Origin of the sequence: Streptosporangium roseum DSM 43021 (genome assembly GCF_000024865.1) — a bacterium.
In the GTDB taxonomy this organism is placed as follows: domain Bacteria; phylum Actinomycetota; class Actinomycetes; order Streptosporangiales; family Streptosporangiaceae; genus Streptosporangium; species Streptosporangium roseum.
This window is the reverse complement of record NC_013595.1, coordinates 6056343-6171685: the sequence shown is the minus strand read 5'-3', so window position 1 is coordinate 6171685 and position 115343 is coordinate 6056343. Positions and strand designations below refer to the sequence as shown.

The 115343-nt window shown below is 72.5% G+C and carries 100 protein-coding genes, 1 pseudogene and 2 riboswitches (2 of these 103 cut by a window edge); of the genes and pseudogenes, 48 read left to right on the top strand and 53 right to left on the bottom strand.

The genetic code is table 11. The features are described from left to right. The 3 genes from SROS_RS27160 to SROS_RS27150 all read left to right on the top strand — a co-directional run. A protein-coding gene (locus SROS_RS27160) for an NAD(P)/FAD-dependent oxidoreductase (RefSeq protein ID WP_012892123.1) crosses the window boundary here: on the top strand, window positions 1-1197 show its 3' portion. The gene continues 27 nt to the left of window position 1, outside the view; only the last 1197 of its 1224 coding nucleotides appear in the window; the start codon falls outside the window, past its left edge; it ends in the stop codon at window positions 1195-1197. A 204-nt stretch (window positions 1198-1401) separates the two neighbouring features. Beyond that, window positions 1402-2070 carry a fasciclin domain-containing protein gene (locus tag SROS_RS27155; protein ID WP_012892122.1) on the top strand — a complete coding sequence of 223 codons (669 nt, stop codon included), beginning with the start codon at window positions 1402-1404 and terminating at the stop codon, window positions 2068-2070. A gap of 111 nt (window positions 2071-2181) precedes the next feature. After that, window positions 2182-3819, top strand: a complete 1638-nt coding sequence (locus SROS_RS27150; protein WP_012892121.1) for a RecQ family ATP-dependent DNA helicase — start codon at window positions 2182-2184, stop codon at window positions 3817-3819. Window positions 3820-3900: 81 nt separating this feature from the next. Here the strand turns inward: SROS_RS27150 and SROS_RS27145 are convergent, their stop codons facing one another. The 3 genes from SROS_RS27145 to SROS_RS27135 all read right to left on the bottom strand — a co-directional run bounded on the left by SROS_RS27145 (window position 3901) and on the right by SROS_RS27135 (window position 6304). Then, window positions 3901-4719, bottom strand: coding sequence for an SAM-dependent methyltransferase (locus tag SROS_RS27145; RefSeq protein ID WP_012892120.1), 819 nt, complete (start codon window positions 4717-4719; stop codon window positions 3901-3903). A 123-nt stretch (window positions 4720-4842) separates the two neighbouring features. After that, the gene (locus tag SROS_RS27140; RefSeq protein ID WP_245564291.1) at window positions 4843-5697 is read right to left on the bottom strand and encodes an SAM-dependent methyltransferase; all 855 of its coding nucleotides are present in this window, start codon (window positions 5695-5697) and stop codon (window positions 4843-4845) included. Between the two features lie 103 nt (window positions 5698-5800). Continuing rightward, complete coding sequence (locus SROS_RS27135; protein WP_012892118.1) at window positions 5801-6304, bottom strand: ATP-binding protein; 504 nt, start codon at window positions 6302-6304, stop codon at window positions 5801-5803. A 238-nt stretch (window positions 6305-6542) separates the two neighbouring features. Between SROS_RS27135 and SROS_RS27130 the strand changes: the two genes are divergently transcribed. The 3 genes from SROS_RS27130 to SROS_RS27120 all read left to right on the top strand — a co-directional run bounded on the left by SROS_RS27130 (window position 6543) and on the right by SROS_RS27120 (window position 9418). After that, window positions 6543-6779, top strand: a complete 237-nt coding sequence (locus SROS_RS27130; RefSeq protein WP_012892117.1) for a DUF397 domain-containing protein — start codon at window positions 6543-6545, stop codon at window positions 6777-6779. A 125-nt stretch (window positions 6780-6904) separates the two neighbouring features. Continuing rightward, complete coding sequence (locus SROS_RS27125; protein ID WP_012892116.1) at window positions 6905-7810, top strand: helix-turn-helix domain-containing protein; 906 nt, start codon at window positions 6905-6907, stop codon at window positions 7808-7810. 60 nt (window positions 7811-7870) lie between these two features. Then, window positions 7871-9418 (top strand): SDR family oxidoreductase, encoded by a 1548-nt coding sequence (locus SROS_RS27120; RefSeq protein WP_012892115.1) that lies wholly within the window; start codon window positions 7871-7873, stop codon window positions 9416-9418. 75 nt (window positions 9419-9493) lie between these two features. Here SROS_RS27120 and SROS_RS27115 read toward each other — a convergent pair whose 3' ends face one another. Then, entirely contained in the window at window positions 9494-9874 is a 381-nt protein-coding gene (locus SROS_RS27115; RefSeq protein WP_012892114.1) for a winged helix-turn-helix transcriptional regulator, read from the bottom strand. A gap of 168 nt (window positions 9875-10042) precedes the next feature. Between SROS_RS27115 and SROS_RS27110 the strand changes: the two genes are divergently transcribed. Continuing rightward, window positions 10043-10729 carry an HAD family hydrolase gene (locus tag SROS_RS27110; protein ID WP_012892113.1) on the top strand — a complete coding sequence of 229 codons (687 nt, stop codon included), beginning with the start codon at window positions 10043-10045 and terminating at the stop codon, window positions 10727-10729. Window positions 10730-10783: 54 nt separating this feature from the next. Here the strand turns inward: SROS_RS27110 and SROS_RS46235 are convergent, their stop codons facing one another. Beyond that, on the bottom strand, window positions 10784-11326 hold the full coding sequence (locus SROS_RS46235) for a TetR/AcrR family transcriptional regulator (protein ID WP_012892112.1): 543 nt from the start codon (window positions 11324-11326) through the stop codon (window positions 10784-10786). An 83-nt stretch (window positions 11327-11409) separates the two neighbouring features. Here SROS_RS46235 and SROS_RS27100 point away from each other — a divergent pair, with 83 nt between their 5' ends. Then, a complete protein-coding gene (locus SROS_RS27100; protein ID WP_012892111.1) occupies window positions 11410-13923 on the top strand; it encodes a molybdopterin-dependent oxidoreductase in 2514 nt (837 codons plus the stop codon). A 76-nt stretch (window positions 13924-13999) separates the two neighbouring features. Next, entirely contained in the window at window positions 14000-14926 is a 927-nt protein-coding gene (locus tag SROS_RS27095) for an FAD binding domain-containing protein (protein WP_012892110.1), read from the top strand. A 19-nt stretch (window positions 14927-14945) separates the two neighbouring features. Here the strand turns inward: SROS_RS27095 and SROS_RS27090 are convergent, their stop codons facing one another. From SROS_RS27090 to SROS_RS54545, 4 genes and pseudogenes are all read right to left on the bottom strand, one after another. Then, window positions 14946-16199: a serine hydrolase domain-containing protein gene (locus SROS_RS27090; RefSeq protein WP_012892109.1), complete on the bottom strand. Its 1254-nt coding sequence runs from the start codon at window positions 16197-16199 to the stop codon at window positions 14946-14948. A 75-nt stretch (window positions 16200-16274) separates the two neighbouring features. Then, window positions 16275-16955, bottom strand: a complete 681-nt coding sequence (locus tag SROS_RS27085; protein WP_012892108.1) for a response regulator — start codon at window positions 16953-16955, stop codon at window positions 16275-16277. Between the two features lie 72 nt (window positions 16956-17027). Continuing rightward, window positions 17028-17297, bottom strand: coding sequence for a sensor histidine kinase (locus SROS_RS54550; RefSeq protein ID WP_425358638.1), 270 nt, complete (start codon window positions 17295-17297; stop codon window positions 17028-17030). A 238-nt stretch (window positions 17298-17535) separates the two neighbouring features. Further along, window positions 17536-18285, bottom strand: a pseudogene (locus SROS_RS54545) (histidine kinase); the annotation flags it as partial. 114 nt (window positions 18286-18399) lie between these two features. Here SROS_RS54545 and SROS_RS27075 point away from each other — a divergent pair. The 3 genes from SROS_RS27075 to SROS_RS27065 are packed head-to-tail and all read left to right on the top strand — an operon-like array spanning window position 18400 to window position 20902. Beyond that, window positions 18400-19341, top strand: coding sequence for an ABC transporter ATP-binding protein (locus SROS_RS27075; RefSeq protein ID WP_043656796.1), 942 nt, complete (start codon window positions 18400-18402; stop codon window positions 19339-19341). Continuing rightward, on the top strand, window positions 19338-20135 hold the full coding sequence (locus SROS_RS27070) for an ABC transporter permease (RefSeq protein ID WP_012892105.1): 798 nt from the start codon (window positions 19338-19340) through the stop codon (window positions 20133-20135). Before SROS_RS27075 ends, SROS_RS27070 begins: the two co-directional genes overlap by 4 nt. Then, window positions 20132-20902 (top strand): ABC transporter permease, encoded by a 771-nt coding sequence (locus tag SROS_RS27065; RefSeq protein WP_012892104.1) that lies wholly within the window; start codon window positions 20132-20134, stop codon window positions 20900-20902. Before SROS_RS27070 ends, SROS_RS27065 begins: the two co-directional genes overlap by 4 nt. 148 nt (window positions 20903-21050) lie before the next feature. On the opposite strand, the gene SROS_RS27060 is transcribed toward SROS_RS27065, so the two are convergent. Both SROS_RS27060 and SROS_RS27055 read right to left on the bottom strand, forming a co-directional pair. Beyond that, a complete protein-coding gene (locus SROS_RS27060) occupies window positions 21051-21617 on the bottom strand; it encodes a type 1 periplasmic-binding domain-containing protein (RefSeq protein ID WP_012892103.1) in 567 nt (188 codons plus the stop codon). A 54-nt stretch (window positions 21618-21671) separates the two neighbouring features. Further along, the gene (locus tag SROS_RS27055; RefSeq protein WP_012892102.1) at window positions 21672-22424 is read right to left on the bottom strand and encodes a 2OG-Fe(II) oxygenase; all 753 of its coding nucleotides are present in this window, start codon (window positions 22422-22424) and stop codon (window positions 21672-21674) included. 235 nt (window positions 22425-22659) lie between these two features. On the opposite strand from SROS_RS27055, the gene SROS_RS27050 reads away from it, so the two are divergent. Beyond that, on the top strand, window positions 22660-23841 hold the full coding sequence (locus SROS_RS27050) for an MFS transporter (RefSeq protein ID WP_012892101.1): 1182 nt from the start codon (window positions 22660-22662) through the stop codon (window positions 23839-23841). A gap of 242 nt (window positions 23842-24083) precedes the next feature. Beyond that, window positions 24084-25595 carry a carboxylesterase/lipase family protein gene (locus SROS_RS27045; RefSeq protein WP_012892100.1) on the top strand — a complete coding sequence of 504 codons (1512 nt, stop codon included), beginning with the start codon at window positions 24084-24086 and terminating at the stop codon, window positions 25593-25595. Between the two features lie 13 nt (window positions 25596-25608). On the opposite strand, the gene SROS_RS27040 is transcribed toward SROS_RS27045, so the two are convergent. After that, window positions 25609-26919: an aminotransferase-like domain-containing protein gene (locus SROS_RS27040; protein WP_245564290.1), complete on the bottom strand. Its 1311-nt coding sequence runs from the start codon at window positions 26917-26919 to the stop codon at window positions 25609-25611. A gap of 128 nt (window positions 26920-27047) precedes the next feature. On the opposite strand from SROS_RS27040, the gene SROS_RS27035 reads away from it, so the two are divergent. Next, window positions 27048-27956, top strand: a complete 909-nt coding sequence (locus SROS_RS27035; protein WP_012892098.1) for a branched-chain amino acid transaminase — start codon at window positions 27048-27050, stop codon at window positions 27954-27956. 36 nt (window positions 27957-27992) lie between these two features. Here the strand turns inward: SROS_RS27035 and SROS_RS27030 are convergent, their stop codons facing one another. The 3 genes from SROS_RS27030 to SROS_RS27020 form a co-directional block, all read right to left on the bottom strand. Then, window positions 27993-29528: an RtcB family protein gene (locus SROS_RS27030; protein ID WP_012892097.1), complete on the bottom strand. Its 1536-nt coding sequence runs from the start codon at window positions 29526-29528 to the stop codon at window positions 27993-27995. A gap of 216 nt (window positions 29529-29744) precedes the next feature. After that, window positions 29745-31172 carry an MFS transporter gene (locus tag SROS_RS27025; RefSeq protein WP_012892096.1) on the bottom strand — a complete coding sequence of 476 codons (1428 nt, stop codon included), beginning with the start codon at window positions 31170-31172 and terminating at the stop codon, window positions 29745-29747. Beyond that, complete coding sequence (locus SROS_RS27020; protein ID WP_043653040.1) at window positions 31169-31753, bottom strand: TetR/AcrR family transcriptional regulator; 585 nt, start codon at window positions 31751-31753, stop codon at window positions 31169-31171. The genes SROS_RS27025 and SROS_RS27020 overlap by 4 nt, the downstream gene beginning before the upstream one ends. A 195-nt stretch (window positions 31754-31948) precedes the next feature. Between SROS_RS27020 and SROS_RS46230 the strand changes: the two genes are divergently transcribed. From SROS_RS46230 to cobM, 8 genes are all read left to right on the top strand, one after another. Next, entirely contained in the window at window positions 31949-32848 is a 900-nt protein-coding gene (locus SROS_RS46230) for a hypothetical protein (RefSeq protein WP_012892094.1), read from the top strand. A 5-nt stretch (window positions 32849-32853) separates the two neighbouring features. Beyond that, window positions 32854-33291 (top strand): hypothetical protein, encoded by a 438-nt coding sequence (locus SROS_RS27010; protein ID WP_012892093.1) that lies wholly within the window; start codon window positions 32854-32856, stop codon window positions 33289-33291. Between the two features lie 40 nt (window positions 33292-33331). Further along, window positions 33332-34810: a flavin monoamine oxidase family protein gene (locus SROS_RS27005; protein ID WP_012892092.1), complete on the top strand. Its 1479-nt coding sequence runs from the start codon at window positions 33332-33334 to the stop codon at window positions 34808-34810. Window positions 34811-34882: 72 nt separating this feature from the next. After that, window positions 34883-35293 (top strand): TIGR03618 family F420-dependent PPOX class oxidoreductase, encoded by a 411-nt coding sequence (locus tag SROS_RS27000; RefSeq protein ID WP_245564289.1) that lies wholly within the window; start codon window positions 34883-34885, stop codon window positions 35291-35293. 75 nt (window positions 35294-35368) lie between these two features. Beyond that, window positions 35369-35917, top strand: a complete 549-nt coding sequence (gene def, locus SROS_RS26995) for a peptide deformylase (RefSeq protein ID WP_012892090.1) — start codon at window positions 35369-35371, stop codon at window positions 35915-35917. 55 nt (window positions 35918-35972) lie between these two features. Then, window positions 35973-36401 (top strand): TIGR03618 family F420-dependent PPOX class oxidoreductase, encoded by a 429-nt coding sequence (locus SROS_RS26990; protein WP_012892089.1) that lies wholly within the window; start codon window positions 35973-35975, stop codon window positions 36399-36401. Then, window positions 36394-37617, top strand: coding sequence for a bifunctional cobalt-precorrin-7 (C(5))-methyltransferase/cobalt-precorrin-6B (C(15))-methyltransferase (locus SROS_RS26985; RefSeq protein WP_012892088.1), 1224 nt, complete (start codon window positions 36394-36396; stop codon window positions 37615-37617). The genes SROS_RS26990 and SROS_RS26985 overlap by 8 nt, the downstream gene beginning before the upstream one ends. Further along, window positions 37614-38357 (top strand): precorrin-4 C(11)-methyltransferase, encoded by a 744-nt coding sequence (cobM, locus tag SROS_RS26980; protein WP_012892087.1) that lies wholly within the window; start codon window positions 37614-37616, stop codon window positions 38355-38357. Before SROS_RS26985 ends, cobM begins: the two co-directional genes overlap by 4 nt. 183 nt (window positions 38358-38540) lie before the next feature. On the opposite strand, the gene SROS_RS26975 is transcribed toward cobM, so the two are convergent. Continuing rightward, window positions 38541-39614 carry a cobalt-precorrin-5B (C(1))-methyltransferase gene (locus SROS_RS26975; RefSeq protein WP_012892086.1) on the bottom strand — a complete coding sequence of 358 codons (1074 nt, stop codon included), beginning with the start codon at window positions 39612-39614 and terminating at the stop codon, window positions 38541-38543. Between the two features lie 59 nt (window positions 39615-39673). Here SROS_RS26975 and SROS_RS26970 point away from each other — a divergent pair, with 59 nt between their 5' ends. Then, window positions 39674-40426: a cobalt-precorrin-6A reductase gene (locus SROS_RS26970; protein ID WP_012892085.1), complete on the top strand. Its 753-nt coding sequence runs from the start codon at window positions 39674-39676 to the stop codon at window positions 40424-40426. A 170-nt stretch (window positions 40427-40596) separates the two neighbouring features. On the opposite strand, the gene SROS_RS26965 is transcribed toward SROS_RS26970, so the two are convergent. Further along, window positions 40597-42126, bottom strand: coding sequence for a precorrin-2 C(20)-methyltransferase (locus tag SROS_RS26965; RefSeq protein ID WP_012892084.1), 1530 nt, complete (start codon window positions 42124-42126; stop codon window positions 40597-40599). 122 nt (window positions 42127-42248) lie between these two features. Between SROS_RS26965 and SROS_RS26960 the strand changes: the two genes are divergently transcribed. Next, complete coding sequence (locus SROS_RS26960; protein WP_043653032.1) at window positions 42249-43382, top strand: RNA-guided endonuclease InsQ/TnpB family protein; 1134 nt, start codon at window positions 42249-42251, stop codon at window positions 43380-43382. Window positions 43383-43503: 121 nt separating this feature from the next. On the opposite strand, the gene SROS_RS26955 is transcribed toward SROS_RS26960, so the two are convergent. Then, on the bottom strand, window positions 43504-44130 hold the full coding sequence (locus tag SROS_RS26955) for a precorrin-8X methylmutase (RefSeq protein ID WP_012892082.1): 627 nt from the start codon (window positions 44128-44130) through the stop codon (window positions 43504-43506). Beyond that, window positions 44127-45548: a sulfite reductase subunit beta gene (locus SROS_RS26950; RefSeq protein WP_012892081.1), complete on the bottom strand. Its 1422-nt coding sequence runs from the start codon at window positions 45546-45548 to the stop codon at window positions 44127-44129. Before SROS_RS26950 ends, SROS_RS26955 begins: the two co-directional genes overlap by 4 nt. A 24-nt stretch (window positions 45549-45572) precedes the next feature. After that, window positions 45573-45761, top strand: a riboswitch (cobalamin riboswitch). 114 nt (window positions 45762-45875) lie between these two features. Between SROS_RS26950 and cobN the strand changes: the two genes are divergently transcribed. From cobN to SROS_RS26915, 7 genes are all read left to right on the top strand, one after another. Continuing rightward, window positions 45876-49499: a cobaltochelatase subunit CobN gene (gene cobN, locus SROS_RS26945; protein WP_012892080.1), complete on the top strand. Its 3624-nt coding sequence runs from the start codon at window positions 45876-45878 to the stop codon at window positions 49497-49499. Between the two features lie 137 nt (window positions 49500-49636). Further along, window positions 49637-50476: a hypothetical protein gene (locus tag SROS_RS26940; protein WP_012892079.1), complete on the top strand. Its 840-nt coding sequence runs from the start codon at window positions 49637-49639 to the stop codon at window positions 50474-50476. A 548-nt stretch (window positions 50477-51024) separates the two neighbouring features. Further along, window positions 51025-52566, top strand: a complete 1542-nt coding sequence (locus SROS_RS26935; RefSeq protein WP_012892078.1) for an ABC transporter substrate-binding protein — start codon at window positions 51025-51027, stop codon at window positions 52564-52566. Between the two features lie 220 nt (window positions 52567-52786). Next, entirely contained in the window at window positions 52787-53737 is a 951-nt protein-coding gene (locus SROS_RS26930) for an ABC transporter permease (RefSeq protein ID WP_012892077.1), read from the top strand. Then, entirely contained in the window at window positions 53734-54522 is a 789-nt protein-coding gene (locus SROS_RS52365; protein WP_012892076.1) for an ABC transporter permease subunit, read from the top strand. Before SROS_RS26930 ends, SROS_RS52365 begins: the two co-directional genes overlap by 4 nt. Further along, entirely contained in the window at window positions 54519-56054 is a 1536-nt protein-coding gene (locus SROS_RS53985) for an ABC transporter ATP-binding protein (protein WP_012892075.1), read from the top strand. The genes SROS_RS52365 and SROS_RS53985 overlap by 4 nt, the downstream gene beginning before the upstream one ends. Beyond that, the gene (locus SROS_RS26915; protein ID WP_012892074.1) at window positions 56051-56593 is read left to right on the top strand and encodes a GNAT family N-acetyltransferase; all 543 of its coding nucleotides are present in this window, start codon (window positions 56051-56053) and stop codon (window positions 56591-56593) included. The genes SROS_RS53985 and SROS_RS26915 overlap by 4 nt, the downstream gene beginning before the upstream one ends. Before the next feature lie 59 nt (window positions 56594-56652). Here SROS_RS26915 and SROS_RS26910 read toward each other — a convergent pair whose 3' ends face one another. From SROS_RS26910 to SROS_RS26895, 4 genes are all read right to left on the bottom strand, one after another. Further along, the gene (locus tag SROS_RS26910; RefSeq protein ID WP_012892073.1) at window positions 56653-57741 is read right to left on the bottom strand and encodes a TauD/TfdA family dioxygenase; all 1089 of its coding nucleotides are present in this window, start codon (window positions 57739-57741) and stop codon (window positions 56653-56655) included. Further along, window positions 57738-63158 carry a non-ribosomal peptide synthetase/MFS transporter gene (locus tag SROS_RS26905; RefSeq protein ID WP_012892072.1) on the bottom strand — a complete coding sequence of 1807 codons (5421 nt, stop codon included), beginning with the start codon at window positions 63156-63158 and terminating at the stop codon, window positions 57738-57740. Before SROS_RS26905 ends, SROS_RS26910 begins: the two co-directional genes overlap by 4 nt. Window positions 63159-63233: 75 nt before the next feature. Further along, window positions 63234-68198, bottom strand: a complete 4965-nt coding sequence (locus SROS_RS26900; RefSeq protein WP_012892071.1) for a non-ribosomal peptide synthetase — start codon at window positions 68196-68198, stop codon at window positions 63234-63236. 158 nt (window positions 68199-68356) lie between these two features. Beyond that, window positions 68357-68557 carry an MbtH family protein gene (locus SROS_RS26895; protein ID WP_012892070.1) on the bottom strand — a complete coding sequence of 67 codons (201 nt, stop codon included), beginning with the start codon at window positions 68555-68557 and terminating at the stop codon, window positions 68357-68359. 234 nt (window positions 68558-68791) lie between these two features. Here SROS_RS26895 and SROS_RS26890 point away from each other — a divergent pair, with 234 nt between their 5' ends. After that, on the top strand, window positions 68792-69313 hold the full coding sequence (locus tag SROS_RS26890) for a YbhB/YbcL family Raf kinase inhibitor-like protein (RefSeq protein ID WP_012892069.1): 522 nt from the start codon (window positions 68792-68794) through the stop codon (window positions 69311-69313). 193 nt (window positions 69314-69506) lie between these two features. Here SROS_RS26890 and lysA read toward each other — a convergent pair whose 3' ends face one another. Further along, window positions 69507-70787 (bottom strand): diaminopimelate decarboxylase, encoded by a 1281-nt coding sequence (lysA, locus tag SROS_RS26885; RefSeq protein WP_245564287.1) that lies wholly within the window; start codon window positions 70785-70787, stop codon window positions 69507-69509. A gap of 144 nt (window positions 70788-70931) precedes the next feature. Here lysA and SROS_RS26880 point away from each other — a divergent pair, with 144 nt between their 5' ends. The 5 genes from SROS_RS26880 to SROS_RS26860 all read left to right on the top strand — a co-directional run bounded on the left by SROS_RS26880 (window position 70932) and on the right by SROS_RS26860 (window position 76068). After that, window positions 70932-71816 carry an ABC transporter substrate-binding protein gene (locus tag SROS_RS26880; RefSeq protein WP_012892067.1) on the top strand — a complete coding sequence of 295 codons (885 nt, stop codon included), beginning with the start codon at window positions 70932-70934 and terminating at the stop codon, window positions 71814-71816. Then, window positions 71807-72727, top strand: coding sequence for an amino acid ABC transporter permease (locus SROS_RS26875; protein WP_245564285.1), 921 nt, complete (start codon window positions 71807-71809; stop codon window positions 72725-72727). Before SROS_RS26880 ends, SROS_RS26875 begins: the two co-directional genes overlap by 10 nt. Continuing rightward, the gene (locus SROS_RS26870; protein WP_012892065.1) at window positions 72727-73491 is read left to right on the top strand and encodes an amino acid ABC transporter ATP-binding protein; all 765 of its coding nucleotides are present in this window, start codon (window positions 72727-72729) and stop codon (window positions 73489-73491) included. The genes SROS_RS26875 and SROS_RS26870 overlap by 1 nt, the downstream gene beginning before the upstream one ends. Continuing rightward, entirely contained in the window at window positions 73488-75092 is a 1605-nt protein-coding gene (locus SROS_RS26865) for an N-acyl-D-amino-acid deacylase family protein (RefSeq protein ID WP_012892064.1), read from the top strand. Before SROS_RS26870 ends, SROS_RS26865 begins: the two co-directional genes overlap by 4 nt. 175 nt (window positions 75093-75267) lie before the next feature. After that, window positions 75268-76068 (top strand): serine hydrolase, encoded by an 801-nt coding sequence (locus SROS_RS26860; RefSeq protein ID WP_012892063.1) that lies wholly within the window; start codon window positions 75268-75270, stop codon window positions 76066-76068. 209 nt (window positions 76069-76277) lie between these two features. Here the strand turns inward: SROS_RS26860 and SROS_RS26855 are convergent, their stop codons facing one another. The 14 genes from SROS_RS26855 to SROS_RS26790 form a co-directional block, all read right to left on the bottom strand. Further along, complete coding sequence (locus tag SROS_RS26855) at window positions 76278-77057, bottom strand: Cof-type HAD-IIB family hydrolase (protein ID WP_012892062.1); 780 nt, start codon at window positions 77055-77057, stop codon at window positions 76278-76280. Next, window positions 77054-77851, bottom strand: coding sequence for an inositol monophosphatase family protein (locus SROS_RS26850; RefSeq protein ID WP_169369391.1), 798 nt, complete (start codon window positions 77849-77851; stop codon window positions 77054-77056). Before SROS_RS26850 ends, SROS_RS26855 begins: the two co-directional genes overlap by 4 nt. After that, window positions 77848-78612, bottom strand: coding sequence for an HAD family hydrolase (locus SROS_RS26845; RefSeq protein ID WP_012892060.1), 765 nt, complete (start codon window positions 78610-78612; stop codon window positions 77848-77850). The genes SROS_RS26850 and SROS_RS26845 overlap by 4 nt, the downstream gene beginning before the upstream one ends. Further along, window positions 78609-79706: an ABC transporter ATP-binding protein gene (locus SROS_RS26840; RefSeq protein WP_012892059.1), complete on the bottom strand. Its 1098-nt coding sequence runs from the start codon at window positions 79704-79706 to the stop codon at window positions 78609-78611. The genes SROS_RS26845 and SROS_RS26840 overlap by 4 nt, the downstream gene beginning before the upstream one ends. Further along, the gene (locus SROS_RS26835) at window positions 79707-81533 is read right to left on the bottom strand and encodes an ABC transporter permease (RefSeq protein WP_012892058.1); all 1827 of its coding nucleotides are present in this window, start codon (window positions 81531-81533) and stop codon (window positions 79707-79709) included. A gap of 77 nt (window positions 81534-81610) precedes the next feature. Further along, window positions 81611-82270, bottom strand: coding sequence for a DUF47 domain-containing protein (locus SROS_RS26830; protein WP_012892057.1), 660 nt, complete (start codon window positions 82268-82270; stop codon window positions 81611-81613). Next, window positions 82267-83247, bottom strand: coding sequence for an inorganic phosphate transporter (locus SROS_RS26825; RefSeq protein WP_012892056.1), 981 nt, complete (start codon window positions 83245-83247; stop codon window positions 82267-82269). The genes SROS_RS26830 and SROS_RS26825 overlap by 4 nt, the downstream gene beginning before the upstream one ends. Next, complete coding sequence (gene iolD, locus SROS_RS26820) at window positions 83247-85085, bottom strand: 3D-(3,5/4)-trihydroxycyclohexane-1,2-dione acylhydrolase (decyclizing) (protein WP_012892055.1); 1839 nt, start codon at window positions 85083-85085, stop codon at window positions 83247-83249. The genes SROS_RS26825 and iolD overlap by 1 nt, the downstream gene beginning before the upstream one ends. Continuing rightward, window positions 85082-85930, bottom strand: a complete 849-nt coding sequence (gene iolB, locus SROS_RS26815; RefSeq protein ID WP_012892054.1) for a 5-deoxy-glucuronate isomerase — start codon at window positions 85928-85930, stop codon at window positions 85082-85084. Before iolB ends, iolD begins: the two co-directional genes overlap by 4 nt. Next, complete coding sequence (locus tag SROS_RS26810) at window positions 85927-86808, bottom strand: class I fructose-bisphosphate aldolase (protein WP_012892053.1); 882 nt, start codon at window positions 86806-86808, stop codon at window positions 85927-85929. Before SROS_RS26810 ends, iolB begins: the two co-directional genes overlap by 4 nt. Continuing rightward, the gene (gene iolC, locus SROS_RS26805) at window positions 86801-87763 is read right to left on the bottom strand and encodes a 5-dehydro-2-deoxygluconokinase (RefSeq protein ID WP_012892052.1); all 963 of its coding nucleotides are present in this window, start codon (window positions 87761-87763) and stop codon (window positions 86801-86803) included. The genes SROS_RS26810 and iolC overlap by 8 nt, the downstream gene beginning before the upstream one ends. Further along, the gene (locus tag SROS_RS26800) at window positions 87760-88605 is read right to left on the bottom strand and encodes a TIM barrel protein (RefSeq protein ID WP_012892051.1); all 846 of its coding nucleotides are present in this window, start codon (window positions 88603-88605) and stop codon (window positions 87760-87762) included. The genes iolC and SROS_RS26800 overlap by 4 nt, the downstream gene beginning before the upstream one ends. After that, the gene (locus SROS_RS26795) at window positions 88602-89573 is read right to left on the bottom strand and encodes a Gfo/Idh/MocA family protein (RefSeq protein WP_012892050.1); all 972 of its coding nucleotides are present in this window, start codon (window positions 89571-89573) and stop codon (window positions 88602-88604) included. Before SROS_RS26795 ends, SROS_RS26800 begins: the two co-directional genes overlap by 4 nt. 113 nt (window positions 89574-89686) lie before the next feature. Beyond that, on the bottom strand, window positions 89687-90430 hold the full coding sequence (locus tag SROS_RS26790) for a GntR family transcriptional regulator (RefSeq protein WP_012892049.1): 744 nt from the start codon (window positions 90428-90430) through the stop codon (window positions 89687-89689). Between the two features lie 214 nt (window positions 90431-90644). Here SROS_RS26790 and SROS_RS26785 point away from each other — a divergent pair, with 214 nt between their 5' ends. Then, on the top strand, window positions 90645-91814 hold the full coding sequence (locus tag SROS_RS26785; RefSeq protein WP_012892048.1) for an ABC transporter substrate-binding protein: 1170 nt from the start codon (window positions 90645-90647) through the stop codon (window positions 91812-91814). A gap of 274 nt (window positions 91815-92088) precedes the next feature. Here SROS_RS26785 and SROS_RS26780 read toward each other — a convergent pair whose 3' ends face one another. From SROS_RS26780 to SROS_RS53980, 4 genes are all read right to left on the bottom strand, one after another. Further along, a complete protein-coding gene (locus SROS_RS26780; protein WP_012892047.1) occupies window positions 92089-92535 on the bottom strand; it encodes a DUF6640 family protein in 447 nt (148 codons plus the stop codon). 120 nt (window positions 92536-92655) lie between these two features. Further along, window positions 92656-93759 carry an FAD-dependent monooxygenase gene (locus tag SROS_RS26775; RefSeq protein ID WP_012892046.1) on the bottom strand — a complete coding sequence of 368 codons (1104 nt, stop codon included), beginning with the start codon at window positions 93757-93759 and terminating at the stop codon, window positions 92656-92658. 34 nt (window positions 93760-93793) lie between these two features. After that, the gene (locus tag SROS_RS26770; RefSeq protein WP_012892045.1) at window positions 93794-94546 is read right to left on the bottom strand and encodes a siderophore-interacting protein; all 753 of its coding nucleotides are present in this window, start codon (window positions 94544-94546) and stop codon (window positions 93794-93796) included. 1 nt (window position 94547) lies between these two features. Continuing rightward, window positions 94548-94676, bottom strand: a complete 129-nt coding sequence (locus SROS_RS53980) for a hypothetical protein (protein WP_281047962.1) — start codon at window positions 94674-94676, stop codon at window positions 94548-94550. 106 nt (window positions 94677-94782) lie between these two features. Here SROS_RS53980 and SROS_RS26765 point away from each other — a divergent pair, with 106 nt between their 5' ends. After that, complete coding sequence (locus SROS_RS26765) at window positions 94783-95565, top strand: TetR/AcrR family transcriptional regulator (RefSeq protein ID WP_012892044.1); 783 nt, start codon at window positions 94783-94785, stop codon at window positions 95563-95565. A 294-nt stretch (window positions 95566-95859) separates the two neighbouring features. Here SROS_RS26765 and SROS_RS26760 read toward each other — a convergent pair whose 3' ends face one another. The 9 genes from SROS_RS26760 to SROS_RS26720 form a co-directional block, all read right to left on the bottom strand. Then, window positions 95860-97134, bottom strand: a complete 1275-nt coding sequence (locus tag SROS_RS26760) for a phytase (RefSeq protein ID WP_012892043.1) — start codon at window positions 97132-97134, stop codon at window positions 95860-95862. A 329-nt stretch (window positions 97135-97463) separates the two neighbouring features. Further along, the gene (locus SROS_RS26755; protein ID WP_012892042.1) at window positions 97464-98375 is read right to left on the bottom strand and encodes a LysR family transcriptional regulator; all 912 of its coding nucleotides are present in this window, start codon (window positions 98373-98375) and stop codon (window positions 97464-97466) included. Window positions 98376-98418: 43 nt separating this feature from the next. Next, on the bottom strand, window positions 98419-99444 hold the full coding sequence (locus SROS_RS26750; protein ID WP_012892041.1) for a (2Fe-2S)-binding protein: 1026 nt from the start codon (window positions 99442-99444) through the stop codon (window positions 98419-98421). A 42-nt stretch (window positions 99445-99486) separates the two neighbouring features. Continuing rightward, window positions 99487-99674: riboswitch (cobalamin riboswitch) on the bottom strand. 17 nt (window positions 99675-99691) lie between these two features. Next, entirely contained in the window at window positions 99692-100600 is a 909-nt protein-coding gene (locus tag SROS_RS26745; RefSeq protein ID WP_012892040.1) for a YihY/virulence factor BrkB family protein, read from the bottom strand. Window positions 100601-100901: 301 nt separating this feature from the next. After that, window positions 100902-101858: a siderophore-interacting protein gene (locus SROS_RS26740; protein ID WP_245564284.1), complete on the bottom strand. Its 957-nt coding sequence runs from the start codon at window positions 101856-101858 to the stop codon at window positions 100902-100904. A gap of 82 nt (window positions 101859-101940) precedes the next feature. After that, the gene (locus SROS_RS46225) at window positions 101941-103020 is read right to left on the bottom strand and encodes a CHAP domain-containing protein (RefSeq protein WP_012892038.1); all 1080 of its coding nucleotides are present in this window, start codon (window positions 103018-103020) and stop codon (window positions 101941-101943) included. A gap of 287 nt (window positions 103021-103307) precedes the next feature. Next, the gene (locus SROS_RS26730; RefSeq protein WP_012892037.1) at window positions 103308-104585 is read right to left on the bottom strand and encodes an RNA polymerase sigma factor; all 1278 of its coding nucleotides are present in this window, start codon (window positions 104583-104585) and stop codon (window positions 103308-103310) included. Beyond that, window positions 104582-104980 carry a YciI family protein gene (locus SROS_RS26725; protein ID WP_012892036.1) on the bottom strand — a complete coding sequence of 133 codons (399 nt, stop codon included), beginning with the start codon at window positions 104978-104980 and terminating at the stop codon, window positions 104582-104584. The genes SROS_RS26730 and SROS_RS26725 overlap by 4 nt, the downstream gene beginning before the upstream one ends. A 102-nt stretch (window positions 104981-105082) precedes the next feature. After that, on the bottom strand, window positions 105083-105355 hold the full coding sequence (locus SROS_RS26720; protein WP_052317050.1) for a hypothetical protein: 273 nt from the start codon (window positions 105353-105355) through the stop codon (window positions 105083-105085). A gap of 255 nt (window positions 105356-105610) precedes the next feature. On the opposite strand from SROS_RS26720, the gene SROS_RS26715 reads away from it, so the two are divergent. The 6 genes from SROS_RS26715 to SROS_RS26690 all read left to right on the top strand — a co-directional run bounded on the left by SROS_RS26715 (window position 105611) and on the right by SROS_RS26690 (window position 112591). After that, window positions 105611-106507, top strand: coding sequence for a phytanoyl-CoA dioxygenase family protein (locus SROS_RS26715; RefSeq protein ID WP_012892035.1), 897 nt, complete (start codon window positions 105611-105613; stop codon window positions 106505-106507). Window positions 106508-106525: 18 nt separating this feature from the next. Continuing rightward, window positions 106526-108079, top strand: a complete 1554-nt coding sequence (locus SROS_RS26710; protein ID WP_081453226.1) for an FAD/NAD(P)-binding protein — start codon at window positions 106526-106528, stop codon at window positions 108077-108079. A gap of 49 nt (window positions 108080-108128) precedes the next feature. Beyond that, on the top strand, window positions 108129-109481 hold the full coding sequence (locus tag SROS_RS26705; RefSeq protein ID WP_012892033.1) for a DUF6002 family protein: 1353 nt from the start codon (window positions 108129-108131) through the stop codon (window positions 109479-109481). 29 nt (window positions 109482-109510) lie between these two features. Next, window positions 109511-110173 (top strand): pyridoxamine 5'-phosphate oxidase family protein, encoded by a 663-nt coding sequence (locus SROS_RS26700; protein ID WP_012892032.1) that lies wholly within the window; start codon window positions 109511-109513, stop codon window positions 110171-110173. Window positions 110174-110234: 61 nt separating this feature from the next. Beyond that, on the top strand, window positions 110235-111467 hold the full coding sequence (locus tag SROS_RS26695) for an MFS transporter (RefSeq protein WP_012892031.1): 1233 nt from the start codon (window positions 110235-110237) through the stop codon (window positions 111465-111467). A 32-nt stretch (window positions 111468-111499) separates the two neighbouring features. Then, window positions 111500-112591: a hypothetical protein gene (locus tag SROS_RS26690; RefSeq protein ID WP_012892030.1), complete on the top strand. Its 1092-nt coding sequence runs from the start codon at window positions 111500-111502 to the stop codon at window positions 112589-112591. Window positions 112592-112716: 125 nt separating this feature from the next. On the opposite strand, the gene SROS_RS26685 is transcribed toward SROS_RS26690, so the two are convergent. Then, window positions 112717-113586: a Cgl0159 family (beta/alpha)8-fold protein gene (locus SROS_RS26685; RefSeq protein WP_012892029.1), complete on the bottom strand. Its 870-nt coding sequence runs from the start codon at window positions 113584-113586 to the stop codon at window positions 112717-112719. A gap of 170 nt (window positions 113587-113756) precedes the next feature. Between SROS_RS26685 and SROS_RS51205 the strand changes: the two genes are divergently transcribed. After that, window positions 113757-113918 (top strand): hypothetical protein, encoded by a 162-nt coding sequence (locus SROS_RS51205; protein WP_169369390.1) that lies wholly within the window; start codon window positions 113757-113759, stop codon window positions 113916-113918. A gap of 467 nt (window positions 113919-114385) precedes the next feature. Here the strand turns inward: SROS_RS51205 and SROS_RS26680 are convergent, their stop codons facing one another. Continuing rightward, window positions 114386-114871, bottom strand: a complete 486-nt coding sequence (locus SROS_RS26680; RefSeq protein WP_012892028.1) for a MarR family winged helix-turn-helix transcriptional regulator — start codon at window positions 114869-114871, stop codon at window positions 114386-114388. A gap of 176 nt (window positions 114872-115047) precedes the next feature. Between SROS_RS26680 and SROS_RS26675 the strand changes: the two genes are divergently transcribed. Then, window positions 115048-115343: the 5' end (the start) of an NADH:flavin oxidoreductase gene (locus SROS_RS26675; RefSeq protein WP_012892027.1), read on the top strand. Its footprint extends 880 nt past the window's final position; only the first 296 of its 1176 coding nucleotides appear in the window; it begins with the start codon at window positions 115048-115050; the stop codon falls past the right edge of the window.

The following is a 115343-nucleotide window of genomic DNA, read 5'->3' as shown; positions in this document are numbered from 1 at the left end:
GCCGGACTCGCCGGCCTGTCATGCGCTGTACGGCTGCACGCCGCCGGGGTGCCGGTCCGGGTCGTCGAGGCCGCCGGGGAGGTGGGCGGGCGTGTGCGCACCGACATCGTGGACGGCTTCCGGCTGGACCGCGGTTTCCAGGTGTTCAACACCGCCTACCCGGAGGCCGGCCGGGTCCTCGACATCGGCGCCCTGGATCTGGGGGTGATCGCCTCGGGGCTGATCGTCTTCGAGCGGGGGCGGCGGGAGCGCTTCATGCTGCCCTGGCGGCATCCCGGGCACGCGCTCAGCGGGCTGCTGGCCGATGTGGGGTCGCCGCGCGACAAGGCCGCCCTGGCCGCGCTGACGGCATGGGACATCGCCGTCCCCGCCGAGCGGCTGCGCGGCGGCACCGAACGCACCACGGAGGCGGAGCTGCGGCACTGGGGCATCTCGTCCAGGATGATCGACAAGCTGCTCCGCCCCTTCCTGTCCGGAGTGGTGCTCGAACGGGAGCTCCAGACCTCCAGCCGGTTCTTCCACCTGCTCTGGCGGGCCTTCGCCAGGGGCACGATCGGGCTGCCCGCGCTCGGCATGGGGGAGATCCCCCGCCAGCTCGCCGCCCGCCTCCCGGCCGAGGCGCTGTCACTGGGCACCCCGGTCGCCGCGGTGACGGAGGACGGGGTGAGGACCGCCGGGGGAGAGGCGATCCCGGCCCGCGCGGTCGTCGTGGCGACCGACCCGGCCGCGGCGGCCGGTCTCTGTCCCGGGCTGAGGATCCCGGAGATGCGCGCGGTGACGACCTTCTACCACGTCGCCGCCCGCTCCCCGCTGGGGGAGCCCACGCAGATCGTCGACGCCGAGGGCCTGGTCACCGACACCCTGGTCGTCACCGACGTCGTGCCCGGATACTCCCCGGACGGCCGCGCCCTGATCTCCACCTCGCTGCTGGGGGTCCTCTCCGACGCCGACGAGCCGGGGGTCCGGTCGCGGCTGGCCCAGATCTACGGGACGGACACCTCCGCCTGGCGGCACCTGGCGACCTATCCGATCGAGGCCGCGCTGCCCGCGATGACGCCGCCCTTCCCGCTGCGCCGGCCGGTCCGTCTCGCGCCCGGCCGCTACGTGTGCGGCGACCATCGCGACACCGGTTCCCAGCAGGGGGCCCTGGTCTCCGGCCGGCGGGCCGCCGACGCCGTGCTGGCCGATCTGGGCTGACCGATCCGGGCCGTCCTGCGGCCCGGCGTCTCTTCGCGCAGGCGGCCCGACATCTCTTCACGCAGGGAGATATGTAGTCAAGAGTCACTCTATGGGGCATTTAACGCGAAATTGGAGGGCATTGATCTACGAAAGATCGATGAGCGGCTCAGGACCCGGCGGACGGGTCCAGGAGGACTCATCCGTCCATCCAAGGAGATCATTGTGAAGAAGACCTCTCTTCTCGCCTCGGCTCTGACCGTGCTGGCCCTGGCCGCCGCCCCGGCCGCCGCCCAGTCGGTCACCACGGGTTCCGTCCTCCGGGTCTCTCCCACGCCCATGCCCACGGACATGACCTCCGAGTCGCCCACGGACATGACCTCCGAGTCGCCCGGCGCCATGACCAAACCGTTCGGCCCGGGCTGCTCCTCCCTGCCCACCACCGGTGAGGGCAGCCCGGAGAACATGGCCAAGGAGCCGGTCGCCACCGCGGCGTCCTACAACACGCAGCTGTCCACCCTGACCGAGGCCATCAAGAAGGCCGGGCTGGTCGACACCCTGAACTCCGCCAAGGAGATCACGGTGTTCGCCCCCACCAACGAGGCGTTCAGCAAGATCCCGAAGGAGATGCTCGACAAGGTCCTGGCTGACAAGGCGCAGCTCACCAAGATCCTGACCTACCACGTCGTCGAGGGGAGGAAGGCCCCCGCAGAGCTCACCGACGCGACGCTCAGCACGCTCGCGGGCGGCACGCTGACCGTCAAGGGCTCCGGTGAGGACTACACCGTCAACGACGAGGCCAAGGTCCTGTGCGGCAACATCCAGACCGCCAACGCCACCGTCTACCTGATCGACGCGGTCCTGCTGCCCACCGCCGGAGCGACACCGAGCTGAGCGGGTGGAGGGGCGCCTGTCGCGGGTGCCCCTCACCATGTCCTTCCGCCGATGACGAGTACCACGCCCATCCACGGGTAACCGGCGCGGTACACGGAGAAGGGAAGCGGCATGGGTGTGAGGGACGGCTTCGGGCTGCGGGCGCGGCGGCTGAGGGCGGTGGCCCGCAAGGTCTTCGGGTGGCGGGACCTGCGGCCGGGGCAGCTCGAAGCCATGCGACACCTGCTGGGCGGCGGCGACGCGCTCGTGGTCATGCCGACCGGCAGCGGCAAGTCGGCCGTCTACCAGGTGCCGGCCCTGCTGCTGGACGGGCCGACGGTGGTCGTCTCGCCGCTGATCGCGCTCCAGCGCGACCAGGTCGCCGGGCTGCGGGAGGCCGACGCCGGCGGGGCGGTCGCGGTCAACTCCGCGCAGTCCGGCACCGAGGCCTCCCTTGAGTCGGTGCGGGCGGGCACGACCGAGTTCGTCTTCCTCTCTCCCGAGCAGCTCGCCAGGCCCGAGACGGTCGAGCGGCTGCGTGCCGCCCGCCCCTCGCTGATCGCCATCGACGAGGCCCACTGCGTGTCCGCGTGGGGACACGACTTCCGGCCCGACTACCTGCGCCTGGGACAGGTCATCGAGCGGCTCGGCCACCCGCCGGTGGTGGCGCTGACCGCCACGGCGACCCCGTCGGTCCGCGAGGAGATCGTCACGGCCCTGGGCCTGTCGGACGTCCGCCAGATCGTGCGCGGCTTCGACCGTCCCAACCTGGACCTGGAGGTCCGCCGGTTCGTCACCCAGGAGGACCTGCGGCGGGCGCTGGTGGAGGACGCCGCCTCCCGTCCCGGGCTCGGGCTGGTCTACGTCGCCACCCGCCGCGCCGCCGAGGAGTACGCCGCCGCGCTGCGGGAGGCGGGCCGCCGGGTCGAGCCGTACCACGCGGGGATGAAGGCCGCCGACCGCCACCGCGTCCACGGGATGTTCCGCGACGACGAGCTCGATGTCGTCGTGGCGACCTCGGCGTTCGGCATGGGCATCGACAAGCCGGATGTGCGGTTCGTGCTGCACGCCGCCCCGCCGGAGTCACCGGACTCCTACTACCAGGAGATCGGCCGCGCCGGCCGGGACCAGGCCCCGGCCTCCGCGGTGCTGTTCTACCGGCCGGAGGATCTCGGGCTGCGCAGGTTCTTCGCCGGGGGACGGGCCGACGAGGAGCTCCTGCTGCGGACCGCCACGCTGATCCACGAACACGGGGGCGCCGTTCCGGCCGCCGATCTGCGCGCCGTACTGGACGTCGGCGCCACCCGCCTGACCCGGGTGGTGAACCTGCTGGAGCGGGCCGGCGCGGTCGAGGTCACCGGGGAGGGGGACCTGCGCCAGGTCTCCGGCGGCCCGGCGCCGCGGGAGGCCACCGCGCGCGCCGTCGAACTCGACGACACCCGCCGCCGCATCGACGACTCCCGCATCGACATGATGCGCGGCTACGCCGAGACCACCGGCTGCCGCCGCAGGTTCCTGCTGGAGTACTTCGGCGAGCCGTACGAGCGCACCTGCGGAGACTGCGACACCTGCCGGGCGGGTCTGTCCGCCCCGCCGGAGACCGGCGGCGGCCCCTTCCCGATGCACGCCGGCGTACGGCACAGCAGCTGGGGCGCCGGGGTGGTGATGAGCAGGGAGGCCGACCGGATCACCGTCCTGTTCGACGAGGTCGGCTACAAGACGCTCTCCCTGGAGGCCGTCGAGCGCGACGGCCTCCTGGAGGCCTGCTAGGCCCTCCACCGAGCTCTCGTCACAGAGTTCTTCCCAGGGCGGCGGGGCGGCTCCGCGGGCGTGAGGGCGGCGCCGGTCGCCTCAAGCGTCGGTCTTGCGGGCGACCCCGGCCACCGTCCAGGTCCGCTCCGGGCGCCGGGCGGCGAGCGGGTTGTCGGGACGCCACTGGCGGATGTAGACCAGGCCCGGATCGACGAGCTCCAGCCCGTCGAAGAAGCGCAGCACCTGCGTGCGCGTGCGTGAGGCGTCCTCGCTGCGGCCGAGGACCTTGCGGTAGATGTCGACGAGCGGCCCCGCGGCCTCGGGACGGGTGTCGAAGACGGCGTGGGCGATGACGAGGTGGCTGCCGACCGCCACCGCGTCGCGCAGCCGGGCGACGCTCTTGAACGGGTCGTCCTCGTCGGGGATGAACTGGAGCGCGGAGGTGATCAGGAGGGCCACCGGCCGCTCCAGGTCGATGAGCCGCCGCAGCTCGGGGTCCGCCAGCAGCTCGTCGGGGTGGAGCACGTCGCCCCTGACGACGGCGGTGCGGGGGTCGGTGGCCAGCAGGGCCAGGGAGTGGGAGAGCACGACCGGGTCGTCGGCGACGTAGACCACGCGTGCGGCGGGCTCGAGGGACCGGGCGACCTGGTGGACGTTGTGCTGGGTGGGGAGCCCCGAGCCTATGGTGAGGAACTGCGTGATGCCCTGCTCGACGAGATGGCGGACCGCCCGGCCGAGGAAGGCCTGGCCCTCCTTGGCCATCGTCCTGATCTCCGGGGCGATGGCGAGCACCTCCTCGGCCGCCCTGCGGTCGGCCGCGAAGTTGTCCTTGCCGCCGAGGAAGTAGTCGTTCATCCGGGCGACGTTGGGCACGCTCGTATCCAGGCCTGCCGGTGGCCGCCGGGTCGCGTCGCTCATGGGTCATCTCCTCGGTTGCCTGTGAGACTAAAGAACCGTGGCGTCCGTGGGTAGATGGCAGGCCATGGGCAATGCGAGAAATACGCTGATTGTTCCGTATAGTCCGCTGTCCCGCGCGGCCTGCTATTCCTTGCGGCCGACCCCGCCGACGACCCACACGGAGTCGGGCCGGTGGAGCACGATCCCGTCGGGCCGCCACCGGGGCACGTAGACGAGTCCGGGGTCGACGAGGGTGAGCCCGTCGAAGAAACGCCCGACGTCGGCGATGGTGCGCAGGTTGTCGCGGCGGGGGCCGGTGACCGAGCCCCGGTCCTGGTAGAGGGCGGCGAGCTTCGCGGTCGTCTCCGGGCACAGGTCGCTGACCGCGTGGGAGACGGCCAGGTAGCTGCCCGGCGCGATCGCCTTCTGCAGGTCGGTGACGATCTGCATGGCCAGGACGTCGTCGGTGACGTCCTGCAGGACCGAGAAGAGAAGGACCGCCACGGGCCGGTCGAGGTCGATCATGCCGGTGAGCCGGGGGTCGGAGAGCAGCCGCTCCGGGTCGCGGGCGTCGGCCTCGACCACGGTGGTCAGGAGGTCGTCCTGGAGCAGGGCCTGGGCGTGGACGACGGCCATCGGATCGTTGTCGACGTACACCACCCGCGCGTCGGGCGCGACGGCGTGGACCATCTCGTGCACGTTGCCCTGGGTCGGCAGGCCGCAGCCGATGTCGATGAACTGCCGGATGCCGGATTCGGCGAGGAAGCGGACCGCCCGGCCGAGGAAGCGGCGGCCCTCCCGGGTCATCGCGGGGAGTTCCGGCGCGAGCGCGAGCGCGAGCTGCGCGGCCGCGCGGTCGGCCGCGAAGTTGTCCTTGCCGCCGAGGAAGTAGTCGGCAATCCGGCCGGCGTTGGGGACCGTGGGGTCGAACGTGAGACGTTCGGTCTTCGGCGGCACCATGACGTCCTCCATCCGGCCGGTGCGGGTTTTAGCGGACAATATCCATCATTCGCCGAACATGAGACATATTCGCGCGAATCGCCGCCCCAGTGTGGGGTGGGGCGTCCGTCGTTCACCGCTCCGCTGTCGGATGGGGCGTCTGTCAGTGGCAGGCCTCCAGGTGGCGCGCCGCCCTGGAGGGGACGGCGAACGCGGCCCACACGGCCTTGCCCCGGCTCTCCAGGGGCGCCCATCCCCACATCTCGCTGACCCCCTGGACGAGCTGCAGCCCGCGGCCGTTCTCCGCCTCGTAGTCGGGCTCGCGCAGGCTGGGGCCCTGGTCGCTGGGGTCGGTGACCGCGCACAGCACCGAACGCTCGGTGTGGCAGAGGATGACCCTGACGTCCTGCGCGGAGCGGCCGCCGCCCCCGTCCCGCACGCCGTGGCGCACGGCGTTGGTCACCAGCTCGGAGACCACCACGCCGGTGTCGTCGATCAGCGGGGCCAGCTCCCAGGAGCGCAGCGCGGCGGAGGTGAACTCGCGGGCGGTGCGTGCCGCGCGCGGGTCGTGGCGCAGGCTCCGCACGGCCATCTGCAGATGGTCGATGTGGCTGTCGCCGTCCGCCCAGGGCGGCAGCCCGCTCGGGGGAAGCACGTGATCGAGCATTGACAACCACCGTTCCCACCCACCGATCTCTGTCCGGATGGGTGTGGCTTGGGTTTGATGTCGCGGGTGACCAGTCATCGATGACCTTGAGGAGGCGGGAGGATCGCGTAACAAGAGCAGTCCGTGCCGTCAATCTTGCCCGTCAAAATGTGCATAAGCAAGTACAGATGCACGTGCATCTGCACAACGCCCTATGCTGGTAATCGTGTTTCCCTCCCTAAACCGGTGAGAGGCGAGGATGAATCAGCCGCACAACGGCATGCCGGCGACGCTGCTGGACGGCATCGTCTGGCGCAAGAGCCACTTCAGCAATCCCAGCGGTAACTGCGTCGAGCTGGCCGCGCTGCCGGGCGGCGGGGTCGCGATCCGCAACTCGCGCGACCCGGAGGGGCCCGCGCTGATCTACACCCGCCGCGAGCTCGACGCCTTCGTCCGGGGTGTGAAGGGTGGCGACTTCGACGACCTGATCATCTGATCACCCGGATTGATTGAAGAATAAAATTCCATGTGGCCGGGAAGGTATGACCGGAGTACCGTGAAGGCTCGCGACGGCCACAAAGAGTGGGCGGGGGCTCGCGTTCCGCGCACGAAGGAATGTAGATGATCACACCTCACGCCGGAGGCGAGCCGGTCCGTCCCACCCCCATGGCCCTGCCGCGGGGGAGCTCGACGGTGCTGAGGATCGTGCTGGGCGCGCAGCTCCGGCGGCTCCGCGAGCAGCGCCACATCACCCTGGAGGAGGCGGGGCACGCCATCCGTGCCTCGCACTCGAAGATCAGCCGCATGGAGCTCGGCAGGGTCAGCTTCCGGATCAGGGACGTGGCCGACCTGCTCACGCTGTACGGCGTGACCGACGACGACGACCGGCAGTCGCTGCTGGCCCTCGTCGAACGGGCCAACGTCACCGGATGGTGGCACAACTACAACGACATCCTGCCGAGCTGGTTCGAGACGTATGTGGGCCTGGAGGAGTCGGCCACCGGCATCCGCAACTACGAGGTCCAGTTCGTGCCCGGCCTGCTCCAGAGCGAGGGCTACGCGCGGGCCGTCGTCAGGCTGGGGTTCCCGGCCGCGCCCGAGGAGGAGGTGGAGCGGCGCGTGCGGCTGCGCCTGGCGCGCCAGCGGCTCCTGCGCGGCGCCGAGCCGCCCCATCTGTGGGCGGTGCTCGACGAGGCGGTGCTGCGCCGTCCCCTCGGCGGGGCCGAGGTGATGCGCGACCAGATCGACCACATCCTCCGGGCGCTCGAACTGCCCAACGTGACCGTCCAGATCGTGCCCTTCAGCGTCGGCGGCCACGCCGCGGCCGGCGGGCCCTTCAGCATCCTGCGCTTCTCCCAGCCCGACCTGCCCGACGTGGTCTACATGGAGCAGCTCACCAGCGCGGTGTACCTCGAGAAGCGCGACGACGTGGACCGCTACCTCGAGGTGATGGAACGGCTCTGCATCGAGGCCGAGCCGGCGTCGCGCACGCGGGAGATTCTCACCCGGATCCGCGAAGAGCTGTAGGAGCAGCCGCAAAACGGCCCAGCCGGCAACCGTCCCGGCCCGCCGTACGAAAATAGTCAGATGAGATGCCTCGTGACCGGAGCGACGGGATACATCGGCGGGCGGCTCGTGCCCGAACTGCTCGACGCCGGATACGACGTGCGGTGCATGGTCCGCTCGGCCGGCCGGCTGCGCGACCAGCCGTGGGCGTCCCGCGTGGAGATCGCCGAGGCCGACGCGGCCGACGCCGTCCGGACGGGGAAGGCGCTCGACGGCGTCGAGGTGGCCTACTACCTCATCCACACCATGGGTGGGGGAGCGGACTTCGCCGCCGCCGACCGGCACGCGGCCGCCACCTTCGCCGCCGCGGCCCGGGAGGCGGGAGTGCGCCGCGTCGTCTACCTCGGTGGTCTCGCGCCCGACGAGGAGCTCTCGCCCCACATGCGCTCCCGCGCCGAGGTGGGGGAGATCTTCCTGCGTTCCGGGGTCCCGGCCGTGGTGCTGCGGGCGGCCGTCATCATCGGATCGGGCTCGGCCTCCTTCGAGATGCTGCGCTACCTCACCGAGCGGCTGCCGGTGATGACGACGCCGCGGTGGGTGCGGACCAGGACGCAGCCCATCGCGATCCGCGACGTCCTGCGCTACCTCGTGAGCTGGGCGGCCATCGAGGGCGAGGTGAACCGCTCCTTCGACATCGGCGGCCCGGACGTGCTCACCTACGCGGACATGATGCGCGTCTACACCGAGGTCGCCGGGCTGCCCCGACGGGTGATCATCCCGGTCCCGATGCTCAGTCCCGGCCTGTCGAGCCACTGGGTGGGGCTGGTCACCCCCGTCCCCGCGGGCATCGCCCGCCCGCTGGTGGAGTCGCTGCGCAACGAGGCCGTCTGCCGCGAGCACGACATCGCCGGCTACGTCCCCGACCCGCCCGGCGGCCTGATCGGGCTCAGGGAGGCCGTCGCGCTGGCCCTGCGGCGGATCAGGGAGGCGAAGGTCGTCACCCGCTGGTCCTCGGCCTCGACGCCGGGGGCGCCGAGCGACCCGCTGCCCACCGACCCCGACTGGGCAGGCGGCAGCCTCTACGTCGACAGGCGGGCCCGCCGCGTCGACGCGTCCCCCCAGGCCCTCTGGGCGGTGATCGAGTCGATCGGCGGCGAGAGGGGCTGGTACTCCCTGCCCGTCGCCTGGCGCGCCCGGGGCCTTCTCGACCGCCTCGTCGGCGGCGTGGGGCTGCGCCGCGGACGCCGCGATCCGCGCAGGCTCCGCGTGGGCGACGCGGTCGACTTCTGGCGGGTCGAGGAGGTCGAGCCCGGCCGCCTGCTCCGGCTCCGTGCCGAGATGCGCCTGCCCGGCCTGGCCTGGCTGGAGCTGAGCGTGCACCGGCACCGGGGCCGGACGGTGTACGGCCAGCGCGCGATCTTCCACCCCCGGGGCCTGGCCGGCCACCTCTACTGGTGGTCGATCTCGCCCTTCCACACCCTGATCTTCGGCCGGATGACGCGCAACGTCGCGGCGGCAGCCGAGCGCGGCGACACGTCCCCCACCCCGGCCCCCGCCACGGGAGGCATTTCCGGGGCCGACCCGTCCACCCCGCCCCGGCGCGATCCGAGGGACACCGTCGCCACCTGATCGCGGAGGGGTCGCAGAGGGCCAGGATGCCGATCGTCGCCGGTGACGCGGCCGGGGACCTTGAGGTCCTCTCCCTTACCGGCCGGAATCCACGCGCTGCCAGTAGGCGTCGCGGGCCTCGATGAGCTGGGAAAGATGCTTGTCCCCCCACGTCCGGCAGGCGTCGACCAGGTCGAGAAGGCTGCGGCCGAGGGGGGTGAGCGCGTACTCCACCCGTGGCGGGATCTCCGGGTAGGCGGTGCGGGTGACCATTCCGTCCCGTTCGAGCGCCCGGAGCGTCTCGGTGAGCACCTTCGGTGTGATGTTGTGCAGCGGCACGAGAAGCTCGGAGAAGCGCCGGGGGCCGTCTTCGAGGCAGATGACGATCATGGCGGTCCATTTGTCGCCGATCCGGATCGGCGTGATGCTGGACGGGCAGGCCGGGTCGAACATCTGGGGATCGAGTGGCTTGGTCACCGTTCAGACGGTAGTTAAGCGCCCCTGAGGTGACAAGTCTTCCCGGCGGCCTCCCGCCGACGGCCCGCCGACGTGACCCGCGAGGACTTCGCGGTCCCGGGCCGGTGAGACGTCGCCCGGCGGGACCCCGTCCGCCGCTCCGGCCGCGGGCACGCCGACAATGGAGCGATGGACTACCCAGAACTGCCCGGGCCCGCGTTCCTGTTCGACCTGGACGGAACCCTGATCGACAGCGTCTACCAGCACGTCATCGCCTGGCGCAGCGCGCTGTCGCGCCTCGGCATCGACCTGTCGGTATGGCGCATCCACCGGCGCATCGGGATGAGCGGCGGCCTGTTCGTCAGCGCCCTGCTGCGCGAGACCGGCCTGTCGCTGACCAGGAGTCAGATCGACGAGCTGCAGCAGGCCCACGCGGACGCCTACACCGAGCAGCTCGACTCGGTGCGCCCGCTGCCGGGCGCGGCCGACCTGCTCGCCGAGCTGACCGGCCGCGGCGTGCCGTGGGCGATCGCCACGAGCGGCTACGCCAGGACCGCCAGGCCGGCGCTCGGTATGCTGGGGCTGCCCGAGGACACCCCGATGGTCACCCGCGACCTGGTACGGCGGGCCAAGCCCGACCCCGACCTCTTCCTCGCCGGGGCGGCATTGCTCGACGTCGACCCGAGGTACGCCATGGTCGTCGGCGACAGCGTCTGGGACCTGCTGGCCGCCCGCCGGGCCGGAGCCCTGGGGATCGGCCTGCTGTCCGGCGGCTACGGCAGGGACGAGCTCGAACGCTCCGGCGCCTTCCGCGTCTACGCCGATCCGGCGGACATGCGTAACCGGCTCGACGAGCTCGGTGTCCGCCTCGACTGAACGCCCGGCCGGACGGTCCCGGGAGAGCGCCGCGAGGACGACCGGTCCCGGCGCTCAGGGCGCCACGAGCACGTCGATGACATCCTCGTAGCTGATCCCCTTCTGGGCGAAGTGCCCGGCCGTGGCGAGCTCGGCGAGGCCGTGGGCGGTGGACAGCAGGGCCATCGCCCCCGCCTTGGAGGCGGCCTGGCCGCCGGAGGTCTTCAGGCCGAGTGCGGTCATCACGTCGTCGATCGCCCTCTCCAGCTCCGGGTGGTGGCCGATGAGGAACTCCGAGGCGAACACGAGCCGGTATTCGTTGCGGTGCTCCATGGCGTACTCGACGTAGCTGGTGTAGAAGGCCCGCAGCCGCTCCCGGCGGTCGGCTCCCTCCAGGACCGCTCCGGCGACGTGCGCGCTCAGATCGACGATGACCCGGACCGCGAGCGCGGCGAGCAGCGCGGTCTTGTCGGCGAAGTGCCGGTAGGGGGCCATCCGCGACAGGCCGGTCAGGTCGCCGACCGCGCGCAGCGTCACCGCGTCGAGGCCCTCCTCGCGCAACAGGCGCAGCGCGCTCTCGACCAGCCGGGTCCTGGTGTCGTCCACCACGTCGCCCACTTTCTCACACCCTCCTGTGTTGACAACGTCAACACGGAAGCTGAGACTGGCGGCATGATGTTGACGACGTCAACAGGAGTGTCATGAAGATCATGCTGAACGGTGTCCCCGTCCTGCTGGACGCCGGCCGGGACGACGCGACCGTGGACGTCCTGCGTGACGGGCTCGGCCTCACCGGGGCCAAGGCCGCCTGCCGTACGGGGGTCTGCGGCGCCTGCACGGTCATGGTGGACGGCACGCCGCAGGCGAGCTGCCTGCTGCCGGCCGCGGCGGTGGAGGGGCGGCAGGTCACCACCGCCGAGGGGCTGGACCATCCCGTCCAGCGGGCGTTCGCGGTCCACGACGGCATGCAGTGCGGCTACTGCACGCCGGGATTCGTGGTGGAGGCCGCCGCGTTCGTGGACCGCTGGCGAGACGAGCACGGCGACACCACGCCGCCGCGCGAGCGCATCGCCGCCGCCCTGGCCGGTCACCTGTGCCGCTGCGGGGCGTACGCGGGCATCTACGCGGCGGTCGCGGCCGCCTGCCGCGGCGAGCACGACGACGGCGCCGGGGCGCCCGCGCGGGTGGAGGCGATGGACAAGGTCACCGGCCGGGCCCGCTACACCACCGACGTCCGCCTGGACGGCCAGTTCGAGGGCGTGATCATCCGCTCCGCGAGGGCGCACGCCCGGGTCGTCGAGGTGAAGGTGGACGGCGCGCACACGGTCGACCTGCTCCCGCCCGACCGGGTCGTCCGCTACGCGGGCCAGCCCGTCGCCGCCGTCGCGGCCCCCACCCGCGGCCAGGCCCTGGCCCTCGCGGAAGGCGCGCGGATCGTCTACGACCCGATCCCCGCCGCGCTCGACGACGCGCCCGGCGCCCCGCCCGTCTACGACGAGTCGAGCAGGAGGCACGCCCCCAGCTCCAGCGAGGGGCTGAACCTGCCGGGCGGCTGGAACGGCAACGTCAAAGGCCCCTTCACCATGGCGAGCCGGCGCAGCCGTACCGCGCGGCGCCGGATCGAGGCCGCGCGGCGCCGCGCGGACCCGCTCCTGGTGACCGGGACGTTCACCACCGCGGTGCAGGTCCACACGCCGCTGGAGCCGCACGCGTGCGTGGCCCGCTGGGACGACCGGGGAGACCTCCACCTGCACCTGTCCACCCAGACGGTGGGCCTGGCCGCCGAGCAGGCCGCCAAGCGCTGGGACCTCACCGTGGACCGGGTCCACGTCGTCACCGACCACGTCGGCGGCGGCTTCGGGGCCAAGGCCGGGATCACCGCGGAGGCGGTCGCGGCGGTCGAGCTCGCCCGGGTCTGCGGCGCGCCGGTGCGCGTGGTGCTGAGCCGCGCCGAGGAGCTCACCGACGCGGGCAACCGGCCCGGGACCCGCACCGACATCGCCCTGCTCACCGATGCCAGGGGTGATCTCGCCGCCCTCGCCGTGGACGTCCGCGGGCGCGGAGGGGTGGCGGTCGGGTCGGCCGTCGCGGTGTTCGCCCGCCTGATGTACGGCACGGCGCCCCGGCTGCTCCGCGATTCCGACGTCGTCACCAACGAGCCGCCCGGCACGCCGTTCCGCGGCCCCGGGGCGCCGCCCATGCTCTGGGCGCTGGAGCAGGCCGTCGACGAGGCGGCCCACCGCCTCGGCGAGGACCCCGTCGCGCTGCGCCGCCGCTGGGACGGCAACCGCAAGCGGCACGCGCTCTACGACTGGGTCGCCGGACTGCCCGTCTGGCTCGACCGGCCGGCGACCGGCTCGCAGACGGGCAGGTTCCGCCGGGGCGTCGGGGTGGCCGCCGCCAACTGGGCCTACATGCTCGACCCCGCGACCGAGGTGGAGCTGGAGGTGCGAGGGGACGTGGTCGTCGCCCGCACCACCGTCCAGGACATCGGGACCGGCACCCGCACGGTCATCGCCGAGGTCCTGGGCGAGGAGCTCGGCCTGCCCCCCGAGCGGATCCGCGTGGAGATCGGCAGGACCGGCACCGTCCACGGCCCGCCCTCCATCGGCAGCCGCACCACGACCTCGGTGGCCCCGGCCGCGCGGGACGCCGCCCGGCGCCTGCGGGCCCAGGGCCTCGCCGACGGCCGCAGGGTCGTCGGCAGGCGGCGCGGCGACCGGCGCGGCTACATCACCCCCGTCGCGGTCGCCGGCATGGCGCTGGGCCGCGGGTTCAGCGGCGCCGTCCACGTCACCGAGGTCGAGGTCGACACCCGCCTGGGCGTGATCAGGCCGCTGCGGGTGTGGGCCGGGATCGCGGTCGGCCACATCTACACCGAGCGGCTGGCGCGCGGTCAGTGCGAGGGCGGCATCGTCCAGGGCATCGGCTACGCGCTGCACGAGGAGCGGCACGTCGACCCGGTGACGGGTGCCGTGCTGACCACGAACCTGGAGGACTACCGGATCCCCGGCATCGGGGACACCCCCGAGATGGTCGTCCACTTCCACCAGGACGGGTGGGACCACGTCAACGGCGGCGGCGTCGGGGTGGGCGAGGTCTCCACGATCGGCGTGGCCGCCTCGGTGGGCAACGCCGTCCACAACGCCACCGGCTGGCGCCCCCGCGACCTGCCCATCCGGCCTGACCGGCTCCTTGAGGGGATCAGAGGTTGACCGCTCTCACCGGCCCCGGCCGGAGCCCTCGTGATCTGCCCATCCGGCCTGACCGGCTTCTCGAAGGGATCACCCGTTGACCGTCCTCACCGATCTCGACCAGGCCGCCCGGCACGCGGGCGAGTTCCGCGCGGGCGGCACCGATCTCATGGCCCGCCGCCCGGCCGGGCCGTACGTGGACCTGCGCGGTCTTCCCGGACTGTCCGGCCTCACCTGGCGGCCGGACGGCTCCGTCCGGATCGGCGCGCTGACCACGGTCGCGGAGCTGGCCGGCGACGTACGGCTCCGCGCCGACCATCCCGCCCTGGCGCTGACGGCGCAGGCCCTCGCCACCCCCCAGATCCGGGCGGTGGCCACCGTCGGCGGCAACCTGCTCCAGCGCAACCGCTGCTGGTACTACCGCAACCCGGCCTTCTCCTGCCACCAGAACGGCGGCGACTCCTGCCCGGCCCGCGCGGGGCTCACCCTCTACTCCGCGGTGATCGATACCGGCCCGTGCGTGGCCCCGCATCCCTCGTCGCTGGCGATGGCGCTGCTCGCGTGCGAGGCCTCCGTCGAGGTGCACGGCAGGGGCCCGTCACCGGTCGGCGACCTGTACGGCGACGGCTCCGACCCCGCCCGAGACCACCTGCTCGGCCCGGGTGAGGTCCTCGTCGCGATCGACCTGCCGCCGCCCGTGCCGGGGGAGCGGGCCGCCTACCACCGTGCGATCGGCAGGTCCGAGGCCGAATGGCCGCTGGTGGAGGCGGTCGCGCGGCTGGCCCAGGACGGCGGCGGGATCGCCCGCGCCGCGGTGGCCGTGGGAGGCGTCGCCCGCACCCCGCTGCGCCTGCCCGAGGTCGAGGAGGCGCTGCTCGCCGGTGAGCCCCTCGACCGCGCCGCCGCGCGGGCCGCCGCCCGGTGCACCCCGACGGCCCAGAACGGCTACAAGGTCGCGCTGCTCACCGGGACGGTCCTGGAGGTGCTGGAGCGCGCCGCCGGGGCCGCCGAGGGCGGGTCCTGAGCCCGGCCGGCGGCCCCGGTCAGAAGTACTTCGGGGTCAGGTCGGTCGTCGGCCAGGTGGTGACCTTGTTGAGCTCGGCGTTCATGCGCGGGCTGAGCACGTCGAAGTCGAGCGTGCCCTCCTCCTCCCGCCGGTTGAACAGGGCCGCGTAGGTGAAGCCGTTCTGCAGCCGGGCGAGGTAGGTGTAGGTGCCCGGCAGCGATCCGTCGTGCCAGGTGTTGAGGTTGCCCGGCACCTGGCGCACCCACCAGCCGCCCCCGTACCAGGAGCCGTTCTCGTTGACGCCGATCTCCGGTTTGGCGAACATCCTCCCGATCGACGCGGCGTTGAGCACCGGCCCGGCGGCGTCGAAGACCCGCGAGAACCGCACCAGGTCGACCGCCGAGGCCAGCCAGCCGCCGCCGGCTCCCCGGTTGGCCATGCTGAAGCCGCCGTACGGAGTCGGCACCACCGTGCCCGAGTCGTCCGTCACGGTCTTGCCGGTGTACTGCGAGGAGTAGACGACCTCGGTCAGCGCGGCCTCCGACCTGAGGACGCGGCCCAGCCGCATCCGGGTGATGCCGACGGGGGCCAGGAGCTTCTGCTTGACGTAGGACTCGTAGCTCGTGCCGGAGACCTTCTCGATGATCCGGCCGAGCAGCATGTAGCCGTAGTTGCTGTAGGCCATCCGCGCCCCCGGGGCGAAGTCGAGGGGCCGGGCGCCGGCATAGCGGATGATGTCCTCCTGGCTGATCGGCAGCGGCGCGTCCAGCGTGGCGGAGATCTGGTGGTCCAGGTAGAGGTAGTCCTTGGACACGTTCCGGTCCCAGCCGCCCAGATGCTGTATCAGCCGGAGCACGGTGACCTGCGCGAGGCGGGGGTCGGCCTCGGCCGAGAGGCCGAGCAGCGTGGTGACCGGCGCGGCCAGGCTGAGCTTGCCGTCCTGGACCAACCGCATGATCGCGGTGGCGGTGATGTGCTTGCTCAGGCTCGCGATGCGGAACAGCGAGGTCGGGGTCACCGAGGGGATGGCCTGCGACCCGTCCGAGTACCGGTAACCGCGGGCCAGGAGGATCTTGCCCTTCTTGGCGATCGCGAGCTGCGCGCAGGAGATGTTGCGCTCCGTGACGAAGGTCTTCATGACCTTGTCGAACCCGGCCAGCGCCGCCGGGGCGATCCCCGAGGTGGTCACGACCGGTACGGGCGCGGCCTGGGCGGGACGGGTGCCCAGCGCGACGGCGGGCACGAAGCCCGCGCTCGCCTTGAGCAGGTTCCGGCGGCTGAGCGTTGTCACTTTTGTCCCCCAAGTCGCTGACGTAACAGGAAGGTCAGCATTTTACGGTTTTTTGGGTATACCGGAACCCGATGGCTATCCCTGGCGCGGCCGGCGCGACGCCACCGAGACCAGGCCGGTCTCGTAGGCGAGGATGACGAGCTGGGCGCGGTCGCGGGCGCCGAGCTTGCTGAGCAGCCGGCCGACGTGCGTCTTCACGGTCGCGAGGCTCAGGCGCAGATGGCCGGCGATCTCGGTGTTGGACAGCCCCCTGGCGATGAGCGCGAGCACGTCGCGCTCCCGGCCGGTGACGCCGCCGAGCTCCCCGGCGAGCGGCTGCGACGGCTCCGGGCGCCGGGCGAACTCGGCGATGAGGCGGCGCGTCACCGTCGGGGCGAGCAGTCCCTCACCGGCGGCGACCACGCGGATCGCCGCCAGCAGCTCGCCCGGCGGCGTGTCCTTGAGCAGGAAGCCGCTGGCACCCGCCCGCAGCGCCGCGTAGACGTATTCGTCCAGGTCGAACGTGGTGAGCATGAGGACACGCACGCCCGCGGTGTCGGCCGAGCCGCAGATGCGCCGGGTCGCCTCGATGCCGTCCATCTCCGGCATGCGCACGTCCATGAGCACCACGTCCGGCCGCTCGCTGCGGGCCAGGCCGACGGCCTCGACCCCGGTCCCGGCCTCGCCGACCGTCGTCAGGTCGGGCGCGGTGTCCACCAGGACGCGGAAGCTGCCGCGCAGCAGGGCCTGGTCGTCGGCGACCAGCACGCGGATCACGCCGTCCTCCCCCGGGGCAGATGGTCGCACCGTCTCACGCCGTCCCTCCGTGTGCTCGCCGGGCCCGCCCGTTCACGCGGCCCTCCCGCCGGGCCCGCCGTACGGCGTGCTCCCGCCGTAGGGCAGCCGTGCCGACACCCCGAACCCGCCCTCCGGCCGTCGCCCGGCCGTGAAGGACCCTCCGTACATGAGGACCCTCTCCCGCATTCCGGCCAGCCCGTGACCGGGCTGGCCCGGCAGGACCCGGTGGCCCGGACCGTCGTCGGTCACCTCGACCCGTGCCTCCCGCCCGTCCGCCTCGACCACCACCCGGCAGCGCGCCGGCGCGGCGTGCCTGACCACGTTGGTCAGGGCCTCCTGCACGATCCGGTAGACCGACAGCTCGACGCCCCTCCGGCAGCGCGGCCGCGGTGACGTCCAGCTCGACGCGGACGCCGGCCAGCGCCGCCCGGTCGGCCAGTCCGGGCAGGCCGGCGAGGCCGGGCGCGGGGGAGAGGCCGGAGCCCGGGTCCGGCGCCGTGCCGGAGCGCATCACGCCCAGCAGGTGGCGCATCTCGGTGAGCGCTCCCCGGCTGGTGGCCTCGATGACGCGCAGCGCGTCCCTGGCCTCCTCCGGCCGGGCCTCCGCGACGTGGTTGGCGATCCCCGCCTTGACCGCGATGAGGCTCATGCTGTGCGCGACGACGTCGTGCAGCTCGCGCGCGATGCGCAGGCGCTCCTCGGTGACCGCCCGGTCGGCGAGCTGCTCCGCCGCCCGCGCCGCGTACGCGCGCCGCTCGCGCACGGCGCGGCCGACCGTCCAGGTGCCGCCGAGGAGCGCCACGCACGGCAGGAGGACGCCGAGGAGGCGCAGCCACCAGCCGGGGTCGGGGCTGCCCGCCACCGACAGCATCACCACGGCGGCCGCGCTGCCCACGCCGATCGTGACCGTCGGCTCCCACCGGGGCCTGGGCCGGGTGAGCGCGACGAGGTAGAGCGCGAAGGCCGCCGCGGCGAACCCGTCGTGCACCAGGCCGAGGAACATCGACGCCAGGGACGTCCCGAGGGCGAGGACGAAGACGGGCAGCGGCCACCGCCGCCGCAGGGCGAGTGCCGACCCGGTCACGGCCACGAGCAGGGACTGGGCCCACAGCGGCGTCTCCGTGGCGGGCCGCGCGGCCGCGAACGTCAGGAGCGTGATCGTGTACGCCGCTCCTGCCAGAGCGTCGAGCGCGATGAGCTGGCCGCGGCTCCACCGCCGCAGGAGCAGCGAGCCGTCCAGGTTGAGGTCGTCCACGTTGAGACGGTATCCGCCCGGGTTCCGGTCCGGCCTCCACCCGGGGGACGTCATCCTCAGGTCTGACTTTCCCCACGGGACGGCCCCGCCGTCGGACCCCGGTCCGACGGAGAAGTCCCGGCCGTGGTCCGACGCGCCGCCGGCCCGCCGTACGGAACCCTCGACGGCATGATCGAAGTCAAGGAGCTGACCAAGCGCTACGGCGCGACCGTCGCGGTGGACGGGCTGTCGTTCCAGGTGACGGCGGGGCTGGTGACCGGCTTCCTGGGGCCGAACGGCGCGGGGAAGTCCACCACCATGCGCGTCCTGCTCGGCCTGGACGCCCCCACCTCGGGCGAGGGACTCGTCAACGGCCGCCGCTACGCCACGATCCGGCATCCGATGCACGAGGTCGGCGCGCTGCTCGACGCCGACGCCGTGCACGCCGGCCGCAGCGCCTTCGACCACCTGCGCTGCCTGGCACGGAGCAACCGCATCGGCGGGCGGCGGGTGGCGGAGGTGCTGGAGCAGGTGGGCCTGGCAGGGGTCGCCCGCAAGCGGGCCGGCGGGTTCTCCCTCGGCATGCGGCAGCGGCTGGGGATCGCCGCGGCGCTGCTGGGCGATCCGGGCGTGCTGATGTTCGACGAGCCGGTCAACGGCCTGGACCCGGAGGGCGTGCGGTGGATCCGCCACCTGATGCGCTCGCTGGCCGCGGAGGGACGCACGGTCCTGCTCTCCAGCCATCTGATGAGCGAGATGGCGCTCACCGCCGACCGTCTCGTCGTCATCGGACGCGGCCGGCTGATCACCGAGACCTCGGTCCAGGACCTGGCCGACCGCTTCGAGCGGGGTGTGCTGGTCCGCTCCCCGCGCGCGGCGGAGCTGACCGCCGTGCTCAGGGCCGCCGGGGCGACGGTCCTGGTGGAACCGGACGGCGGGCTGGCCGTGAAGGGACTGGAGGTGGCGGAGATCGGCGACCTGGCCGCCGGGCACGGACTCGCGGTGCACGAGGTGACGCCGCGCAGCGCCTCCCTGGAAGAGGCGTACATGGAGCTCACCGGCGACAGCGTCGAGTATCGGGCGGCCGGTGGCTCCGGTGACGGCGGCGGGCGACAGGGGGCCGGGCGATGACCGACGTGCTGGCCTCGGAATGGCTGAAACTCCGCTCCGCCCGCTCCACCTGGTACATCCTCGGCGTCGTCGTGGCCTTCGTCCTGCTCATGGCCGGGTTCGCCTTCTACGTGGTGAGCCTGTGGGAGGGCATGCCGCCCGAGCGGCGGGCCGGGCTGCGGGCCGCGCAGCCGGAGCAGGTCGTCCTGTTGCCCCTGCAGATCTGCGCGGCGGTGCTCGGCGTTCTCACGATCACCTCGGAGTACGCCACCGGCATGATCCGTTCCAGCTTCGTGGCGGTGCCGCGGCGCGGCACGGTGCTGGCGGCGAAGGCCGCGGTCGTCGCCGCCACCACCCTCGTCATCGGGCAGGCGAGCGTGTTCGTGACGTTCTTCGCCGGCCGGGCGATCGCCGGGGACCGCCCCATCCGGGACTTCGCGCCGACGCTGGCCGGAGAGCTCCCCAAAATGCTGGCCACGGGGCTGTCGCCGATGGTGCTGGCCCTGGTCGGGCTCGGCCTGGGCGCAGTCCTGCGCTCCACGGCGGGGACCGTCGCCTCCGTCGTGGCACTGCTGTACGTGGTCCCGAGGTTCGCGCTCGCGCTGCCCGACCCGTGGAACGCCCGGGTCGGCTCGGTCCTGCCGGAGGACCTGACCCGGCAGCTCGCGGGCGAAGCCCCCATGGCGGTCGACCTGGGGGATTCGGCCAGCGCCATCGGCCTGTCCCCGCCGATGGCGCTGGCGGTCATGGCCCTGTACGTCGTCGTCGCGCTCGGTGCGGCGGCCGCCGTACTCGGCAGGAGAGACGTCCGATGACCGATGTCCTCGCGTCCGAGTGGCTGAAGCTCCGCTCCGTCCGCTCCACCTGGTACATCCTCGGCCTGGTCGCCCTCGCCGTGCCCCTCGTCGCCTTCCTGACGCTGCAGGGGGTGAACGGCTGGGACGGCCTGTCGCCCGGGCGCCGGGCGCGATTCCAGGCTCCGCCCATGGAACAGGCCCTTCTGCCGCTCGTCCAGCTCTGCATGGGTGTCCTCGCCGTGCTGGCGATCACCTCGGAGTACACCACCGGCATGATCCGCACCAGCCTGGCGGCCGTGCCGCGCCGCCGGAGGGTGCTCGGCGGGAAGGCGGTGATCACCGCCGGGATCTCCCTCCTCGGCGGTCTGCTCTTCCTGTTCGGGGCGTTCGCCGTCAGCCGGGCGATCGTCGGCGACCGGCCGATGAGCCCCGGCTACACGACCCCGCCGGAGGCGGAAGTCCCGATGCTGCTGGCCTCCGGCCTGTCGGTGGCGGTGATCGCACTCGTCGGCCTGGGCCTGGGCGCGGCCACGCGCTCCGCCGCCGGGGCGATCGTCGCCCTCAGCGGGCTGCTGTTCGTGCTCCCCGTGCTCGCCGGACTCCTCCCCGGCCCCTGGAGCGGCCGGGTCGGCTCGGTGCTGCCGGCCAACCTCGCGGGGCAGCTCGTGGACCATCCGTCCGCCGTGGGAGACCTGCCGCCGCTCGGGGCGCTGGGCGTGCTGGTGGCGTACGCGGTCGCCGCCCTGGGCGCGGGAACCGCCGTCCTGGCCCGCCGGGACGCGTGAGAGGCGGACATCCCGCTCCGGCACCGAGCCGCAGGAGCGGGCGGTCGCGGCCGTGAACACCCCCGGCGCGGCGGGGGCGTTCGCGTGCCGTACGGAGGAGCCGCGGCGAAGGCGGCCGGAGTCAGTCGCGCGCCGTGGGACGGCGTGGTCACCGGGGGCTCTCTCCGGGGGCCGGGTAGTAGGTGATCAGACCTCGGCCGATCTGCCAGGTGCTGCCGTCCGCCGCCACCCCGCGCATGCCCTCCAGCGTGCCCGGCCCGGCCAGCCGTACGACCCGCACGTCGCCCAGGCAGGCGAAGCCGTAGGTGCGCCGCGGCTCCCAGCCGGTGCTGTGCCGCAGCCGGCGGCTCATCTGCGCCCACCCGGCCGCGGCGCCGGTCACCACCCACGCGTCGGGGTCGCCGGCGGCGAACCGCCGCGCCGGGCGCAGCCAGGACGCGGCCTCCTCGGGCCAGTCGACGACCGCCTGCACGGTCCCGCCCGCGCCCTCCCAGCTCCGGACGAACGCCTGGGCCGCCGCCCGGGAGGCGTCGTCGCGGCCGTGGCCGACGGTGACCGTCTCGACCCGCGGCCGGGCCGCGGTCAGCAGGTCCAGCAGCGCCGCCGTCTCGGCGGGGGTGTGCCCGGCGGGTCGCCCCGGAGCGGCGGCTCCCGTGACGTCGCCCCGGCGGATCAGCGGTGAACCTGAGCCGGTGACTCTTCCGGTGACGGTCATGTCGTGTGCTCTCTGTCGATCTTCCAGGCGGCGTATCCGCACGGCCGTCCCCCTTCAGGCCGCGTCGTGGAAGACCAGGCCCAGGGTGTGGCGGATGCCCGAGCGGACGGTGCTGACTCCGTGGCGGACCGGGGCGGCCGACCAGCCGCGCGCCGACTCCACGGGACGGTCACGGGTGGTGAAGACCAGTCCGTGGCCCTGCCGGAGCAGGGTCGAGGTGCCGCGGGACTGGGCGCGGGGCCGCTGCTCGACCATCAGGAACTCCCCGCCGGTGTGGTCGACGCCGGGCTCGTCCAGGCCGATGACGACCTGCAGGGGGAAGACGAGGTCTCCGTACAGGTCGCGGTGGAGCGCGTTCCAGTCGCCCTGCCGGTAGCGCAGCAGGATCGGCGTCGGCTTGGTCTGCCCGGCCGCGTGGCACATCTCCAGCCACTCGTCCAGGGTGTCGGGCCACGGTGCGCTCCTGCCGAGCTTGGCGGCCCAGTCGCGGGCGATGGGCAGCAGGCGCGGATAGAACGCCTGCCTCAGTTGCCGGACCGGTTCGGGGAACGGGCTGTCGAAGTAGCGGTACTGCCCGGATCCGAACCGGTAGCGGGCCATGTCGACGGTCGAGCGGAAGCGCCCGGCCTCCTCGTACAGCGCGGAGAGGTCCGCGCACTCGGCGGGGCCGATGAGCCGCGGGGTCAGGGCGCAGCCGTGGGCGTTGACCTCGTCCGTCACGCCGGCCCAGTCGACCCGGCCGACCCGGGTGGCGAGGTCGGCCTCCGCGGTCACCGTGCCGCCGGTCTGCCGGGATGGGGTGTTCATGGGTGGCCTCGATCCCTTCGGAGAGGTGGTCGTCTCACACCTGGTAAACGTCCCGGGGCGGCCGGATGTGAGGTCCCGATCTCAGAAGGGCTGGAAATCCGGTCCCTCTTCACGGGCGGTTGCCAGTGCCTGCGCCAGGCATCATACATCGCAAGCCAGTTACCCGCGTTTGCAACTATAGGGCGTTGGCAACTATTGTCGGCGCTTGTACTTGTCGCACGTAACTGGAGGGTTCATGCCTCTCGCCTTGCTCGCGCTGGCCATCGGTGCCTTCGGCATCGGCACCACGGAGTTCGTCATCGCGGGCCTGCTCCCCGAGGTCGCCCGCGACTTCGGCGTCTCCATCCCCACGGCCGGCTACCTCATCTCCGGTTACGCGCTCGGCGTCGCGGTGGGCGCCGCGCCGATGACCGTCCTCGGCACGCGCATGCGGCGCAAGCACCTGCTCCTCGCCCTCATGGTGATCTTCATCCTGGGTAACGTGCTGTCCGCGCTGGCGCCCACCTACGGGCTGATGATGACCGGCCGCATCGTGGCCTCCTTCACCCACGGCGCCTTCTTCGGCGTCGGCGCGATCCTGGCCGGCGACCTGGTCGCCCCGGGCAGGAGGGCCAGCGCCATCGCCCTGATGTTCACCGGCCTCACCCTCGCCAACGTGCTCGGAGTGCCGATGGGCACCTTCATCGGCCAGGCCTTCGGCTGGCGCGTCACGTTCTGGGTCGTGGCCGGCCTCGGTGTCGTCGGCCTTCTCAGCATCGCCGCGCTCGTGCCCGTCCAGCCCCGCCCCGCGAGCACCGACATCGGCGCCGAGCTGGCCGTGTTCCGCAGCCCTCAGGTATGGCTGGCCATCGGGATGACCGTTCTCGGGTTCGGCGGCGTCTTCGCCTCCTTCACCTACATCGCGCCGATGATGACCGAGGTCGCCGGGTTCTCCGAGGGGGCGGTCAGCTGGCTGCTGGTGCTCTTCGGCATCGGGCTCGTGATCGGCAACCTGCTCGGCGGGCGCCTCGCCGACCGCGCCCTGATGCCCAGCCTCTACGCCCTGCTGGCCGGCCTCGCGCTCGTGCTCGCCGTCTTCACCTTCACCTCGCACGCCCGGATCCCCGCCGCGATCACGGTGTTCCTGCTCGGCGCGTTCGGCTTCGCGACCGTCCCGCCCCTGCAGAAGCGGGTCCTCGACAACGCGGCGGCGGCGCCGACGCTGGCCTCCGCCGTCAACATCGGCGCGTTCAACCTCGGCAACGCCCTGGCCGCCTGGCTCGGCGGCCTGGTCATCACGGCCGGTCTCGGTTACACCGCGCCCAACTGGGTCGGCGCGCTGCTCGCCGCGGCCGCCCTCGCCCTGGCGGCCCTCTCCGGGCTGCTCGAACGCCGTACGGTAGCGGCCGCCCCCCGGCCCGAGATGCAGCCGGTCTGACCGCTCCCCGGACGGGGATCCGCCGCGGTGTCCTTTCAGGCCCTTCAACGCCTTCAGGGCCTCCAGGGCGCCGGAGGCGGGTCCGGCGCCTCCCGGGCCGTCACCCCCGGCCGGGGCACGTAATCCGTTTGTCCGGCGCCGGTCCGCTCTGGAAGCATGCTCCGTCCGCCGGCACGTCAGGCGGTCGAGACGGCGGCCGGTGGTCAGGGAGCCGGTCGTAGCGGTCGTGGAACAGGGGGCGCATGAACAAGGCGATGGCGGGCGAGGTCGTGGCGACGACGGGCGGGCGGGTGCGGGGCAGGAGGGTCGCCGGCGGCGTCCGCGCCACGCTCGGAATCCCCTACGCGGCCCCTCCGTTCGGTGCCGGCCGGTTCCGGGAGCCGCGGCCCGCGTCGGCCTGGAGCGGTGTGCGGGACTGCGACCGCTTCGGCCCCGTCGCGCCGCAGTCGGCGCGGTTGCCCGGAGCCCCGGCGTGGTCCCCCGGCCAGGACGACATACTGAGCGTGAACGTGTGGGCCCCCGAACGGGCCCCGGGCCCGCTCCCCGTCCTCTTCTGGATTCACGGCGGCGCCTACACCTTCGGCTCCTCGGCGCAGCCCGAATACGACGGCGCCGAGCTGGCCCGCGCCGGGCTGGTGGTGGTGACCTGCAACTACCGGCTGGGGTTCGAGGGGTTCGGCCACGTGCCCGGCCTCCCCGCCAACCGGGGCCTGCTCGACCAGGTCGCCGCGCTGCACTGGGTGCGCGACAACATCGCGGACTTCGGAGGCGACCCCGGGAACGTCACCGTGGCCGGGCAGTCCGCCGGGGCGGGCTCGGTCGCCTGCCTGCTGACCATGGACCGGGCGCGCGGGCTGTTCCGGCGCGGCATCGCCCACAGCGTGCCCGACGCCTACTATCCGCCCGGCCTGGCCGCGGGCCTGACCCGGAAGGTGGCGGCGGCCGCCGGAATCCCCGCCACCGCGGGAGGGCTGCTCTCCGCAGCGCCGCATGCCCTGGTCGCCGCCTCCGACCGGGTGGTCCAGGGCTACCGCGCCGACCCGGCCTCCGGCCCGCTGCACTACGACACGGTGATCTACGGGCCGGTTCTCGACGGGGACGTGCTCGCCACGGATCCGCTGTCCGCGCTCTCCGCGGGCACCGTACGGGAGATGGACCTGCTGTTCTGCCACACCACGCAGGAGTCCTGGCTGATGCATCGGACCGGGAGCATGCCTCCGGTCACCGACGAGGAGGGGCTGGCCCGTTTCGCGGCGGACTTCGGCCTGCCCGACGCCCTGGTGGCGGGCTACCGCGCGCTGCTGCCGGACGCGCCGGTGCTGGAGGTATACCTCGCCATGGCCGGAGACGCGGTCTTCGCCGAGCACACCGCCGGGCTGGCGGGGGCCCACGCCCGCGCGGGCGGGCGGGCCTTCCTGTCCCGCTTCGCCCGCTGCCGCACCTCCCCGGACGGCGACACGGTGCGGCCGTGGCATGCCGCGGATGTCCCGTTCGCTTCCGGCAATCTGGACGCCGTCGGCGTGGACTTCCTGATCGGCGGCGTCCCCGACGGGCAGGACCGCGCGCTGTCCCGGCGGATGGTGCGCGCCTGGGCCGACTTCTGCGCGACCGGCGATCCCGGCTGGTCCCGGCTCACCACGTCCTCCGCCCCGGTGAGGTCCTGGGGCGTGCCGGAGGACCGGGTGGCCGAGGACGACGCCGCCGCCGTCCACGCCCTGTGGCGCGGGGTGATCCCCTCCCGGCTGCGGCTCTGACCGGGAGGCGGAGTCAGTCGCGCTCCTCCCAGGCGCGGGCGAGACCGGTGACGGCCTGGTCGAGCAGCTCGGGCGGGAGGGCGAAGCTGAGGCGCAGGCGGTCGCGGTGGCGGCCGTCTGCGGAGAACAGCGAGCCGGGCGCGACGGCGACGCCGTACCGGCGGGTGAGCGCGGCGAAGCGGTCGGTGTCGACGCCGGGGAGGCGGGTCCACAGGGACAGGCCGCCCTGGGGCCGCGTCCAGGTCCACCCGGGGAGCCGGGCGGTGAGTGCGGCGGCGAAGTGGTCGCGGCGGCGGGCCAGCTCCGCACGCCAGGAGGCGACGGGGTTGCGTTCGAGCAGTTCGGCCGCCAGACGCTGGGAGACGGCGCTCGTGGCCAGGTCGGACCCCTGCTTGGCCTCGGTCAGGCGGGCCAGCAGCGGCTCGGCGGCCTCCAGCCAGCCCAGCCGCAGCCCGCCCCAGAGCACCTTGGACAGCGAGTTCACGGTGACCGTGCCATACGGGTGAACCGTCGCGAGCGGGGCCGGGGGCTCGCCCTCGTGGACGAGCTCGGCGAGGGTCCTGTCCTCGACGATCGTCACGTCCTGCGCCCGGGCGAGCTCCGCGACGTGCCGCAGGTCGGGGACGGCGCCGGTGGGGTTGCCGACGCTGACGACGTAGACGAGGGCGGGCCGGTGGCGGGCGATCGCCGCGCCGACCGCTCCGGGATCGGCCAGGTCGACGGGTACGGCGTGCGCTCCCGCCCGCCGGAGGATCGCGAGGGCGCCGCCGTACGTCGGGTCGTCCACCAGCACCCGGTCACCCGGGCGCAGCAGGACCCTGACGGCCAGGTCGATGCCGTGCTGGGCGCCGCCGGTGATCAGCACGTCCCCGCCGAGCATGGCCCGCAGCCGGGGGTCTCCCCTGGTGTCGTAGCCGTGGCCGCTGGGAGTGCGCATGAGCTCGGCCGGGTCGAGCGGGGGCAGGACCAGGTGGGAGGGGTCGGGCACGACGGAGGTGGACAGGTCGGCGAGCACCGCGCCCGCGTTCAGCAGCCCGGTGAACGAGGGCGCCTGGAGCAGGTAGGTGCCGCTGCCGTGCCTGCGCTCGCAGAGTCCCTCGTCGCACAGGGCGTTGAAGGCGGCGGCGACCGTGCCGCGGCTGAGGCCGACGGCCTGGGCGAGGTCGCGTTCGGACGGCAGCCTGGTGCCGGGGGCCAGCGCGCCGATCTCGGCGAGGTCGGTCAGCGCTCCGGCGAGCCTGCGACCGGCCGGCTCCCTCCCCTGGCGCAGCCGCAGCCGGTCACGCACGAGGGCGGCGAACTGGTCCAGATCTTCACTTCCCACCCGGCCATTATGTCGTCGCGTGATCCGATATGCCCTTGCGTGGACCACTATGGCGCCGATACTTTGCCACTCATCAATCAAGTGGCTCATATTCATGGGCTGAATGATGCCACTCCTGGGAGGGTTCGATGGCGCTGCGGGAAGCGGAAGCGATCTGGATGGACGGTGCGCTGGTCCCCTGGGGCGAGGCGCGCGTCCACGTGCTGTCGCACGCGCTGCACTACGGAACCGCCGTGCTCGAAGGCACCAGGACCCACGACACGCCCGACGGGCCCGCGGTCTTCCGGCTCGACGCGCACCTCGACAGGCTCTACCGGAGCGCCAGGATCATCGGTCTGGACATCCCCTACGCGCCCGCCGAGCTCCGTGCGGCCACCCTGGAGACGGTCGCGGCCAACGGCCACTCCTCCTGCTACATCCGACACCTCGTCCACCGGGGCTACGGTGAGATGGGCGTCGCGGCCCGCGGCTGCCCGGTCACCGTCTCGATCGCCACCTGGGAGTGGGAGGCGCTGCTCGGTGAGGGGGTGCGCCTGATGACCAGCTCCTGGCGGCGCAACGACCCGGCGGTCGTGCCGACGTCCGCCAAGGCGACGGGCCCCTACCTCAACTCGGTCCTGGCCAAGGCCGAGGCGCTCGACGCCGGATTCGACGAGGCGGTGCTGCTCAACGCGGCGGGCTACGTCAGCGAGTGCACGGCGGCCAACGTCTTCACGGTCCGCGACGGAGTGCTGTCGACCCCGCCCTCCAGCGCGGGAGCACTGGAGGGCATCACCCAGGACACGGTCGAGCGGCTCGGCGCCGACCTCGGCCTGCCGGTGCTCAGGCGCGACCTGCTCCGCGCGGACCTCTACACGGCCGACGAGATGTTCCTGTGCGGGACGGCGGCCGGGATCGTGCCGGTCCGCTCCGTCGACAACCGCGAGCTCGGCGGTCCGGGCCCGGTCACGGCCAAGCTCATCGACGTCTACGACGCCGCCGTCCACGGCCGCGACGACCGCTACCGCCACTGGCTGACCCCCGCCGGCCCCCGCTGACCGCGCTCTCCGGCCGGGCGGACTCCGGCGTGCCGGTCACCCCTTGACGGTCAGCAGCGGTCGCAGCTCGACGACGGGTTCGGCGACCCCGGCCCTGCGGAGACTTGAGACGACGGGGCCGATGTCCTTGTACACCCAGGGGGCCTCCTGCTTGAGGTCGCGGCGCCACGCGGCCATCACGTCGGAGCGGCGGTTGACGGCCGGGTCACGGTGGTCCAGGGGGGTGACCACCCGGAAGTCGCGAAGGAAGGCGTCCAGCTCGGCTTCGCCCGCCTGGGCGGCGGCGCCCCGGCGCACGCGGCGACCGGCCCCGTGGCAGGCACTCGCCAGGGTCCGGGGGTTGCCGTGACCGCGCAGCACGTAACTGGCGGCCCCCATCGAGCCCGGTACGATGACGGGCTCGCCCCACATCGCGTACGGCCCGCCCGCCGTCTCGGCGTATCCGCCCGCCGGCGTCGCGCCCTTGCGGTGCACGACCTGTCCGTCGTCGTGCTGCCACAGCAGGTTGTGCGGGGCGTCGTACACGAGGTCGGCGGCGAGTTCCCCGCACTCGGCGGCCAGCCCGGCGCGCAGCATCAGCGACAGGAAGAACCGGTTGCCCACCGCGAAGTTCGCCGCGTTGCCGAACGCGTCCAGGTAGCGCCGCCGCGCCGGCGCGGACCGTCCGTCCGTCATCATGGGGATGATCCTGTTGTCCGGCAGGGGGACGCCTGCGGGCCATGCGGCTCTGGCCTGGTCCAGCCCGGACGCGTTGGCCTGATGTCCCAGCGACAGGGAGCCGCTGTGCACCATCAGCACCACCTGGCCGAGACTGAAGCCCCACCCGTGGGCGGCCTGCCGGTCATGGATCGCCGACACGTACTGCAGCTCCGCGAAATGGTTGCCGCCGCCGACGCTGCCGATGATGCTGTCGAAGCTCGTGCCGCCCGCGCTGTGGATCCAGTCCCGGAAGGCGTCGGCGTTCGTGGTCGGGTACTGCGATCCGTGGATCCGGCCGGGCCGGGCGTCGCCGGGCCGCAGCGCCGACCACACCCCGTCCGCCCGCTCCGGCCTGCCGGTGCCGAGCAGCCCCGGCAGGCCGTCGCGGAGCAGCGCCTCTCGCTGGAGACCGGACAGCGCGATGCGCCGGCCGCCCTCGAAGAACAGGTGCCGTAGCCGGCGTTCCAGCGCGTCCAGCCGCGGGCGTACCTGGTCGGCGGTCAGCGACGTCGTCTCCAGCCGCATACCGCAGTTGATGTCGTTGCCGACCGCCTGGGGGAGCAGCGCGCCGCGCGTCTGCAGCACCGTGCCGATCGGGATCCCGGCCCCCTTGTGGAGGTCGGGGGTCAGCACGACCCGGCTGATCGCCGCTTCGGTGTGCCCGGTCACCGCGCCCAACCGCTCCAGGGTGTCGGCGGTGGCGAGCACGGTGAGGATCTCGTCGATCGCGCTGGACTCGATCGGCACGTCGGCCCCGGCGCAGACGTCCACGGGGATGCCCCACCGGTTGGGCAGGTGGAGCCAGCTGTCGTCGGTGCGGACGAGCCGCAGGTCCTGCTGGAACGCGGCGGGACGCCGCTTGGAGGTTGTCATGGAGCCTTCCTGGTGGCTGCTGGTGAGAGAGGTGCGAGCTCCGCCGCCATCCGGTGACGGGCATGCGGGACAGCGCCGGCGTCTGGGCCGGCGGTGGACTCCCCGAGGTTCAGCAGCCGCGAGGTGGGATCGACTTTAGCGGTGGAGCCCGGCATCCCCAATGGGTTTTCGGCCGCCGCCCGCCTCCGCCCCTGTCCGATGTCCGGCACCTCCGCATCAGCGTTGGTGACCGTGGAGAACCGGTGCCGTCCGACCGGGCAGCCTGCCCGCCGGCAGCGCGCCGATCACGGCTACGGCCGCGAGGACCATGAGCGTGGGGCCCATCGCGGAGGAGAAGGCGTCAGCGGTCCAGTGCGGCCCGTCGCCGTACGGCCCGCCGGCGGTGGTGCCGGGGGCGGTGAGGGTCATCAGCATCGTCGCCGCGGCGACGCCCAGCGCCGGGCCGACATTCATGGCGGTCTGCTGGAGCCCGCCGGCCACCCCGGCGGTGTCCACGGACGCGTGGTGGACGACGACGGCTGTCCCGGTGACCATCACCGCGCTGAAACCGGCGCCCAGCACGAGAAAGCAACCGCTGATCGCCAGGGAGGCCGGCGCCTGGCCGAGATGGGACAGCAGAAGGATGCCGAGGGCGAGCAGGGCCATCCCCGCCACGGCCGTCCCGCGTGGCCCCCACCGGCGCAGCAGCACAGCGCAGACCGGTGCGCCCAGCACCATCGTCGCGGCCAGGGGCAGCACTCTCAGACCGCTCTGCAGCGGGTCCAGCGCGAGGACGTCCTGCAGGAAGTACGTGCCGACGAACAGGGCGCCGAACAGGGCCGCCGACGCCGCCACCAGGATGCCGAGCGCCGAGGTGACCGTTGTCGATCGGAGCACGCTTGACGGCACCAGCGGGCTCGTGGCGCGTCGTTCGTGCCAGACGAACGCGCCACCGGTGGCCGCGACGGCGGTAAGCCCGAGCGCGGTCGCCGCCGTCCAGCCGGTTTCCGGTATTTCGACGAGCGTTCGCACCAGGCAGGCCAGGGTTACCGCGAGAAGGCAGGCGCCGGGCAGGTCGAGCCGGACGCCGGAGGCTTTCACCGGCGCGGATGGCCGGACGGCGAGAGTCAGCACGCCGACCGCGAGAGCGGGTGCCACGTTGAGGAAGAAGACCGCGCGCCAGCCCAGGTGGGCGGTCAGCGCCCCGCCGACGATCGGACCGGCGGCGGCCGCCACGCCGATGGCACTGGTGCGCAGCGCGATCGGCATGCCGAGCCGGTCGCGCGGGTATGTGGCGCGCAGTATCCCGAGGGTGGCCGGTTGCAGCAGCGCGCCGAAGATCCCCTGGGCGACGCGCAGGCCGATGACCCAGCCGATGTCAGGCGCCAGGCCGATACCGGCCGACGTGGCGGCAAAGCCCAGGATGCCGGTGGCGAGGAGCTGCCGGTGGCCGTAGCGGTCCCCGAGGCGGCCGGCGAAGACGAGCAGGCTCGCCACGGCGATCAGGTATCCGGTGCTGGTCCACTGGACCTGCGCGAACGAGGCGTGCAGATCCCGTTGCAGGGTGGGCTGCACGACGGTCAGCACGGTTCCGTCCAGGGCGACGATCATCGCCCCGATGACGCTGCTCGCGAGTGTCAGGCGCCGCTGTCCTCCGGGGCTCACCGGTTCTCCGGTCCGAGGTGCGCGTCCAGCGCGGCGCGCAGCAGCGGTCCGGCGTCGTCGGCTCCCGTGGCGAGCCGGAGGCTGCCCCATCCCCACAGCTGGGCGATGCCGTGCAGGTTGGCCCAGAGCGCGCCGGCGACGACCTGTGGCGCGGGGCCGGGCCGTGTCCGCGCCCGGGTGACAAGGTCGGTAAGGATGTCGAAGAGCGGCAGGCTCGTCTCCCGCAAGCCGAGGTGGTTGCTCTCCAGCAGGTCATGGCGGAACATCAGCTCGAACATGCCGGGGTTGGTCAGTGCGAAGTCGAGGTAGACGCCTCCCAGCGCCAGGAGCCGGGCCCGGGGGTCCGCCCGGCCTTCCCCCGCCGTCTCGGTGACCTTGGCGGTCAGGTCGGCGAAGCCCTGACGTGCGATGGCCGACAGCAGGGCCACGTGGGTCGGGAAGTAATGGCGCGGAGCCCCGTGCGAGACCCCGGCCCGGCGGGCGATCTCCCGCAGCGTCAGGGACTGCATCCCCTCCCTGGCCACCAGGTCGACTCCGACCTCTATCAGACGGGCACGGACGCCCATGTCCTGCTCACTCATAGACAGTGTCTACCAAACCGGGTAGACACTGTCTACTTCGATCCCGCCGTCGGCCGGCGGCCGCGTCCCGTGCCGGAGGTCCTCCCGGATGTCGCAGCCCCATTACTGTCCGTTGTATTAATGTGACCTTCTGTGTTACCCCTATCGGGTCGTGCAGCCGGAACGCACGCCGGTCGGCGGAGGTGAGGAGACACGATGACAGCTGATCCCGACGGCCGGGAACGGTCCGGGACGGATCATCTCCGGCAGGTCCACGACGCGGCGGCCGAGCTCGCGTGGACGGCGGAGGAGATCCGGCGGATCTGCGCGCGCACGACGGCCACGCTGACCGCCGCCGCCACGCGTTCCCCGTGGTTTCCCTCCGGCATCCACTGGAGCCTGCTCCGCGCGCTGACCAACCGCGGGGGGCTCGGTTACGCCTTCGAAGGCGGGCGGTTCGGCGGTCCGGCCGCCCGCCTGGGCGCGCTGGCCGGGCGGAGCAGCCTCGCCACGCTGGTCGCCGTCACCTCCCTACGGCTGCGGATCGCCGGTGTCCTGCACCGGAATCCGGAACTGGCCGCCGACCCCGTCATGCGGCGGCTGCTCGACGCGGCCGGCGCGGATCGCGACGCCGAGGCGGTCCGGGCCGTCCGGGCGCTGTGCAGGGAGAAGGGCGCCATCGGGGCGATCGGCGGCATCGCGCCCGTCTTCGGCGAGGTGCTCGCGATGCGGGCGCTGCTCGACGAGAACCCCTTCAACGACCAGACCGGCTGGTCCACCGCGACGGGCCGGGGATCCTCGGGTCACGGACGGGACGTCGCCCACTCCGCCGGCCCCGGCCGGGAGCCCCCGCCCCGACGCAGCCCGGAGATCTCCATCGCCGACCTCGAACACCGGCTGCGTGAGGCCCGGAAGCTGATCGCCGCCCGGCTCGCCGCCTACCGGAGCCGGGCGACATGCTCGCGGGCCCGCCGGGTCCCCGACCGCTCCGCCCTCTTCTCCGCCGGGCCGCGCCGCTCCAGAAGGCTGCTGCTGGCCGGGGGCCTCGCCGGACTCGTCGCGGCCGTTGCCGTCGCCGCGTGGCACCGGCGCGCCCGCCGGGCCTCGCGCGGATGACGGGGATGGGGGTGATCCCGGGATACGGAGCGCTCGCCGAGCAACTGGCCGCCGACGCCGCGCGCCTGGCCGGCCACGCGGCCAGGCTGCGCGACCTCGCCGCGCGTGTCCGGGGCAATCCGATCGTGCCCGAGTGGTTCGGCGACCTGATCGACGGGCAGATCGCCCGCTGCGCCGCCGCCTCCGCGGACCTGACCCGGGCCGCCGTGGCCACCCGTGACCGCGCCGCCAGGGAGCGTGATCGCGCCGCCGGAGACGGAGCCCGCCTCACCCGGGCCGGCGCCGTCCCCCGCGACCGCGCCCCCGACACTTCCGGTGTCCCCGGCTCTCCTGCCGCTTCCGGCGGATCCGACGCTTCCGGCGCTTCCGGCGTCCCCGATGCTCCCAGCGCCCCCGATGCTCCCAGCGCCCCCAGCACCTCCGGCGTCCCCGAAGAGGGATGAGCCGGCCGGTTCCGATGAGACCACTTCCCGAGGAGGCCCCATGCCCGCCGATCCCCGCCACCCCCGGTTCGACCACGCATCCCTCAGCCCCGGCCACGAGCGGGTCTCCCCGCGTCTGGTCAGGACCGCGCAGGAGGGCCTGCCCGCCCGCCAGGACACGCCGAAGCGGGTCCTGGTCATCGGCGCGGGCATGGCGGGCCTGGTCGCGGCCTACGAGCTGATGCGCCAGGGGCACGACCCCGTCGTGCTGGAGGCACAGCAGCGCGTGGGCGGCCGCGTCCACACCCTGCGCGGCTTCGCGGAGGGCCTGTACGCCGAGGCAGGGGCCATGCGCATCCCCCGCGTCCACGACCTGACGCTGGCCTACTGCCGCGAGTTCGGGCTCGGCCTGCGCCCTTTCGTCATGGGCAACCCCAGAACCCTCGCCTTCATCCAGGGCAGGCGCATGACGATGGAGGACCTGAACGCCGATCCGGGCCTGGTGGACTTCGAGCTGGCCGAGCACGAACGCGGCAGGAGCTACGAGGAGCTGTGGAACGCGGCCACCGCGGAGGTCCGGGAGCGCTACTCGGCCGAGGGAGGCGCCGCCCTCGACCGTCTCTGCGCCGACTACGACCATCACTCGATCCGCAGCTTCCTGCGCGAGCGGGGCTTCTCCCCGGGGGCCGTCGAGCTCTACGGGATCATGAGCTTCCGGGAGTCGAACCTCAACGCCGCGGTGATCGAGCAGTTCCGGGAGATCATCGGGCGGGCGTTCGAGGACATGCAGGAGATCGTCGGAGGGACCGACCGGCTGCCCCTCGCCTTCTACGAGCGGCTCAAGGAGCGCGTCCACTTCGGCCACGAGGTGCACGCGATCGAGCAGGACGACCACTCGGTCACCCTGCACGTCAGGACCGCCGCCGGCCGTACCGAGATGACGGGCGACTACGCGGTGTGCACCATGCCCTTCTCCGTGCTCCGCGACATCGAGGTAAGGCCCGCGTTCACCCGGCGCAAGCAGCGGGCGATCAGGGAGCTCAACTACAACGCCTCGACCAAGATCCTGTTTCAGGTGCGCGAGCGGTTCTGGGAGCACACCGACGGGATCGTCGGCGGGACCACCGTGACCGACCTGCCCGTCCGCCGGATCTGCTACCCCTCCCACTCCGACCCCGACGAGCGCAGGGGCGTCCTGCTCGCCAGCTACACCTGGGGCCAGGACGCGCTGCGGTGGGGTGCCATGAGCAGGGAGAAGCGGATCCAGCAGGCTGTGGAGGACGTCGCGAAGGTCCATCCGGAGATCGTCGACGTCTTCGAGTTCGGGGTGAGCCACGCCTGGTACGAGGACCCCTTCGCGGCCGGTGCCTTCGCCCTCTTCGAACCGCACCAGCAGACGACCCTGCACGAGGCGATCATCCAGCCGGAGGGCCGCGTCCACTTCGCCGGAGAGCACTGCTCCCTCTGGCACGCCTGGATCGAAGGCGCGCTGGAGTCGGGCCTGCGCGCCGCCGCCGCCATCCACGACGGCCCGTCCTGAGACTTTCCCAGGGGCGGTGGAATTGATCAACAGGGCGTGATGTTCGATTGGTCCGTAGGCATACCGCTGATCGTGGAGGTCTCTGTGGGCAAGCTGAACGACGACGCGAAAGAACTGCTCAGCCAGCCGATTCACGCCTGGGTGACGACCGTCCGGCCTGACGGGTCGCTGCACAGCACCGTCGTGTGGGTGGATGTCGACGGAGACGACGTCATCTTCAACACGGCCGTCGGCCGCGCCAAGGAGCGCCACCTGCGCAACGACCCCCGGGTGTCGGTGAGCGTCCTGGACCCCAAGGACGCCTTCCACCTCGTCAGCGTCTCGGGCACCGGGGAGCTGGAGCTCGAAGGCGCGGACGCCGTCATCGACGGCCTGGCGAAGAAGTACCTCGGGGTGGACAGCTACCCCTACCGGCAGCCGGGCGAGCAGCGCATCACGGTGCGGGTGAGGCCCGACCAGGTGATCTACAGCCCGGGAAGCTGAACGGCGTTCTCCGGCGCGGCCCGGCCACGAGTAGTCTGCTGCGACTGACACGCGACGAACCTGGAGGCGTTCCACATGGAAGCAAGCGGCGAGGGCACGGCAAGGCCGATCACGTTCGTCGGCGAACCGGTGCTGCACCGTCCGTGTGAGACCGTGACCCGCTTCGACGACGACCTCGCCATGCTGGTCGCGGACATGTTCGCGAGCATGTACGCCGCCGAGGGCGTGGGCCTGGCGGCCAACCAGATCGGGATCGGCCTGCGCGTGTTCGTCTACGACTGCCCGGACGAGACCGAGGAGTTCCGCAAGGGCGTCGTGGTCAATCCGACCCTGGTGATGCCCGGACCGGACGAGGAGCACCTGGACGACTACGCCGAGGGCTGCCTGTCGGTGCCGGGGCAGCGGGCCTCGCTGGCCAGGCCGGACCGTGCCGTGGTGCACGGGTTCGACGTGACCGGAGCGCCCGTCACGGTGGAGGGCACCGGCCTGCTGGCCCGCTGCCTGCAGCACGAGACCGACCACCTGGAGGGGCGCCTCTACATCGACCGGCTCCCGGCCGAGCGGCGCGAGCAGGTCCTGGCGGCCTACGAGCAGGAGCGCGACCAGGCGGCCGTGGCCGGCTGAGCGCCGGCGGGCCCGGGGGAGGGGGATCCTTCACCGGGCCCGTCTCCCGGCTACCATGTCGCCCGGTACCACGACATCGGGGAAGGGCTGGGTGTTGAAGGATCTCGGAGACGGGTTCCGCGCCTTCTGGCGGGAGCGTCACCTGTCCACGCTGACCACCGTGCGGGCTGACGGCACGCCGCACGTCGTCCCCGTGGGGGTGACGCTGGACCCCGACTCCGGGATCGCACGGGTGATCACCTCGGGCGGCTCGCACAAGGTCCGCCACGTGCGCGCGGCCGGAGAAGAGGGCGCGGCGGTCGCCGTCTGCCAGGTGGACGGGCGCCGCTGGTCGACCCTGGAGGGGCGCGCGGTGATCCGGGAGGACCCCGGGTCGGTCGCCGACGCCGAGCACCGCTACGCCGAGCGCTACCGGCGGCCCCGTGAGAACCCGGCCCGCGTCGTGATCGAGATCCGGGTCGTCCGGGTGCTGGGCAATGTCTGACCTCGTCATGGTCGTCGGCATCGGCGCCGACGGCTGGGCGGGCCTGTCGGCGGCGGCGCGGCGCGAGCTGCACGCCGCCGAGGTCCTGATGGGCAGCGCCCGGCAGCTGGCGCTGGTCCCCGAGCCGACCGCCGAGCGCGTCGCCTGGCCCTCGCCGATGCTCCCGGCCCTGCCCGCGCTGTTCGCCTCCCACCGGGGGCGCCGGGTGTGCGTGCTGGCCAGCGGCGACCCCATGTTCCACGGCATCGGCACGACGCTGGTCCGGCTGCTCGGCACGGACCGGGTCCGGGTGCTGCCCCATCCGTCGTCGGCCTCGCTGGCCTGCGCCCGGCTCGGCTGGGCCGTCGACCGGGTCGAGGTGGTCAGCGTCGTGACGAGGCCGGTCGAGTCGGTCCACGCCGCGGTCCACGAGGGCCGCCGGGTGCTGGTCCTCAGCGCCGACGGCCGCACCCCGGCGCGGGTCGCCGCGTTGCTCGCCGCGCGCGGGTACGGCGGCAGCACGATGACGGTCCTGGAGCGGCTCGGCGCCGCCGAGGAGCGTGTGATCTCCGGCACGGCGGGCGGCTGGTCCCTGCCGGTGGCCCACGACCTCAACGTGGTCGCGCTGGAGTGCCGCGCCGACGCCGGGACCGTGCCCCTGCCCTGCGTGCCGGGGCTGCCGGACGAGGCCTTCGAGCACGACGGCCAGCTCACCAAGCGCGAGGTGCGCGCGGTGACCCTCTCCCGGCTCGCCCCCGTCCCCGGCGAGCTGCTGTGGGACGTCGGCGCGGGGGCGGGCAGCATCGCGATCGAGTGGATGCGCGGTCATCCGGCCAACCGGGCGGTGGCGGTGGAGAGCCACCCCGAGCGGGCCGCGCGGATCTCCCGCAACGCCGCGGGGCTCGGCGTGCCCGGCCTGAACGTGGTGACCGGGCCGGCTCCCGCGGCGCTCGCCGGCCTGGAGCCGCCCGAAGCCGTCTTCATCGGGGGAGGGGTGACCGTCCCCGGGGTGGTGGAGGAGTGCTGGGAGGCGCTGCGGCCCGGCGGCAGGCTGGTCGCCAACGCGGTCACCGTGGAGTCGGAGGCCGTCCTGGCCTCCTGGCACGGTGAGCTCGGCGGCGACCTGGTCCGGCTGGCGGTCAGCAGGGCGGCACCGGTCGGCGGCTTCACCGGCTGGCGGCCGATGATGCCCGTGACGACCTGGACGGCGATCAAACCGATGGAGGATGAGCGATGACGGTGCGGTTCATCGGGGCGGGACCCGGCGCCGCCGACCTGATCACCCTCCGGGGGCAGCGGGCGGTCGCGTCCTCGCCGGTGTGCCTGTACGCCGGGTCCCTGGTCCCGGCCGAGCTGCTGGAGTGCTGCCCGCGGGGGGCGCGGCTGGTGGACACCGCCAGGATGGCCCTGGAGGAGATCGTGGCGGAGATGCTCGCCGCTCACGGAGCCGGTCACGACGTGGCCCGCTTGCACTCCGGCGACCCGTCGGTGTTCAGCGCGATGGCCGAGCAGATGCGGCGGCTGGACGCGGCCGGGGTGCCCTACGAGGTGATCCCCGGCGTGCCCGCGTTCGCCGCCGCGGCGGCGTCGCTGAAGCGGGAGCTCACCGTCCCCGGGGTGGGCCAGACGATCGTGCTGACCCGGACCTCGGTCCGCGCCACCCCCATGCCCGACGGAGAGGACCTGGACACGCTCGGCCGCAGCCGGGCCACGATGGTCCTCCACCTGGCCGTGCAGCGTATCGAGGCGGTCGCCGCGGAGCTGGTCCCCAACTACGGCGCCGACTGCCCGGTGGCCGTGGTGGCGCGGGCCAGCCGGGACGACGAGGTGATCCTGCGCGGCACCCTGGCCGACATCGCCGGCAAGGTCCATGCCGCCGGGGTCGTCCGCACCGCGGTGATCGTGGTCGGCCGCGTGCTGACCGCCTCGGAGTTCCCCGACAGCCACCTGTACTCGGCCGCCCGCTGCCGTGACTGACCCCGGCGCCCCCGCGCCGGGACCCACCGCCCCACCGCGCCCGGCCACCGGCCCCGGCCGGCCCGGCTGGTCCGCGCGGCCGGCGGCCACTCGGCTGGGCCGGGCCGCTCAGCCGGTGACCGTGTGGCCGGGGCGGGTTGTCCGTGTGACGGCCACGCGGCGGGCCAGGGCCGCGTGGCCGGTTCAGCCGGCGCGGCCGACGATCGCTCCCGCGCGGTCGATGACCACCACGTCCACCGCCACGGGTGCCTCTCGCAGCACGCCGACGGCCGTCAGACGGGCGCGCTCGGCGACCAGGTCGCCCAGCGGCAGCCCCGCCTCCTGGCAGAGCCGGAGCGCGTGCAGGGCCGTGTTGGCCGCCAGCACCCGCCCCGCCAGTGCCTCGTCCCCGCCCGCCGAGCGGACGATCCCGGCGAGCATGCCCGGATTGACCTGCGAGCGGCCCGAGTGAAGGTCCAGATGGCCGTCGGCGAGCTTGGAGAGCTTGCCGATGCCGCCGGCGACGGTCAGCCGCGGCACGGGATGCCTGCGCAGATACTTCAGCACGGCTCCCGCGAAGTCGCCCATGTCGAGCAGCGCGTCCTCCGGCAGCCCGTACAGCTCGGCGGCCACCTTCTCCGAGGTGCTCCCGGTGCATCCGGCGACGTGCCGGCGGCCGGCGGCCCTGGCCACGTCGATACCGCGCCGGATGCTGTCGATCCAGGCCGAACACGAGTACGGCACCACGATGCCGGTCGTGCCGAGGATGGACAGCCCGCCCAGGATCCCCAGCCGGGGGTTCCAGGTCTTCCTGGCCAGCTCCTCGCCGTGCTCCACCGAGATCTCCACGGTCACGTCACCGGTCCCGCCGTACCGGGCGGCCACCTCGGCGAGGTGCTCGCGCATCATCCGCCGGGGGACCGGGTTGATCGCCGGCTCGCCCACGTCCAGCGGGAGCCCCGGCTTGGTGACGGTGCCGACCCCGGGCCCCGCCACGAAGGCCACGCCGCTGCCGGGGGCGCCGTGCCGTACCGTCGAGGAGATCAGTGCCCCGTGCGTCACGTCGGGGTCGTCGCCGGCGTCCTTGACCACCGCGGCCATGGCCGCGCCGCCGGTCAGCTCCTCCCTGGCCAGCGCGAACGCCGGACGCTGCCCCTTGGGCAGCACGATCTCCACCGGGTCGGGGAAGTCGCCGGTCAGCAGCGCGGTGTAGGCGGCGGTGGTGGCCGCGGTCGCGCACGCGCCGGTGGTCCATCCGTGGCGCAGCGGTGTGCTCATGGTTCGAAGGTCGGTCGGTACGGCAGGGCGGTGTCCTGCGATGGCGGAAAGGTGATGGTGTGCTGAACATCCTGGTGCTGGGCGGCACGGACGAGGCCAGGCGGCTGGCCGCCGCGCTCGCCGGACGCGCCGGGACACACGTGGTGTCCTCGCTGGCGGGGCGGGTCCGCGATCCCAAACTGCCGGTGGGCGAGGTGCACGAGGGCGGCTTCGGCGGTCCCGGCGGGCTTGCGACGTGGATCGGCGAGCGCGGGATCGACGTCGTCGTGGACGCCACGCACCCGTTCGCCGCCCGGATGACCGCCTCGGCGGTCGAGGCGACCGGCCGGGCCGGGGTGCCGCTGATGATCCTGCGGCGGCCGGGCTGGCAGGCCGCCCCCGGCGACGACTGGCGCTGGGTGCCGTCGCTCGCCGCGGCCGCCGAACTCCTGCCCGCGCTGGGGCAGCGGGTGTTCCTGACCACCGGCCGCCGCAGCCTGCCGGTCTTCGCCGGACTCGACGGTCTGTGGTTCCTCGCCCGCTCGGTGGACCCGCCGGAGCCGCCCGCCCCGCGCCACCTGGAGGTGCTGCTCAGCCGAGGCCCGTTCACCGTGCAGGGTGAGCTGGCGCTCATGCGTCACTACCGCGTGGACATGCTGGTCACCAAGGACAGCGGCGGCGAGATGACCACGGCCAAGTTGCTCGCGGCCCGGGAGCTCGGGCTCCCGGTCGTGATCGTACGGCGGCCGCCGCATCCCGGGGGAGTCCCCTCGGCGGAGACGGTGGAGGAGGCGCTCACCTGGCTGGAGAGCACGGTGGGTCACGCCGGGTGAGGCCGGCCCGGCCGGGAGGCGTGCCCGGCCGGGGGCGCCGGGTCCGGTTGGGCCGGCCGGCAGATGTGCCCGGTCGAGACCACCGGGCCCGGTTGAGCCGGCCGGCAGGTGTGCCCGGCCGGAGGGCCCGGGCCGGGCGGGGCCGCCCGGCCGGGGCCGCGTGAGGCCGGTCACGCGGGATAGCGGCGGGGGGTGAACACCACCTGGCCGCCGTCGCCCCGCTTGACCGCCCGGGTGGTCGAGGAGCCCACCAGCAGCAGGCAGCGCATGTCGACCAGGGCAGGGTCGAGCTCGGCCAGGGTGGTGACGGTCATGCTCTCCCCGGCCCCGCCGACGTCCCGGCCGATGACGACGGGAGTCTCCGGAGCGCGGTGCTCCAGCAGCAGGTCGCGGGCGGCGGCCACCTGCCACGTACGGCTCTTCGACGCGGGGTTGTAGATCGCCAGGACCAGGTCGGCCTTCGCGGCGGCGGTGATCCGCCCGGCGACGACCTCCCACGGCTTGAGCAGGTCCGACAGCGACAGCACGCAGTAGTCGTGGCCGAGCGGGGCGCCCGCTCGGCTCGCCACCGCGTGCGCGGCGGTCAGACCGGGCAGCACCCGCACCGGGACGTCCGCGAACCGGGGCTCGCAGGCCACCTCCAGCACCGCGCTGGCCATCGCGAACACCCCCGGGTCGCCCGAGGAGACCACGGCCACCCGGGATCCGGCCGCGGCCAGCTCCAGCGCGTGCGCGGCCCGCTCGGCCTCCACCCGGTTGTCGGTGGGGTGGCGGCGCTGGCGCGGGTTCGGCGGGACCCGGTCCAGGTAGGGGCCGTACCCGACGAGCTCGTCGGCGCCCGCCAGCGCGTCCTGCGCCTCCGGGGTCAGCCACGGCCGTCCGGCCGGGCCGAGACCGACCACGACCACCTCGCCGGGACCGCCGGCCGGGATCGCGGGCTCCGCCTCCCGGACCGGGCCCGCCTGCGCGGCGTTCACCGGGCTCGGGATCAGCGCCAGCGAGAAGTACGGCACGCTGTCCGGATCCACCTCGGCGAGCGGGGCCAGGCGCTGGCCGCCGGTGGTGGCGCGTTCCACGTACCAGGCCTCGTCGAGGCGGCCGGCCCGGTCCAGCGCGTCGCGCACCTTGGTGAACGTCCGGCCCAGCTTGAGGATCGCCGCCGAGTCGGCGGCCGCCAGGCGCTCGGCGAGAACCTCGGCGGGGAGCGTCCCGGGCAGCACGGTCAGCGTCTCGTCCCGCTCGACCAGCGGCCGTCCGAGGACCGCCGCGGCGCCGCTCACGGAGGTCACGCCGGGGACCACCTCGGTGACGTAGCGGTGGGACAGGCGCTTGTGCATGTGCATGTAGGAGCCGTAGAAGAGCGGGTCGCCCTCGCACAGCACCACCACGTCGCGGCCGGCGTCCAGATGGGCGGCCAGCCGCAGCGCGCACTCGGCGTAGAAGTCGTCGATGGCGCCCTGGTAGCCGCCGGGGTGATCGGTGGTCTCCGTGGTGAGCGGGTAGATCAGGGCTTCCTCGATCTGACCCTCACGCAGGTACGGCGCGGCCACCGAGCGGGCGATGCTCCGGCCGTGGCGGGCACTGTGGAAAGCGATCACGTCCGCCTCGCCGAGGAGGCGGGCGGCCTTGACGGTCACCAGCTCCGGATCCCCGGGCCCGAGTCCCACGCCCCAGAGCCGTCCAGTCGCCATGTCGGTCATCGAATCTCCTTGAGCGTGGAGACCCCGGGCTTCAGCCCCGGGGAGGAGACGCGGCACAGCGCCGCGCGGGATTTTCTCGAACGCGCGTACGGCATCGACCGTGTTGCGTCATGATGTGCGCCATGGCGCAGCGTGTGAAGCGGGCCTTCACCTACCGCTTCTATCCGACCCCCGAGCAGGCCGAGCAGCTTGCCCGGACCTTCGGCTGCGTCCGCCTGGTCTACAACAAGGCGCTGGAGGAGCGCAGCCGCGCCTACGCCCTTCACGGACGCGGTGTCTCCTACGGGGAGTCGTCGGCGATGCTGGCCGCGTGGAAGCGCACCCAGGAGCTGGCGTTCCTGGGGGAGGTGTCGTCGGTGCCGTTGCAGCAGGCCCTGCGCCACCTGCAGGCGGCGTTCACCAACTTCTTCGCCAAACGGGCCGCCTATCCGCGGTTCAAGTCCAGGAAGAGGTCCCGGCTGTCGGCTGAGTACACCCGCTCGGCGTTCACCTGGCGCGACGGGCGGCTGACCCTGGCGAAGACGGGCACCCCGCTGCGCATCGTGTGGTCGCGGCCGCTGCCCGAGGGGGCGGAGCCGTCCACGGTGACGGTGAGCAGGAACGCGGCCGGGCGGTGGTTCGTGTCGATCCTGTGTGAGGACACGGTCCGCCCGCTGGACCCGGTGGAGGGTGTGGTGGGCATCGACGCCGGGATCGCGTCCCTGCTCGTCTTGTCGCGGCCGATCCCCGGCGTCACCGACGCCGTCGGCAAGGTCGCCAATCCCCGCCACGAGCGGGCCGACCGCGTCCGGCTGGCCCGCGCGCAGCGCGCCCTGGCCCGCAAGGAGAAGGGCTCCAGCAATCGGGCCAAGGCGAAGGTGCGGGTCGCGCGGGTGCACGCCCGGATCACCGACCGCAGGCGTGACCACCTGCACAAGCTCACCACCTCGATCGTCCGCGAGAACCAAGTGATCGCGATCGAGGACCTCACCGTCCGCAACCTGGTGAGGAACCGCCGCCTGGCCCGCGCCGTCTCGGACGCCTCCTGGCGGCAGGTGCGGACCATGCTGGAGTACAAAGCGGCCTGGTACGGCCGGGAACTGGTGGTCGTCGACCGCTGGTTTCCCTCCTCCAAGCTCTGCTCGGCGTGCGGCGCGGTCGCTGCGGCCATGCCGTTGGAGGTGCGGGAGTGGGTGTGCGCGGCTTGTGGCGCGACCCATGATCGGGATGTGAACGCCGCGAAGAACATTCTCGCCGCCGGGCTGGCGGAGAGGTGAAACGCCTGTGGAGCCGGTGTAAGACCTCAAGGGAGATTCCTCCTGGCGGGCTGCTGGCGGTGAAGCAGGAAATCCGACCTGTGAGGGTGGGATTCCCCCGGCTTCAGCCGTGGGGAGGAAGTCAATCGTCCTCACTCGCGATGGCGTTGACCGCGGCGGCGGTCATCGCGCTTCCACCCCGGCGCCCGTGCACGACCAGGTACTCCAGGCCCGCCGGATGCTCGGCGAGGGCCTGCTTGGACTCGGCGGCGCCGATGAAGCCGACCGGGATCCCGAGCACGGCGGCCGGCCGGCCGGCACCCTCCTCGACCATCTCCAGCAGCCGGAACAGCGCGGTCGGCGCGTTGCCGATCGCGACCACGGAGCCCTCCAGCCGCTCGCGCCACAGCTCCAGCGCGGCGGCGCTGCGGGTGGTGCCCAGCCGTCCGGCGAGCTCCGGCACGCCCGGCTCGCCCAGCGTGCAGATCACCTCGTTGCCGGCGGGCAGGCGGCGGCGGGTCACCCCGGAGGCGACCATCATCGCGTCGCACAGCACCGGCGCGCCCGCGCGCAGGGCCGCGCGCGCCGACGCCACGACGCCGGGCGACCACCCGAGGTCGGTGACCAGGTCGACCATCCCGCAGGCGTGGATCATGCGGACCGCCACCTGGGCGACGTCCGGGGGCAGGCCGCGCAGATCGGTCTCGGCGCGGATGGTGGCGAAGGAACGGCGGTAGATCTCCGCGCCGTCGCGGACGTAGTCGATCACGTTTCCCCTCTGGCGGCCGCCACCGCGGCCGTGGTCTCTTCGATGTCCGCACAGGTCAGGCTCTGGCCGTCCAGGTCGACGCGGTAGCCGTCGCCGGTGGCGACCACGTCCGCGACCCGCCCTCTGGGGCGGCCGCAGCGCCTCTCGCAGCCCGCCCAGTGCACGGGGAGCGTACCGGTGCGCGGTGAATCCGCCACATGCGGGGCGACGGCCCGGGGCGTGCCGCCCTCCGGCTCCGCCCGGCTCCCGGGCCCGGTTCCGTCCGGGGCGTCGCTCCCGATCGGTGCCCCGGGGCCGGCTCCGGTGGTGGCGGCCGTCCCGCCGCCCCGGTGGGAGACGGTGGCGCGGGCCGCGTCGGCCCGCACGTCGGCCAGGGACTTGGCGCAGCCGGGACGTCCGGCGCAGGCCGTCACGCCGATCCACGGGGAGCCGGGGTCGGTGACCAGGCCGGCCTCCGCCAGCCGGGCGGCCGCCCGCAGCAGCCCGGCGCGTGCCAGGCCGGGCAGGACCACGCCCCGCCACGGCGTCAGCCGTACCTCGCCGTGGGAGGCCAGGTCGGCGAGGAGCTCGGCCTGGGCGGAGGTCAGCCGTCCCAGCGGTACCGCGACGCCGAGGGCCACCCGGCCGTCGGGCTGGCCGACGGCGCCCACCGGCTCTCCCGCCGTGGACGGCCGCCCGGCCCGGTACGGCTCCGCGGGCGGGCGGAGCCGTACCGGGCCGGCGGACCCGGTGTCCAGCGCGGCGCGGACCCGGGCCGCGACCAGCTCCGCGCCGTCGCTCAGCTCGCTGATCCGCCAGGCGTGCGTCTCCCGGGCGGTCAGCTCGGCCAGGAACGCCTCGGCGGCGGCGAGCAGGGCGGTGACCGCGGAGGTCACGGGCACGCGCAGGCCGCTGTCGGCGCCCGCGAGGATCAGGGCGGCCTCGCCCGTCCCGTCCGGCAGGATCCCGGCGTCGGGGCCGAGCCAGGCCACGTCGCCCCGGCCGTCGTCGAGGGCGAACAGGAAACGTCCCGGCAGGCCGGCGAGGACGGGCCGGGCGCACAGCCGGCGGTCCAGATCGGCGACCAGCGGGCCGACGTCGAGCACCCCTCTCGCGTCGCAGCCGGTCAGCGGGGAGGCGAGGACGTTGCGGATCCGCTCGTGGGTGAGCGAGGGCAGCAGCCCCGCCTCCGCCATGCGCGCCGCGAATCCGGTCTCCTCGCCGAGCCCGCGCACCTGGACGTTGGCGCGGGAGGTCAGCTCGATGACGCCGGTCCCCCAGGTGGCGGCGGCGCCGGCGAGCTCGCGTAGCTGGGGGACCGTCAACCGGCCGCCGGGAACGCGGACGCGCGCCAGGCCGCCGTCGGCCGCGGCGTGCACCTGGAGCGCCCCGGGACATGCGTCGAGTCGCGATCGTCCGGAAAAGTCGCCAATGACCACGCAGAGGATGTTAACGCCAGTTTCTTGCAAGGAACGGGACTGCCGTAGTCTCATCGATGGCGACGGCAAGGGAGGAAGCCGGTGTGAATCCGGCGCGGTCCCGCCACTGTAACCGGGGAGCGAACCCCACCCAGGCCACTGTCCGGCGACGGACGGGAAGGCTGGGGGGAGCACCGATCCGGGAGCCAGGAGACTCCAGCCGTCGTAGCCGACGACGACCCGGGGCGAGGACCCCGAGGGAGGAAGCTCCGTGCGCTTTTCGCCGTTCCCCTGCCATTCCGTGGCCCCGCTGAGCCGTACCGCGCCGTTCCCGCAGGGGTGTGGCGCGTGATCCTCCTGCTCTCGACCTCCGACACCGACCTGCTCAGCGCCCGCGCGAGCGGCGCGGACTACCGGCTGGGCAACCCCGCCCGGCTCACCGCCGACGACCTGCCGCCCCTGCTGGACGGCGCCGACCTGGTCGTCGTCCGGCTGCTCGGCGGGCGCCGCGCCTGGGAGGAGGGCCTGGACGCCCTGCTCGCCGGGCCCCGGCCCGTCGTCGTCCTCGGCGGCGAGCAGGCGCCCGACGCCGAGCTGATGGAGCTGTCCACCGTGCCCGGCGGGGTCTGCGCCGAGGCGCACGCCTACCTCGCCCACGGCGGCCCGGCAAACCTCACCGAGCTCCACCGGTTCCTGTCCGACACCCTGCTGCTGACCGGACACGGGTTCGCCGCGCCCGCCCCCACCCCCGGCTGGGGCCTGCTGGAGCGCGCGGCGCGCCGTGAGGACGGGCCGGTCATCGGGGTGCTCTACTACCGGGCCCACCACGTCGCCGGGAACACCGCGTTCGTCGAGACCCTCTGCTCGGCGATCGAGGACGCCGGCGGCCGGGCGCTGCCCGTCTACTGCGCCTCCCTGCGCAGCGCGGAACCCGGCCTGCTGGAGGTCCTCGGTACGGTCGACGCCCTGGTGGTGACCGTGCTCGCGGCCGGCGGCACCCGCCCGGCCACCGCGTCGGCCGGCGGGGACGACGAGGCCTGGGACGTCGGCGCGCTCGCCGCGCTGGACGTGCCGATCCTGCAGGGGCTGTGCCTGACGAGCAGCAGGGCGTCGTGGGAGGCGAACGACGACGGCCTGTCCCCGCTCGACGCGGCCACCCAGGTCGCGATCCCCGAGTTCGACGGCCGGATCATCACGGTGCCCTTCTCCTTCAAGGAGATCGACGAGGACGGGCTGACCGTCTACGCGGCCGACCCCGAGCGGGCCTCCCGGGTGGCGGGCATCGCGGTACGGCACGCCGTGCTCCGGCACATCCCGGCCGGCGAGCGGCGGATCGTGCTGATGCTGTCGGCCTATCCCACCAAGCACTCCCGCATCGGCAACGCCGTCGGCCTGGACACCCCCGCGAGCCTCGTCAGGCTGCTGGCCGTACTGCGCGAGCGCGGCTACGACATCGGCGCCGAGGGCGAGCTGCCGGGCGTGACCGAGCAGGACGGCGACGCGCTGATCCACGCGCTGATCGCGGCGGGCGGGCAGGACCAGGAGTGGCTCACCGAGGAGCAGCTCTCCGGCAACCCGGTGCGCATCGCCGCGGGCCGGTACGCCGAGTGGTACGGCACGCTGCCGCAGGACCTGCGCGACGGGATGGAGCGGCACTGGGGCCCCGCGCCGGGCGAGCTGTTCGTGGACAGGTCGCACGACCCGGACGGCGAGATCGTGCTGGCCGCGCTGCGCGCCGGGAACGTCGTGGTCATGGTGCAGCCGCCCCGCGGCTTCGGCGAGAACCCCATCGCGATCTACCACGACCCCGACCTGCCGCCCAGCCACCACTACCTGGCGGCCTACCGCTGGCTGGCCGACGGCTTCGGCGCGCACGCCGTGGTGCACGTGGGCAAGCACGGCAACCTGGAGTGGCTGCCCGGGAAGTCCGCCGGGCTGTCGGCCTCCTGCGGCCCCGACGCCGCACTCGGCGACCTGCCGCTGATCTACCCGTTCCTGGTCAACGACCCCGGTGAGGGCACCCAGGCCAAGCGCCGGGCTCACGCCACCCTGGTCGACCACCTCGTCCCGCCGATGGCCCGCGCCGACACCTACGGGGACATGGCCCGGCTGGAGCAGCTTCTCGACGAGCACGCCTCCATCGCCGCGATGGACCCGGCGAAGCTCCCCGCGATCCGCGCCCAGATCTGGACCCTGATCCAGGCCGCCCGGCTCGACCACGACCTGGGTATCGAGGACCGCCCGCACGACGCCGAGTTCGACGACTTCCTGCTGCACATCGACGGCTGGCTGTGCGAGGTCAAGGACGTCCAGATCCGCGACGGCCTCCACGTGCTGGGCGCCGCCCCGGAGGGCGCGACCCGCGTCGACCTGGTGCTCGCGATGCTCCGCGCCCGCCAGATGTGGGCGGGCGGCGAGGCCCTCTCGGGGCTCCGCGAAGCCCTGGGTCTGGCCGAGGACGGCACGGCGGGCCGGATCGGCACCGACGAGGCCGAGACCCTCGCCCGAGCGCTGGTCGAGGCCATGGAGGAGCGGGCCTGGGACCCGGCGGCCGCCGCCGGCGCGACCGAGGCCGTCCTGGGCGCCGGGGCGGAGCCGAGGACCGCCGCGGTGGCGGACCTCGGGATGGTGGAGCGGATCCTGCGGTTCGCGGCGGCCGAGGTCGTGCCCCGGCTGGCGCGGACCACCGACGAGATCGACGCGATCCTGCACGCCCTCGACGGCGGTTACGTCCCGGCGGGACCGAGCGGGTCGCCGCTGCGCGGGCTGATCAACGTGCTGCCCACCGGCCGCAACTTCTACTCGGTCGACCCCAAGGCGGTGCCGAGCAGGCTCGCCTGGGAGACCGGGCAGGCGATGGCCGACTCCCTCCTGGAGCGCTACCGGGCCGACACCGGCGACTGGCCGCGCTCGGTCGGGCTGTCGGTGTGGGGGACCAGCGCCATGCGCACCGCGGGCGACGACGTGGCCGAGGTGCTGGCCCTGCTCGGTGTGCGGCCGGTGTGGGACGAGGCGTCGCGGCGGGTCACCGGGCTGGAGCCGATCCCCGCCGGGGAGCTGGGACGCCCGCGCGTGGACGTCACGGTCCGGATCAGCGGGTTCTTCCGGGACGCCTTCCCGCACGTGGTGGCCATGCTGGACGACGCGGTACGGCTGGCCGCCGGGCTGGAGGAGCCCGAGGAGCAGAACTACGTCCGGGCGCATGTGCTGGCCGACAGCGCGAGCCACGGGGACGAGCGCAGGGCCACCATGCGGATCTTCGGCTCCCGGCCGGGGGCCTACGGCGCCGGGCTGCTGCCGCTCATCGACAGCCGCAACTGGCGCGACGACGCCGACCTCGCCGAGGTCTACGCGGTGTGGGGCGGCTTCGCCTACGGCCGGGGCGTCGACGGGGTCCCGGCCCGGGAGGACATGGAGACGGCCTACCGGCGGATCGCGGTGGCGGCCAAGAACGTCGACACCCGCGAGCACGACATCGCCGACTCCGACGACTACTTCCAGTACCACGGAGGCATGATCGCCACCGTCCGCGCTCTCACGGGGAAGGCGCCGGCGGCCTACATCGGCGACAGCACCCGCCCGGACGCGGTCCGCACCCGGACGCTCTCGGAGGAGACCTCCAGGATCTTCCGCGCCCGGGTGGTCAACCCCCGCTGGCTGGCCGCCATGCGCAGGCACGGCTACAAGGGGGCCTTCGAGCTCGCCGCCACCGTCGACTACCTGTTCGGCTACGACGCCACCACCGGAGTGGTCGCCGACTGGATGTACGACAAGCTGGCCGCGACCTACGTGCTGGACCCGGAGAACCAGGACTTCCTGGCCAGGTCCAACCCGTGGGCGCTGCACGGCATCGCCGAACGCCTGCTGGAGGCGGCGGACCGGGGAATGTGGGAGCACCCCGACCCCGACATCCTGCGTGGCCTCCAGGAGGTCTACCTCAAGTCGGAGGGGGACCTCGAAGAGGGCGCCTGACCCCGCGGGCCCGTCCCGCTCACGCCGGGGCGGGCCCGCGGGGCGGCCACTCGCGGTCCCGGCCACGGCCGGGGCCCGCGGGCGCCTCGCGGAGGAGGCGGGTAGTTTGACGGCATACCGACCTTCGAGGAGAGACGTTGCCGCCCGCCCAGCCCAGTGTCCTGTACGTCACCGATCTGGCCTACCAGGCGCGGGGGCGCCGATACTGCGACGAGGACATCTTCCTGACCTCCCGGCTCCGCGAGGACTTCGACGTCGCCCTGTGTCACCCGCTGGACGCGGCCGCGCTGATGGACGCCTTCGACATGGTCGTGGTCCGCAACAGCGGGCCCGTGCTGCAGTACGCGGCCCAGTACACGGCCTTCCGTGACCGGGCGCTGAAGAGCGGCACGCGTGTCTACACCCAGCTGACGGGCAAGGCGGACCAGGTCGGCAAGCAGTACCTGCTCGATCTGGTCTCCGAGGGATACCCGGTCATCGCGACCGTCGACCGCCCGGAGGACATCGGCCGCCTGCCCGACGCGGCCGAGTATGTGATCAAGCCCAAACTCGGCGCGGACTCGATCGGGCTGGAGTTCGTCACCCGGGACCGGCTGGAGGGCGCGGCGTTCGACGGCGTGCTCGTCCAGCCGCGCGTCCGCTTCTGCTACGAGGTGTCGTTCTACTTCATCGACCGCGCCTTCCAGTACGCCCTTCACGCACCCCGTCCCGACCGGCGATGGGTCCTGGAACGGTACGCACCCACCGCGGCGGACCTGGAGTTCGCCCAGCGTTTCGTCGACTGGAACGACATCGACCACGGGATCCAGCGCGTCGACGCCTGCCGCACCCCGGACGGGGAGCTCCTCCTCGTCGAGCTGGAGGACCTGAACCCCTATCTCTCCCTGGACCTCCTCGACGAGGAGGTCCGCGACTCCTTCGTCGCGACCATGAAGGTGTCCCTGCACGGTCTGCTCGGTACCGCCCCTTCCTCCTGAGCGCCGGAGTCCGAGCGTCAGGTCTGAGCGCCGCGTCTGAGCGCTGTATCTGAGCGCCGTATCTGAACGCCGAGCGGCCGCGGGCGGTGATCCCGGCTCCCGCCGGTCACGCGAAGGGCAGCGGTCTTCTGCCGGCATGCCTTCAGGACGGTGGTCTTCTGCCGGCATGCCTTCCGGGGGGCTGGGCCGGGACGGCGTGACTCCGCGAAGTTGCGTAAAAAATGAAAATCATTACCATTCTCTTTAGCTGACCGGGCGGCTGAGGAGGCGTTTTGGGCATCTGCCGACGGCCGGGATGCCGGGCGGGCGCGACGAGCGCCCTCCCGCTCGGGGTGGTCCGGGAGACGGGACGCGATCCCCACGACGATCCGACGCGTGCCGCCGCGGGCCGGGCCGTCCCCGAGGCATGTCCGATGCCCGGCCCGGACGGCGCGTAGACCTCCGCCGCTGCCGGCGGAGCCGTCCGGCGTCCTGCTCCACGTCGTGGCGCGGCCACGACACCCCGGTGAGCGGCTACGGCACTCACCCCGTGAAAGGACCCTTCCCCCATGCACTCCCTGAACCGCCGTGCCTTCCTCGGCACCACCGCCGGGCTGTCCGCCGCCCTGCTCGCCGGATGCGGTCCCGGTCCCGCGACCGGGACCGCCGCCACGGGCCGGCCACGCAGGGGCGGCCGGCTGCGCGTCGCGTTCGCCGGAGGCGGGGCCCAGGAGACCCTGGACCCGCACCTGTCCAACCTGTTCGTCGAGGCCTCGCGGTCGAAGGCGCTGTTCGACAAGCTCGCCGACTACGGCCCCGACCTGTCGGTCCAGCCCCGTCTCGCCGAACGCTGGGAGCCCGACGCCGCCCTCACCACGTGGCGGGTCACCCTCCGCCAGGCCGCCTTCCACGACGGAAGGCCGGTACGGGCCGCCGACGTCCTGTACAGCTACGCCCGGATCGGCGACCCCGCCCGCGCCTTCCGCGCCAGGACCACCCTGGCGGTGATCGACCTGGCCCGCAGCAGGGCCGTCGACGACCGCACCGTGGAGTTCGCGCTCAGGCAGCCGTTCGCCGAGTTCCCGAACGTGCTGGCCGCCTTCGGCGTGTTCATCGTCCCGGAGGGCACCGAGGACTTCACCCGGCCCGTCGGCTCCGGCCCGTTCGTCTTCGGCTCCTTCGAGCCGGGCCGCTCCCTGCTGCTCAGGCGCAACCCCGACTACTGGGAGGGCGCGCCCCACGTCGACGAACTGCAGTACCTGATCGCCAACGAGGAGTCGGCCCGCGTCAACGCGCTGCTCGGCGGGCAGGTCGACTACGCCCACGACATCACCGCGACCACCGCCCGGACCTATCGGGGCAACGACCGCCTGGCCGTCACGCGGCTCACCAACAGCGGCATGCAGGCCTTCGCCATGAAACTGGACCGGCCGCCCTTCGACGATCGCGACCTGCGCGAGGCCATGTTCCTGCTGGCCGACCGGGAGCAGCTGGTCGACACCGTGCTGGGCGGCGCCGGGCAGACGGGCAACGACCTGTTCGGCAGGGGATACCAGTACTACGCCGAGGAGATACCGCAGCGCGCCCGGGACCTCGACAGGGCGCAGTGGCTGGTGAGAAAGGCCGGCGCGAAGGGGCTGCGGATACGGCTCGACACGTCCGCGGCGGCCGGCGGCTTCGTGGAGTCCGCGAGCGTCTTCGCCGACCAGATGCGGCAGGCCGGGCTCGACGTCAGGGTCGCCGTGGGCGACAAGGACACCTACTGGAAGGACGTCCTCGACGGGGGCAGCCTGTGCTGCTTCCGCTCCGGTGCGATGCCCATCGAGTCCCACTTCTCGCAGCGCCTGCTCAGCACGTCCACCACCAACATCACCAAGTGGAGGCGCCCGGAGTTCGACGCCCTCTACACCAGAGCCGTCTCGCTCGCCGACGAGAAGGCGCGCCGCGACGTGTACGCCGAGATGCAGCGCATGCAGCACGCCGAGGGCGGCTACCTCGTCTGGGGTTTCGCCGACTGGCTCGTCGCGACCGCGCCGGGGGTGGGCGGCGTCGTCGACGCCCCGGCCAACACCCTGGACTGGGCCCGATTCGACAAGGTCTGGCTGGCGTGAGCGGCCGAGGCGGGGGCGGGTCGAAGGGCCGGGGCCCGGCCCGCGTGAGCGGAGGGCATGGCGGACCTGGCAGACCTGGCGGAGCCGGCGGACTCAGGGGGCATGGCGGGCCCGGCGGACTCAGGGGGCATGGCGGATCTGGCAGACCTGGCGGACCCCGCGGAGGCAGTGGACCCGCCGGGCCCGTCGGGCAGCTTTCGGAACCGGGGCGGCGGAGCCCGTGAGCCTGCCGGGATACGCCGTACGGCGACTGCTGCTCGGCCTGGCGCAGATCGTGGCGGTCACGATGCTGGTGTTCGCCCTCACCGAGGCGCTGCCCGGGGACGCCGCCGTGGTGCTGGCCGGTGACGTGCCCGATCCGGCGCGGATCGACCGGATCCGCCAGGAGCTGGGGCTCGACCGGCCCGCCCCGGTGCGCTACGCCGACTGGCTGCTCGGCCTTCTGCGCGGCGATCTCGGGTCGTCGCTGACGGCCGGGCGCCCGGTCACCGGATTCCTGGCCGACGCCGGTGGGCCGACCGTCCAGCTTGCCGCGATCACCCTGCTGCTCCTGGTCCCGCTGGCCGTGGCCGTGGGGGTCGTCGCGGCGATCCGTGAGGGCCGGCTGCTCGACCGGGCGCTCACCTCGGTCGGCATCGGCCTGTACTCGGTACCGGAGTTCGCCCTCGCCGTCGTGCTGGTCGCGCTGTTCGCGCTCCGGCTCGGCTGGTTCCCGCCCACCGCGGTGGGCGTCGGCCCTGACCTGCTCGCGCAGCCGGCCGTGCTGGTGCTGCCTCTCCTCGTCCTGCTCGCCCGGCCGATCTGCTCGATCAGCAGGCTGGTCCGGGCGGGGATGATCGACGCCCTGCGCTCCGACTACGTCCGTCACGCCCACAGGCTCGGGCTCTCCACCCGGCGGGTGAGGCTGGCACACGCCCTGCCCAACGCGGTGGCGCCCGCCGTACAGCAGCTCGCCCGGACCACGGACTGGCTGCTCAGCGGCGTGATCACCGTCGAGGCCGTGTTCGTCGTCCCCGGCCTGGGCACCGCTCTGGTGAGCGCGGTCTCCGCACGCGACATCCCGGTGATCCAGGGGCTCGCCCTGGTCTTCGCGGCCACCACCGTGGCCGTGAACCTCGTCGCCGACGTCGTCGCCTTCCGTCTCGCCCCGCGCGCCGGAGGTGCGGCATGAGATCGGCGCTGAGATGGGGGCCGGGCATCGCGCTGCTGAGCGTGCCGCTCGTGGTGGCCCTCGCCGGCCCGTGGCTGGCGGGCGAGCCGGACCCCCGTGGTGTCCCGTACGGCTCCGGCCCCCTCCTGGGGACGGACTTCGTCGGGCGGGACGTGGGGGAGCAGGTGCTCCTCGGAGGCCGGACGGTCGTGGTGGTCGCGCTGGCCGCCACCGTGCTGGCCTACCTCGCGGGCACGCCGCTGGGCGTGCTGACCGCGATGACCGGCCGCCGGTGGCTCGACGAGCTGCTGATGCGGCCGCTGGACCTGCTGCTGGCGATCCCCTCGCTGCTGCTGCTCATCCTGCTCGCCGCCGCCGCCCCGCCCGGGGCGCTCACCCTGATCGTCATCGTCGCCGTGATCAACATGCCGGAGGTGGCCCGGATCTCCCGGGCGGCGGCGCTGGAGATCGCCGCCCGGCCCGCGATGGAGGCGATGCGGCTGCAGGGCGAGAGCCGGTGGCGCCGGGCGGCCGGATACGTGGGCCGCTCGATGCTCCGCACGCTCCTGGCCGACCTGGGCGTCCGCGTCGTCGGCGCGCTCTACCTGGTCGCGACGGCGAGCTTCCTGGGCGTCGGAGTCCCCCCGGACGCAAGCGACTGGGCGGTGATGGTGGACCGCAACCGCACCGGCATGTTCCTCCAGCCCTGGGCGGTGGTCGTCCCGGCGCTGCTCGTCGTCACCCTGTCCGTCGGGCTGAACCTGCTCTTCGACGGAGTGCGGAGACACCGCGAGGAGGCCACGTGATCCGCGTCGTGGGGCTGCGCGCCGAGACCGGCGGCAGCGCATTGGTCGACGGTGTCTCCTTCGAGCTTGCCGCCGGCCGGGTGCTCGCCCTGGTCGGGGCCTCGGGCAGCGGCAAGACCACGATCGGGCGGGCGCTGCTCGGCGAGCACGCACCCGGCGTGGCCCTGTCCGGGACGGTCGAGGTGGGCGGCCGGATCGGCTACCTGCCGCAGCATCCCGCGTCGGTGCTCAACCCGGTCCGCCGCGTCGGCGCGGTGCTGCGCGAGATCGCCCGGCGGCACGCCCCGGACGGAGCGGCGGCGGAGCGGGTCGCGTCCGTGCTCCGCCGCGCCGGGCTGCCCACGGGCGAGGACCTGCTCCGCCGCTACCCGCACCAGCTCTCCGGGGGCCAGCAGCAACGCCTGGTGCTCGCCCAGACCCTCCTCACCGCCCCGTCGGCGATCGTCGCGGACGAGCCCACCACCGGGCAGGACGCCGTCACCAGAGGAGAGGTCGTCGACGAGCTGAGGGGCCTCGCCGGCCAGGGCATCGCCGTGGTCCTGCTCAGCCACGACCTGGACGTGGTGCGCGCACTCGCCGACCAGGTCGTCGTCCTACGCGGCGGCCGGGTGGCGGAGAGCGGCCATGCCGAGGACGTGTTCACCCGGCCCGCGCACGACTACACCCGGCGGCTGCTCGCCGCCCGGCTCCCGGCGACCCCCCTTCCGGTTCCGGCGGTGCCGTCTCCGGCCCCGGCGGGCATTCCTCCCGGTCCGGCGGCTCCGCCGGGACGGGTGCGGATCGAGGTCGCCGGCCTGACGGCCGGGCACCGCTCGGGCCCGGTGCTCGACGACGTGTCGCTGCGGGTGGCCGCCGGGCAGTGCCTGGCGCTGGTCGGGCGTTCGGGGAGCGGGAAGACCACCCTGGCCCGTTGCGTCGCGGGACTGCACGAGCCCGCACGCGGGACCGTGCTGCTCGACGGGCGGCCCCTGGCTCCGTCGCTGTCGCGCCGGCGCCGCGAGGACGTGGCCCGCGTGCAGTACGTCTTCCAGGACGCGCACGCCTCCTTCGACCCGGGCCGGACGGTGGCCGAGCAGGTGAGCCGCACCGCCATACGGCTGCGCGGCCTCGGCCCGGGGCAGGCGCGGGAGGCGGCGCTGGACATGCTCGGCCGCGTCGGGCTCGGCCCGGCCGCGGCGGCCCGCAGGCCCGGGGGACTGTCCGGCGGAGAGCTCCAGCGCGCGGCGCTCGCCCGCGCGCTGCTCGCCTCCCCCGACGTCCTCATCTGCGATGAGATCACCTCCGGCCTGGACACGGTCACCCAGGCCGGCGTCCTCGACCTGCTCGACGGGCTCCGCCGCGCTCTCGGCCTGACCCTCGTGCTGATCAGCCATGACATGGGCGTCGTCGCGCGGCTGGCGGACCACGTCGTGATCCTCTCGGAGGGGAGGATCGCGGAGGAGGGCGGCGCCGCGCACGTTCTCGCCCGGCCCCGGCACCCGTTGACCCGCGCCCTGCTCGACCGGCACCCCCACCAGGAGAACCAGATATGAGCCCGTACGACGTCCGCATGGCCGGCGCCGAGCACCTCGAGGGTGCGCGCGGCGTCATGCTCGACACCTTCTACCACGAGTTCGGGTACGGCTACCGCCCCGAATGGCACTGGGACGTCATCGACCTGGAGGGCGCCTACCTCCGTCCGGCCAGGCACGCCCTGTTCGTGGCCGTCGAGGGCGCCGAGGTCGTCGGGACCACCGCGGTCAGGGCCGCGCCCCCCACCTGCCCGCCGCACCCCCGCTCCCTCGCCGACCGCTACCCGGCCGCGACCACCGCCCAGATCTTCCGCGTCTACGTGCGGGCCGGGCACCGGCGCCACGGCCTGGCGAGGGCCATGGTCGGGCTCGCGCGCCGGTTCGTCACGGACGCGGGCGGTTACGAGGCCCTCTACCTGCACACCGACACGCGCGTCGAGGGCGCGGAGGCGTTCTGGCGGTCACTGGCCACGCCGGTCCACGACGGCCGGGACGGCGACGCCGGGCACTTCCAGACCCTCCACTTCGAGATCCCGCTCGGTGTCGGCCGGGCGGAGTGAGGCCGGCCGGCCGTTCCGGTGCCGCCCCCGTGACGGGTGGCACCGGAACGGCCGGCGGGTCAGGAGCGGCGGCCGAACCAGCGGCGCGCCTTCGCGGGCTTGGCGGCCGCCCCGGCCCCGGCTCCCGCCCCGGCCCCGGCCGCGGTCCTGGCGAAGCCGGCCTGCGGCTGGACGGTCGGGGCGCAGGTGTCCAGGGGCACCGGGTCGCCCATGGTGACGACGATCTTGCGGGGGCCCTTGAAGGACTCGCGGGCGTGGGCGGAGAGGATGTTGTCGACGATCAGGATGTCACCCGGCCGCCATGTCTCCCTGACCGTCGCCTGGCGGTAGGCCTCGTCGATGGTCTCCACGTCCTGCCTGGAGATCGGCTCACCGTCGCCGTAGGCGGTGTTGAAGGGCAGGTTGTCGTGGCCCAGGTCCTCCAGGAACACCTCGCGGACCTCCGGGTCGAGCGCCCACTCGTTCCAGAAGACCGTGTGGTTGAACCAGACCTCCTCCCCGGTCCCGGGATGGCGGATGGTCGCCGAGCGGCGCTGCACGGTGCGGAGCTGGTCGTCGCCCACCCACTCGTGGGCGATGTGGTTGTCCGCGCAGTAGGCGGCGACCTCGTCCCTGTCCTCGGTGCCGAACGCGGTGCGCCAGCCGAGGCTGATGTGGTCGCCGTAGTTGCGCACCAGGGACCAGCCCTGCGCGCGGAACCGGTCGGCCAGCGGCTGCGGGATGCCTCTCAGCACCTTGCGCACGTCGGTCACCGGGGTCGCGCCCCCCTCGTCGGGGGCGATCAGGCAGCCGAACATCAGCAGCCCGGGGAAGTTGAGCGCGTAGCTGTTCTCGTTGTGCGGGCGGATCGACTGGGACGGAGGCAGGTCGGTGGAGGAGTAGACGTCCTTGCCGAAGTGGCTGCGCGGGGTGGCCTTCTCGACGTACCCGGCGAGCTTGGAGATCAGGGCGTCGCGTACCCCGGCGAAGTCCTCCACTCCCTTCACCGGCAGTCCCCGCAGGTAGAGGGCGCCGTGCTCGTCCAGGCCCGAACGGATGGCGTCGCGGTTCTCCCGCAGCCAGTCGCAGGTCTCGCCCAGGTCCGAGCCCTGGGCGTCGGCCGCGGCGGGCCTGCCCTCCCTGACCTCCCAGGCGATGGTGGTGTTCACGATGCGTGGGTCCTTTCCAGCTCTTCGATGCCGATGAGGTCGTCGGGCTTGGCGTCGGGCACCTCGTCGTCGAAGCGCGCCAGGGTCCCGATCCGGGTGGCGGCGAGCACCAGCAGGGCCATGCCGAGCCCGCACAGCAGGTACAGGAGCCCGATCCCGCGCCCCGGCCCGGTGCCGATGATCGCGCCGACGGTGTCCGCGAGCGGGCCGCCCGCGGCCAGCAGCGGATCGAGGAGCGGGCCGGCGAGGGGGGCGATGACGCCGAAGCCGAGCGGCACGGTGGCTGCGGCGATCATGGTGTTGACCGCGATGATCCGGCCCTGGAACCGGTGCGGCACCTTCACCTGGATGATCGTCATGATCGTGCCGTTGATCATGGCCAGCGCGAAGGACATGCCGAAGGCGCCGATGCCGATCAGCCAGAGGCTGGGCCGCAGCCCGGTCAGCACGCCGGCGACCGCCATCAGCATCGTCGCGGCGATCGCGCCGCGCAGCCTGCGGTGGGTCGGGCCGCCCCACAGGCTCATGACGACGCCGCCGGTGATCGCGCCCGCCCCGGCCGCGACCGCCACCGCGCCGGCGGCCTGAAGCGGGGCGAAGGAGAGGACGAGCGGCGAGACCATGACGAACATGGGGGCCAGGAAGAGGTTCACGCCGGCGAAGAAGAACAGCATGCCGCGGAAGCTCCGGTGGCCCAGCGAGAACCGGAAGCCGTTGGCGATCTCGGCCGAGATCGGCTCGCGGCGGCGCAGCCCCAGCGTGGTGGGGAACTTGACGAGGAGCACCACGACGATGGCGAAGGTGTAGGCCGCCACCTGGATGGTCAGGATGCCCTCCAGCCCGATCGCGGCGAGCAGGCCGACCGCGATGAGGGGGACCAGGAACTGGGCGGTGCCGATCGCGAGCTGCACGATGCCGTTGGCGTGCCCGAGGTAGCGCTTGGGCACCAGCTGCGGGATCGACGCCTGGTAGGCCAGCCGCTGGAACGTCACCGAGACGGAGACGAGGGCTATCAGCGCGTAGAGCGGGCCGACCGAGAGCCGGTCGGTCAGCAGCAGGGCGAGCATCACCGCCTGAGTGACGCCCGACACCAGGTCACCGGCGATCATCACCCGCCGCCGGTCGTAGCGGTCGACCACCGCGCCCGCCAGCGGGGCCACGATGATCCCCGGCACCAGGGCGAGCAGGGCGATGAGCCCGAAGTGGGCCAGCGACCCGGTGACCGTGTAGATCCAGATCGGCACCGCGAACTCGGTGAGGGCCGAGCCGGTGAGCGAGACGAGCTGCCCCAGCGCGACGGGCAGGAACCGGCGCATGCTCGGCTCGCGCTCCTCCCGCACGGCCCGCCGCTCCACGCTGTCCTGAAGCCACCAGGTGCCGCCCGCCTCGCGCGAGTGCGCCTCCCGCCAGGCCGCGTCGGCGGTGTGGGTGCCGGTGAGGATCTGGGCGAGCTCGCCGGCGCGGTACTTGGGGAAGAAGTGCCCGGCCTCGTCGATGACGACCAGTGACGAGGAGTCGGACAGGAAGCACCACTCCTTGAAGCGCTCCTGGTAGAACTCGGTGCTCGGGTCGCGCTCGCCGACGACCGAGACGATCGGCGCCCTCAGCCGGGGCTGCTCGGTGCCGAGGAGTCCGGTGAAGTGCTCCTCGGCCATCCGGCCGTCCTCGCGCATCAGCTCGACGGTGAAGGCCACCTGCTCCTCGTCGAGCCCCGACATGTCGCCGCCGAGCGCGCGCAGCTCGGCCGCGATCGTGCGGGTGCCGTGCAGGCGGTCGTTGATCAGCGTGCTGAGCGAGCCGAGGAAACGGCCCTTGGGCCGGGCGAAGGGGAAGATGCCGCCCAGGTAGAGGGCGTCCAGCTCGCGCCCCGACGCCTCGATGCGCTGGGCCAGCTCCACGGCCAGCGCGCTGCCGGGCGCGCAGTGCCCGTAGACCACGATCGGGCCCCGGATGTGCTCGGCGATCTCCTCGACGCAGAGCCGCGCCACCTCCCCGTAGGGCAGCTGCCCCTCCTCGCCGGGCTCGCGCCCGGGGGCGGCGACCGCGTAGAGGGAGTAGCCGGCGGGCATCGCGTCGGCGAGCGTCTGGTAGACGACCGCGTTGGCGCCGCCGTACGGCACGCAGATGACGGAGCCGACGCGGTCCTGCGGGGCGATCGGGCGGGTCAGCTCGGCGAGTATCCGGCGCGGCGCCGCCGTCTCGCCCCTGCGCTCGGTGACGAGCGTGGCGAGCTCGGCGACCGTGGGGTGCTTGAACATCTCCAGCACGCCGATCGGCGGCCTGCTCTCCGGGAAGGCCTTGCGCATCCTCGCCACGACCTGGGTGGCCAGCAGAGAGTGGCCGCCGAGGTCGAAGAAGTTGTCGCCGGTGCCGACCCGTTCGAGGTCGAGGACGCCCGCCCAGATCGCGGCGATGGACTCCTCGGTCGGGCCGGAGGGGGCGATGTAGCCGGGCCGCTGGTCCAGACGCTCGGGTCCGGGGTCCGGCAGCGCCCCGCGGTCAACCTTGCCGTGGGCCTGGAGCGGGAAGCGGTCGAGCCAGGCGAAGCGGCCGGGGACCATGTACTCGGGCAGCCGGTCGAGCAGGTGCGCCCGCAGCTCGGAGACCGGGGCCTCCTCCGCCCCCGGCTCCTTCTCCAGCCAGGCGACGAGGTGGTCGCCGCGCAGGTCGACCACGCCCTGGACGACCCCGGGGAGGGTGCCGAGCGCCGCCTCGACCTCGCCGAGCTCCACCCGGTAGCCGCGGATCTTCACCTGGTGGTCGGTGCGGCCGAGGAACTCCAGCCGCCCGTCGCCGAGCCTGCGGACCAGGTCGCCGGTGCGGTACATGCGTGCTCCGGCCGCGCCGTACGGGTCGGCGACGAACCGCTCGGCGGTCAGCGCCGGACGGTCGAGATAGCCGCGGGCCAGGGTGTCGCCGCCGATGTAGAGCTCGCCCGCGACCCCCGGCGGCACCAGGCGCAGCGCCCGGTCCAGCACGTAGACGCGGGCGTCGGGGAGCGGGCGGCCGATGGGCCAGGCCGTACCGGGCGCGGGCGCCCCGGGGTCCACCCGCTCGGTGGTCACCGCGACGACCGTCTCGGTGGGGCCGTAGCTGTTGAAGATCGCGCAGCCCGCGCGGGAGGCCAGGTCACGGACCCAGGCGGTCGGCGACGCCTCGCCCGCCAGGACGAGCGCGCGGCGCGGCAGCAGCCGCTCGGGCTCCACCTCCGCGCCCAGCGCGGCGAGATGGGAGGGCGTCATCTTCAGGTAGTCGAGGTCGCGTACGGCGTCGGCCAGCTCGGGCCCGGAGCCGCGGCGGGGGAGCTGGTGGAGGGTGCCGCCGCCGGTGAGCGGCAGGTAGAACATCAGCATGCTGAAGTCGAAGGCGAGCGACTGGAGCAGCCCGAAGGCAGCGCCGGGCACGATGTCGTAGTCCTCGCGGATGTACTCCAGGTAGGCCACGATGTGCCGGTGCTGGACGCCGACGCCCTTGGGCCGCCCGGTGGTGCCGGAGGTGTAGATCACGTAGGCGAGGTCGCCGGGGCCGGCGAGCGGCTCCGGCGGAGTGTCGTCGCCCTCGCCGGGCAGCCGGTCCAGCTCGACGAGCGTGCCGGTGAAACCGGCCGCCCGGTCGCGCAGCGCCGAATCGGTGACCAGCACGACGGCCGACGAGTCGGCGAGCAGGAACTCCAGCCGGTCGCGCGGCTGCTCGGGGTCGAGCGGCAGGTAGGCGCCGCCCGCCTTGAGCACCGCGAGGATCGCGACCGCGGCGTCCACGGTCCCCTCCAGGCAGATCGCGACACGCGCGTCGGGGCCGACGCCGGAGTCCCGCAGGTGCCTGGCCAGCCGGTTCGCCCGGCGGTGCAGCTCGGCGAAGGTGAGCGAGCGCTCCCCGGCGACGAGGGCGACCGCGTCCGGGGTCCGCGCCGCCTGGGCCTCGGCCATCTCGCCGAGCGTGCGGTGCGCGGGCCGCCAGGTGCGGGTGCCCGCCCAGTCGCCGAGCAGTGACCGGTGCTCCTCCTCGCCGAGCAGCGACACCTCGGACAGGCGTCGGCCGTGGTCGGCGGCGGCCTCCCGCAGGAAGCGCCGCATCGAGTGCTCGATCCGCTCGATGGACGCGGGCTCGAACAGGTCGGTGCGGTAGGTGAAGAGGCCGCTCAGTCCCTCGTCGGTCTCGGTGACGTAGAGCGCGACGTCGAACTGGGTGATCGCCAGCGGCGGGTCGAACGGGGCGACGCCCAGCCCGGCGACGGTCCTGTCGCGCTCCACCCGGTTGGTCAGCGTGAAGGTCACCTGGAAGATCGCCGAACGGCTGGGGTCCCGTTCCACGCGCAGGTCGTTGACGAGCTGGTGGAAGGGGTGGTCCTGGTGGGCGAGCGCGCCGAGCACGGTCTCCCTGGTGCGCAGCAGGTGCTCGGCGACGGTGGGATCGTCACCGGTACGGCTGCGCAGGGTCACCATGTTGACGAAGGAGCCGACCACCTCCTCCAGCTCGCGGTAGGGGCGTCCGGCCACCGGAGAGCCCACCGCGAAGTCGTCCTGGCCCGCGTGCCGGGCGAGCACCGCCTGGTAGGCGGCGAGCAGGGTCATGTAGAGCGTGGCACCGTGCGCGCCGCCGAGCTCGCGCGCGGCCTCGGCCAGCTCGGCGTCCCAGGTGAAGGCGTGGACCGCGCCGTCGAAGCGCTGCTCGGCCGGGCGCGGGCGGTCGGTGGGCAGCTCCAGGTCGGGCAGCCCGGCCAGCTGCTCGCGCCAGAAGGCGACATCGGGCTCGACGGCGGGACCCGCCAGCCGCTCCCGCTCCCACACGGCGAAGTCGCCGAACTGGACGGGCTGCTCGGGCAGCGCCGGCGACGCGCCCTCGCGGAGCCCGCCGTACAGCCTGAGCAGCTCGCCGGCCATGATCTCCAGCGACTGGCCGTCGCTGACGATGTGGTGGACGGCCAGCAGCAGCACGTGGTCGTCCGGTCCGACGCGGACCAGTACCGCCCGCAGCAGCGCGTCGGCCGCCAGGTCGAACGGCCGGGCCAGCTCCTCGCCGACGAGCTCCGCCGCCCGCTCGGCGGTGCCGGCGTCGAGGACCGTCAGCACTGCGGGCCCCGGCTCGTCGACGACGACCCCCGGCCGCCCCTCCTGCGCGGGGAAGCGCATCCGCAGGGCCTCGTGCCTGGCGGTCAGCGCCGTCAGAGCCTGCCTGAGCAGCTCGGTGTCCAGCTCACCCGTCAGGCGCACGGCCAGCGGGATCGTGTAGGCGGTGTTCCCCGGAGCGAGCTGCTCCATGAACCACAACCGCTCCTGCCCGCTGGACGGCGGCGGCGCGGTTCCCTCGGGGCGGGGCTGGACGGTGGTGCTCCCGGCCCGCCCGCGCAGTCGCTGCGACAGGAGGGCACGTTTGTCCGCCGGAAGGGCGACGGCGCGCTCCGACAGCTGCTCGGTCATCCGGGGCTTTTCCTTCCTTGCTGATCCTTGCCGGGACTACGGCCTTGCGGGAACCGGGGCTACGGCCTCGCGGGTCTACGGGCTCCGTCCTTCGATGTCCGCGATCAGCAGCGCCTCGACAGCGTCGGCGAGCCGCTCGACCGTGGGGTTGGTGAAGACCGCGTCGACCGGGATCTCCAGATCCACGGCGGCCCTGATCCTGGAGACGACTCGGATGGCCAGCAGCGAGTTGCCGCCGAGTGCGAAGAAGTCGTCATGCACGCCGATCCCGTCCAGTCCGAGCACCTCGGCCCAGATCTCCGCGACCAGCGCCTCCGCCTCCGTCCGGGGCGGCTGCTTCGCGGCGGCCGGCTCCTGCCACGCGGGCACCGGCAACGCGCGCCGGTCGATCTTGCCGTTGTGGTTGAGCGGCAGCCCGTCCAGCACGACGAAGGCCGAAGGGACCATGTAGGCGGGCAGCGCCTCCTCGGCGAACCGCCGTACCTGCCCGGAGAGCTCCGCGCCCGCCGGAGGGGACGCCGGCGGGGAGGAGCCGTCCGGCCGCCGGTACGGGACCAGGTAGGCGACCAGGCGTTTGTCGCCCGGCTGGTCCTCCCTGACCAGCACCACGACCTGGGCCGTGGCGGGGTGGCGGGCGAGGACGGCCTCGATCTCGCCCAGCTCGATGCGGATGCCGCGGATCTTGACCTGGTCGTCGACGCGGCCCAGGTAGTCGAGGAGGCCGTCGGGGAGCCAGCGGACGAGGTCGCCGGTGCGGTACATGCGCGATCCGGGCTCGCCGTGGGGGTCGGCGACGAAGCGCTCGGCGGTCAGGTCCGGGCGGCCGAGATAGCCGCGGGCCAGGTGGTCGCCGGCGATGTACAGCTCGCCGGGCACGCCCGCGGGCACCGGGCGGAGCCTGCCGTCCAGGACGTAGGCGCGGGTGTTGTCGAGCGGGCGGCCGATCGGGACGACGGCTCCGGGAGAGGTCACGTGGTGGGCGGTGACGTAGATCGTGGTCTCGGTGGGGCCGTAGCCGTTGTGGACGTCGCCGCCCTCCCGCAGGACGCGCTCCACCGCGGCGGGGGAGGCGGCCTCACCGGCGATCCACAGCTCCGGGACCTTCGCGAGCAGGGCGGCCGAGTCCTCGGCCAGCACGTTGAACAGGCCGGTCGTCAGGAACACCGCGTCGACCCGTTCCTCCTCCAGCGCCCAGCGCACCACGGAGGCGTCCACCGGTCCGGGCGGGGCCACGACCACGGTCCCGCCGTTGAGCAGCGGCACCCACAGCTCGTACATGGAGACGTCGAAGGAGGACGCCGTGTGGAACAGGACCCTGCGATGCCCGGAGCCGTGCCAGAGCCGGTCGGCGGCGAAGGAGGCGACGTTGCGGTGGGTGACCGCGACGCCCTTGGGGACTCCGGTGGATCCGGAGGTGAACATGGTGTAGGCCAGCCGGTCGGGGGTGATCTCCAGGTCCAGGTTGCGGGGGTCGCTCTGTGGTCCGGTCGTCATGGTGGGGAGGTGGTGGGTCAGTTCGTGTCCGGCGTAGGTGTCGTCGGTGATCAGGACCTGGGCGTGTGTCTGTTCGGCGATCCAGCGCATCCGGGCGGGTGGCAGTCCGGGGTGCAGGGGGATGTAGGTTCCGCCGGCTTTGATCACGGCGAGCAGGGTGACGACCACGTCGGCGGAGCGTTGCATCAGTACCACGACGGGTGATTCGGGGCCGACTCCGGCGGCGTTCAGTCGTCGTGCCAGTGCGTTGGCTCGCGCGTTGAGTTCGGCGGCCGAGAGGCGGACCTCGCCGCAGACCACCGCCTCGGCGTCCGGAGCCGCCGCCACCCGCGCCTCGAACAGCCGGGCCAGGCTGCCCCCGGGCGTCCGGACCGCCGTGTCGTTCCATTTCTCCAGCAGCGTGTAGCGTTCGTCCGGCGCCAGCAGCTCCACCGCGCCCACGCGGACGTCCGGGTCCGCCGCCACCGCCTCCAGCAGCCTCACCAGCCGAGCGGTGATCGACTCGACCGTGCCGTGGTCGAACAGGTCGGTCGCGTACTGCACCACCCCGTCGACGCCCGCGGGGGCGCCGGCGGAGAGGTTCTCGTTGAGGCCGAACGCCAGGTCGCACTTCGCGCCGCCGAAGCCGTACAGCGAGTAGGTGGGATCCGGCGTCGTCGTCAGGCCCGGCAGCTCGGCCTGGTCCTCAGGGGTGTTGTTCAGAGCGAGCATCACCTGGAAGAGCGGGGGGCAGCCGGGGATCCTCGGAGGGTTGACCGCCTCCACCACCTGGTCGAACGGCACGTCCTGGTGCGCGTACGCCGCCAGGTCCGTCTCCCTGACCCTGGCCAGCAGCTCGCGGAAGGCCGGGTCGCCCGAGGTGTCGGTGCGCAGCACCAGCGTGTTGGCGAAGAAGCCGACCAGCCGGTCCAGCGCCTCGTCGGTACGCCCGGCCACGGGAGCGCCGATCGGCACGTCGGTCCCGGCCCCCAGCCGGGTCAGCAGCGCCGCCAGTCCGGCCTGCACGACCATGAACAGCGTGGACCGGTTGGCCTTGGCCAGGGCGAGCAGCCGCCCGTGCAGGTCGGGCGAGAGCCGCAGGGGCACCGACGCGCCCCGATGCCCGGTCACCGGCGGGCGAGGCCGGTCGGCGGGCAGCGCCAGCTCGTCGGGCGCCCCCGCCAGGGCCTCCCGCCAGTAGGCGGTCTGCACGCTCGCGGGGCTGTCCGGGTCCGCGGCGTCGCCGAGCAGGTCGCGCTGCCACCGGGCGTAGTCCGAGTAGCGCACGGGCAGCGGCTCCCACGAGGGGGCCTCACCGCGCGTGCGGGCCGTGTAGGCCAGGGCCAGGTCCTGCCTGAGCGGGGCGAGCGACCACCCGTCCATGGCGATGTGGTGGAACAGCAGCACCAGCACGTGCTCGTCCGGCTCGACGGGAGCGCCGGATCCCAGAGCGAACAGCAGCGCCCGCACCGGCGGCTCGGCCGAGAGGTCGAAGGGGCGCAGCGCCTCCTCCTCCACCGCCGCCCAGAGTTCCGCCTCGCCGGTCTCCACGACCGTCAGCCCGGGTACGGCCTCCAGCACCCGCGGCGACGGCCGGCCGTCCCGCGCGGGGAAGACCGTCCGCAGCGTCTCCTGCCGCCATGCCACGTCCCCGATCGCGGCCTCCAGCGCCGCCCTGTCCAGCCGCCCGGACAGGCGCAGGACCAGCGGGATGGTGTAGAGGCCGCCCGGCTCCGCGAGCTGGTCGACGATCCAGAGCCGGTGCTGGGCGAAGGAGAGCGACGGCGGCGCCGAACGCTCCGCGCGGACGAGCGGCGGCCGCACCCCGCCGGCGCCGGCGGCCCTCGCCTCCTCGACCATGACCGCCAGCGCGGCGACGGTGGGCGCCTCGAAGACCGCCCGCACCTGCAGCTCGACGGAGAGCGCCGACCTGACCCCGGTCACCACCCGCATGGCCAGCAGCGAATGCCCGCCCATCAGGAAGAAGTCGTCGTCGATCCCGATCCCCGGCACGGCGAGCACCTGCGCGAACAGCTCGCACAGGATCTCCTCGACCGGCGTGCGCGGGGCCGTGCCGGAGGCCGCCGTCTCGGGCGCGGGCAGGGCGGGCCGGTCGACCTTGCCGTTGTGGTTGAGCGGCAGCGCGTCCATGACGACGAAGGCGGAGGGGACCATGTAGGCGGGCAGCGTCTCCCCGGCGGCCCGCCGGACCCGCTCGACGAGCCCGGTCCCGGCGCCGGCGGCGGGCGGGTCGTGGGGCACGATGTAGGCGGCCAGGCGTCTGTCCCCCGGACGGTCCTCCCTGGCGATGACGGCGACCTGGGCCACCTCGGGGTGCCGGGCGAGGAAGGTCTCGATCTCGCCGAGCTCGATGCGGAAGCCGCGGATCTTCACCTGGCCGTCGGCCCGGCCGACGAACTCCAGGTGCCCGTCGTCGCGACGCCGTACCAGGTCGCCCGTGCGGTACATGCGCGATCCGGGCTCGCCGTGGGGGTCGGCGACGAAGCGCTCGGCCGTCAGGCTCGACCGGCCGAGATAGCCGCGGGCCAATTGGTCGCCCGCGAGGTACAGCTCCCCCTCCCGTGCCGGCCGCAACCTGTCGTCCAGGACATGGGCGCGGATCGCGTCCAGCGGGCCGCCGATGGGGACGGCGCCGGGGGAGGGGACGGCCACCCGGTGCGACAGCGCGAACGTCGTGGTCTCGGTGGGGCCGTAGCCGTTGTGGACGTCGCCGCCCTCCCGCAGGACGCGCTCCACCGCGGCGGGGGAGGCGGCCTCGCCGCCGGTCCACAGGTGCGGGACGGCGGCCAGTACGGCGGGCGCCTCCTGGACCAGCAGGTTGAACAGGCCGGTCGTCAGGAACACCGCGTCGACCCGTTCCTCCTCCAGCGCTCGGCGCAGCACGGAGGCGTCCACCGGTCCGGGCGGGGCCACGATCACGGTCCCGCCGTTGAGCAGCGGCACCCACAGCTCGTAGGTGGAGGCGTCGAAGGCGAAGGGGGAGTGCGACAGCACGCGGTGGTGGTCCCGCCAGCGCCGGTCGGCCGCCATGGCCATGACGTTGCGGTGGGTCACCGCGACGCCCTTGGGGACTCCGGTGGATCCGGAGGTGAACATGGTGTAGGCCAGCCGGTCGGGGGTGATCTCCAGGTCCAGGTTGCGGGGGTCGCTCTGTGGTCCGGTCGTCATGGTGGGGAGGTGGTGGGTCAGTTCGTGTCCGGCGTAGGTGTCGTCGGTGATCAGGACCTGGGCGTGTGTCTGTTCGGCGATCCAGCGCATCCGGGCGGGGGGCAGTGCGGGGTGCAGGGGGATGTAGGTTCCGCCGGCTTTGATCACGGCGAGCAGGGTGACGACCACGTCGGCGGAGCGTTGCATCAGTACCACGACGGGTGATTCGGGGCCGACTCCGGCGGCGGTCAGCCGTCGTGCCAGTGCGTTGGCTCGCGCGTTCAGTTCGGTGGCCGAGAGGCGGACCTCGCCGCAGATCACCGCCTCGGCGTCCGGGGCCGCCGCCACCCGCGCCTCGAAAGCCTCATTCAGGTTGTTGTGGGAAGAAAGCCGGTTCACGAAATCTCCAGATTCATGGCACAGCGGCGTGGCAACAGAACCGATGACGGGGATGCCGGGCAATCGCATGAAAGACGGCATGGTGTGACCGGAGGACGGCACGGTGTGATGGCGCTCCACGTCGGAGGCGGCCTGCGAGTGCGGCGCTCGGGAGCCGTTCAGGAGGTGGAGAGGCTGCGGGGACGCATATCCGTCCAGTTCGCATCGGTGAAGTCGAGGCACCCCTGCCGGGTGTCCTCTCCGTGCACGACGTTCCAGCCGTGGGGAACGTCGATGGACACGGGCCAGAGAGAGTGCTGGCCCTCGGTGTTCACGAGGACGAAAAAATGGGCGTTTTCATCCTCGAACGGATTGCTCATGGGGACTCCGCGCTTTCGGATGTGGTTTTTTGAACCATTTGGTCAACCGGAACGTGGGGTTGCCGCGTAGCTACCGGAAGACGGGCTAGCACATCCATCTTTGTGATTAACGATCTAAATGCGGAGTATGCCGTCAAAGCCCACAGAAATGTCAACCCTTGACAGATCTGGAAAAAGCTACAAAAATCCCCTGCTGCCGGGCGCTCCCCGGCGGGGGAAACGGGGGAATGGGGAATGATGGATCAGCGCGCACCGCTGCCCTACACCTACCTGCGCCAGGTTCCGGCGTTCACGGTCGCCAGCGACGACCTCGTGGACGGCGGCGTCCTGCCCGGCGCGCACGTCTACGAGTCCGGCAACATCTCCCCGCACCTGCGCTGGTCGGGTGCTCCGGAGGGGACGGAGGGCTACGCGGTCACCTGCTTCGACCCCGACGCCCCCACCGGCAGCGGCTGGTGGCACTGGCTGCTGGTCGACATCCCGGCCGAGGTGGGCGAGCTGCCGCGCGGAGCCGGCAGCGGTGCGATGGAGGGGCTGCCCAAGGGGGCCTTCCACGGCCGCAACGACTACGGCACGTTCGACTTCGGCGGGGCCGCCCCGCCTCCCGGGCCGCCCCACCGTTACGTTTTCGCGGTCCACGCCCTCGGCGTGGAGAGCATCGAGGTCACCCCGGAGCAGACGGCCGCCGTCTTCGGCGGGACCGTCAACCACCACGCCCTGGCCCGCGCGGTGCTCACGGTGGAGTACGGCGTCTGAGCCGTCCTCGCGCGGTCCGGCCACGGGCCTGATCGCAGGTCCGGCGGCGGTCCCGGCCGTCCGGCCCGGTACGCGGCCCTCGCCGGGCGGGGGGCGGGGCCGCTCGGACGCGCCGGGGGACGCTCGCGCCCGCACCCGAGTGTCACTCCATGGCCAGGTATGCCGGCGTGTCACCCGGGGGCGGGGGTCTCACTCAGGTGTAGAGGCGGAGCAGGTCCTCCTCGGTCTCCCGGCGCACGACCACCCGGGCCGATCCGTCGCGGACGGCGACCACCGGGGGCCGGGTCACGTGGTTGTAGTTGCTCGCCATCGACCGCTGGTAGGCCCCCGAGGCGGGGATCGCCAGCAGGTCGCCGGGCCGTACGTCGGCGGGCAGCGGCAGGTCGCGGACGAGCACGTCGCCGCTCTCGCAGTGTTTGCCGACCACCGTCACCTCGCGGAGGGGGGCGTCCGAGGAGCGGGAGGCCAGGAGCGCGGTGTAGGCGGCGCCGTACATGGCGGGACGGGGGTTGTCGCTCATCCCGCCGTCCACGCTGACGTAGGTGTTGACGCCGGGGATCTCCTTGACCGTGCCCACCTCGTAGAGGGCGACGGCGGTGGGCCCGGCGATCGAGCGGCCCGGTTCCACGGCGAGCCGCAGGTGGGCCGGGACGGCCTCGCGCAGGGCCGCGACCACCTCGGCCGGGCGCGGCGGCACCGGGTCGCCGGGCCGGTAGACGATGCCCAGGCCGCCGCCGAGGTCGAGCTTGGGGATCGTCACGCCGTGCTCGCGCTCGCACGCCAGCAGGAAGGCGGCCATCCGGCGGGCGGCCAGGGTGAAGCCGCCCAGATCGGTGATCTGCGAGCCGATGTGGGAGTGCAGTCCGGTCAGCTCCAGCGAGGCGGCGGCCAGGACCCGGCGGACCGCCTCGGCCGCCAGCCCGGCGTTCAGCGAGAACCCGAACTTCGAGTCGTCGCCGCCGGTGGCGATGAACTCGTGGGTGTGCGCCTCCACCCCCGGGGTGACCCGGATCATCACGCGCTGCCGCACCCCCGCCTCGCCCGCGAGGAGGGCCAGCCGCTCGATCTCGGCGAAGGAGTCCACGACCACGCAGCCGACGCCCCAGGTGACGGCCCGGCGCAGCTCGGCGAACGACTTGTTGTTGCCGTGGAAGACCACCCGCGCGGGATCCATCCCCCCGGCCACGGCCACGGCCAGCTCGCCCCCGGTGCACACGTCGAGGCAGAGGCCGGCCGCGTCCAGCCAGCGCACCACCTCGGGGCAGAGGAAGGCCTTGCCTCCGTAGTGGACCTCACCGTCGGGCAGCGCGTCCCGCCACTCCGCGCACCGTGCCTGGAACTCCTCCTCGTCGAGGAGGTAGGCGGGCGTGCCGAACTCGGCGGCGAGCTCCCGTACGCCGATCCCGCCGATGTGCAGTTCCCCGCCGGTCCATGCCGCGGTGCGCGGCCAGCCGTTCTCGATGACCAAGCTCATGGGGTTGAAGGTAGAGCTTGATGGCTTTTGTCCGGTCTCAGCATCGAAGATTTCGACGCTGAGACTCGCAAGCATTCATGACTGTTGGGGCCGTTACCTCCCATCGACAACATAAACTCAACTATTCGCAAACCGGGAGGTTCTATGACAAAGCGCCTGTATTCGGTCATTGCCGTCGCGCTGGCCGTATCGGCGTTCGCCGGCGGCTGCGGGCGCTCGTCGTCGGGGACCGACGCCGGCGCCGGCGCCGCGTCGGCGGCGGGCAAGACGGCCAAGGACCTCGTGCCCGAGGCCGTGCGCAAGACGGGCGAGCTCCGGATGGCGACCTCGGAGGGCTACCCGCCGATGGAGATGTACAAGCCGGGCACCCAGGAGCTCACCGGCGTCGACCCGGACCTCGCCGCCGCGATCGCGGCCAAGCTCGGCCTGAAGGTCAAGGTGACCAACGCCGCCTTCGACGGCCTGATCCCGGGCCTGCAGGCCGGCCGCTGGGACATGGTGATGTCCTCCATGAGCGACACCGAGGAGCGCCGGGCCGCCGTCGACTTCGTCGACTACTTCAGCGCCGGCGGAGCCATCATGGTCAAGAAGGGGAACCCCGAGGGTATCAAGACCCTTGAGGACCTGTGCGGCCGCACCGTCGTGCTGGCCAAGGGCAGCTCGAACCTCGCGATCGGGCAGCGGCAGGACGAGAAGTGCGCCAAGAAGATGCAGATCATGCAGAGCGAGGACGCGCCGACCGGCCTGCTGAGCATCGACTCCGGGCGTGCGGTCGCCACCATCGTCGACTCGCCCGTCGCGGCGATGTACGCCAAGGACACCGGCAAGTACGACGTGCTGCCCGAGCAGTACGACGCCGGCCCCTGGGGCATCGCGGTCGACCGGCGCAACACCGCGCTGCGCGACGCGGTGGCCAAGGCCATGCAGGAGCTGACGGCCGACGGCGGCTACAAGGCGGTCCTGGAGAAGTACGGCGTCGCGAGCAACGCCGTGCCCGAGGTCATGGTGAACACCAAGCCGTGGAAGTGACCAAGACCCCGCAGGCCGCCGACGTCGCGGACCTGCCGATCGACGCGGTCCGCCCGCCGCGGCCCGGCCGGTGGGTCGCGGCGGCGGTCGCCGCATTCGCCCTGGTGTGGCTGGCCTACACGGTCATCGTCAACGAGAACCTGCACTGGGACGTCATCGCCGAGTACCTGATGGACGGCAGGGTCCTGGGCGGCCTGTGGGTCACGATCCAGCTCACCGTGCTGTCCATGGTGATCGGCCTGGCGCTGGGCATCCTCGCCGCCGTGATGCAGCTGTCCGGCAGCCCGGTGCTGCGCGGCGCCTCCGCGCTCTACACCTGGTTCTTCCGCGGCACCCCGCTGCTGGTCCAGCTCATCTTCTGGTTCAACATCGGGCTGGTCTTCCCCTCCTTCGGCATCGGCGTGCCGTTCGACGGTCCCAAGCTGATCGAGTGGCAGGCCAACGAGCTGATCACGCCCTTCACCGCGGCCCTGCTCGGCCTGGCGATCAACGAGGGCGCCTACATGGCCGAGATCGTCCGGGCGGGCATCCGCTCGGTGGACCCCGGCCAGCGCGAGGCGGCCGAGGCGCTCGGCATGTCACACCGGCAGGTGCTCCGCCGGGTCGTGCTGCCCCAGGCGATGCGGGTGATCATCCCGCCCACCGGCAACCAGTTCATCTCGATGCTCAAGACCACCTCGATGGTCTCGGTCATCGCCGGCGCCGAGCTGCTGACGGTCTCCCAGCGCATCTACCTCGGCAACTTCGAGGTGATCGCCATGCTCATCGTGGCCTCCATCTGGTACATCGTGCTCACCACCATCGCGAGCGTCGGCCAGCACTTCATCGAGAAGCGGTTCGAGCGCGGCCACCACGCGCTGCAGGTCAGGGTCCGCCGCAACCTGCGGCCGTTCGGCAGGGGGAACGCGTGATGGTCGAACCCAAGGTGAGGATCCGCTCGGTCCGCAAGTGCTTCGGCTCCGTCGAGGTGCTCAAGGGCATCAGCCTGGACGTCCCCGAAGGCGGCGTGGTCTGCGTCGTCGGCCCGTCCGGGTCCGGCAAGTCGACGCTGCTGCGCTGTGTCAACCGGCTGGAGACCATCGACTCCGGCCGCATCTGGGTGGACGGCGACCTGATCGGCTACGCCGAGCAGGGCGACCGGATCCACCACCTGCGCCCCGCGCAGCTCTGCCGCCAGCGGCAGGACATCGGCATGGTGTTCCAGCGCTTCCACCTGTTCCCGCACCGCACGGCGCTGGAGAACGTCATGGAGGGCCCGGTCGTCGTCAAGGGCGTCGCCAGGGGCCAGGCCAGGAAGAGGGCGCTGGAACTGCTGGAGCGGGTGGATCTCGCCGACCGCGCGGACCACTACCCCGCCCAGCTCTCCGGAGGCCAGCAGCAGCGCGTGGCGATCGCCCGCAGCCTGGCCATGGATCCCAAGCTGATGCTCTTCGACGAGCCGACCAGCGCGCTCGACCCCGAGCTGGTCCAGGAGGTGCTCTCGGTCATGCGGGACCTGGCCGCCAGCGGCATGACGATGATGGTGGTGACCCACGAGATGGGGTTCGCCCGCGAGGTCGGCGACAACCTGATCTTCATCGACGGCGGCGTGATCGTCGAGCAGGGACACCCCCGCGACGTGCTCGCCAACCCGCGCCACGAACGCTTCCGCGCCTTCCTCGGGCAGGTTCTGTGACCCACTTCGACCTGCTGCTCCGGGGCGGCCTGGTGATCGACGGTACGGCGGCGCCCGACGCCGCCCGGCACGCCGACGTCGGCGTCCTCGACGGCCGCCTCACCCTGCTGCCGCCGGGAGCCCCCGCCACCGCACGCGAGACCGCGGACCTGACCGGTCTCGTCCTCGCCCCCGGCTTCATCGACGTGCACACCCACTCCGACGGCGTCACCCTGATCGACGGGGAGCTGGGCGGGGACATGGTACGGGCCGCCGTCCTGCAGGGAGTCACCACGGAGATCTGCGGCAACTGCGGTTCCAGCCTCTTCCCCGCCCTGCCCGGACGGCTGGCCGAGATGCGCGCGGAGACCCGGGTCTACTTCGGCGGCGACGTCGGGATGTACGAGGGCTTCGCCGAGTTCGCCGCCGCGCACGCCGCGGTGCCCCGCGCCAACCACCTCACCTCCCTGGTCGGGCACGGCACGCTCCGCGCCGGGGTGATCGGCCCCGTCGACCGTGCCGCCACCCCCGGCGAGCTGGACACCATGTGCGCCCTGCTCGACCGGGCACTGGCGGCGGGGGCGGCCGGGCTGTCGACCGGGCTCATCTACACCCCCGGCACCTACGCGAGCACCGACGAGGTCGTCGCGCTGGCGGCCGTCGCGGCCGCGCACGGCAAGCCGTACGTCACCCACCTGCGCGACGAGATGTCGCGGGTGGAGGAGGCGCTGGAGGAGGCCGTCGAGATCGGGCGCCGGAGCGGTGCCCCGCTGCACGTCTCCCACCACAAGACGGCGGGCAAGTACGCCTGGGGACGGACCCGGCGCACCCTGCCGAAGCTCGCCGCCCTGCGCGCCGGGGGCATGGACGTGACCTGCGACGTCTACCCCTACACCGCGGGGAGCACGGCGCTGGGCGCGATGCTCCCGCCCTGGGCCTCGGACGGCGGGATCGCCGCGCTGACGGCGCGGCTGGCCGACCCCGGACAGCGCGACCTGATGCGCCGGGCCATCGCCGAGGGCGTGCCCGGCTGGGAGAACACCGTCGGCAACGGCGGCTGGGACCGCATCTCGATCGCCTGCGCGCCGCGCCACCCCGAGACGGAGGGGCTCACGATCGCCGAGCTGGCCGCCGCGCGCGGCCAGGACCCCCTCGACATGGTCGCCGATCTGCTCGTCGCCGAGCAGGGCGAGGTGACGATCATCAGCCACTCCATGATCGAGGACGACGTGCGGCGGGTGCTGGCCGCGCCGTACTCGATGATCGGTTCGGACGGCGTGCCCAAGCCCGGCGGCCGGCCCCACCCCCGCTGGGCGGGGACGTTCCCGCGCGTGCTCGGGCACTACGTCAGGGAGCTGGGACTGCTGAGCCTGGAGACGGCGGTGCACAAGATGACGGGCATGGCCGCGGCCAGGTTCGGGCTGGCGGGGCGCGGCGTCATCAGGGACGGCGCCCATGCCGACCTGGTCGTCTTCGACCCCACCTCGGTCGCCGACGGCGCCACCTTCGCCGATCCGCTGCTCCCGCCGTCGGGGATCCACTCGGTGATCGTCGCCGGCCGGACCGTGGTCCGGGACGGTGCCGAGACCGGCGCCAGGCCCGGGACGGTGCTGTCCACGTGAGCGGTGAGCGGGTGATCGGCCGTGATCGCGGCCTCCGGGCCTCTGCAAGGATGACGGGCCCGGGAACGATGGGGCCGGGAACGATGGGCCCGGACAGGATGACGGGCCCGGGAACGACGGGGCCGGGAACGATGACGGGGCCGGACAGGATGACGGGTTCCGGGAAGGTGGGGCGATGACAGAGCTCGACGCGCCGGGGGGAGACGGGGCGCTCACGGTGGCCGTGTCGGTGCCGGGGCTGATCTCCTTCGACGAGGACGTCGAGCTGACCCTCGCGAGCACCGGCAAGCTGCTGCTGCTCGCCGCGGTGGCCCGCGGGATCGCCGCGGGAAGGCTCGATCCCGCCGAGATCGTGGAGGTGCGGGAGGAGGACCGCTGCGGCGGTTCCGGCCTCCTGGGCGACCTGTCCGCCCGCCGCTGGACGATCGGGGATCTCGCCGTGCTCACCGCGTCGGTGAGCGACAACACCGCGACCAACGCGCTGCTGCGCCGGCTCGGCCTGGACCGGGTGGCCGAGGACGCCGCCGCGCTCGGCTTCGCGCGGACGCGGATCCTCGACCGGATCCGCGAGCCGCGCCTGCCCTCGCACCCGCCGACCTTCGCCGTCGGTACGGCCGGAGAGCTCGCCCGGTTCGCGGCCGGGCTCGACGGACGGGAGGAGTGGACCCGGCTCATGCTGGGCTGGATGGCCTGCAACACCGACCGGAGCCTGGTCCCCGCCCTGCTGCCGCACGAGCCGGAGGACCGGGAGGTGCCCGCCTCCGTCGCGCCCGGAAGGGTCTGGGTGGCGAACAAGACCGGCACCGACGTCGGCGTGCGGGCCGACGTCGGGGTGCTGATCGGCTCCGGCCGCCGGATCGGCTACGCCGTGCTGGCCAACGGTCCGGCCGGAGACGAGCACGCCCTGGTGGAGAGCGTCCGCCAGGCCGGCCTGGCCATCGGCCGCCTGGCCGGCCTGCCCGCCGGTCAGCGGTAACCGCCTGCCCGCCGGTCAGCGCCGATCGCCTGGCCGACCGGCCCTGCGGGGGTACCGCTGACCGCCTGGCCGGTTACCGCTGATCGCCCGGCCGGCCCTGCCGGTCGGCGCCGGCCACCTGGCAGGCCCCGCGGGGTCGCCGCCGACCGGCCGGGCCGGGGCGCCCGGGAGTCCGTGCGCCCCGGCCCGGCCGGCTACGCCGGCGTGTCCTACCGGGACCGGGACAGGACCAGCTCCACCAGGTCTGCGACGGCCCCGTCCGCGCAGGCGCCGACCACGACGTCGGCCGCGGCCCGGACCTCCGGATGACCGTCACCCACCGCGGCGCCGACCCCGGCGGTTTCGATCATGTCGATGTCGTTGGGGTTGTCGCCGATGGCCGCCACCTGCTCCAGCGGCACGCCCCGGGAGGCGGCCAGCTCGCGGAGCGCGGTGCCCTTGGTGGCGCCCTCGGGCAGCACTTCCAGGTAGGTGGCCTCGGAGCGGACGGTGATCGTCCCCGGGATGTCCAGGTCAGGCAGCGGGTCGCCGATCAGCATGCACTTGGTGATCTCGCCGGGGGGCAGCGCGGACCAGTCGCCCGGGTCGCGCAGCGTGATCCCGTCCCGGCGGGCGTAGTCCCGCAGCTGGGGAACGTCGTGGACCGCCAGCGCCTCGCCGCCGGAGAACGCCACCGGATAGACGCCCTCCGGCAGCGCGTCGAACCGGTCGAGCAGCGCCTTCCACGCGTCCGCCGGCAGGTGGCGGGAGCGCAGCACGGCTCCCGTGCCCAGGTCCACGGTCCGGGCGCCGTTGTAGAGGATCGCCGCCCCGGTGAGGCCCAGCTCCTCGTAGTAGCGGAGGGCCGACGCCTCCATCCGCCCGGTCGCGATGACCACCTCTCCACCCGAGGCGATGAAACGGCGCAGCGCGTCCCGGCCGGAGGGCACCATGGCCAGGTCGCGTCCGACGAGCGTCCCGTCCAGATCGGTGACGATCCACCGGATCACGAGACCTCCCTCGCCGTGGAGACCTCGGCCATCACCGAGCCCGCGAGGTCGAAGCCGCCCACGCAGGCGAGGTAGCCACCGGGGGTGAAGATGTCTCCGGACAGCGGGATGTACGTGCCTCCGGCCCGCTCCACCAGCAGCGAACCGGCCGCCACGTCCCAGGCGTTGACGTGGGTGCCGTACGCGACGTCGGACCAGCCGGCGGCGATGTGCGCCAGCTTCAGCGCCGCGCTCCCCGGGCGGCGCGTGCTGGCGAAGGCGTTGACCATCCGGGCGAAGCGGTGCAGCGCCGCGTCGCCGCCGGCGGCCAGGTCACGCGGTGTGGGATAGCTCGACAGCAGCACCGCCTCCCGGTCGGTGCGCGCGCCGGAGCTGCGGATCGGCTTGCCGTTGCAGAAGGCCCCGTCGAGCGAGGCGGTGAACTCGTCGTCGCGGACGGGGTCGTAGACGGTGCCCGCCACCACCTTTCCGTCCACCACGGCTCCGATGGAGGTGCAGAAGAACGGCAGGCCTGCGGCGAAGTTCGCGGTGCCGTCGATGGGGTCGACGTACCAGCGGATGTCGCCCTCCCCCCGGACCCCGCCCTCCTCTCCCTCCACGACGCTGCCCGGGCACAGGCGGTCCAGGACCTCGCGGATACGCTCCTCGGCGGCCTTGTCGTGCTCGGTCACCGGGTCGTGGAAGTCGCGTTTGGTCTTCACCTCGGGCCGGGAGCGGAAGGCGTCCCTGAGCTGGTCGCCGACCGCTCTGGCCGCCTCGACCGCGATGGCGGCCAGCTCGCGCGAAGTGCTCATATCCATGTCTCCTCCAGGAGGTTCAGAAGTCCGCGGGGGTCCTCGACTGTCGCCTGAGGGCTCTGGCGCACCTTGTAGGGGATCTCGTCGGTGCTCCGGGAGACCATCAGGACGGTGGCCCCCACTCCGGCGCGGGCGCCGCAGACCACGTCGCGGTCGTAGTTGTCGCCGACGTACCAGGTCTCCGCGGGGTCGACGCCCAGTGCCCGGCAGGCGATCAAGATCATCTCCGGATTGGGTTTGCGCACGCCGACCTCGTCGCTGTAGACCTGCACCGCCACCTGGCGGTCGAGGCCGCTGAGGGCCATGTGGTCACGGTGGACGGCTCCGCACAGCGCGTTGCTGACGACCGCGGGCGTGACGTCGTGCGCCCAGCAGGCGGCCAGCAGCTCCTGCAGCGCGGGCCGGGTCTTGCGGTCGCTGCGCAGCTCGCCCATCCGCCTGCAGAGCGGCGTCGCCTCGGCGATCACCAGCGAGCGGGCCTGCTCCGGCCAGTCGCCCGCCACGAAGTCGGCCCAGAACCCGCGGTGCGTCATCTCCACCGGGGCGAACTGCCGGGAGGTGGAGTCCTTCCAGTACTTGTCGGCGCGCGCGCCGGCCCGGATGTCGGCCTCGACCTCGTCGAGGCCGAGGTCGTGGAAGCCGGCCCTGCGGAGGAGGCCGTGCACCTCCGCGGCGAGCTCGGCCGCCCACGACGGGCGCCGGGAGGTCTCTACGATCACACCGCCGAAGTCCAGCAGCAACGCCTTGGGCCGGATCACGCGCCCACCTCCGTCCGGTCCCAGGAGGAGAGCCGGACGCCGTCGGCGCCGAACAGGTGCATCTGGTCGGTCCAGCAGGTCAGCACGTCGCCGGCGGCGGCCTCGACCGGCGTGTAGGAGACCGCGTACAGCTCGGTGTCCAGGATGCGCAGCCGTACGGTCCAGGAGGAGCCGGCCGGCAGGACGGCCTCGACCACGGCCTCCTCGTGCCAGGCGGTGCCGGGCGGCGTGCCCAGGCGCAGCGCCTCGGGCCGGATGCCCACGGCGGTGGGGGCGCACTGCTCGGCGCGGGCCTCGATGGAGCGCATCAGCGAGCCGGCCAGGCCGGTGGGGGAGGGGCCGACGTCGACGATCGCCATCGGCGGGCTGCCGACGAACTCGGCGACGAACCGGTTGGCGGGCCTGGCGTACATCTCCATCGGGGCGGCCAGCTGCTGCAGCTCGCCGTCCTTCATGACCGCGACGTCGGTGGCCATCGTGAGCGCCTCCAGCTGGTCGTGGGTGACGAAGACGATCGTCGCGCCGGACTCCTCGTGGATGCGTTTGAGCTCGGCGCGCATCTCCAGGCGGAGCTGGGCGTCGAGGTTGGACAGCGGCTCGTCGAGCAGCAGCACCGTGGGGTTGATCGCCAGCATCCTGGCCAGTGCGACGCGCTGCTGCTGGCCGCCGGAGAGCTGGGAGGGGTAGCGGTCCATGGCGGCGTCGACGTGGACCATCCTGAGCGCCGTCTCCGCCCTGGCCCGCCTCTCGGGACCGGGCACCTTGCGCATGCGCAGACCGAACTCGACGTTCTCACGCACCGACAGGTGGGGCCAGAGCGCGTAGTTCTGGAAGACCAGCCCCATGCCGCGCTTCTCCGGCGGGACGTAGAGACCGCGCTCGACGGAGTCGAGGACCCGGTCGCCGACGGCGATGCTGCCCGCGGTCGGCTGCTCGAGCCCGGCGATCATCCGCAGCGTGGTGGTCTTCCCGCAGCCGGAGGGGCCGAGCAGGCACATGAACGCGCCGTCGGGAACGGTCAGGTCGAGGTTCTTCACAGCGTAGTCGCCACCGCCGTAGCTCTTGGCGACTCCGCTGAGGGTGATGTTCGGCATCTATCCTCCTAGGCCGGACGCCAGGCTGCTCTTGGTCAGACGCTGGGTCAGGTAGGTCATGGTGAAGGAGACCAAGGCGATCACGAGTACGACCGCGTTGGCGAGCTGGGTGTATCCGTAGTCCACGAGGCCGATCGACAGGGTCGTCAGGAGCTGCGTCCCGGTGGTGGTCAGCATGATGACGATGCTGAGCTCCTTGAGCCCGGAGATGAACGGCAGCACGATCCCGGTGACGAGAGCGCCCTTCTGGATCGGGAAGATGATCCGCCGCATCCGCTGCCACCAGGAGGCCCCGGCGATCTGCGCGGCCTCCTCCGGCTCGCGGCCGAGCTGCATCATCGCCGCGATGCCCGAGCGCGAGCTGTACGGCAGGTGCGTCACGGCCATCACCAGGATCAGCAGGAACGTCGTCCCGTACAGCGCGGGAAGGGGTCCCCTGGCGACGGCGAACAGCGACAGCGAGGCGGCCGCGAACGCGATGCCGGGGATGAGGTAGGGCAGGAAGGAGACCTGGCGGAGGAACGCGGCGACGCGTGGAGCCGTGCCGCGCACCACGACGTACCCGATCAGCAGGCCGGCGACCGCGCAGATCAGCGAGGCCAGGCCGACGATGCGCAGCGAGTTCCACGCCGCCGTCCACAGCTCCGAACCGCGCAGGACACCGTGCGGGAAGCCGACCGCTCCGGGCAGCTTCTCGGCGAGCCAGTAGTCGAGGGTGAAGGTCGACAGGTCCAGCGGTGTACGGGTGACCGTCGACAGCAGCAGCGTGAACACCGGCACCAGGACGCTCACCACGAAGACCACCAGGCCCAGCCCGAACAGGGGCCAGCGCCAGCGGCGCAGGTCGCTCAGCCGGTCCATCGCGCCCTTGCCGCCCACGGTGACGAACCGGCGGTGCTCGCGCATCAACCGGGTGTCGGTGAGGACGATCAGGACTCCGATGACCACGATGACGGTGGCGAGCACGGACGCCACGCCGGTGCTGCGGTCCCGGATCGACTGGAACAGCCCCGTGGACAGCACCCGGTAGTCGGCCGGCAGGCCGAGCACGTAGGGCGTGCCGAACGTGCCGAGCACCCGGCCGACCACCAGCAGCACGGCCGAGGACAGCGCCGGGAGCATCAGCGGCACCACGATCCGCCGGATGACGGTCCGCTGCGGGGCGCCGAGGATCCGCGCGGAGTCCTCCAGCTGCGCGTCGATGCGGCGCAGCGCGTTCCCGACCAGGAGCAGCACGAACGGGTAGTAGTGCAGCCCCAGGGTGACGATGATCGGTAACGCGCCGTAGGCGAGCCAGTCGGGGGTCCGGATGCCCTGGGCCTGCAGGAACCCGACCTGCCCGGCGGCACGCTCGTTCTTGAACAGCGACAGCCAGGCCAGGGAGAAGGTCCACGAAGGCAGCATGTAGGGGACCACCAGGGCGCCGGCGAGCCACTTGCGCCCCGGCACGTTGGTCCTGGTCACCAGCCAGGCCATGCCGCCCCCGACGACCAGCGCGAACAGCGTGGTGCCCACCGCGATCACCAGCGTGTTGAGCAGCGGCTCCCAGAACAGCAGACCGCTGATCTGGGACCGGAACACCCGCCACATGTAGTAGCCGGTCCATTCGCCCGGCTGCTGCCCGGCGTGCACGTCGTCGCCGTACTGCAGGCGGAAGGCGTCCGACAGCACCGCGATCAGCGGTGCCACGACGAGATAGGCGAGCAAAATGACAAGAATCAGCCCGAGTGCGGCGGTGGGGTCGTGGCGCAGCACGCGGAGCCGGTACACCAGTCTGCGCCGCCTAGAGGGAGGTGGCGGCGTTTCCGGCTTGGTGAGAAGAGCCATGGTACTTCCTTCAGGGGGTTGGCGAGGACCGACGCGGTGCGCGGCCCGTCGGCTTCCTCAGTGGCATCGCTTGGTCATCAGTGGCTCCGTTTGAGCATCGCGTCGGCGAGCGCGTCGGCCGCCTCGCCGAGCCGCCGGCCCACCGCGTCGAGACGCGACAGCAGCTCGCGTCCGCGCAGGGTGTCCATCTCCAGCGGCCCGGTGAACAGTTCGGTGAGCCGGGTCTGGTAGAGCTGGCGGACCCGGCTGCAGGCTTTGCGTGTGGCCAGCACGGCCACGGTGACCGAGCCGGGATCCTCGATCATCTTCAGGACGGCGGTCTCCAGCTCGTCGAGGCCGTCGATCACCGCCTGCAGCGGCTCGACGGCGAAGCCGAGATCCTCCGGTCCGAACAGGTCGGTCTCGCGTACGTAGTCGCGCAGGTGGTCCAGCACGTCGTCGATCGACCGCGAGATCCGGAACAGGTCCTCCCGGTCGACGGGGGTGGCCAGCACCCGCCGAAGGACGCGCACCAGCTCGCCCCGCGCCGCGTCGCCCTCGTGCTCCACCTCGGCCATCTGGGTGCGCGCGACCGACCGTTCGATCTCGCCGGTCGCGGTCGAGCGGGCCAGTACGGCTCCCGCCCGGACGACGGCGACCTGGTGGCGGACCAGGTCGACGACCCGCCGCCCGGACCGGCCGCGCACATCGTCCCAGGCCCGCAGGAACCGCCGGGCGCGGCCGTCGGCGCCGCTCACAGCAGCCTCAGCGCGAGCCCGGCCAGGCAGCCCAGGGCCATCGACGACGGCAGCGTGACCAGCCATGCCGTACCCATGTTCATGACGCTCTGCCATCGCACTCTCCTGGCTCCCTCACTGGCTGCTACGCCGACGACTCCGGCTGTGATCGACTGGGTCATGCTCACCGGACTGCCCAGAGCCGAGCTGCCCAGGACGGCGCCGGTGGCCGCCGTCTCGGCGGAGACGATGTGCAGCGGCCGGGTGATGACCAGGCCGCGGCCCAGCCGCTCCCCGACACGGGTCAGGCTGGTCAGGGCCCCGGCGAGGAAGAGCGCCACCAGGACGGCCATCCACGCCGGCGGCACCTCGACGGGGCCGACCCCGCCCAGCCCGTCGCGGCCCACGTCGACCGCGACGCTCACCACCGCGATCATCTTCTGGCCGTCGTTCACCGCGTAGGCCACGCACTGGGCCGCGTAGGCCAGCAGGTGGGCGGCGAGCACGAGCCGGGGCATCCGGCGGTAGGACGGAACCCTGCGCGACAGGGTCCCCAGCAGGTAGCCCAGGGCCAGGCCGACCAGGGGCGCGCCGGCCCCGATCGCCAGGACCGCGCCCAGACTCGACCACGACACCGGCAGGCCGGCGCCGAACCCCGCGCCGGTGATGCCGCCGATCACCGCGAGCGTCAGGCTGGTCGGCAGGCCCCTGCCGGTCAGGACCGCGACCACGACCACCGCGATCACCACCCCCGCCAGGAACGCCGTCGCCCCGCCGCTCGTCCCCAGCCCCGCCAGCCGCTCGGTGAAGGTCCGGGCGACCGCGATGCCCAGCAGGTACGGCCCGGCGAAGAGCACCACCACGAGAAGCGAGGCGATCGCCCATCCCGGCGAGCGGGGGAACCTGAGCCCGAGGCCGAGGAGCGTGGCTCCGTCGTTGGCCCCGCTGATCAGCACGAAGAGGATCGCCACCGTGGCGAACGCCAGCGTCCATCCCATCAGAGGTAGGGCCGCTGGTCGCGTTTGTGGTCTTCGTAGTGCCGGCGCACGGTCCTGACCTCGGGCAGGCTCGACACCTCGGCCACCGGCACGTCCCACCAGGCCGTGGTCTCGGGACTTGGGCCGGGGACGGTCTCGACGTGGACGACCGTGGTGCGCGTGGACGCCATGGCCTTGGCCAGTGCGGTCCGCAGCGTGCCGGGGTCGTTCGCCGTCAGCACGTCGGCGCCCAGGCTGGCGGCGTTGGCGGCCAGGTCCACCGGGAGGAAGGCCCCGTCGAGCTCGCCCGAGGGGCCGCGCATCCGGTAGGAGGTGCCGAGCCGCTGGGCGCCGACGGATTCGCTGAGGTTGCCGATGGAGGCGAAGCCGTGGTTGTCGACCAGCACCACGACGAGTTTGACGCCCTCCTGCACGGCGGTGGCGATCTCCTGGGCCATCATCAGGTAGGAGCCGTCGCCGACCAGCACGAACACCTCTCGCTCCGGCGCGGCCAGCTTCACCCCGAGCCCGCCGGCGATCTCGTATCCCATGCAGGAGTAGCCGTACTCCACGTGGTACTGGCCGGGGTCGGTGGCCCGCCACAGCTTGTGCAGGTCGCCGGGCATGGACCCGGCCGCGTTGACCACCACGCCGCCCTCGGCGGCCTGGTTGACGATTCCCAGCATCACCGGCTGGGTCAGCTCCGTCCCCCCGTAGGCGCGCTCGATCTCGGCCTGCCAGTCGCGGGTCAGCTCGGTGGCTCTGGCGCTCCAGGCGGGGTCGGCGTTCCAGTCGCCGGGCTCCAGCGCGTCCAGCGCCTGGCGGGCGTCGGCGACGAGCATCTGGCCGGAGTGCTTGGCCGCGTCGAAGGCGGTGATGTTGATGTTGAGGAAGGCCGCGCCGGCGAACAGCGTGCGTGAGGCGGTGGTGAAGTCGCTGTAGCGGGTGCCGATGCCGATGACCAGGTCGGCCTCGCGGGCCAGGGTGTTGGCCGCGGCGCTGCCGGTGTGGCCGATCGCGCCGGCGGCGTACGGGTGGTCGTACGGCACGGCGCCCTTGCCTGCCTGGGTCTCGGTGACCGGGATGCGGTGGCGGGCGGCGAAGGCGGCCAGCTGATGCGAGGCCTGGCTGTGTTTGACGCCGCCGCCGGCCACGATCAGCGGCCGGCGTGATCGCCGCAGCAGGTCCTGGGCGCGGGCCAGCGCGGCGGGTTCGGGCACCGGGCGGGCCACGTGCCAGACGCGCCGGCGGAACAGCTCCTCGGGCCAGTCGTAGGCCTCGGCCTGGACGTCCTGGGGCAGGGCCAGGGTGACCGCGCCGGTCTCGGCCGGGTCGGTCAGCACCCGCATCGCGGCCAGCAGTGCCGAGGGCAACTGCTCGGGGCGGTTGATCCGGTCGAAGAAGCGGCTGACCGGCCGCAGGGTGTCGTTGACGGTGACGTCGTAGGAGCGGGGGTCTTCCAGCTCCTGCAGCACCGGGGAGGCGGCGCGGGTGGCGAAGACGTCGCCGGGCAGCAGCAGCACCGGGATGCGGTTGATGGTGGCCAGGGCGGCGCCGGTGACGAGGTTGGTGGCGCCGGGCCCGATGGAGGTGGTGCAGGCGAAGGTGGTCAGACGGTCGCGGGTACGGGCGTAGCCGACGGCGGTGTGCACCATGGCCTGTTCGTTGCGGGCCAGGTAGTAGGGCAGGGCCGCGTGGGTGCCGGCGCCCTGTTCGGCGAGGGCCTGGCCGATGCCGGCGACGTTGCCGTGGCCGAAGATGCCCAGGCATCCGGCGATCAGCCGCTGCTCGGCGCCGTCGCGTTCGGTCCACTGCTGGGCGAGGAAGCGCACGAGCGCCTGGGCCACTGTCAGTCTCATGAAGCGTCTCCAGGGGATCCGCCACGGGCGTCCGTGACGCGACGCGGCAGGCGGGGGTCGACCACCTGGTCCGCCCAGGAGGAGCGGATCCAGGCGTGATTGGGATCGTCGCAGAAGGCCATGGACCGCTGGGGGGCGGGCCCGGCCAGCACGTTGAGGTAGTACAGGTCGTAGCCGGGGGCCGCCATCGACGGGCCGTGGTAGCCGTGCGGGACCAGCACCACGTCTCCGCCCGCCACCTCGGCCAGCGTGTCGTGGGTGCCGTAGACCCGCTGGTAGCCGGGGCCGCCCTCGAAGTAGTAGATCTCCTCCAGGACGGCCTCGTGCTCGGAGGCGGTGTCGTGCTTGTGCGGCGGGTAGGACGACCAGTTGCCGCCGGGGGTGAGCACCTCGACCGCGACGAGCTTGTCGCAGTCGAAGGCGTCCGGAGCGCAGAAGTTGTTGACCTGGCGGCTGGCCTGGCCGGCGCCGCGGACCTCGACCGGGACCTCGTGCGCCGGGCCGTACCGGATGGGAAAGCGGCGGGTCGCGCGGGCGGCGGGGAGTGCGAAACGGCCCGTGCCGGTGATCCGGGCGGACGTCCTGATCGGCAGGTAGGCGAAGTCGGTCACCGCGTCGAAGACCGACGTGCGCCCGGCCAGCGGCAGCCGCAGGCCGTCGGCGGTGACCTCGCACGAGCCCGACAGGGGGAGGACCAGCATCTCCTCGTCACCGGTGGCGAACTCCACGCTCCCGCCGGACAGGTCCACGACCCGCAGTCCGGCATAGGTCCACCCGGCCGACTCAGGAGTGATCTTCACCGCCCACGGGGCGTCGGCGGCGGTGCCGCGGGGAATGTGCGTCATGAGGTCTCCAGCAAGCTCACGGCGGTGTCCACGGACGCCGCCACGTCGTCGCCGGGCGGGTAGAGCAGGGCCCGGCCGACGACCAGGCCCCGCACACCGGGCAGCCGCAGCGCCTTGCCCCAGGAGTCGAAGACCCGGTCGGGCGCCTGGGTGGGATCGCCGCCGAGCAGCAGGGTCGGCAGCGTGGTGGCCTCCATGACGCGTTCCATGTCCTCGATCACCGGGATCTTCAGCCAGGTGTGCGCGGAGGTCGCGCCGAGTGCCTGGCCGACGTTGATGGCGTGGATCATCCCTTCCGGGGACAGGTCGTGCCTGACCGCGCCGCCGACCCGCCGCGACCAGAACGGCTCCATCATCGCCATCAGGCCGTGCGAGGCCAGCTCGGTGATCGCCCTGGCGCAGGACTCCAGGGTGGCGGCGGTGACGGGGTCGTCCAGGCCGATCCGGCAGAGCATCTTGCCGCCGTCCAGCCCCATCCGGACGATCGAGGCGGTGTCGTAGGCGGTGAAGCGGTCGTCGAACTCGAACGCCGAGCCCTGCACGCCGCCCCGGTTCATCGACCCGATGACGAGCTTGCCCTCCAGGGCGCCGAGCAGCAGCAGGTCCTCGACGATGTCGGGGGTGGCCAGCAGCCCGTCCACGCCGGGCCTGGCCAGGGCGGTCGTCAGCCGGTCGAGCAGGCCGGCGCGGCTCTCCATGGCCATCGGGCGGTCACCGACGCCGAGCGCGCCGCGCGCCGGGTGGTCGGCCGCGATGATCAGCAACTGGTCGCGGCCGGCCAGCAGCGGCCTGCGCCCGCGCGCGGCGGCCGCCTCGGCCACCCGCTCCGGATATCGGGCCCGGTCGTCGAGCAGCCGGCGGTAGTCCTCCTCACGCATGTGCGGTCTCTCCTCTGGGAGACTCACCCGACAGGACGTCCTCGATCTCGTCGAGGGTGGGCATCGCCGGAGCGCACGCCAGCCGCCCGGCCACGATCGCCCCCGCCGCGTTCGCGAACCGCAGCGTCCGCTCCAGCGGCCAGCCCTCCAGCAGGGCGTGACACAACGCCCCACCGAAGGCGTCCCCCGCCCCCAGCCCGTTGACCACCTCCACCTCCACCGGCGCCACCTCCACCGTCTCCCCCGCGCGCATCCCGACCACCCCGGCCGACCCCCGCTTGACGATCGCCAACTCCACCCCCGCCTCCAGCAGCAACCGGCCCGCCTCATACGGATCCCGCGTGCCGGTGGCCACCTCCACCTCATCCAGATTGCCCACCGCCACCGTCACCTGCCCCAGCGCCCGCTGTACCTGCACCCGCGCCGCCCGCGCATCCGACCAGAACATCGGCCGGTAATCCAGATCCAGCACCGTGTGCGCCCGCCGCCCCCGCGCCCGCCACGCCGCCCAGTGCGCCCCCCGCGACGGCTCCTGACACAACCCCGTCACCGTCGCCCACAACAACCGGCACCCGGCCACCGCCTCCAGATCCAGCTCCCCCGCCAGGATCTCCAGATCCGGCGCCTTCGGCCAGCGATAGAAATACAGCGGGAAATCCTCCGGCGGCCGGATCTCACAGAACGTCACCGGCGTCGGCAGCCCCGGCACCGCACTGACATACCGGTCATCGACCCCGTACTCCCGCAACGCATCATGAACGAACAACCCGAACGGATCGGCGCCGGTCCGGGTGATCACCGCACTGGAACGGCCCAGCCGCGCCGCGGCCACCGCCACGTTGACCGGACTGCCGCCCAGATACTTGCCGAAGGTCTCCACCCGCCGCAGCGACACCCCCACCTGCAACGGATAGATGTCCACCCCGACCCGCCCCATGGTCAGCACGTCGGTCACGCGAGGCTCCCCAGGAAGGCCACGCTCGTGCGGACGTCGTGGAGGGGGCCCGCGCCGCCGGGCGGCTCGGAGCCGAGGATGACGTCCTGCTCCATGACGTACCAGCCCGCGTATCCGGCGGCGCCCAGACCGGCGACGATGCCGGGGACGTCCACGTCGCCGCGGCCGAGCGGGCGGTAGATCCCCGCCTTCACGGCCTCGGTGTAGGACAGCTCACCGGACCGGACCCGCTCGGCGAGGGCGGTGTCGACGTCCTTGAGGTGGACGTGCGCGATCCGTTCGGGAGTCTCGCGGACGAGGTCCATCGGGTCGGTGCCGCCGATGAGCAGGTGGCCGGTGTCCAGGCAGAGCGGGACCGCGCTGCCGTCGAGCACCCGCTCCACCTCGTCCTTGGTCTCGACCATGGTCCCGACGTGCGGGTGCAGGGTGACCAGGTGGGCCGTCTCGCGCCGGATCCTGTCCAGGTTGCCCAGGAGCGTCCGCCAGCCCTCCGCGTCCAGTGAGGGACGCGCGTCGTAGCCGTCGGCGCCGGTGGCGGCGGCCAGGACGACCACCGTCTCCTCCTCGAAGGAGGCCAGCGCGGCCCGCAGGCCCGGCAGCGGGTCATGGCCGGGGTCGTGCAGGACGACGGGGACGAAGCCGCCGACCGCGCGCAGGCCGTACCCGTCGAGCAGGCGGGTGCGCTGCTCGCGTTCCGGGGGCAGGAAGCCGTCGGGGCCCAGCTCGGTGGCCGTCAGGCCCAGCTCCCGCATCTCGGCCAGCACTCTTTCCCGGGTCATCTGGTGTCCCCAGCCCGGCACCTCGCACACGCCCCAGGAGATGGGAGCCGCGGCAATTCTCACTTGGTCACCTCCAGGAGACGGACCGGACGGTCGGCGCGACGGGACAGGTCCGCCGCCTCGGCGATGTAGAGGGCGGCCAGGGCGTCCTGGACCGTGCAGGGACTCTCGCGCTCGCCCCGTGCCGCCGCGAGGAACGCGCTCATCTCCGCGATGTAGGCGGCATCGAACCTGGTGACGAAGTCCGGCCACGGCTCGCCCGGCGGCTGCAGCCCCTCGGCGCTGGTGAGCGGCGCGCGCGGGTCGAGGCCGACCGCCCGGGTCCGCAGGGTGCCCGCCAGCTCCATCCGCACGTCGTAGCCGGCGCCGTTGTAGCGGGAGCCCTGCAGGGTGACCAGCGTGCCGTCGTCCAGGGTGAGCAGGGCGGCACTGTTGTCGACGTCGCCGGCCTCGGCGAAGAACGCCTCGCCCCGGTTGGAGCCGGTCGCGTAGACGCTCTCCACCTCGCGGCCGGTGACCCAGCGCAGGATGTCGAAGTCGTGGATGTGGCAGTCCCGGAAGATGCCGCCGGACATGGGGACGTAGCCGGGGGCCGGGGGCGCCGGGTCCGCGGTGATCATGTGCACCCGGTGCAGCGCGCCGAGCTCGCCGCTCCGCAGCGCCTCGCGCGCGGCCGTGTAGCCGGCGTCGAAGCGGCGCTGGAAGCCGATGTGCACGACCGTCCCGCTCCGTTCGGCGGCGTCGGCGACCCGTATCGTCTCTGCGACGCCGGGCGCCGCGGGTTTCTCACAGAAGGCCGGCACCCCCAGGTCGCAGGCCCTTACCAGCAACTCCGCGTGGGTGGCGGTGGGGGTGGCGATGACGACGGCGTCGGCGTCGAAAGGGTCTCCGACGCGGGCCTTGAGCCGTCCGGCCACCTCCTCCGCCCTGCTCTGGTCGGCGTCGGAGACGACCAGCTCGTCGACAAGAGCAGAGAGGGTGGCAGCGTGAAACGCGCCTATACGACCAAGGCCCAACAAGCCCACACGCATGATGACTCCTCGTCCAGGGGCCTCCAGTTCTAGATGAACGGGAGGTAAACAGTCAAGACTTTGTCCTGACATTCGGACTATCTATCATCATCACCAGTGCGGGGTTCCGGGAGTCAGCGCTCCACTAGGGTGACCTCCAGCGAGTAGTGGGAGGCGCGGTAGACGTGCGAGCCGTGTTCCACGGCCCTGCCCTGGTCGTCATAGGTGGTGCGGACCATCGTGAGCAGGGGACAGGAGCGGCGCTCCTCCAGCAGTCCGGCCTCCGCGGGAGTGGCGGCGCGGGCGCCGATCCGCTGGTTGGCGACCCGCATGCGGATCCCGGTCGCGCGGAGCAGCTCGTAGAGCCCGCGCTGCTCCAGGGCCTCGGCCGACAGGTGCGCCGGCCCTGCCGGCAGCCAGTTGTGCAACAGGGCCAGAGGTTCCCCCAGGGCGTATCTGAGCCGCTCCAGCCGGAGCACCGAGGCGCCCGGCGCGACCCCCAGGGCGGCGGCGACGTCCTCTTCGGCGGCGACCGTGGCGATGGACAGCACCCGGGTGACCGGCTCCTGCCCCGCCCTGCGCAGGTCGTCGTAGAGGCTGGTGAGCTCGACCGCCCGTTTGACCTGGCCGTGCACGACCTGGGTGCCGACGCCGCGCTTGCGGACCACCAGGCCCTTGTCGACGAGGTACTGGATGGCCTGGCGGACCGTCGGGCGCGACAGGCCCAGGTGGTCGGCGAGCTGGATCTCGTTGTCGAGCCGGGCGCCCGGCAGCAGTTCGCCGGACTGGATCGCCTCCGCGATCCGCTCGGCCACCTGGAAGTAGAGGGGTACGGGGCTCGACCTGTCGAGGTCGATGTCCAATCTCGTCACAGTCACGGTCAGACATTAATGGACATCAGGATGTCTTAACCAATACCAGGTTACCGTCCGCTCGCTGGCATGTGACGGGATCGTGTCGAGTGCTGCACGAAGGTAAGAATGTCTTGACAAATAGTTCACATGACGTTCATCGTTGAGCGCACTGCACCGCCGGATCGGGGCTCTGAGCGGCGCATACGATTCCTTGAGAGGCAAGAGGAGTGACGCCATCGTGAGGCGTACCCGGAAGATCATCCCTGCGGCGCTGCTGGCACTGGCCGTCGCCGCGTGCGCACCCTCCACGGGAGCCGACGCCCCATCCGGGACGACGGCGGCCAAGCCGCTGCCCGGCCCCTCGGTCGACGCGGCCTTCGATCTCGACACCCTGGTCGCGGCCGCCAAGAAGGAGGGCAGCCTGCTGGTCTACGACTCCAGCGGCGACATCGAGGAGGTGGCCAAGGCCTTCACCGACAAGTACGGCATCGCGATGGAGGGCGTGAAGTCCGACACCCCGCAGACCGCCGAGAAGATGCTCAGGGAGCACGCCGCGGACAACGTGACGATCGACGCTGCGATGTACGAGGACGGCGGGGTGCTGGTCGGTCAGCTCATCCCGCAGGGCGTGGCGCAGACCTGGGTGCCCGCCGACCTGAAGGACCAGATCCCGCAGGAGAACCACAACCCGCTGCTCGCGCTGTCGAAGGCCACGGTCTTCGCCTACAACACCAAGCTGTCGCCCGACGGGTGCCCGGTGAAGAACGTGTGGGACCTGACCGAGCCGGAGTGGGCCGGCAAACTGGTGATGCAGGATCCGCTGGGCAAGCCGACCGTGCTGTCGTTCTTCACCCAGCTGGACGCCCACGGCAACCAGGCGCTGGAGCAGGCCTACCAGGCGAAGTACGGCAAGGCGCTGGAGACCAAGGAGAAGAGCGCCGCCTACGAATGGATCAAGCGGATGTCGGTCAACAAGCCGGTGCTGACCGGCTCCGACGAGGACATCTCCGGTGCGGTGGGCGCGCCGAGCGCCACCGACAAGAAGATCGGCTTCATGTCGATCTCGAAGTTCCGCAACAACGAGGACAAGGGATACGCCCAGGCGACGTGCTCGGCGATGACGCCGTTCGTCGGCTTCAGCTATCCCAAGTACGTCGCCATCGCCGCCAAGAGCAAGCATCCCAACGCGGCCAAGCTGTACGTCCACTTCATCATGACCGAGGAGGGCGTCAAGCACGAGATCGGTGAGGGCGGCGTCTCCGGCAACAGCACCGTCAAACCGCTGGTCACCCCGCCCGGCCTGGACGACTGGAAGTCCCAGCTCTTCCACACCGACCCCAAGGTGCTGCTCGGCGACCTCCAGAACCGCCAGACGGTCTCCGACTTCTGGCGCGTCAACCACGGATGAGCCGATGACCGGGGAAGCCCCCGGCGAGCCGGGCTTCCTTCGCCGCCCGGGGAGGCGCCGGCGGAACGGGGCCGGACCGTCAGCGGGAAACAAGGGGGCGCCGCCGGTCGGAAGACCGGCGGCGCCCCCTGCTGGCGCGTCTCGGTATCCGGGGGAGGACGACCGGATTCACATCGCGGACCGGCTCCGGGAGGAGGCGTCGATCCGGACGATCGCGCGCGTGCTGGGCCGAGATGCTCGACCTGGTCAGGTCACTGGGCCTGGTGAGGGCGGCTCACAGCTGAGCGGCGGAGCCGTCAGGCATGCGCCAGGCCGCCGCTGCCGCACCGAGCAGGGCCACGATCAGGACAAGCGCCATGAAGACCTGTCCGTGCAGACCGAGGACGAAGACGGTCCGATCGGCGAACTCCGGATCGTAGGTGGCGGTGCCGGGGAAAAGGAGCGCTCCGAACATGCCGAGCCAGGGAGTGGCCAGGATCGCGGCGGCGCAGAGCAGCCGCGCGCGCATGTTCCGGCCCTGCCGTACGGCGAGCATCAAACCGATAAGGCCGAGGAGCACCGTCATCACCATGTACTGGGCGTCGTGGAACTTCGCGTGGGGCGGCCAGCCGGCGTTGAAGGCATGCTGGGCCGCCAGGTCGGGGACGACCAGATCGGCCAGCACCGCGCTGACCATCGTGATCACGCCGACGGAGGCGATCAGGGCCCGGGGGAGGGGCATGGGTGGTGACCTCTCTGACTTTCGGGGGTTCAGTGGCGTTCCGCGATGTGTTCCGTCTCCGGAACCCGAGCCCCGCCGGTTGGAACGCGGGCGGGTGAGGCGCCCATGCGGCCGGGCGCCTCAGATCGTCCAGGTGTAGGCGGGAGTGAGTGAGCGGCCGAAGACCGAGTTGGGAAGAAGCGGGAGAGCCGCGTCCCGCAGGCCGGTCAGCGCCGCGGACGTCCAGTGCGCGGCAGCACCGGCCTGGCGGGAGCGGCGGACGATCATTTGGGTGCGAGGGCGGCGGACGCGGTCGTATGCCTCCAGCCCCGCGCCCACACCCAGCGTGTCCACGGCGGCCGCGAGTGTGACCGCGTCCTCAAGTGCCTGGCAGGCGCCCTGCCCCAGGTTGGGGGTCATGGCGTGCGCGGCGTCACCGAGGATCGCGACCTTCCCGGAGACGTAGGTGCGCAGCCTCGGCAGCTCGTAGGTGTCGTGTTGCAGCACCGCGTCCTTGCGCGCGGAGTTCAGCAGCGCGGGGATGGGGCCGTGCCAGCGCGCGAAGCGTTCGCGCAGCTCGTCCAGGCCGCTGCGGGAGCCGATCGGGGCGTTGGCCATCATGTAGCAGTAGACGCGGCCGTCGGGCATCGGCACATGCCCGAACCGGTCGCCACTGCCCCACGTTTCCACGCCTCCTTCGACGGGTTGTGGCGGAGCGATGAGGCGCCAGGTGGTGTATCCGACGTAGCGGGGTCCGGGGACGCGTGGCCAGATGGATCGCCGTGTCACACTGTGCACGCCGTCGGCGCCCACCACGAGATCTCCGGTGGAGGTGCCGCCGCTGTGGGTCACCGTGCCGTCGGACCGCACGTGGTGCACGCCGGTGCCGGGTCGCAGAGCCTCAGCGGGCACGGCGGCTCGCAGCAGGTCGACCAGGTCGGCCCGGTGCACCGTCACCCATTGCCCGAACCGGCGTTTCAGGTCGTCGATGTCGTTGCGGATCAGCCAGCGTCCGCTCTTGTGCCGGATGCCGGCGGGCGGATCGGCCGGCCCCCTGGCGCGCAGGTGATCGCCCAGACCGAGCGTGTCCAGCGCGCGCAGCCCGTTGGGCTGTACCGCCAGCCCCGCGCCCACCTCGGTGAACTCGGGTGCCCGTTCGAAGACCTCTACCTGCCAGCCACGCTGATGGAAGGCGGCGGCTGCGGTGAGCCCGCCGATGCCGCCACCCACGATGATCGCTTTCACTGCCGAGTCTCCCGTGTGGTCGTCGTGGGCCGGGTCAGTGCAGGCCGCGCTTGCCCGGTGTCCAGAACGGCTTGACCGTGATGGAGGTCCGCGGCCAGTTGCGCTCGCGGACGAGAAAGTCGCGCACCAACTGGCAGGTCCTGGCCTCACCGGCCACGTAGGCGGCCCCCGCGTTGCCCGGCAGGTCGAGCTCGGCGACCGCCGCGAGCAGAACCCGGGAGGAGGCGGCCGGCGCGCCATGGCGGTGAACGCGGCGCAGTGGGCGGGTTCCCGGCATGGGCAGGTCGTGCTCGGAGGCCTCGCTCTCCAGGATCCCGTACACCTCGGCTGAGGCTCCCAGTGCCCGGATCATCGGCCCGAAGGCGGCGCCGGCGGTCTCCTCCCCGATGAACACGTGGTAGGCCGCCTCGCGGGTGAAGAAGTCACCCTGCGGCCACCAGAAGGTCACCGCCTCTCCGGGCCGCGCCTCGTGCGCCCACCTCAGCCCGATTCCATCGCCCCCGTACAGGTGGACGCGCAGTTCGAGTGTCCGTCGCTCGGGTGAGAGGTCCCAGATCGTGTAGGTGCGCAACGTCTCGGAGGGGCGCAGGATGCCCGACATCGACAGCGGATCTTTCAGTTGGATCCTGATGTGCTGGCCGGGGGTGTACGGGAAGGCGATGGGCTGGTCGGTCTCGAGCCGGATCCGCCGCATCGTGGGCGTGACCGGCTCGACGTGAGTGATGGTCGCCGGAACGGCGTATTTGCCGAAGACACCGGCGAGCGGGTTACGCGTTGTTCGCGGCATGTCAGAAGTCCTCGCGCTTGCCATACGGCCCGCGCGGGCCGCGCCGTACGTGAGCGGACCTGGACAGCCGCCACCACGTGGCCGCAGCCGGCAGCACTGCCGCGAGAAGAATCCACCACCGTGATTCCATGTCGTCTCCTACTGCCTCTAGATTTACTTAGAGGCATTAAGGAAACATAGATGGTCTAGGATGTCAATGGCGGCAAGGCGAGGAACGGAAGACGGAAGAGGGGCCGATGATGGCCGAACGCACGACCACCGGCCGGCGGGAGAGGCTGCGCCAGGCCACCTTGGAGGAGATCCACGCGGCCGTGCGCAGGCTGCTGGTCACGCAGGGATCGGCGGCGGTGACCATCAACGCGGTGGCCCGGGAGATGGGCATGAGCGGCCCGGCTCTCTACCACTACTACGCCGGCCACGACGACCTGGTCGGCGCGGTCACCGCGGACTTCTTCCGCGAGCTGGCCACCGCGATGGAACAGGCCCGGGACGCCCACGCCGACGCGCAGGTCGGCGAGCGGATACTGGCGGTCTGCCGCGCCATGCGCGCCTGGGCCATCGCCCACCCGGCCGAGTTCGGCTGGATATTCGCCAGCCCGATAGCCCCGCCGAACAGGCAGCGGGACTCGGCGCGCCACCAGGCGGCGCAACGTTTCGAGCAGGTCCTGCTGGACCTGACGGTCGAGCTGTGGCGGACGCGGGGGTTCCCGGCGCCCGACCTGGTCGATCTGCCCCCGTCGCTGCGCGAGCAACTGACCGCCTACTCCGCCGGCATCGACGGACGGCTACCACCCGAGGCCGTCCACGTCTTCCTGACGTGCTGGATCAGGCTGTACGGCCTGCTGTGCATGGAAGTCCTGCACCAGCTGGACTTCGCCTACTCCGACCTGGAACCCGTCTTCGAGGAATGCCTGCGCGACCTGGCCGGCATGCTCGCGCTGGACCACTCCGGCCGGCCGTTCCCCCGGGCGAGGAGTTCCGAAGCGGTCAGTGATCCTGGACGGTCAGAGACCGGGTGATCGACGCACCGGTCCTGTGGTTCTGCCAGGTCACCGCGGGCCGTACGGCCGCCACCCGGCGTGGAAGCATCAACGGCCTGCTGCGCCAGTACCTCCCCAAGGGGCGGCCCCGTCCGTCCACGGCCGGGAGCGGCTCGACGCCGTCGCCGCCGGATCGGACGCCGGACCGCGAAAGACGCTCGGCCGGGATACCCGGCCGAGCGTCTCGCTATGTTTCCCGCCACCAGTAAGTGATCACTGTGGCGCGGCGAACCCTGGAAAGCGCCCCGTCGCGGCCGGGGGCTTCACCCGTTCTCAGTCGCGGGGGTCCCAGCCGTCGGTGTCGATGTCCAGGTCGAGCCCGTCGGCGATGCCTTCCCAGCCGACGAACTTGAAGTTCGTGTTCTCCCGGTCGGGCACGGCCGGCGTGTTGGCGCCGTCGTGCGCGATGAACAGGCCCTCGTCGAAGTCGCCCAGCGGGACGTTCAGCACGGTCGAGCCGTCGCTGTGCTCGACGCCGTCGACGCTGTTGTGCGTCCCGATGCGGAACTGGCCGAGGTAGGCGTTGGAGCCCTCCTTGCGGTAGGCGGCGAAGGTGTTGTCACCCTGGCTGGAGGCCAGAAGGTAGCCCTTCTGGTCGTCCCGATAGTAGATCGTGAGGCCTTCGGCGTCGGCCGACAGGTGCTGGCCGCCGTAGCCGGGGTCCACGCCGGGCGTGCACTCCTCCGTCGCCGGGTCGTAGGTGGCGGGAACGCCGTAATCGCGGACCTTGTCCATGAGCGTCGGCGTCCCGGTGAGGTCGGCCCGCATCCGCCAGATGCCGACGTCCTCCTGGGCCGCGTAGAGCACGTCGGTCTGCTGGTCCACGACCATGCCCTCGACCTGCGGCGTCCTGCCCGGCTCGTCGCAGGGCGTCCAGCTCTGGCCGTTCGGCAGGGCGAACGACGCGGGCAGGTCCAGCGTCCTGACGACCTGGTAGCCGACCTTGCCGTTCGGCTTGGGAAGAAGCTTGACCAGGCCGATCGAGGTCGTGTGCCGGCGGCTGACCAGCGCGTAGGTGCCGGTGGAGTCCTTCCAGGTGGTCAGGCCGTACGCCGTCTCCCCGTCGTTGACCTGCGGCTGGGTGGTGTTGAACACGAACGGCGCCGCCGGGTCGGTCACGTCGGTCAGCTGGCCCTGCGCGATGGCGTAGATCCGGAGCTGGTCCCGGCCGCGGTCGGAGACGACCGCGAGGTCCCGACCGCCGAAGCCGTAGGTGACGTCGACGTTGTTGAAGCGCCCGCCCTCGTCGTCGGGCCCCGGCGCCGCGGGGGCCGGCAGGTGCTGGAGCTGCTCGGCGTCAAGGTTGTAGACGTAGAGACCGCCTTCCTTGGCCGTCGCTATCACCAGGCTCTTGCCGGACCTGGAGGGATGGACCCAGATGGCCGGGTCGTCGCCGTTGGCGTTGCCGCCCGCCTCGTCGTCGAACAGGGCGGGGGTCTCCACCTCGGGATCCGCCGACGGGATGCTCTGCCCCGAGGCCGGGACGGACAGTGCTCCTACCAGTGAGCACGTCAGGGCTGCCAGGAAAAGCCTGGGCAGGGGACGCATTGCGCCTCCTCGTTTGGGGGGAAGGTGTTGCACAAGAACGTAACTATGAATTTACGACAAAGCAATAGTACATCCTTATGTCATGACATAACGATGTACTGGATGCGAACGACCGGCGAACGGCCGCGGGCGATCGGGTGCTTCCAGGCCAGGTCAGGCCGGGTCCGGCGGTGCCGGAGCGCCCGCGCCCGGCTTGTGCCCATGCCCGCTCGTGACCGTGCCCGCTCGTGACCGTGTCTGCTCGTGACCGTGTCTGCTCGTGACCGTGTCTGCTCGTGACCGTGTCTGCCCGTGCCCGTGCCCGTGCCCGCTCGGGCCGTGCCGGGGTCTCAGCGCAGGGCGTTGCGCATCTGGGCCGAGGCGTCGCGCAGGTAGTCGATGAAGGAGCGCAGTGCCGGGTTGGGGTTGGTCGGGCGGACGGCGGCGCCGATCCTGCGGAAGAGGCGGGGGCCGTCCAGCCGGCACACCTGGATGCCCGCCGCGCCCTGCGCGCCGAGGCTGGGCACCAGGGCCACCCCCAGGCCCGCCCTGACCAGCCCGAGCGTGACCTCGTAGTGGTCGCTGCGGCAGCGGATCATCGGATTGAACCCCTCCAGCGCGCTGGCCCGTTCCAACACCGACACCGGCGTGTCGGTGCCGTACGTGGTGATCCACGGCTCGTCGGCCAGGTCGGCGAGCCGTACCCGCTGCCGCTGCCCCGCCGGATGGCCCGACGGCACGACCAGGAGTTGCGGCTCGTCGAACAGGTGGGCGACCTCGACCCCCTCCGGCGGCTTCCAGGGGTCGAGCGCGTGCTCGAAGACCACCAGGATGTCGAGCGCGCCCCGCTCCAGGTCGGGCAGGAGCTCGTGCGGCTGGCCGAGCACCAGGTCGAGCTCCACGGCGGGGTGGCGGGCGGTGAAGGTCGACAGCGCCAGCGGCAGCAGCCGGTATCCCGCCGAGGCGAAGAACCCGATCCGGAGCTGCCCGGCGTCGGCCCTGGCCTGCGCCAGCAGGTCCTTCTCCGCGGCCTCGATGATGTCGAGCACCTCCTGGGCCCGGGTCGCGAGCCGCCGCCCGGCCGCGGTCAGCCGCAGGCTCTGCGCGCCCCGCTCGACCAGGCCCACCCCGGCCTCCTCCTCCAGTTTGGAGAGCTGGTGGGACACGGCGGACGGCGAGAGCCGCAGGATACGCGCGGCTCCCGCGATACTCCCCGTCCTGAAGACCTCAAGAAGCACCCGCAGGCGGTGACTGCTCAGCACCGTTCCAGTATCGGCGCAGGCAGCGCGGCCGCGGAGCCGGGGGTCACGGGGCCGCTCCCGTCTGTCGCAGGGCCCGCGCCCACTGGTCGTGGCGGATCTCGTGGGGCAGCAGGACGCAGTCGCCGCACTTGCCGCCGCCGGGCAGGCGATAGTAGAGGCAGCAGCTGCGCCGGACGAAGAAATGACGGCCGGGAGCCGGCTCGGCGAGGTCACCGGTCCCTTCCAGAACTCCGAGGGCCAGCAGCTCGCGGCTGAGCGCGGCGGCCCGGGGGGCGAGGTCCGGCCGCTCGCGCGCGACGGTCGTCAGGGTCCCGGCCAGCGCGGAGGCCGCGTTGCCCCACAGCAGCCGCGGGGAGATCGGAGTGATCTCCTGTACGGCCCGCGCCACCGGTTCGAGCAGCTCGGTCATCACGTTGCGGTAGACCAGCTCGGCGACCCGGCCGGGACCGGTGACCTCCCAGCCGGCCGGACGGGCCGTCCACAGGGGGAGCGGGCCGCTCGCGGTGGGCCGCCAGTGGACGCGTGCCGGGGCGAGGTCAGGCAGGACACCCCGGACGGCGACCGCGCCGACGACCGGTGACCAGAGCCGGGCGGCCAGCCCCTGGAACAGGATCGAGGCGGCCACCCTGGTCTCGCCGGTGCCCAGCCGCCGCCCGACGTGGCCGGTCCAGGCACGCAGGGCGCCGAGGTCGGCGTGGAGCGCGGTGAGCGGGCGCCAGCCCGGGTCGGCCTCCTCCGCGGGATCCGTCGAGACGGCGAAATACGGGCCGAGGGCCGACACGTCGGCCAGCGCCCCGCTCACCACGCGGGTCTCCGCGGGGCGGAGCCCCCGTGGACGCCGGGCCGCCGCCTGCCCGGCCCATTCCGTGAGCTCGGCCGGCGAGGCGAACCAGTGGCCCTCACCGTCGAAGGCCGCCTCGTAGCCGTCGCCGGTCGCCTCCACGGCCAGGTCGGCCGGGCCCGCGGTGACGGTCTTCCAGCCCTGGTCCGCCAGGCAGCGCATCAGCGGCGGCAGGTGGGGGCCGACGGCAGTGACGCGCGCTGTACCGGCTGATCCGCCGTGCGGCATGAGAAACGTGCTCCTCTCTCGGGGAGATCCGCCCCGTTCCGTGAGGAGGCGACCGCGTGAGTCTCCTGGCTCTCGGGTCGATGCTCGTCCCGGCCTTCCCGCACCCGCGGTGGCCTGCCCGGGATCCGCTCGCCGATCACAGTGGCGGGACCGCGCCGGATTCACACCGGTTTCCTCGTTCCGCCGTCGCCTTCCCGGCCATGCTCGCACAGCTCGCATCCGTAGCAAAGCCGGGCGAGGGAGGGGGTCACGTCAAGGCGGCCGGCGCGGGCGGGCGGCGGACGGCCAGGTCGACGATGTCGCCGGTGGTGGCGGTGGCGGTGAGCGCGGCGGCGAACAGGATGAGCTGGTTGAGGAGCTTGAGGAAGGCGAGCAGCGCGACGGCGCCGGCCACGACCTGGTAGGCAGGGTTGGCCGCGGTGATCTCCAGATAGAACTGGCCGATCGTCTTGAGGACCTCCAGCCCGAGGCTGATGAACAGGGCGGGCCCGAGCACCCGGCGTGGCGGCAGCCGCAGCCTCGGGGGCGCGGTGAGCAGGGCGACCGCCAGCAGGGTGTTCACGCCGAGACCGAGCACGAACGCGACCGCGGCCAGCAGCCACTGCGTCGGGGTGTCGTCGACGCCCACGGTGTGCACCAGCAGCCAGTTCAGCAGCGACTCGGCGGCGAAGGCCACCGCGAGGGAGGCCGACAGCAGCGCCCCGAGCCCGGCCAGCACGCCCAGGTCGATGAGCTGGCGCAGCAGGAAGCGGCCCGGATACTCCTCTATGCGCCAGATCGCCCTGATCGCCGACCGCAGGGTGTCCATCCAGAACAGGCCGGTGATCGGCAGGCCGATGAAGGCGATCACCCCGGCCGTGCTCCTGGCGTCACGCAGCGCCTGCACGTCGAGGCGGGGGAAGTTGTCGGTGAGATACCGCTGCACGGTCCGTATCACCTGGGGATCGTCCAGGACGTGCCCGATGATCGAAAAGCTCAGCAGCGCGAGCGCGAACAGCGCGAAGAACGCGTAGTAGGTGAGAGCGGCCGACAGCCGTCCACCGTCCGCCTGGTCGTAGCGCGCGCCGGCGCGGACCAGATGGTCCAGCCAGCGGTGGCGGTGGCGGGCCCCGGTCCACAACGCCGCGACCCGCCCAGTGAATCCCGTGACCGTCATGCACCGGTCACTACCCGGAGCGCACCGGACTACCGTCGGCGCCGATCACTCGTGAAGCCGACCACTCGTGAGACCGGCCGCCCCTGGAAGGCCTGCTGTCCGCGAGACCGGCTTCCCGAGGTCGGCTGTCCGTGAGGCCGGCCGTCCCTGGAAGGCCTGCTGTCCGTGAGACCGGCTTCCCGAGGTCGGCTGTCCGTGGGAGCCGCCATTCGTGAGAGCCGCCACTTGCGAGAACGGCCGCTTGTGAGAACGGCCGTTCGTGAGAAACGGCCGTGACCACTCGCCGGTGACGCCGCGGTGCTCAGTCGCTCTCCGCGCGCCCCAGCCGCCAGTAGCCCATGAACGCCACCGACGAGCGGTCGATCCCGGCCTCCTGCACGAGGTGGCGGCGGAGCAGCTTGACCACGCCGGCCTCACCGGCCAGCCAGGCGTAGAGGCCGTCGCGGCCCGAGACAGGCGGGACCTCCCACAGGATCTCGGTGTCGACGTCGACGTCCTCCAGCGGGTCCACCACGTCGCCCCGCACGGTCATCTCGCCGACGGCGTCGCGGACGGCCGGGACGAGCAGCTCACCGTGGCGGGCTCCCTCCCGGGGCAGCCAGGTGACCTCCACGCCCGGCCGTACGTCGAGGGGGAGCACGTCGGCGCTCCGCGGCACCTCCAGCAGGACCGTGGCCCGCACGTCGCCGGAGAGGCTCTCGGCGATGGTGGCGATGGCGGGGACGGCGGTCTCGTCACCGGCCAGCAGCAGGCGCGTCGCCCCGGCCGGCGGAGCCCACTCCTGACCGCCGGTGGGCCCGGGGCAGGCCGCGTTGGGGCCGATGACCACGGCACGGTGGCCGGGGGCGGCGTAGGTGGCCCAGCGGGAGGCGGGGCTGGCGTCGCCGTGGAGCACGAAGTCGATGTCGAGCTCGCGCTGCCGGGGCCGTACGGCGCGCACGGTGTAGGTGCGGATCGGGTTGCGCAGCTCCACCGGCAGCGCCCGCCACCGCTGGTACCAGCCGGCCCCGTCGCTGACGGAGGCGAAGCCGCCGTCGGGCAGCGGGAGGGCCAGCTTGATCCGCTGGTCGAAACCGTTGTCGGCGAAGCCGGACAGCTCCTCGCCGCCGAAGGTGACCCGGACGAAGCTCGGGCTGAGCCGCAGCGTCCGCAGGACCCGGACATGGAAGGCGCGGTAGGCGGGGATCTCCTCGACGCGCTCTACGGTCTGCTCACTGACGGCTGTCATCGTGCTGCTGCCTTCGCTCGGGAACGTCATCGCGAGCAACTTAGCTTTGGCTAACCTAATTAATCAAACCGGGGGTGCCGCGCCCGGCGGGACCGTCCGCCCGCTCATCCGGTCAGGGCGAGTACGGCCGGCGCCCGGCCCTGGCACCCGCCGGTCGCGCCGGACCGGCCCCGCCGCCCGCCCGCCGGTGCACGTGCCGGACGGCCTGCCGGGGCCCGGCCCCTCCGGCCGACGCCCCCGGCCGGTCGACGCCCGGTCCGAGGGGCGTCTCCCCGCCCGGCCCGGGGGATGGCTTCACGTCTGGCGGGGGGACCGTCTCCCCGCCCGGTCCAGGGAATGTCTCCGTCCCCGCTCCGTGGACCATCCCTGTGCCCGCTCCGGGAACCGTCTCCGTGCCGGGTCCGTGGGACGTCTCCGTGCCCGGTCCCCGCCTGCGGTGGCGTCCGCCCGCCGGGACGCGGGAGTGCCTGTCCGCCGGGAGGGAGGGCGGCCAGGCCGCCGGGGCGGGTGCCCCTCCCGCCGCCGAGGCGCGCGGACGGCGTCTGGCCAGGGCAAGCGTCGCGCCGAGGGCGAGGAGGAGCACTCCCGCGACCGGTACGGCCTCCGTGGGGACATGGGGTGTCTCCGGGCGGCCGGTCACGGAGGCGGTCACGGATCCGGCGGCCGTCGCCGCGCCAGTCTTGATCCGTCCGGCCGTCACCGGGACGGGCGCGTCCTCACCCGTCAGGCGCTCCTTGACCTTGCGCGGCAGACCGTAGCCGACGACCTTGCTCTCGTCGCGCGTCTTGCGCTTCAGCCAGACCCCGTCGACGTTGCCCTCGATGGTGTGGAGCGTTCCACCCTCCACCCGCTCGACGACGCCGACGTGGTCGATGCCCTTGATGTCCTTGCCGCCGGACCAGTCGAAGAAGACCAGGGCCCCCGGCTCCGGCTCGCCGGACCACGCGTCCCGCGCCTCGAACCAGCGGGCGTGGGAGGGCGTCCAGGCGAACTGGCCGACGAAGTCCTCGATCCCTGCCTTCCCGGCGGCCCAGGCGATGACCATGTCGCACCAGGGGGCCGTTCTGTACTGGGGGTCCTTGACGACATTGGTGGAATACCACTCGCCGAACGTGGTGCGCTGCCCGGCCTGCTCCCGGTATCCGAGCTCCGGCTCCATGACTCTGAGCAGATTCTCACCGATCGGATCCACGACCGTCAGCCACCCCGTCCACTCTTCTCCTCCGCCCTTCCGCGAAGGGAAGGGTGGTCACCGCCCGCTAACGCTGGACTGTATTCACAGGAAAGGCGAAAAGTCGGGTTTTAGATTAAAAAGCCACCTTGAAAGGCTGTTTAATGCCGGATTTGGTGATGGCGAGCAGCCGGGACCTGTGATCGTCTATCATCGCCCGCCGGGCTTCGCGGCGCGGCTCCGGGGCCCCCGGGGCATGTCCCCTGAGTCACGAGAGCGGGACCCGGGTCTGCGGACATCGAAGGCTCTTACAGGTCCCGGCGGACCGATCCGGACACCGTCGCGGCGAGCCTGGCGGCACGGGCGGTGAGGTAGTCCCGCTCCGGGACGCTCATCGTACGGCCGGCCGCCACCCGATAGTCGTCGACGGCCGCCTGCAGGTCGCCGTCCATCTCCAGCAGATGGGCCCGCGCGGTGTGGAAGCGGTGGTGCCCCGCCAGGCGTCCGTCGGCGTCGAGTGCCTTCAGCATGTCGAGGCCGGTCGCGGCGCCGTGCACCATGGCGGCGGCGACGGCGCGGTTGAGCGAGATCACGGGGTTGTCGGACATGCGTTCCAGCAGGCCGTACAGCGCGAGGATCTGCGGCCAGTCGGTCTCCTCGGCACTCGCCGCCTCGTCGTGCAGCGCCGCGATCGCCGCCTGGAGCTGATAGGGGCCGACCGCGCCCTTGGCGAGGGTGGCGGTGATGAGCGCGACCCCTTCGGCGACGGCGTCGCCGTCCCACCGGCTCCGGTCCTGCTCGGCCAGCGGGATCGGGGCGCCGCGCGGACCGGTCCGCGCGGCGCGCCGGGCGTCGGTGAGCAGCATCAGCGCGAGAAGCCCCGCCACCTCGCAGTCGTCCGGGAGCAGGGCGTGGACCGTCCTGGCCAGCCGGATCGCCTCGCGGGACAGCTCCACGCGGTGCAGGTCGGGGCCGGCGCTGCTGGCGTAGCCCTCGTTGAAGATGAGGTAGAGGACGTGCAGCACCGAGCCGAGCCGCCGCGCCCGCTCCCGGGAGGCCGGCATCCGGAACGGCACCCCCGATGCCTTGATGCGCTGCTTGGCCCGGCTGATCCGCTGCGCCATGGTCGCCTCGGGCACCAGGAACGCCTTGGCGATCTCGGCCGTGGTCAGGCCGCCCACCGACCGCAGGGTGAGAGCGATGGCGGAGGCCGGGGTGAGCGCGGGATGACAGCACAGGAACAGCATGATCAGCGTGTCGTCCCGGTCCGTCTCGTGGGCGTCGTCGGCGGGGGGCGCGGTCCGCCGTTCCGGGGGCGCCTGCGTGGCCACCAGCTCCTCCCGGCGGCGGCGGGCCTGCTCGTTGCGCACCTGCTCGGTCATCCGGCGGAACGCGACCTGGATGAGCCAGCCGCGTGGATTGCCCGGCACACCCTCCTCCGGCCACTGGGCCGCGGCGTTCAGCAGCGCCTCCTGGACCGCGTCCTCGGCGGTGTCGAAGTCCCCGGTGCGGCGGGTGAGCACGCCGACGACCTGCGGCGCGAGTTCGCGCAGCAGGTCGTCGACGGCCGGATCGTCAGCGCTCACAGCTCCTCGGGCGGGGCCGACATCACCTGGCGCACCTCGATCGGCATGTTCAACGGCTTACCGCCCGGTCCGGGCGCGGCCGAGAGGGACGCGGCGAGCTCGATCGCCCGCTCCTGGCTGTCGCAGTCGACGATCCAGTAGCCGATCAGAAACTCCTTCGTCTCGGGATAGGGGCCGTCCGTGATCACGGGGGCGCCGCCGTCACCGGCCCGCACGATCCTGGCCTGGTCGGGCATCGCCAGTCCCTGCGCCTCCACGAGCTCCCCGGCGGCGGTGAGCTTCTCGTTCGTGCTGTGCATGAACTCGATGTGGGCCATGACGTCCTCGGGGGGCCATGTGCTGATCGGCGGGAAGTCGGCCTGCCGGCCAAACTGCATCAGCAGCATGTACTTCATGTTCTGGCTCCTTCGGTTTCCGCGCCTGCCTGGGCGCTCACTCATAGGTAGAAGCACGCCTCCATGTTCTCTACATCCTGGCCGGAATTCAGGGGAGAAAAATCAGGCGGGATGGAGGGGGCTCACCGGACGGGCTCCAGTGCTCCGTTCCTTAAAGCAGGTAGATAAAACGGCGTCGGCGCTGACGAGGCTCGGGGCCGGGCGACCCCAGGCCCAGGGGTGGGCGCGGGTGTTGAGCTGGGCGGTCGCCACAGCGGTGGCGTAGACGATCTGGACGGGGTCGGCGAAGGTCTGCCCGGCCAGGGCCTGGCGGCGGAAGACGAGCCACCAGGCTTCCTGCGGGTTGAGCCGGCAGGCCCGCTTGGGGATGAACACCTGCTGGATCCATGGGCGCCCGGTGAGCCATTCGCGGGTGGAGACGCTAGCGCTAATGGCTGTTCCTCAACTCCGGGTTCGGCTCCGCCCATCGCCTGCTGCGAACCTTCTCGGGCCGGCCGCGCTCTGCGACAAAGATCGATCGAACCACTGGACAACATCTGATACGGACAATAGCTTGTCCATATGTAAGGACATATCGCACAAAGATGTGCGTACGCCCCGGGTCCGTGTCTCTGGTCGAGGAGAACGTACATGCTGGTCGACGAGGTCCGCCGCATCACCCCCAAGGTCCTGACGGAAGAGCAGCGGGAGTTCTACTTCAGCAACGGCTATCTGCTCCTGGAGGAGGTGATCCCCAGCGAGTGGCTCACCCGGCTCCGGGCGGCGACCGACGAGATGATCGAGCGCAGCCGGACGATCGACCGCTCCGACGCGGTGTTCGACATCGAGCCGGGGCACTCTGCCGAAACCCCCCGGCTACGGCGCGTGACCAGCCCGGTCGACCAGCACCCGGATTACTGGCGCTTCGCGCGGGACTCGGCGCTCGCCGACATCGCGGCCGACCTGGTGGGCCCGGACGTGAAATTCCATCATGCCAAGTTGAATTTCAAGTGGGCCCGCGGCGGCGCCGAGGTGAAGTGGCACCAGGATGTGCAGTTCTGGCCGCACACCAACTACAGTTCGCTGACCTTCGGCACCTATTTGTACGACTGTTCCCTGGACCAGGCGCCGCTCGGCGTGATTCCGGGCAGCCATGAAGGCGAACTCTACGACCTCTACGGCTCCGACGGCACCTGGACGGGGGCGCTGAACGATTCCGACGCCGCCGCGCTGCCCGCCGACCGTGCGGTCTATCTCCCGGGGCCGGCCGGGTCGGTGACCATTCACAACTGCCGGGCCCTGCACTGCTCGGCCAAGAACGAGTCGGACCTCGGCCGGCCGCTGTTGCTCAACGTGTACAGCGCGGCCAATTCCATGCCTTATACCGCGAATCCGCTGCCCAGCAGCCATGCCGGCGAGATCGTACGCGGCGAGCCGGCCCGGTGGGCGGCGCACGACCCTCGCCCGTGTCTCCTGCCACCGGACTGGTCCGGCGGTGATTACACCAGCCTGTTCGTGACCCAGCAGCGGGAGACCACGCGGCGCTGAAGGCGCGGCGTATCCCGTATGGAACCGGGGGCCGCGCTGCCGCTCAGTGCTGCCCGGAATTCCGCCGTCGACCGTACCTCCGCGCATGAAGAGGGCGACATGAAGCTGGGAATCATCGGGGGCGGCGGTGCGGCCGTCGCATTGCTGGCCGCACTCACCTGTGACCGCCTGCCGGACCTCGACGTCACGGTTTTCGAACCGGCGAAGAACGTCGGGCCCGGCCGGGCCTATCTCCCCGACTCCGACATCGCGCTGCTGAACGTCTCAGCCGAGCGCATGTCCGTACTGTCGGACTCACCCGGGCACTTCCTGCAATGGGTCAAGGAACGGGGCGGCCTGAACGGAGGCCCTGTCTCCCCGGCGGCGTTTCTTCCCCGTCGGCTGTTCGGCGAATATCTCGCCGCCGTGGCGGCCGAGATCACCGATCGGCTGGCCGGACGTGGGAAAAGCGTGCGCACGGTGAGATCGCCGGTAATACGGCTGCGCCAGGGTCCGGCCGGCTTTCACGCGCTCACCGAGGACGGGCGGCGTTTCGACGGCCTGGACCGCGTGGTGCTGTGCGTGGGCACCGGAGGGCCGGTCGATGTGTACCGGCTGGCCCGGTCGCCGGGATATATCAACGACTCCTATCCGCTGAGCGCACAATTGGCCGCCGTGCCGCGCAAAGCCCATGTCCTGGTGCTGGGAACGGGTCTGACCGCCGTCGACACCGTGCTGTTCCTGCTGGAGAACAGCCATCGGGGCGGCATCACCATGGCGTCGAGGAACGGGCTGCTGCCGACCGTACGCACCAGCGCCACCGCGCCAGAATTGCGGCACCTCTCCCACGCCGCCGTTCGCGCCGCCTTGGCGGCCGACCCGGTCATGACCGGGGAGCGGCTGCTGGCGCTGCTCGACCGCGAATTGCGGGAGGCGGGGATGGACCTGAACCGCGCGTGCGCCGAGGCCGTACCGGGCGAGTCAGTCGCCCGCCGGCTGCGCCGCCAGCTCCAGCAGGCCCGCGACGGCGGCGCACTCTGGCAGCCCGTCATCATCGAGGCGATGCACGAGTCGATCGAGCTCATCTGGCACGCCATGCCCGACGCCGAACGGCGCCGGTTTCTCACTCGCTGGCACCGGAAATTCGTCAGCCTGCTGAGCCCGATGCCTCAGCGGACGGCCATCCGGCTGCAGGCGGCCTCCGACGCGGGACAACTGCGGGTCGTGCGCGGTGTCCGCGGGATAAGGCCCGGTGAATTCCCGCTTCCCGCCTTTCTCGCCTCGACCGGTGCGGGCGACATCGCGGCCGACATCGTGGTCAACACGACGCGCCCGGCCGCCGCGGCCATTCCTGAAGCGGCGATTCCGCTGGTCGAGGGCCTGGTGAAAACCGGCGTGGCGCGGCGGCATCCCCTGGGAGGCGTGGACGTGGCCCGGTACACCAACAGGGTCCTGGCAGCGGACGGGAGCGAGAACCGGAACCTGTTCGCTCTGGGACATCTGACAGCAGGCACCCATTACTACACCAGTTCCATGCTCATCATCGGACGGCAGGCCCGCATCGTCGCCGACCAACTCCTGCGCCACTGCTAGATCCGCCCCCCCACCCGCACGCCTTCCTTTGAGTGAAAGGTGCCACTCCATGAGCCTTGGCGCGCGCAATTTCGCGGCCAAAATCAAGACCACCGACTCCGAGAGCGTCATCACCCGCTATTACAACGGCGTGCGGGAGGCCTCCCGGCGCTGCGCACCGGCCCGATCCACCGGCTTCGCCCCGGAATTCTCCTACCCGGTGCTGACCGACGCGTGGGAGGAGTATTTCGCCGTCGCCGGTGCCTCGCTGAGTCCGCTGGGCAGTTACGCCGGCCGGAATCTGGTTCTGCTGGACCTGATGAAGAATCCGGGAACCCGTACGACCAAGACCACGGCGTCCCTTCTGATGGTGGCCCGGGCGGTGCAGCACATCGATCGGACCGGCGAATCGGTCCTCCTGTTCACCCCCTCCTCGGGAAACAAGGCCATCGCCCTGCGCGACGCCGTGGCTCGTGCTCTGGAGCTGAAGCTGGCCACCCCTGACAAACTGCGCATCGTCACGCTGACGCCGGCGGCCACGCTGTACAAGTTCCGGCGCAACGTTCTCACCGAGTCCGACGAACTGCGGGCCCGCAATCCGATCCTCGTCTACTCCGGGCCCGAGGCCGGCGACGTCAAGAACATCGGCCGAACGTTCGCCGAAGCTGAGGCCGGGACGGGTGAGAGGGTCTGGTATTCCCTCGACATCGCCAACTACAAGGTGGCCGACGCCTGCCGCGCCTTTTACGAGCACGAATTCGGCGACGCCCAGCCTGGCCACCGGCTCCTGCACGCGCACGCCGTCTCCAGCGCGTACGGCCTGCTCGGCTATCAGCACGGCATCGACACCATGGCCGCGCTGGGCATCACGCACTCGCAGCCGGGATTCCTCCTGGTCCAGCACCTGGCGACCAGCGACATGGTCCGCCACTACCTGACCGAGACGAAAGGCCATGACCCGCAGCCGAACTGGGAGCGCAGCGACGCCGACGAGGTGTACGAGCAGCGGAGCTCCCCGCACTTCCCCCAGGTGACGTGGAATCCGCAGGAGAATCTCGAGCCCACCTTCTACACCCGCAATCCGCCCACCGCGCCGGAGATGACCGCACTGATCGCCGAGCACGGAGGATCGGCTGTCGTGGTGTCGCTGCTGGAGTGCGTCCAGCGCTACGGCACCGTACGACACCACTTCCAGGCCAGCGACCGGCCGCTTCCCGCCGATCCCCGCCATCTGGCCGAATGGTCGCTGGTCATGGGGCTCACCGGCGTGCTCAACAGCCTGGACCGGGGCCTGGTCTGCGGCTTCGACGGCGTGGTGCTGCACGGCTCCGGCATGTACGTCGCCGAACCGGAACAGATGCCGGAACGGTCTCAGGTCATCGAGGTCCGCTCGGCCGAAGATGTCGCCAAGGCCGTGCTGTAAGCGCCCGGCGGAACAGAAAGAAGGCCGACATGAACAGTACCGGGCATGGCCCCCTGTCACCCACGGCACGCAGCACCGTACGCCGCTACCACGAGCGCGCCGCGACCGACCGTCAGGCTCTGTACGACGTGCTGGACGCCGGGCTCGTCTGCCACCTGGGGTTCGTCGCGGACGGCGGACCTGTCGTGCTGCCCAGCGTGTACGGCCGCGAGGGCGACACGCTGTACCTGCACGCATCGGCTGGCGCCCGCAGCGCGCGCGTCCTCGCCCCCGGAGCGCCGATATGCGTGACGGTGACCCATCTCGATGCCATCGTCTACGCGCGCTCGGTCTACCACAACTCTGTGAACTACCGCTCGGCCGTCGTCCACGGAACCGGCCGGCTCCTGCGCGAGGAGGAGAAGCGGCACGGCATGCGGGTCGTGGCCGAGCATCTCGCGCCGGGCGCGTGGGACTACGGGCACGAACCGGACCGCAAGGTGCTGGCCCGGGTCGCCGTCATGACCCTGGACCTGGCCGAGGCGTCGGTGAAGATCCGCGACGCGCCGCCCAATGATCACGGCGACCAGGTCGACCTGGACAAGTGGGCCGGTCTGCTGCCGGTGCGCACGTCCTTCGGCGTCCCCGAGCCTGAGGCGCGGGTGCCCGACGGGCTGCCGGTGCCGGAGCACATCCGCTCCCGCCGGATGTGACGGAGCGTGCCCGCCCCCCCGGCCGTCTCAGCAGCGTGCCAGAAAGCGCAGGTGAGTGACCATGTCGTTCCCCGAAACACCACCGGCCGCGGCCGGGGCCGAGTGTCCGTCGGCGCCCGCGCACGCGCCTGCCGGGGGCGCGCGAGACTCGCGCCGCGCGTGGCTGGCGGCGGCGGGCGCGACGCTCGCCGCATCCGTGGTCTATGGGCTGGCGTACAGCTACGGGCAGTTCTTCGGGCCCATGGCCCAGGCCTTTCACGCCGGTGACGGCGCGGCGTCCGTGGTCTTCTCGATCACGACCTTGCTGGGGTTCGGCCTGAGCGCCGTCACCGGCCCTGTCGCGGACCGGGCCGGGCCCCGCCTGATGCTGCTCGTCGGCGCCGTCTGCCTGGGGCTCGGCCTTCACCTCACCGCGATCTCGGACGCGCTGTGGCAGGCGTACCTGGCCTACGGGCTCGGTATTGGGCTGGGAGTCGGGTGCGTGTACGTCCCGGTGGTCACCGCCACCGGCCGCTGGTTCGACCGCTACCGAACGGTCGCCACCGGCAGCGTGGTCACCGGCGTGGGGATCGGCACGGTCGTCAGCTCGCCGCTGTCGGCCTGGATGGTGAGCCATTTCGGCTGGCGGCACGCCTACGAGTACTACGCCGTCGGGGGAGCCGCTCTGCTGCTGCTGGCCGCCGCCCTCGTCGGCCGGCCGCCACAGGCGCCGGACGCCCCCATCGCCGCGCAACGGCCGCCCGCGCGTGGATTCCGCACCCTCTACGTGGCGTCGCTGCTCGTCTGCATGGCCAACTACGTTCCGTTCGCGCACCTCGCTCTCTCGGCGCAGCGCCTGGGCATCGGCGCCCTGGCCGCCGCGGCCCTGATCTCCGCCATCGGCATCAGCAGCATCGCGGGCCGCCTGGTGATCACCGCCCTCGCCGACCGGTTCGGGTCGCTCGCCCTCTTCAAGGCCTGTCATGCGGGGATCGGCCTGGGCCTGCTGGTGTGGACGACCGCGCGGGGTTACGGGGGGTTGCTGGCGTTCGCGGTCATCCACGGCACCATGTACGGCGGCTACAGCGCCCTCCTCCCCGTCGTGCTGGCCGACCAGTTCGGCCTGGCACGCCTCGGCAGGCTGCTCGGCCTGCTGTTCACCGCACTCGGCGCGGGCTCCGCACTCGGCCCCGCGCTGGTCGGCTACCTCGTCCAGAGCACCGGCGGGTACGGGACGGCCTTGACGGCTCTGACCGTGCTCGGCCTCCTGGGCGCCGGCATCGTCATGAGCTACCGGGAGCGGAGCACCCCGTGATCTCAGCCGCGACACATTCGGAAGGTGATGTGATGGCCGAGCGCGGCATCGTGATTCTGGGCAGCGGCTCGCTGACCCGATCGATCTGTTACTCCCTGGCGGCCGTCTGCGCTGCGGAATGCGTCGTGACCGTCGTGTCGACGACGCCGTCGAGCTCAGCGGAAGTATGTTACGTCGCGGATGTCCGGGCGGCGTCGAGCGGCACCCCGGTGCGGTTCCGCGCCCTGTCGGCGGACCGGTACGCGGCCGAGTCCATCTCCTCGATCCTGCGGCAGACCCGTCCGCGGATCGTCCTGAACTGTGCCTCGTACCAGTCCCCCTGGGAGAAGACCCGCTCGCCTTCGGCGTGGACCGCGCTGATGAACAGCGCCGGTTTCGGGCTCACCCTCCCGCTCCAGGCGGCCGTCGCCATCGAAGCGGCCTCGGCGATCGCCGCCCTGGACCCACCTCCCCTCTTCCTCAACGCCTGCTTTCCCGATGCGGTGAATCCGCTGCTCAAAACGCTTGAACTGCCGATCTTCTGCGGCGTGGGGAACGTGGCGCTGCTCGCCGCCTCGCTGCGAGAATCACTCCGCCCGGCCCGCGGGGGACGCCTTCAGGTCCTGGGGCATCACTGGCACCTGCACACCCCCGACCACGCCGCCGATGAGGCGCTGGCCTGGCTGGATGGGACGCCGGTCCGCGAGGTCGGCCCGCTGCTCCGGCGTCAGCGCGCCGCGGCCCGATCCGAGTTGAACGCCGTGACCGGCCACGTCACCGCGCTGCTGCTGGCGGACCTCGTCACCGGGCGCGAAGTGCGAACCAGCCTGCCGGGCCCGCTCGGGCTGCCCGGTGGTTATCCCGTCCGCATCTACGGGCGGAGCCTCGCATTGGATCTGCCCGCGGACATGTCGCCGGCGCAGGCCGTCGCATTGAACAGCGCGTGGGCGGAGCGGGACGGGGTCAGCGTCGAGGAGAACGGGGAGGTCAGGTTCTCCGCGTGGGCCTCGCTCGCGATCAGGTCCGAGCTTCCGGATTTCCCGAACGCGGTGCACGCGAGGGACATCCCGGAGCTCTGCTCGCGCCTGCTGGACCTGAGAGGCCGCCTGCGACGGACCCGGGCCGCCTCAGCCGACCATCATTGAATGATCCGCCTTGACCGACCCCCCTGCCGCCGCCCCGTCCAAGGGCGGCCTTCCCCGAACGGTCCGCCTTGAACGGTCCGCCACCCCGTCCAAGGCGACCTTCATGCGCCAGGCGCCCCCCTGGATCACAACAGGCTGACCGCCCTGTCCACAGCACCGGCCACGTCCCCATCGGCCGGATACAGCAGCGTCCGGCCAGGCACCAGGCCCAGCGCGCTGGGCATCTTCAGCGCGCGTTCCCACCTGGCGAACACCTGCTCAGGGTCGGTGCCGTCGCCCCCGAGCAGCAACACGGGCAGGGTCGATGCCGCCAGAACCTCGGTCATGTCCTCGATCACGGGGAGCTTCAGCCAGGTATAGGCGGTACGTCGCCCCAGCGCGCAGGCGATCGTGATCGACTGGATCACGGCCTCGGGCGACAGGTCATTGCAGATCTTGCCGTTGTTCCATCGGGAAATGAACGGTTCGACCATCGCGATCAGCTTGCGGTCGTTGAGTTCGTTCACGGCCCGGGCCGTGTTCTCCAGCACAGAAGGCGTCGCCGCGTCATCCAACGCGATCCGGGTCAGCGTCTTGCCCCCGTCGAAGCCCATGGAGGCGATGGTCTCCGCGTCATAGGCGGTGAAGCGGTCATCGATCTCGAACGTCGAGCCGGCCAGGCCGGCCCGGTTCATCGATCCGAACACCGACTTGCCGTCCAGCACGCCGAGCAGCAGCAGATCTTCCAGGATGTCGGCCGTGCCCATCACTCCGGTCACCCCAGGGCGTTCCAGCGCCACGCAGAGCCGGTCCAGGAGCGCGCCCCGATCGGCCATGGCCATCGAATCCCCGCCGGCGCCGAGCGCGCCGCGCGCCGGATGGTCCGCAGCGATGATCATCGCCCGGCCATGCTCCCCCACCACGGAAGACGCCGGCACGCGTCGCTTCGCCGCCTCGGCAATCGCCTCAGGGTTGTGTACCCGCGTGCGCACGATCTCGCCCACCCTGGCAGCCATGGCAATCCTCCGCAGGTAGAGTTTGTAAGGACATATTGTTTGTCCTGACAAAATTACCAACCAGGGATGTAGGAGTCAACGATCACTCTGGGGATCGCAGCGGAACACATCCCCCACCTGACCGAAGGCGGCACGGGAACGCCCGGCTTGCACGCCGCCGGGCGCGCGCCGTGGCGCTGTTTGAGAGTTCTGCCGATGACAACGCCATGAGCGGCGCGGACCGGGTGATGGTGCATGACCAGCGCCAGGAGATCACCCGGGACGCGCAGTATCAGGTGACCAAGCCACGTCGTGGCGAAAGCTCCCGGAGCCGAAGCCGGCACTGCGCCTGAAAGGTCGTTCCCGCATCGGCCTCAACGGGCCGGCGCTCCCTTGGGCGGGGAACAGAGCAGCTTGTCCCCGCGCTCCTGAGCGGAGGGCGGGGACAAGCAAGAAGCGCCATCAACCGCAGCCTGCAGCACCAGCGCTGGCCAAATCCGTGAACTGTTCGACAGACCTGCGAGCGCCGACTGCTGCCAAACTGATGGACAAGCGCTGTCCTTTTTCGTGGACAGATCCAACGAACGCGCCCCTGACCTGCAGTGACGTGGTGTTGCGCACCGGGACAGAAGGACTGTCCGCCTTGGTTATTGAGCGCTGGTGGCTGATCCGCGCCCCCAAACCCAAATAACCCCGCCCATGCGGTCGCCGCCGCCGCGCAACTCAATGCGCACGCCGAACCCTGGATCTGAGGGAGACCACCGCCACAGCCTCGGACCCTGCGTCGCAGGTTCGTCTACCTGCTTTGAGGAACGCGGCACTAGGAGTCCCCGGTGCCGGGGGCGGAGGCCAGCCGGGAGGCCTGCTCGGTGCCGACCGCGGAGACCCGGCGGAGGTAGTCGCCGATGACGGCGAGCTGCTCGTCGGTGAAGTCGTCCAGGGCCGAGAGGAAGGCCTCGCCGGGGGTGTCCCAGGCGTCGTCCACCTCCGACACCGGCTTGGGGGCCAGTGAGACCAGCGTCTTCCTGCGGTCGGCGGGGTCGCCGCGGCGGACCACCAGGCCGGCCCTGTCCAGCCGGTCCACCAGCCGGGTGGCCGATCCCGACGTCAGGCCGGTCAGTTTGGCGATCTCTCCCGTGGTCAGCGGCTCCTCCTCGAGCGAGAGCAGGCTGAGGCACTGCAGATCGGTGGGATGGAGCCCCAGATGGTCGGCGAGAGCCTGGTTGAACAGCGTGTAGGCGGCGTAGTGCCTGCGGCTGTCGGCGACCACCTGCTTGATCAGCCGCTCCCGGGCCTCGTTCGGCATGTGACGGCCACCCTTCCGACTTTGGATGTATAGCGCAGATAGTGTGTTGCGCACAATGTGTGTCGCAGATCCACTCTAAGGCGGTGTGCCTCCACCGTGCCGCCGGCCGGTGAAGATTCGCGGATCGGGGCGGCGTACCGCTGACATGCAAGCGCTTGTTTGGTAGACAGTGAGTCATGGCCGACACCGTTGCCGACGTCTTCGCCCCCGCGAAGCTCGGGCCGATCACCCTGCGCAACCGCCTGATCAAGTCCGCCACCTTCGAGGGCAGGACCCCGGAGGCGCTGGTCTCCGACGACCTGGTCGAGTTCCACCGGCGGACGGCCGCCGGTGGCGTGGGCATGACCACCGTCGCCTACTGCGCGGTCGCCCCCGAGGGGCGCACCGAGCGGCGGCAGATCTGGATGCGGGCGGAGGCCGTCCCCGGGCTGCGCCGGCTCGCCGACGCCGTACACGCCGAGGGGGCGGCCGT

Coding starts and splice junctions, on each gene's coding strand:
- SROS_RS26725 (WP_012892036.1), bottom strand. CDS start 104,980: ATGAAGTACATGCTGCTGATGCAGTTTGGCCGGCAGGCCGACTTCCCG.
- SROS_RS27130 (WP_012892117.1), top strand. CDS start 6,543: ATGAATCAGCCGCACAACGGCATGCCGGCGACGCTGCTGGACGGCATC.
- SROS_RS52365 (WP_012892076.1), top strand. CDS start 53,734: ATGAGATCGGCGCTGAGATGGGGGCCGGGCATCGCGCTGCTGAGCGTG.
- SROS_RS26850 (WP_169369391.1), bottom strand. CDS start 77,851: ATGAGCACTTCGCGCGAGCTGGCCGCCATCGCGGTCGAGGCGGCCAGA.
- SROS_RS26895 (WP_012892070.1), bottom strand. CDS start 68,557: ATGAGCAATCCGTTCGAGGATGAAAACGCCCATTTTTTCGTCCTCGTG.
- SROS_RS26960 (WP_043653032.1), top strand. CDS start 42,249: ATGGCGCAGCGTGTGAAGCGGGCCTTCACCTACCGCTTCTATCCGACC.
- SROS_RS26860 (WP_012892063.1), top strand. CDS start 75,268: ATGACAGAGCTCGACGCGCCGGGGGGAGACGGGGCGCTCACGGTGGCC.
- SROS_RS27060 (WP_012892103.1), bottom strand. CDS start 21,617: ATGACCGTCACCGGAAGAGTCACCGGCTCAGGTTCACCGCTGATCCGC.
- SROS_RS27145 (WP_012892120.1), bottom strand. CDS start 4,719: ATGAGCGACGCGACCCGGCGGCCACCGGCAGGCCTGGATACGAGCGTG.
- SROS_RS27135 (WP_012892118.1), bottom strand. CDS start 6,304: ATGCTCGATCACGTGCTTCCCCCGAGCGGGCTGCCGCCCTGGGCGGAC.
- SROS_RS53980 (WP_281047962.1), bottom strand. CDS start 94,676: ATGGAATCACGGTGGTGGATTCTTCTCGCGGCAGTGCTGCCGGCTGCG.
- SROS_RS27125 (WP_012892116.1), top strand. CDS start 6,905: ATGATCACACCTCACGCCGGAGGCGAGCCGGTCCGTCCCACCCCCATG.
- SROS_RS27010 (WP_012892093.1), top strand. CDS start 32,854: ATGGGGGTGATCCCGGGATACGGAGCGCTCGCCGAGCAACTGGCCGCC.
- SROS_RS26750 (WP_012892041.1), bottom strand. CDS start 99,444: ATGCCGCACGGCGGATCAGCCGGTACAGCGCGCGTCACTGCCGTCGGC.
- SROS_RS26935 (WP_012892078.1), top strand. CDS start 51,025: ATGCACTCCCTGAACCGCCGTGCCTTCCTCGGCACCACCGCCGGGCTG.
- SROS_RS26985 (WP_012892088.1), top strand. CDS start 36,394: ATGTCTGACCTCGTCATGGTCGTCGGCATCGGCGCCGACGGCTGGGCG.
- SROS_RS26810 (WP_012892053.1), bottom strand. CDS start 86,808: ATGCGTGAGGAGGACTACCGCCGGCTGCTCGACGACCGGGCCCGATAT.
- iolD (WP_012892055.1), bottom strand. CDS start 85,085: ATGAGACTGACAGTGGCCCAGGCGCTCGTGCGCTTCCTCGCCCAGCAG.
- lysA (WP_245564287.1), bottom strand. CDS start 70,787: ATGAGCTTGGTCATCGAGAACGGCTGGCCGCGCACCGCGGCATGGACC.
- SROS_RS26740 (WP_245564284.1), bottom strand. CDS start 101,858: ATGACGTTCCCGAGCGAAGGCAGCAGCACGATGACAGCCGTCAGTGAG.
- SROS_RS27075 (WP_043656796.1), top strand. CDS start 18,400: ATGATCGAAGTCAAGGAGCTGACCAAGCGCTACGGCGCGACCGTCGCG.
- SROS_RS26835 (WP_012892058.1), bottom strand. CDS start 81,533: ATGGCTCTTCTCACCAAGCCGGAAACGCCGCCACCTCCCTCTAGGCGG.
- SROS_RS26695 (WP_012892031.1), top strand. CDS start 110,235: ATGTCGTTCCCCGAAACACCACCGGCCGCGGCCGGGGCCGAGTGTCCG.
- SROS_RS26710 (WP_081453226.1), top strand. CDS start 106,526: ATGGAACCGGGGGCCGCGCTGCCGCTCAGTGCTGCCCGGAATTCCGCC.
- SROS_RS26840 (WP_012892059.1), bottom strand. CDS start 79,706: ATGCCGAACATCACCCTCAGCGGAGTCGCCAAGAGCTACGGCGGTGGC.
- SROS_RS27005 (WP_012892092.1), top strand. CDS start 33,332: ATGCCCGCCGATCCCCGCCACCCCCGGTTCGACCACGCATCCCTCAGC.
- SROS_RS26990 (WP_012892089.1), top strand. CDS start 35,973: ATGTCGCCCGGTACCACGACATCGGGGAAGGGCTGGGTGTTGAAGGAT.
- SROS_RS27110 (WP_012892113.1), top strand. CDS start 10,043: ATGGACTACCCAGAACTGCCCGGGCCCGCGTTCCTGTTCGACCTGGAC.
- SROS_RS26760 (WP_012892043.1), bottom strand. CDS start 97,134: ATGCGTCCCCTGCCCAGGCTTTTCCTGGCAGCCCTGACGTGCTCACTG.
- cobM (WP_012892087.1), top strand. CDS start 37,614: ATGACGGTGCGGTTCATCGGGGCGGGACCCGGCGCCGCCGACCTGATC.
- SROS_RS27065 (WP_012892104.1), top strand. CDS start 20,132: ATGACCGATGTCCTCGCGTCCGAGTGGCTGAAGCTCCGCTCCGTCCGC.
- SROS_RS27100 (WP_012892111.1), top strand. CDS start 11,410: ATGAAGATCATGCTGAACGGTGTCCCCGTCCTGCTGGACGCCGGCCGG.
- SROS_RS27020 (WP_043653040.1), bottom strand. CDS start 31,753: ATGAGTGAGCAGGACATGGGCGTCCGTGCCCGTCTGATAGAGGTCGGA.
- SROS_RS26795 (WP_012892050.1), bottom strand. CDS start 89,573: ATGCGTGTGGGCTTGTTGGGCCTTGGTCGTATAGGCGCGTTTCACGCT.
- iolB (WP_012892054.1), bottom strand. CDS start 85,930: ATGACGCACATTCCCCGCGGCACCGCCGCCGACGCCCCGTGGGCGGTG.
- SROS_RS26765 (WP_012892044.1), top strand. CDS start 94,783: ATGATGGCCGAACGCACGACCACCGGCCGGCGGGAGAGGCTGCGCCAG.
- SROS_RS26770 (WP_012892045.1), bottom strand. CDS start 94,546: ATGCCGCGAACAACGCGTAACCCGCTCGCCGGTGTCTTCGGCAAATAC.
- SROS_RS27050 (WP_012892101.1), top strand. CDS start 22,660: ATGCCTCTCGCCTTGCTCGCGCTGGCCATCGGTGCCTTCGGCATCGGC.
- SROS_RS26870 (WP_012892065.1), top strand. CDS start 72,727: ATGGTCGAACCCAAGGTGAGGATCCGCTCGGTCCGCAAGTGCTTCGGC.
- SROS_RS26915 (WP_012892074.1), top strand. CDS start 56,051: ATGAGCCCGTACGACGTCCGCATGGCCGGCGCCGAGCACCTCGAGGGT.
- SROS_RS27045 (WP_012892100.1), top strand. CDS start 24,084: ATGAACAAGGCGATGGCGGGCGAGGTCGTGGCGACGACGGGCGGGCGG.
- SROS_RS26880 (WP_012892067.1), top strand. CDS start 70,932: ATGACAAAGCGCCTGTATTCGGTCATTGCCGTCGCGCTGGCCGTATCG.
- SROS_RS26715 (WP_012892035.1), top strand. CDS start 105,611: ATGCTGGTCGACGAGGTCCGCCGCATCACCCCCAAGGTCCTGACGGAA.
- SROS_RS26975 (WP_012892086.1), bottom strand. CDS start 39,614: ATGAGCACACCGCTGCGCCACGGATGGACCACCGGCGCGTGCGCGACC.
- SROS_RS26890 (WP_012892069.1), top strand. CDS start 68,792: ATGATGGATCAGCGCGCACCGCTGCCCTACACCTACCTGCGCCAGGTT.
- SROS_RS27120 (WP_012892115.1), top strand. CDS start 7,871: ATGAGATGCCTCGTGACCGGAGCGACGGGATACATCGGCGGGCGGCTC.
- SROS_RS46230 (WP_012892094.1), top strand. CDS start 31,949: ATGACAGCTGATCCCGACGGCCGGGAACGGTCCGGGACGGATCATCTC.
- SROS_RS26685 (WP_012892029.1), bottom strand. CDS start 113,586: ATGGCTGCCAGGGTGGGCGAGATCGTGCGCACGCGGGTACACAACCCT.
- SROS_RS26965 (WP_012892084.1), bottom strand. CDS start 42,126: ATGACCGACATGGCGACTGGACGGCTCTGGGGCGTGGGACTCGGGCCC.
- SROS_RS27035 (WP_012892098.1), top strand. CDS start 27,048: ATGGCGCTGCGGGAAGCGGAAGCGATCTGGATGGACGGTGCGCTGGTC.
- SROS_RS26690 (WP_012892030.1), top strand. CDS start 111,500: ATGGCCGAGCGCGGCATCGTGATTCTGGGCAGCGGCTCGCTGACCCGA.
- SROS_RS26705 (WP_012892033.1), top strand. CDS start 108,129: ATGAGCCTTGGCGCGCGCAATTTCGCGGCCAAAATCAAGACCACCGAC.
- SROS_RS26700 (WP_012892032.1), top strand. CDS start 109,511: ATGAACAGTACCGGGCATGGCCCCCTGTCACCCACGGCACGCAGCACC.
- SROS_RS26680 (WP_012892028.1), bottom strand. CDS start 114,871: ATGCCGAACGAGGCCCGGGAGCGGCTGATCAAGCAGGTGGTCGCCGAC.
- SROS_RS26825 (WP_012892056.1), bottom strand. CDS start 83,247: ATGGGATGGACGCTGGCGTTCGCCACGGTGGCGATCCTCTTCGTGCTG.
- SROS_RS27030 (WP_012892097.1), bottom strand. CDS start 29,528: ATGACAACCTCCAAGCGGCGTCCCGCCGCGTTCCAGCAGGACCTGCGG.
- SROS_RS26745 (WP_012892040.1), bottom strand. CDS start 100,600: ATGACGGTCACGGGATTCACTGGGCGGGTCGCGGCGTTGTGGACCGGG.
- def (WP_012892090.1), top strand. CDS start 35,369: ATGGAAGCAAGCGGCGAGGGCACGGCAAGGCCGATCACGTTCGTCGGC.
- SROS_RS27070 (WP_012892105.1), top strand. CDS start 19,338: ATGACCGACGTGCTGGCCTCGGAATGGCTGAAACTCCGCTCCGCCCGC.
- SROS_RS27150 (WP_012892121.1), top strand. CDS start 2,182: ATGGGTGTGAGGGACGGCTTCGGGCTGCGGGCGCGGCGGCTGAGGGCG.
- SROS_RS27055 (WP_012892102.1), bottom strand. CDS start 22,424: ATGAACACCCCATCCCGGCAGACCGGCGGCACGGTGACCGCGGAGGCC.
- SROS_RS26780 (WP_012892047.1), bottom strand. CDS start 92,535: ATGCCCCTCCCCCGGGCCCTGATCGCCTCCGTCGGCGTGATCACGATG.
- SROS_RS26905 (WP_012892072.1), bottom strand. CDS start 63,158: ATGACCGAGCAGCTGTCGGAGCGCGCCGTCGCCCTTCCGGCGGACAAA.